Raw genomic sequence first — 88,621 nt, 5'->3', positions numbered from 1 at the left:
TTCACGCAAAATTTCCTTGATCCGATTAGGAGAAAATTCTACTTCTGACGAGTACTGATTTCAGGGGGGATTACCCACCATTGCGCTGGCAGTTGTCATAAAAAATTCCGGCAAAACTGGTACCAATGAGTGCTCTGATGCCTACTTGCTTCAGACCCCAAACGGCATGTTCTCGACTAGACCCACAACCGAAGTTTGGGCCGACCACCAGGAAGGCTGCGCCGTTCCAAGCGGGTTGATTAAGAATGAACTCAGGGTTGGGTTCGCCTGATTCCAGAAAGCGCAAATCGAAGAACAAACCGCGATCCAGTCCCTTACGATCAATACCCTTGAGGAACTGCTTGGGCATGATCACATCAGTGTCAATGTTGGAAGCCAAAAGTGGCGCGGCGCTGCCGCTGACCGCATTGAAAGGTTGCATGCTTCAAGCCTCCAGAGCGAATGAACGAACGTCAGTCAAATGTCCGGTGATCGCAGCAGCGGCGACCATCGCCGGACTCATGAGATGGGTGCGCGCGCCGGCACCTTGTCGACCTTCAAAATTGCGATTTGTACTGGATGCGCAGCGATCACCCGGAGCGAGGACATCGTCATTCATGGCCAGGCACATCGAGCAACCTGACTGCCGCCACTCAAAACCGGCATCCAGGAATATCTGCGCAAGGCCTTCCTGCTCGGCCTGAGTACGAACCAGTGTCGAGCCGGGAACGATCATTGCTCGTACGTTTGCGGCAACGCGTTTGCCGCGTACCACACGGGCAACGTCACGCAGGTCTTCAATTCGCGCGTTGGTGCAGGAGCCGATAAACGCATGACTGATGACTACGTCGCTCAGTGGCATGCCCGCCTGTAGCCCCATGTAATCCAAGGCGCGTTGCATGCCTTGGCGGAGAATCAGGTCGGGTTGTGTGGCGGGATCTGGCACATGACTGCCGACCGGTGCGGCTTGGTCTGGGCTTGTGCCCCAGGTGACCATCGGTTCCAGATCATCAACGTTGAGTATGACCTCGCGATCAAATACAGCGCCTTCGTCAGTGTGCAGTTCTTTCCATTTGGCAACGGCCTGCTTCCACATTTCGCCTTGGGGCGCACGTGGTTTGGTTTGCAGGTAAGCGAAGACTTTGTCATCCGGAGCCATGAACGCGCCCCTGGCCCCCGCTTCGACGGCCATGTTACAGATGGTCATTCTGGCTTCGACACTCAGGTCGGAGATCGCCGGCCCTGCGAACTCGATGGCATAGCCAGTGGCGCCTGATGCACCGATGTTTTCGATCAGCGCCATGATGATGTCTTTGGAGGTGACACCGCTTCCGAGCAACCCGTTGACTGTGACTCGCATGGTCTTCAGTCGTTTGTAGACCAATGTTTGCGACGCAAGCAGGTGCTCGATTTCGGAGGTACCGATACCAAATCCGAAAGCACCCAATGCACCGTAGGTCGTGGTGTGGCTGTCGCCTGCAGCGACGACCATCCCGGGCAATATGAAGCCTTGTTCCGGCGCTACGACGTGCTCAATGCCTTGTCTTTTATCCAACACATCAAAGAGCTCGATACCAAAGTCCCGGCAATTTTCTTCGAAGTACGAGACCTGCTGCGCACCGCCAGCATCCGGCATGGTTGCGATACGAACCGGGGCGGTCGGGTTCACATGGTCGACCACTGCAAGTGTCGCGCCTGGACGCCATACTTTGCGGCCTGCTTCGCGCATCCCGCTAAATGCCTGGGGGCTGGTGTATTCGTTAGCAACTTGGCGATCAATGTACAAAAGCACGTGGCCTTGGTCATCAAGGGCGCAAACGGTGTGGCTATCGATGTGTTTTTGGTAGAGCGTTCGAGGCGTATTCATGGCTGATTCTTTCTCTGTCTTATTCGAGATCACGGGTACAACATGCCTACAGCATATTGATCCCTGATCACGCATCAAGAGCGTGAAAGTGAACGCTTTAAGCACGAATTGTGAATAATCGAATTGCCTTCGATTTCAGTTTGATCGCCCGGTGGCGTTCAAGCTTTAAAGATCATCAGGGCGGCACACACCATCAGAAAAAGACAAAACCAGGTGCGAAGTGTTTTTTCGGGCAGGGTGTGAGCGAGCTTAACTCCCCAACTGACACTAAGAAGCCCACCTATCGCCATGGGCAGACCCAGTTGCCATTGGACATGGTCGTGAAGCGCATAGGTCAGCAGCGTTACACCCGTACTCGGAACGGCCAATGCCAGCGATAGGCCCTGTGCGACTACTTGGGTTGTACCGAAAACGGTGGATAAAACGGGGGTGGCAAGTACCGATGCCCCCAAGCCGAAAAAACCGCCCAAAATCCCGGAGCCTGATCCCAAGACCATCAACCACGGCCATGGATGTCGGAGCTCTTTGCTAGGTGGGGGTTTGGGTAAGTACATCTGCAAATAGCTGTAGGTCGACAGCAAAATCATGAATACAGAGAAACCTATGCGCATGGCATCGGGATCCAGGCCTACGGCAATGATCGATCCTACCCAGGCGAAGACAAGCCCTGATGCAGCCAATGGCACGGCATGACGCAACAAAATATGGGTTCGTTGGTGATACCGCCACAGCGCGAGAATCACGTTGGGAACGACCATGACTAGAGTCGTCCCCTGGGCCTCTTGTTGATCCATCCCGAATATTAGAACCAATGCGGGGATTGCGATGAGCCCGCCACCGATCCCGAATATTCCTCCGAGAGTACCCATGGCCGCGCCCAATAGCAGGTACATAGCCCAATCGATCATTTGAGGCTGCCCGCCTTGAACACCATTGCCCGCATGATGCCCCCGAAGACGGCGCGCGTCAGGTCTGCACTACCGTCAATGACGAGGACATCGCCAGGCCGCGCCATCTGCATCGCCTTCAGGATCATCAGATTATCGCCAGGTCTGACCCTTACAGTGAGGGCGCTGCCAAGCATTGGCGTATTTCCATGAAACGGACGTAAACCCAATCCCCCGACATTGCGTCCTAGGCAATCGCTGACAGCCGCTGCAGGAATCCGGCTGAATTCCTTCAGCCATTTCTGATCCAGAGGTTCCACGTTTGGATTGATCAGATAGCCCGCAGGCCATTGGCCCGAAGAAACAACATTGAACATAAAATCCTCGCTGCCAGGCCGCATTAGCTGTTGTTGGAAAAATCGCGGCCCGAGCGTAATTAGATGACTAGCCTCAAACAATGGCGATTCAGTGATCAAACACTTCACGAATTGTGGCGTATTGGATTTTTTCGGCACCAGAACGTCATTGGCGAATGAACACTGGCTGCGGCCAAATGTGTCTAGTCGCCCAGCTTGGCCCAGAACTCTTCGGCAGAGGGGCTGATTGGGGCTTTGGGACGAGTGAGGTGAACTTCCAAGGGAATATCCCAGCTTTCGTCGAGCGCCCTGACCAGCCGGCCGTCAGTCATTTCCTGTTCTGTCAGGCTTTTCGGTAACCATGCGACACCCTTGCTTTCCAACGCCATGGACATCAGGACTGCTGCCAGGTGGCTGCTGAAAAGTGGCTTGAGGTGAAGGTAGTCTTCCTTCCCGTGAAGTCGATGAGCGACGATACGGCCTAGACCCGATTCTTGGGTGTACGCCAAGTAGGGCAGCGTTTCAGGTGAGGTACCAAAATTGGCAGAGGCGCTTGCCAAAGGCACGAGCACATCCTCTCCAACCTTCTTCCCAATGAACTGATCGGGAGCCAGTAACGGCGGAACGTCGGGGTGGCGATGGCAGAGCAGGAACTGGACCTGGCCGTGGATTAGCATCTGTTCACAAACAGCCATGCTATCTGAGTGCAGGCGAACAGCCTCTATCGGAGCGCCGTTTTCAGTACTTCTCAGCCATCTTGGGAAAAATGTAAACGACAGGGAGTGAGTTGCCGCGAATTGCAGCGTTTTGGCTGCCATCCCAGCCACTTCCTGTGCCTCTGTGCGCATCCTGTACAAGCGTCTTGCAGCCTCTTGTGCAGTGGGCAAAATCTGCCTTCCTGCCTCGGTAAGCGTCGCTCCTTGTGGTGTGCGCACAAACAACTCCACCCCCATCCAATTCTCCAGTGAACGGACTCTGCGGCTGAATGCCGGCTGAGTAACGTGCCGCGCTTCTGCGGCACGAACAAAGCTGCCGTATTCCGCAAGAGCTGAAAAATCTTCGAGCCAGACGAGTTCCAAGGGCAATGCCTCCTGTGCATAGGGCGCGGCATTAATAGCATTGGGCGAGTGTCATCGCAAAGCATAACGTGGGGCCACCAACAACAAGAGGAACCCGTTATGCGTATCGTAGACATCCGTGAAAAAACAGTTTCGATTGCTTCACCAATCGCCAATGCCTACATCGATTTTTCCAAAATGACCTGCTCGGTCGTCGCTGTTGTCACGGATGTGATTCGCGATGGTAAACCTGTCATCGGTTACGGCTTCAACTCCAACGGTCGCTATGGTCAAGGCGCGTTGATGCGTGATCGCTTCCTGGCGCGAATCATGGAAGCTGATCCGGATACTCTTATCGACCATGAGAACAACAACCTGGACCCGTTCGCCATCTGGAAGACCCTGATGACCAACGAAAAGCCAGGTGGCCACGGCGAACGTTCAGTTGCCGTCGGCACCATTGATATGGCCGTGTGGGATGCGGTTGCCAAGATCGAAGGCAAGCCGCTGTACCGCCTGCTGGCCGACCGTTACCGCGACGGCGTGGCAGATGACAAAGTCTGGGTATACGCGGCGGGTGGCTATTACTATCCGGGCAAAGACCAGACCAAGCTCAAGGCAGAGATGCAGAGCTATCTGGATCGTGGCTACGACGTCGTCAAAATGAAGATTGGCGCGGTGCCACTGGACGAAGATATCCGTCGTATCGAAGCAGTACTTGAAGTGGTAGGTGACGGTCGTCGACTGGCTGTCGATGCCAATGGTCGCTTCGATCTGAAAACAGGTATTGCGTACGCAGAGGCCATCAAGAAGTACAACCTCTTCTGGTACGAAGAAATTGGCGATCCGCTGGACTACGCATTGCAGGCTGAACTGGCAAATCACTATGAACTGCCAATGGCTACTGGTGAAAACCTGTTCTCCCACCAGGATGCTCGTAACCTGCTGCGCCACGGTGGTATGCGCCCTGATCGCGACTACCTTCAGTTCGACTGTGCATTGTCCTACGGCCTCGTGGAGTACATGCGCACCCTGAAGGTAATGGAAGAAATGGGTTGGTCTTCTCGCCGCGTAGTGCCGCACGGTGGTCACCAGATGTCCCTGAACATCGCTGCAGGCCTGCACCTGGGCGGTAACGAATCTTATCCAGACGTATTCCAGCCATTCGGTGGGTTCGCTGACGGCATACAGGTGGAAAACGGCTACGTAGGCCTTCCTGACATCCCAGGTGTTGGCTTCGAAGCCAAGTCAGCTCTGTACGCAGTTATGCGCGAGCTGGGCGAGGGCTGATAGCCCCGAACTGTGGCCTCTGCCCTTGAGGCCACAGTTATCCGGCGTCATCCGCTGACGCCACGCCACACGCCCATCACAAAAATAAAATGAGGTGCTTCCGTGGAAATTTCCAAGTCTCGCTGGTACAGCCAGCTATATGTGCAGGTGCTGATCGGCATTGTGATCGGTGCCGCAATCGGTTACTTCGTCCCTGATATCGGAGCCAAGCTCCAACCTTTTGCTGACGGCTTCATCAAGCTGATCAAGATGCTGTTGGCGCCCATTATTTTCGGTACCGTCGTAGTCGGTATTGCCAAGATGGGCAGCATCAAAGAAGTTGGGCGGATTGGCGTTAAAGCGCTGCTCTACTTTGAAATCCTTTCAACCATTGCGCTGGTCATTGGCCTCATTGTGGTCAATATCGCAAAGCCAGGCGTTGGGATGAATATCAACGCTACCACGCTGGACGCCAGTGCAATCAACAAGTACAGCCAGGCCGCTAGTGAGCAGGGCGGCACCGTTGAGTTCTTTCTTAACATCATCCCGCACACCTTCATCGGCGCGTTTTCGAATGGCGTCATGCTTCAGGTCATCCTGCTGTCGGTCTTGATGGGTGTTGCCCTGGTTCAAATGGGCGAAACCAGCAAGCCGCTGATCAATACCATCGATCTGTTTCTGCAAGGGCTGTTCAAGATCGTGGCAATGGTGATGCGCCTGGCTCCGATTGGTGCCGGTGCCGGCATGGCTTTTACCATCGGCAAGTACGGGATTGGTACGTTGCTGTCACTCGGCCAGTTGCTGGTCGCGCTCTACATCACGACCTTGATTTTCATCGTGGTTGTGCTGGGCACGGTTGCTAGATGGTCGGGCATGCCGCTCATGCAATTTCTTCGTTATTTCAAAGATGAAATTCTCATCACGCTTGGCACCTGCTCAACCGAAGCCGTGCTTCCGCGAATGATGGTGAAACTTGAAAAGCTGGGCTGCAAGAAGTCAGTGGTGGGCATGGTGCTACCAACTGGATATGCCTTCAATGCGGATGGCACCTGCATCTACCTCACCATGGCCGCGATTTTTATCGCACAGGCAACCAATACGCCGCTGACATTTGTGGATCAGATGATCCTGTTGGGCGTCTTTTTGCTGACCTCGAAAGGTTCTGCGGGGGTAGCGGGTGCCGGTTTCATCACCTTGGCGGCGACTCTCACAACCATCCACTCAATTCCGCTGGTAGGCCTTGTCCTGCTTTTGGGCATCGACCGTTTTCTGAACGAAGCGCGAGCCGTGACCAACCTGATCGGCAACGGTATCGGCACTATCGCGATTGCCAAGTGGGACAACTCGTTTGATGTCGAAGCCTGCGAGCGTGAAATTACTGCAATGAAAAACGAAAAAGCAGAGCGTAAAGCGTTGTTAGCGCAAAAGTAATCGGCATCGCTTACCGGTCATTCCTCTTCGAATAGGGCGCAATGACCGGTAGCCAATTTACGCCTCGTTCTCGCAGGACGATTCAACGATGTACTCAGTTGAAATGTGATGGAGCAGAAAAATGATTGAGCGATCTCATCATGAACTAAGACAGGCGTTCAGTGATTTGCTTCATGGAGCAGTCTGTAAATTTGCCGCATCGGTATTCGATCCGATCTCTGTTCGAATGGCTTCTGACCTTGGCTTTGAAGTCGCTATCCAGGGTGGATCGGTCGCCTCGCTCCAAGTGCTTGGTGCCCCGGACATCTCGTTACTCACGCTCGATGAGTATGCAGAGCAGGTTTCCAGGGTCGGACGCGCCAGTCAAATCCCAATCATTGGGGACGCCGACCATGGATTCGGAAACGCGCTCAATGTGATGCGTACAGTCACGGAGTTACAGAAGGCCGGTGTTGCCGCCCTGACGCTGGAAGACACGCATCTGCCCGCCAAGTACGACGAACAATCGAACGTCCTCATCAACATGGAAGAGGCCGCGAGCAAGATCTACGCCGCACGATTTGCCCGGTCAGATGATGCCCTTGGCATCATCGCCAGGACGAATGTGGCCGTTACCACTTTGGAAGATTCGATTGCCCGGACTACGGCCTATCAAAAGGCTGGAGCAGACGCTATTTGCTTCGTTGGAGTAAAGGACTTCCTGCATCTGGAAGCACTCACAGCGCATCTCACCGTTCCGATCATGCTGATCAATTACGGTAATCCCGCACTGAGCGATGTTGAGAAACTGAGCGCGGCAAATGTACGGATAGTGGTCAATGGACATGCCCCGTATTTGTCCGCGCTCAAAGCGACCTATGAGGCTCTGCGCGAACAAAGTGGTGCAGAGGGACGCGACCTATCGCTCCCTGAGCTGCTTTCAAAATACACACTTTCGGACAATTACCGCGAATGGGCAAAAACCTATTTGAAGTCAGATAACGGCGCCAATTGAACTTGAGGCAGGTGGAATAAAGCGTCATGAAAAAGACAATCTTGGCCTTCAGCCGAGTCTCACCCAGCATGCTAGAGCCTTACGCAGATAAGTACGACATCGTCATCATGAGCCCAGAGCTTGGTGACATGGATGCTCAGTTCGAGGCAACCCTTCCCAACGCTCATGGACTGATCGGCGGGAATCGTCGTCTGGGTGAGGTTGAGCTGGCGTCGGCTAAAAACCTTGAGATCATCTCCAGTATTTCGGTGGGTTACGACAACTATGACCTCAGCTATCTCAATAGCAGAGGGATCATGTTGACCAATACACCCGATGTGCTGAACGAAACCACTGCTGATCTCGCTTTTGCCCTGATCCTCGCCACAGCGAGACGTATCCCAGAGCTTGATGCTTGGACAAAAGATGGGAATTGGTCAAAGACAATCGACGCCTCCCATTTTGGATGTGATGTGCACGGAAAGACCTTGGGCATTATCGGCCTGGGCAAAATCGGAGAGGCCATCGCACGCAGGGGACGTTTCGGCTTCGGCATGAAAATCTTGTACAGCGGCAAAACTCGTAAACCACGGCTGGAGCAAGAACTTGGTGCAAGATTTGTCCCGCAGGAACAACTGTTAAGCGAGTCTGATTTTGTCTGTCCGGTCGTGCCATTGACCGCAGAGACGAGAAACCTCATCGGCCAAAAGGAGCTGGCGCTGATCGGGGCAGAGGGCATTTTGATCAACATTTCTCGTGGCCCGGTGGTTGATCAGGACGCGCTCATCCAAGCGCTTGAGGACAAGACGATTCGGGGCGCTGGCCTGGATGTCTACTTGAAAGAGCCACTGACAGATTCCAGGCTTTTCAAGCTGAAAAACGTCGTTACCGTACCTCACATTGGCTCGGCGACAAACGACACTCGCGATGCAATGGCCAAACGTGCCTTGGGCAACTTGCTGATGGGGCTCGAAGGTCAGTGGCCTCGGGATCTCGTTAATTCGCAAGCGTTACGTCAGTGATAACCGAATCGCTGACTTCTTGTGGATCGTCGGGCCCACAGCCCTAACCACTCTGTTGAATTGAAGGAAACCAATATGCCGCAAGTCATCGTCTACGCCGCCGCAGGTAAGACTGTAGAGCAGCAGCATCTGCTTTTGAAAAAGATCACCGAGGCCGTGGTGGAAAGCTACGAAATACCGGCGGAAATCGTGACCGTGCAGATCGTCGAGGCTCCAAGCCACTTGAAAGCGAAGGGCGGCATTCGTTTCTGTGATCGCTAGTAGTCCAACATCGATACTTTCTCGACAGCACCCCGGCATTCGAAAGCATCACTGCTCAGAAGGCTGTGATATTTCGGCATGTGATCAGCAGCAGGTCGGTCAAGTCATTGACCTCGCTATCCAGTTTCACAGGCACCAACAGGCAGGCGAATCGCAGATCGGTTTTTCAAAGTATCCATGGTCGAAAGTGCGAGCGGGCGATGAATGACCGATTCTGGCCGATTGCTGCCTGCTACGAGGCGCAGCTATCGGCCCAAGGTCCAAATCGCGATCAGCACAACGACTTCTGATAATAGAACCGGGTGTGTCCCGGTGGATAATCTGCTAGGCGGCCGAATTCGGAGTAACCAAGTTTTCGATAAAACCCGGGTGCCTGAAAGCTGAAAGTCTCCAGCCAGATACCAATACAGTGCTTTTTCTGCGCGACTTCTTCAGCCATGCGCATTAGCCGTTCTCCGATACCCTGGCCACGCATCGACTCGGGAACGCTGACAAGATCGATGAGCAGCCATCGATAAGAGACCTTGCCGTACAGTCCGCCAATGACTTCGTTACTGTCAGGGTCTCGTAACAACAGAGCAAATGTTTCATGTGCGTCGTCTCCACCGTTGGCCTGGTTATGGGCCAGCAACGGGGTCAAAATTCCCAGACGCTCTGCTTCAGTAGCATTTTCAGAAAGTTGGATTTCTACAGACATGGTGCTCTCCCTGAGCGATGAGTAACCAGGTCAACAAGGTATCCCAGTCCTGTCTCCCCTATGGTGGATCAGTGAATACATCAAGTTGTCGGTTTTTTCAGATGGCCTGAATAGCCGCTTTTGGCTGTGTATTCAACCTGTCGAGCTTCTGCTGCGCGTCATGTGTATGAGGGCCGAACGGCCTTTTCCCAAAGATGGTCGCTCCTCAATGGCATAAGGCACAAATCCAAGCTTGGGGTATAGCAGCAGCCCTGCCGTGTTTTCGTTGAAACAGGAAATCTGCACCTCGTTGGCTCCGTAACGCTCGAATGCCAAGCCGGTCATCGTCTCTACGATAAACGTGGCCACTCCTTCGCCCCGAGCGCTCGACGAGACGATGACATTGCCGATACAGCAAACGCCATTGCGTTCAGCTCGATAGAAATTGGCAAACCCAACGACAGTCCCATTGATCTCCACGACGGTAGAGTCGAAGCGTTGGGAGATCGCGGCAATCAACTGCGTTTCCGTTAGCGGGAAGTGCGCCTTCGGAAACATGAAAAACAATTCTTGAGCGTTCTGAGGAAAGCTGCAGATCATTTTTACGTCGCCAGCCTTCACTGGCCTGTGGTTCAGTTTCATTGCTCGTCTCTAAGCTCCATGAGTCCGTACTTTAGTTGAGTCCCAACGCTAGCGCAGGGTGACGCAAAGCAATGATGTGTCCGCCAATGGCCGATTGCAGCTGACATGAAGGGCGGTTGACGCCCCATGGCGGACAGTCCGTCCGGACACTAGAGTCCGGTGTTGGATTGATGAGCCGCCCAGTGTTTCATCTCTTCTGTAATGAAGTGTTTCACCAGGTCACTGTACATCCTCTCGATTGCATCCGGGCTCAGGCCCTCAGCTTCGGCCCACTCGCGTCTTGTCGCCAACATGGCCTTGAAACGCTCCGGAGCATGCACCGAAGTCACTGAGGTCTTGTACTTCGAGGCAGCCAGTACGTAGTGAAAACGCTTGCCCAACAGTTTGATAACAACCTGATCAAGGGCATCGATTTCACGTCGAATATCCTCCATTCCTGCACACTCTTCGGGCTGCAATTGATTGATGACGTCCATGTAGGTGACTCCGGTTGCTGAAAAAATCGTGGGCCTTTGGAAGAAGTATCGGCGTCGGCTAAGGCGGGTCGGCGAACTCTTTTGACTGAGTTAATCGATAGGGCAGTGGGCGAGGGTGAGTCCACAGCAAGCAGACGTTCATCGCCGCATCACTTAGGCAAATGCAGCTTCTACAAATGCCTCTAGCGCCTTGTCTTCCAGGATTTCGATAGAGAAGTGCCCGAAGCGCTTGGGCAACCAGATAATGCGTGTCCCTGATGGGGATTGCAGGTTCGCGCGGGCCAATGGCTTTCCGTTTTCGTCTTCTGGCTGAACACCGGCGACCATCAGTTCGTCATAGGCCTTCTCGATGTCCGGCGTCGAATAGCAGTGGCGATAAATCATCCCTTCACCCGAGGAGTCCAATAGCTCCTTCAGGTTCCCGGCCAACGGCTGTACTAACATGAAACGCTCTTGGCCGATCAGCGCAATCGCGTAGCGCACGTGCAAACCACCTCGCTCCCAGACGAGCGTTTGGGAGATTTTGGCGTTCAGTATCTGTACGTAGTAAGCACAGGCTTCGTCGAGATTCTTGACCAGTACATCGATGTGACTGAACTTCAGTTCCATTGCATGCCTCCTGCCGCCTTGCGTCCTATTGACCATGGATAAGAAATGGGTACCGATATTGAGAGTGCTCAATCACAGACCGAGGTCAGCATGCCATTAACGCATTCTCTTGCGTTGCAGTGATCTGTAATTACTACCGAGAAACCAGGACATGCCTTATGGATTAAAGGTGTTTGGCCTGCGCGACTGCAATGGCTGTGGCTGCTATTGGCTGTGGATTCAACCGGTCGATGCAACAGATTGGCTAAATTGTTCTGCAAGCGTTTCGTCGTTTAGTGTTTTCCGATGGCGGCTATTTAGCTGCCTGGCCACTTCAATTGAGCCGGCGAGCATTGGATGTCAGCGAGCCAGAAGCAAGGGGGTGGCAATGCAGGCAAGAAAAGTTGGGCCGAGTGATCTTGATCATCTGCGTAAGTCATTAAGCCAGGCAGGGCTGCCCTTCAGTGATGGGATATGAACTGCTTGGCAGGGACGAAGCGCCTGCAGCTATCACCCAGACAGTTCAATTCAAGCATTTGTGCCCAGCATCGGCGAACTATCTGCGCAAGTTGCTTAACGGTCCCCCTTGTACTGATCAGTCATTGATGTGCATCAACACTCCGAGTGATTGAAGCTGGCCTGGTGGACTGGCTGTCGTAAAACTGTAATGTTTCGGTCATAGAATTGAAATGACTACTTGGATTTTACTTCAGTTGGCCTTAGGCCACTTTCATGGATGAGCAAGCCCGATGCGTCGTGTCGTATTCAATCAAAAAGGTGGTGTCGGAAAATCCAGCATTGCCTGCAATCTTGCCGCTGTGAGTGCTGCCGAAGGTTACCGAACGCTGCTGGTTGACCTTGATCCCCAGGCAAACTCGACTCACTACCTCACAGGGCTACTCAACAAGCGCATTCCCGCAGGCATAGCCGACTTCTTCAAACAGACACTGTCCACCGGCTTCGAAGGCAGACGGAACCGAGTGACCATAACCGAGACCCGTTACGACAACCTTCACCTGGTGGCTGCCAGCCCTGAACTCTCAGATATTCAGGCAAAACTTGAGAGCAAGTTCAAGATCAACAAGCTACGTAAGTTGTTGGTTGAGCTGTCCGGGGATTATGAACGCATCTATATCGACACACCTGCGTCGCTGAATTTCTACACATTCAGTGCACTGGTGGCTGCCGATCGAATACTGATTCCGTTCGATTGCGACAGCTTTTCTCGTCAGGCGCTGTATCGCGTTCTTGCACAGGTAGAAGATCTACGTTGTGACCACAACGAATCACTGGAAGTGGAAGGGGTGGTGGTTAACCAATTCACTGAGCGCACTGGCATGCACCAAAGTCTCATTAATGAGCTGTTGGCAGAGGGTTTACCTCTACTACCGGTTTACCTGAGCAGCTCCGTCAAGATGCGTGAATCTCACGAAGTTTCAATCCCCCTTGTCCATTTGGCTCCTCGCCACAGGCTTTCGCTGGAGTTTGTTGGGTTGCTGGATGCCCTGGAGCGGGTGGCTTAGCTTCATCACTGATGGGTTGAAGCGTAATCACCCCTGGCTAGCGTCGACTCAGCCAGCGTCGGTGATTCAGAACCCGTTCGTGCAGCTGAAACACTGGCGAAACATTCCAGCCTTATGATTCGCGTCACTGAAACCAGGGAGGTTGGAGATGAATCGGCCATCAAGAAGCATGCGCAAACTGCTCGACTCCGTCGCAACCAATAATGAGGTAGCGGCGCTTGATGTGATGCGCGCAGCAGAACAGCTCCAGGACGAGGTGCTGCGTCAGCGGTTGCTCAACATGATTCACCAGCTCAACCGCGATGCCAGTGACTTGCGGATGGCGCGCGACGATATCCAGGGCGGCGCCATAAAGCTCGCATGAGCAGTCATCTCTTCTGGATTCAGCCGGTGGATCCCGCCACCACCGCAGCGAAGTTGTTCATTGTGGATTAGCGGATTGAGGTGTTGAACCGCATAGCGCACCCACCCGATTTGTTTGTAGCCAGCACGGTCGCGTACTGGGGTTCGAAATATATTGCCACTTCATTGAGCGTGGCTCAGGCCGTCCCGAGCCACTTATCACTCAGGCGGGGAATTGGGCAATCCAGTGCCTGGCAATCTCTTCGCGCCGGCAGATCCACACCGCGTCGTGGCCTTGCACGTAATCCAGAAAACGCGCCAGCGCCATCGCACGACCAGGATGGCCACTGATCCGCCCATGCAGGCCGACGCTCATCATCTTCGGGTGGTGCGCGCCCTCCTGCCACAGCAGGTCGAAAGCATCCTTGAGCAGCCGGAAGAAGTCTTCACCGCAGGCGAAACCATTTGCCAGCAGATAGCGGGCGTCGTTGTTGACCAGCGTGTAAGGGATCACCAGGTGGGCGGGCGAGCCCGGGAGCCAATAGGGCAGGTCATCGTTGTAAGCGTCCGAGCTATAGAGAAACCCACCTTCCTCACGCAACAGGCGACGGGTGTTCTGGCTGACCCTTCCTGTGTACCAACCTGTGGGGCGTTTACCGCAGATCTGCTCGATCACGTCGAGGGTGAGGCGGATATGGCGCCGCTCCTGGTCTTCAGGCATGTCGCGATAGTCCAGCCAACGGTAGCCATGCCCGGCAATCTCATGCCCGGCAGCGCAAAGCGCATGGCCAATCGCCGGGGTGAGTTCCAGTGCTCGGCCAACGGCGAAAGCGGTCAGCGGCAGGCCTCGGGCGTTGAACAGCTCCAGAATGCGCCACACACCTGCGCGCGATCCGTATTCGTACATGCCCTCTACGCTCAAGTCCGGTTCCCCCACACGCGGCGGACGGCCCGGTAGCTCGTGAAGCCAGGCCTCCGACTGTGCATCGCCATTGAGGATGCATGACTCCGCGCCCTCTTCGATGTTGAGTACGAACTGGACCGCGACGCGCGCCTCACTGGGCCATCGCGGGTGGGGTGGGCAGCCGCCATAACCGATGAGGTCGCGAGCGGACATCAGCCCAGCTCGAAAGTCGTGACGCCGAACACGCGTTCGTGCGCGATCGCCGGAGGAGGGCCGAGGTACATGCGCGCGCAGCCGAAAACTTCGATCATGCCCTGTTGGTGCACGAGCGCCATCGCGGCGGGGTTGTTCTGCGGGGCATCGAGAAACAGCGGGCCACCCTGTGCAAATTCCGCCAGGCGCGAGTAGAGAGCATTGGCTGCCAGGGCGTCATCGGCGAACAAGGGGCCGATCTTGCAGCCTTCCCGGCAGCGCCTGACTACGCCATAGCCGCTTAGCCTGCCGTCGCGCCGGCAACCCACGGCGAGTGCATCGGCTTGGGCTATCCACCCGCTCAGGAAGGTTGCGCGCGCGGCGGGGAAGCAGGTGCGGTCGTAATCGACAACCTGATCGAGCGGGAAAGTGGTCAGCGGGACGATGTCCTCGTCGTCTAATTGCGAGGTCGCCGGGCGTTCGGTGATCTCGGCACGAAAACGCATGTTGCGATGGGAGAAGACGAAACCGCCCTTGGCGTAGTAGTCCTGCATCGCGAAGACGCCGTCCATGCCGATGCTCGCGCCTGGGCGCAGGCGGGCGAGGAGACGCTCGCGGCGTGCGTGCCAGAGGGTATTGCCCAGACCTTGACCGCGATATTCAGGCCGGACGATGAAAAAGCCCATGAAACCGAATTCCCCATCGTAGGAGGTGATGGCACCACCGCCGATCAACTCGCCGCCCCGGGACGCCGCGATGAAGGCGGCAGGGTCCGTCGCCCAGAACAGCTCGGCATCGTGAAGACCGGGATTCCAACCCTCACGGGCAGCCCAATCGACGAGCTCGTCCAGCTCGGGACGGGTCATGTTGCGTATGACCAGCTGATTCGACACCGCGAAGTTCTCCTCAGTCGCTAATCGAGCGTGTGGTCCATCCCCACTCTGAACCCTTTCGGTATAGCTTCAACCCGAGTTTTGATCCAGTTCGTCACGTCACCTGCAGAATATGTTCGGTCTCATTGAATTTTCCTGAGCGAGAGGCCCGGTTGTTTTCTGCTGCGGAAACCATGGCCGACCGTTTTCAACCGAGTCGGCCGAAAGCGGTCCTTGGATGAACGTCCGGTCTTGGCCAGTTCCCTTCGATACCGGCCGATCTATCCCTGCCGACCGGGTCTCTGGCAACGTTTGATAGCCCGCACCCGGCAACCCAATCCTGGGAGCGACCTGCCAACAGCGCCACATCTCAACTTCGCAAACCCCTCAAAGCAACCGTTCAATGGCAGAATCTCCTCAACTTGATCGTTTTGGAGAACACCATGCTTCGTGCGTTTGAACGAAGGCTCGACCCCTTTCCTCCTGACGAGGTACCACCGCCACCCGATGGTCTGGCTCGCTTCCTGTGGGCCTGTACGCGTGGCGCCCGCGGTTACATCCTTGCACTTGCGCTACTAAGTGCCGGTGTGTCGATTTACGAAGCCTGGCTGTTTTCCTTCCTCGGGCAGGTCGTGGACCTGCTCTCGACCTGGCAGGCAGGCGGTGAAGCGGCTGCGCAGGAAAGTCGCGTGTTGTGGGGCATGGGCATCGTAATGGTGACCAGTGTCGGGCTGGTGGCGTTGCGCACCATGGTGCAGCACCAGATACTGGCGATTAACTTGCCGTTGCGGCTGCGCTGGGACTTCCATCGCCTGATGTTGCGGCAAAGCCTTTCGTTTTTTTCCGATGAGTTTTCCGGCCGAGTCACTACCAAGGTGATGCAGACTGCGCTAGCGGTGCGCGACGTGCTATTCACCCTTATCGAGATCGCACCCGGGATCGGAGTGTATTTCATTGCGATCATCGCACTAGCCGGCGGCTTCGCTTTGAAACTGATGCTGCCTTTCATTGCCTGGGTCGCGTTGTTTGGCCTGGCCATGCTGTACTTCGTGCCCCGTCTGGGGAAAGTCGGGCAGGAACAGGCCAATGCGCGGTCGATGATGACCGGGCGCGTCTCTGACGCCTACACCAACATCACTACGGTGAAGCTGTTCTCCCACTCCAATCGCGAAGCGCACTTCGCGCGCGCGGCAATGGAGGACTTCAAGCAAACCGGTTTTCACCAAATGCGCTTGGTCAGCCAGTTCGAGATCGTCAACCAGGCGTTGGTGGTGGCGTTGATCATGGCATCCGGTGGCTATGCTCTGTGGCTATGGCACCAGGGAGAGGTTGGTGCAGGTGCCGTGGCGGCGATCACCGCCATGGCGTTGCGTATCAATGGCATGTCGCATTGGATCATGTGGCAAATGACCTCGCTGTTCGAGAGCATCGGCACCGTGCAGGATGGCATGGCAACCCTTACCCGTTGCCCAAAAGTGCAGGATGCGCCGGGGGCCGGCGTGCTGGAGACCTCCGGTGGCGCGGTCACCTTCGATAAGGTGAGCTTCAATTACAATGGTGAACGCCAGGTGCTCGATCACCTGAGCCTGAGTATCCGCCCGGGCGAAAAAATCGGCTTGGTTGGCCGCTCTGGCGCCGGCAAATCCACGCTTATCAACTTGCTGCTGCGTTTCTATGACGTCGACAGCGGGGAGATTCGCATCGACGGCCAAAACATCGCACAAGTGACGCAAGACAGTCTGCGCGGCTGCATCGGTATGGTCACGCAGGATACCTCCCTGCTGCACCGTTCCATTCGCGACAACATCGCCTATGGCCGTCCCGATGCGACCGACGCGCAAATCCGCAGCGCCGCGGCCAATGCCCAGGCCGATGAATTCATCAGCCAATTGAGCGACCGGCAAGGCCATACCGGCTACGACACCTTAGTGGGCGAGCGCGGCATCAAGCTGTCGGGTGGCCAGCGCCAACGCGTCGCGATTGCCCGGGTGATGCTCAAGAACGCCCCGATCCTGCTTCTTGACGAGGCCACCAGCGCGCTGGACTCGGAAGTCGAAGTGGCCATTCAGGAAAGCCTTGATGAGATGATGCAGGGCAAGACCGTGATCGCCATTGCTCACCGGCTGTCCACGATTGCAGCCATGGACCGGCTCATCGTCATGGACGACGGCCGCATCATCGAACAGGGGACTCACACCGAATTGCTCGCGAAGAACGGCGTCTATGCGCGGCTGTGGCAGCATCAAAGCGGCGGGTTCCTCGGTGAGGATCAGGGGGTGGTCGAGGCTATGGATCAGGTGTGAGCGTGAAGGGTGCGCAGCAGGGGAAGGGGCTTTGAGCGGTGCAGTGGGGCGAGAGGGTAGGCTCGCGACCGGTTGAATCCACAGGCGATTTCTGCCTGTCACGAGGGGCAGCAATATGCAATTACCCAGCTGATTGAATCGTTGCTCAAGGCTTTCTTTTGCAACGCGACTTGGGCGCACCGTATCCCCAAGTGATTATGGTCTCGGCCTGATGCTCCCAAAGCGTTTCATTGCGCCCAAGGTACTTCATGCCACTGCCACCTGGCTGCTGGTACATCAGCGATACGCTGTCGCCACGCTCGGCGATTAATGTCGGCGGATCGGTTTTGAAGAACATGACAGTCACCTCTCCAGCAGGGTTGCCGTCGCATTCGTAATAGACAGGCCCAGTGCCCGGTACCAGTCGGTACCGTGCTTGCAACTCGGCGATGCGGCGCTGGTATTCCATGTGCAAGCATGCACCGACGTCATCACTCTTCCAGCAGTCGTCGCGTCCCTTGATCCATCCACGTTGTTCTGCTTTTAGCCGGGGAGGATGCTCGTTGCCGGCCTTGATACTCGCACTGGCATAAACTGCCGACAGATTGCGATCGAGCGCGGATAACGTCTTGTCCTCACATATCATCGCTTCGATACTGCCAGGCTCCACCCTGGCGCAATCGTAAGAAGGGCCAGGTGTCACATTGACAGTCGATGACTTTTCCGTGCCGCCCCCAGCCGGCTGCATCGCATTGATATACTGATCAATGTACTGGCACCACTGTTCGGAGCTTCGTTCAGGGACATTTGCCCCATCGCGAACCCCTAACTTGAATTCGATCACCGATTTCCATTCGTCGGAGCCTATATCTGGCCCGTGCCCTTGCGCATCGGCTGTGTGCAGTATCTTATCGATCGATTGATACCATGGGTAAGTGCATATGGATTGCGCCTGAGCAACGCCTGTGGCGCCAGCCAATAACAAAACCAAATATTTGCTCATGCGTGGTCCCTTTTGATTTGTGCGGTCGCCAAGCACCGACCTAAGCCTGATTCATCCGCCAGCGATCGGTGAATCACGCCCGATTTATCTTAGACCCCCCAGGGGCAGTTCTTGGCCGGTATCTCCTTGCCGCGAAGGGCTGCTAAGGGTAGCGCTCTGACCGCAGGCAACGGCCGTACTATAATTAATTTCTGTCAATGTTTGCGTGACGAGCGCTCCAAAGCGAATCAGGTATCCATAGCGTTCACCTGACAGGCGGAGGGCGACACAGCAAATAGGATGGACAGTACGTCTGATTACGCGACAGAGGGTTCAGCCATGAAAATTCACTCCTTCCAGCATTACTCTCATGGTCTGGAAATGGCCGTTCACGATGCATGGATTACCGCCAAGGTGAAGTCGGCCCTGGCATTTTCCGATCCGACCCTTAGCCTGCATATCAATGTCAAAACCCATGCGGGCATAGTGGGGTTAAGCGGCCGCGTCAACACTCATAGACAGTGTGAACAGGCCATTGTTCTGGCCCGTTCGGTTCATGGTGTCGCCGAAGTCGATGCCAGCGACTTGCAGACCCATGTGTTCACGCCAGGGAGTTTTCCAGAAGCGCCCAACGCCGAAGAGAGCACTGAGCGCCGGCCACAATCGTCAACAAAGATGGACGACAAATGATAATGGCAACATTGTAGGCGCCGCGCTGGGACTGACACCGAGGCAACACAGTTCTGGTGGTAAGGATCGATTGCTCGGTATCAGCAAGCGCGGTGATGCCTATCTGCGAACACTGATGGTGCATGGCGCGCGCTCGGCGCTGCGTCACGACACTGATTACCAACCGGATCAGGCAGCGGCCTGATCTACTTATCCGACGTGTTCAACGAGAGAAACAACGCTTAACCACGATTGCAAAGCAACCTGAACGATGGCAAAGCGGTCGAACCGGCATCGGTAAAACCCTCTAATGTCTAAGTGCGAAAAGCACGAAAAAGCAATCGGGAGCGACTTTCACGCAGGGTGGCGAACTCGGTTGGTATCTCTTGATGGCGGACACCCAAACTGGCGACTGTATTCCCGACTGAATTGCGACGGGCTTTCGTAGCCCACTCGATAGCAGGCACTCGCCACATCCAGCCCTTCGCCGAGCAACAGGCGGCGGGCTTCCTGCAGGCGGAGTTGTTTTTGATACTGCAGCGGACTCATGGCCGTCACTGCCTTGAAGCGATGATGCAATGTGGAGCTGCCCAAATTGGCGACCCGGGCGAGTTCTTCGATGCGTAAGGGTTGGGTGTAGTGGTTGTTCAACCAATCGATTGCCCGCGTTACCCGACGCGTTTGCGAGTCACCGAGGGCAAGCTCATACAGACGACGTCCGTGCACGCCTCGCAGGAGGCGGTAATACAGCTCGCGAAGGGCGAGGGGTGCCAGCATGCTGATGTCTTTCGGTGTGTCGAGCAGCCGGACCAACCGAAGCATTGTTTCCAGCAGGGGCACATCGACCTTCTCAAGGAAAAGGCCAAGTTCCGGCTCGTCCGGGACGCCCGTCGGGGGAGCATCGGCGATGACCTGAGCGATTTCCGTGGTCTCGAAATCAAAACGGATGCACAAGTAGGGCGACTCCGGGCTGGCCATCAGCACGCGACCGGAAACCGGCAGCGTCACCGATACCACCAGGTAACTGAGCGGGTCGTACAGGTAATGGTCGTCACCCAGACCGATTTCTTTTTGTCCTTGCACGATGAGGCAAAGTGCCGGCTTGTGCACAGTATGGATAAGCTCCGAAGGCGCATCAAAACGGATGACATGCAGGGGCGCTATGGCGGTCTCATAGATCCCGGGTGTGGTAAACCGTTGCGTCAGCAAGCGAACCAGTTCGTCACGGTAGATAGCCGTGTTCTGAAGGATGAAAGCATCGCTCTGTTCCATTTCAAGGCTCTCACAAGTGTTCATGAACGTCTGCCTGAAACTTTCCAGGCAGACGATATTCACCCGACATCATTAAATTGCTCATTGCCGATAAAGAATCATGCCGGCGTGAAACAGCACATCGTCATGAAAGTGGCCTTCAGCGGTAAAGCCAGTGTCGTCCCAGTACTGGATGTAATCACCGACCAGTTCGTAGCGGCCTTGATAAGCACTCTTATTTTTACCACGGGCCTCGTCGTAACGCCCAGTCGTCAGAAGCTCATGACGGATGAATCCATCAGCGGTGACCCACATGCCTGCGTAACGATGATCTTGAGTGGTTTGTCTGGCATCTTTCATCAGCTTTTCTCCTCGAATGTCAGGTTCAGCCGATACGACCCAAAGCAGTGCGGTTAGAGCCGTCTTCGGCAACGCGAAAACCCGGTGTGCGGTCACTGCCGCCTTCACTTACGCGCATGCCGGGAGTGCGGTCCGAACCATCCTCGGCAACCCTGAAGCCGGGGGTGCGGTCACTTCCGCCTTCACTCACCCGCAGGCCGGGAGTTCGATCAGAACCGTCAGCGGCCAGGTACAGGCTGGTCGAGGAAAGGTTGATCGCGCAGGCCACCATCGCGCTGATCACCAGTGAAAGGGAAAGCCGTTTTGCGTTTTTCATTGTTCAGTCCTCATTGACGTTGTTCATCTGAGTGGCCTGCCGTGGCCTGTGTCTGCGTCCGTTGCGTGCTTTCAGATTACGTAGCCGAGCGCAGCGGTGTTAGGACGAAACTGCCGCAGATTTGCCTGATCCTCTCGGGCTTGTCGAGCATGTCCGGCGACTCCTTTCTGCTGCGGCTCACCCAGCCGTGACGGTCATGCCGCCGTCTGCCATGACCACCGAGCCGACCATGAAGCTGGCACGATCCGAGGCGATGAATGCGACTACTTCGGCGATTTCTTCCGGTTGTGCGGCGCGGCCGATCGGTGCGGCTTCGCCATGTTGGGCGAGAAAGGCAGGGCCATCGTCGACCACATTGTTGAGGATGTTGGTCACCACATCTCCGACACCCACAGCATTGACGCGTATTCCGTGACCAATGACCTCAAGCGCCAGGGTGCGCGTCAATTGGGCAAGCGCGCCTTTAGAGGCTGTGTAGGCGGCAATAGTGGGAAAGGCGAAGTAGGAGGCGTAGGACGCGATGTTGACGATCGAGCCCGATTTGTTGGTCATCATCGCTTTGACCGCTTCCCGGCTGTGCAAGAAGGCTGCGGTGGCATTGACTGCTTGAATGCGCTCCCAGTCGTCACGGGTCATATCGATGACCAGTTTGTTGATGATGATGCCGGCGTTATTGACCAGGATGTCCAGCCGACCGAATTGCTCGACGGCCAGGGCAACCGCGCGCTCGGCGGCATCGTCCTGAGTGATGTCGGCCACCAGAGATACCAGGCCAGGGCGGGCCAGCGCTTCTACTTCAGGATTTATATCTTCGGCAATGACCTTGGCGCCGCGGGCATGCAGCAGCAGTGCGATTGCCTTGCCTATGCCACTGGCTGCGCCAGTGACCAGAGCGACTTTGCCTGCCACTTCGTTCGGCGTGCTGTTATGGAAGTCGGTCATGATGTTCTCCAGCGTTTTGATCGAGTAGGGATAAGCCGTGTTGGCGCCTGCAAGGCGCTGTCATCGGCGACGGGCCTACTGTCTCGCAGCGAGGCGAGGTCGGCTTTCGTGAGATTGCCCACGCTGTCGGGGTTTTGCGCCGAATGTCAGTCAGGGAGGTTCGGTGCTCGATTCAACCAACGGGGAAAGCCCGATATCATTGATCCGGGCTCAACACGCAGATTTCGGGCAAGTGCCTGGTGAAGGCTGTCTGGCTTTGCACAACCGAGTATGAAAAGGACGTGTTCATGACAAACACCAGACGAACGTCCCTGGCACAGATGTCGACTTCCTCCCAAGACTTGCGCATCACAGGGGAGTCGATGCGTGAATACCTGCCAGGCGAACCGCAGGCGTTACCACCGTGCCGGGAAATCAAGGACATCGTGATTCAGCTCTTTACCCATCGCAGCGTCATTGAGCCCATTCTCGTGCCTGCGGTGGTGGAACCGCTGCTCGTCCTGGTTCTGGCGGGGGCGGCGAGGGTGGAGGAGCGCGTGCTGGGTGGGGAGTGGGAAGCGGCAGAGGTCAGCGCTGGCGATTTTTTCCTCACCAGTTCCGATGAGCCTTATGAAATGCGCTGGCAGACTCACGGAGGCGATACCTTCGAAGTGATGCATCTTTATCTGGGGCTGCCGCTGATCGAGCAAGCGTCTCGAGAGCTGTTGGGTGAGCACGTCGGGCCTGTGCGTTTGCGCGATGTTTCAGGGGGACGGGACGGGCGCGTCGCGTTTGTCATGGAGCAGCTGCGCAACGAACTGGTCCTGGAACGCTCGCCCAGCTCGCTTTTCGCCCGCTCTCTGGCGCAGGCGTTGGTCGTACATCTGGTGCGCAGCTATATCGTCGATACCCAGCCCGGGCGTCGGGTCAATGCCTTGCAAGCCTACAAGCTGCGCAAGGTCACTGACGCCATGAACGCGGATCTGGGCGCTGAATTCAGTCTGGAAAAGCTGGCCAGACTGGCCGAGCTGAGTGAATACCACTTCAGCCGCATGTTCAAGCGTGCGACAGGACTGTCGCCTTCACAGTACTTCATCCGCTTGCGCATGGTTCGCGCACGGCACCTGCTACTGGAGACCCGGCGTAGCGTCATCGATGTCGGGCTGGAGGTCGGCTACTCAAGCCCCAGTCACTTCTCCCAGGTATTTCGTCGTGAGGTGGGCGTAACGCCCAGTGAGTTCCGTGGGGCTTGAGCGTCGCTGCGTTACATGTTTTGCAGACGATGCGCACAGACACGAATAGGCAAAAGTTGCGCAGGTTTTGGCACGCGTCGACGAGGCCCGTGCCCTTAATCTTTCCGACGTACCCCGCAGCAACGTCCGCGTCTTCAGCGGTCGGCGCTGAACTTCAATGCATACAGCAGGAGCTACGGATATGTCGAACATTCACAACAAAGTCGTCCTGATTACCGGTGCAAGCAGTGGTATTGGCGACGCGGCGGCGAGGTTGATCGCCGCCAAAGGTGCCCATGTGGTACTCGGTGCCCGCCGTACCGAACGTCTGGAAAAACTAGTGCGCGAGATCCAGGCTGAAGGTGGCTCGGCAAGCGCCCGCGCACTGGACGTTACGGATCTGCAATCCATGCAGGCGTTCGTGACGTTCGCCAAGGCGCAATACGGCAAGGTTGATGTGATCATCAATAACGCAGGCGTGATGCCCCTGTCTCCCCTGGCATCGTTGAAGGTCAACGAATGGAACCAGATGCTCGATGTCAACGTTCGCGGGGTGCTGCATGGTATCGCTGCGGTCTTGCCGGACATGCAGGCGCAAGGGTACGGCCAGGTCATCAATATCTCGTCGATCGGTGGTCTTGCAGTCTCTCCGACAGCCGCGGTCTACTGCGCGACCAAATTCGCAGTCAGGGCTATCTCGGATGGTCTGCGGCAGGAAACGGACAAGATCCGGGTCACCGTAGTGTGCCCGGGGGTCGTTGAGTCCGAACTGGCGGATACGATTTCGGATGATGTGGCCCGCGAGGAAATGAAAGCCTTCCGGCGTGTGGCGCTCAACGCAGACGCCATTGCGCGAGCACTCGCCTATGCCATCGAACAGCCCGACGATGTTGATGTGAGTGAGATTGTGGTTCGTCCGACCGCCAGCCCACACTGAGCAGTCTTGGGAGCAAGGCGCACCCTGGTTCGGAAGCAGTCGTTCATGAGCGGCTGCTCTCGACCGGTTGAATCCACAACCCATTCAGGCAGTCAGCTCGTGGGCCGGGCAGTACCATTGGTGGGATCTCCCTCAGAGAGCATCTGAGTGAGGCGTTCACGCTCCTCAGTTCTTGGCAGCACACCAGAGGTTGTCGCCTCCACTACAGTGATACCTTCTGAATTGACTATCTTGACTTCGGCCTTTGCGTGACCCCGCTCATCAATATCAGCGATGAGCCAGTGGCAGGTAATCTGTTGTCCCGCGTAAACGGGATGCTTGAACTCGAAACTCATCCCTGTCGCGAGCCAACCAATCTGCCCGCCAATTTCGGTGACCAGGCTGGCGGTCAGAAGACCATGGGCAATGGGGGCTCTGAACCTGCGCAGCTGCGCGTAGCGTGCATCACAGTGAACCGGATTGTAATCTCGTGAAATCTGCGCGAATTGACGAATATCGTCATCTGAAAAGCAGCGAACTACAGTGAATCGGTCTCCGACCTTGAGACCTTCGGCAGCGCACTCTCTTGGGCTTTTCATTACGGCTCCCTGGTTAAAAAGTATGTTCGGGGCCAGGAAATGTTCCTGCCTCCACCTCAAGTGCAAAGTCCTTTGCCGCAGTGTGGAGTACCGAGCGAAGGTCGGCGTACTGTTTGACGAATCGCGGCATGCGGCCGGTGCGTAGTCCGGCCATGTCCTGCCAGACCAGAACCTGAGCGTCGCACTGGTTACCGGCGCCAATCCCGACGGTCGGAATTGAAATCGCTTCGGTGATCGCTCGACCTACATTACCCGGCACCATTTCGATCAAGATAGCGAATGCGCCAGCTGCTTCTAACGCTTTGGCAATGTCTATCAGACGCTGCGCGTCTTCACCCCGGCCCTGGACGCGATAGCCACCCAATTGATGCTCCAGCTGTGGTGTGAAGCCAATGTGCGCCATGACAGGTATGCCTGAGCCGGCGAGTTTCTCGACTTGAGGTAGTACTTCGATCCCGCCCTCAAGTTTGACCGCATGCGCACCGGCTTCTTTCATGAATCGCACGGCAGTGTGGAAGCATTGCTCCACCGAGCCCTGGTAAGAGCCGAATGGAAGGTCGGCAATCACCAGTACCCGTTGAGTCGAACGGGTGACGGCGCGAACCAGAGGGATAAGTTCGTCAACGGTGACGGATAACGTGGACTCGTTGCCATAGACGTTGTTGGAGGCCGAGTCGCCTACCAGCAGGACGGGTATTCCGGCTTCTTCGAAAATGGCTGCGCTGTACATGTCATACGCGGTGAGCATCGCCCATTTCTGGCCCTCCACTTTCATCCGTTTCAGATGCGGTACCCGGACGCGTGTCGTCTGCCGGGCGAGAGGGGTGTTGCCATAGGGTGAAGGCTGATCGTTCATGGGGGTATCTCGTTGAAGGTGAATTAATCCAGCAACTGTTCGGCAAACAGAGCCACGGCGATGAGGATCATGGCTGCTCCAGAAAAACGACTGACCAGGCGAGCGGCGGCTGGGCGTGCCCGAAGAACAACCTGCGAGCCAAATCCGACCAGAAGGTAGATCACGCCACAACTGAAAGTGTGGACGAGCCCCAGCGCAATCATTTGCACAGGTACAGGCCAGGGTGCAGTGGCGTCGGCAAATTGAGGCAGGAGTGCCAGGAACAGCAAAAACACTTTTGGATTCAGCCCGCTGATGCAAAGCCCCTTGAGCGCCCAGCGCTTCCATGAGCCTGACGCCTGAACCTCATCCGCGTGCGGTGTGGAGGGGTACACGAGCATGCTGATGCCCAACCAAAGCAGGTAACCCGCGCCGGCCATCGTCAGCACCGACATGGTCACAGGGTGGTTGGCGACCAGGGTGCCAACACCACCGGCTACCACCATTGTGGCAATCAAGTGGCCGGATAACAGTCCGCCCACAGCGGGTATGACGACCCGATGCTTCAAGCCGGCGGATATCGCGTAGGCCCAATCGGCTCCAGGTGTGATGACGAACAAAATCGACACAGCCCAGAAGGCAACAAAAACACTGAAGGTCATGGCGTCACCTGCGCCAGTTCATAGTTCACCGCGTAATTCATCATCCCGTCTCTCACATCAATGGCCGTCCCTCTTGTTTTCTGAAGTGGGGTACGGTTGTTAAAGATCGGAGGAAGATTAATGAAATATGGTTAGAATTAACTTTCAAAAATGGTCGTTTTGATTTTGTAGATTGGGAGATTATTCTGCGTGGACAGAATTGACCGGAATATTCTTGCGGAGCTGCAAAAGGATGGCCGTCTTTCGGTCACTGAGCTTGCCGAACGTGTAGGCCTGAGCCTCTCTCCTTGCCATCGGCGAGTGCGGGCACTGGAGGAGTCCGGTGTGTTGCTGGGCTATCGAGCGCAGCTTGATCCCGGTGCATTGGGCCTGAATTTTTCCGCAATGGTGTTTGCCACCCTTCGAGAGGGAAACCGGCAAGCTGTCGAGGCGTTCGAGACGGCGCTCGTTGAGATCCCGCAAGTGGTCGATGCCCAGAGGTTATTTGGGGAGCCGGACTACTTGCTGCACGTCATTGCCCAGGACCTGCCAGCCTTTCAAAGACTTTACGATGAGAGCCTTTCGACATTACCTAATGTGCAACGGCTGACCTCGACCCTGGTCATGAAGCGGGTCATTCAAGACAGACCGCTTCCTTTGTGATTGACGTGGCAGGTCTTCTGTTTCTTGCAGGATTTTGTGGGATTTTGGGACGACTGCTTCTGGCCGGTTTCTGCCGGTCACCACCGGCAGCTATGGGATGAAAGCCACCTCTTACGACTCGACTGCGTCGGCCAAAACCAATTGCTTGCGGCACGGAACCTCTCATCTTTGGCATGACGCGCACGTCCACATTTCAAATGTTTAGCTTCGAAGCAGGAAAGGCGTCACTCTCGCGGATCGACACTACAAGACGTGTGAACTGGGCAAGCGGCGTTCCAACAGGCCATTCGCCTCACTAGGGTCTGTTGACGTTTCGCTCCGAACCGCCGCGATCAGGGAAACAGGACTGCCGCCGCGAGATACAGCAGCAACGCCAGCAGCAACACCACGGTGAAACCCAGGTGGATTGCCAGCAGGGTCGCCAGCACGGCCGCCACCACCGATACGCTGGCGTTGACACCCCAGGCGATCGGCACCAGTGCTTCGGCGCACGCGGAGACGCGCCCGAGTCCGAGCGGAAACGGCATGCCCATGGCGAACGCCAGCGGCGCTACCAGCGCGGCGCAGATGCCGAACCTGGCGAGGGTCCCCAACGGCGCCAGCAGCTGGAACAACGAGGGCAGGGCGATCAGGTAGAGCAGGGCGATCGCGCAGATCGCCAGGACTGGCCGCGCGAGCGGATGACGGGGCCCCACACCCGTTTCAATATCCCCCCGCCGTCGGCCGGAGTAACGGCTGCCGAGGCCAGCGAAGATCAGGAACGCGCTGAGCGTTACCGCCACCGAATACAACGGGTGGCTGAGGAACAGGGTGAACTTCTGGATGAAGGCGATTTCCACGAACATGAAGGCGAAGCCGATGGCGGCGAAGTAGGACACGACCCGAAGTTCGAACCTGGCCAAAGCCGCATTCCGAGAGCGTCGCTGGCGCCGCCGTGCCACCCATAGCGGCGCCAGGATCAGCAGCACGGCGGCCACGCTGGACTGCAGCAGCGTGGCGATCAGCACCGGATAGCCCCACTCCAGCATTGACAGGCCGCCCTGGGCCTTCAGCGCCAACAGTTCCGGCAGCGAGCGCCACTTGAAGAAGTGGAAGAAATACGGCCGATCATCCGTAGTCGGACGCACGTCGAACTTGTAGCGCGCCAGGAACTCCGCGCGCTCGCCGGACAGCAGGGCCTGCGCCGCGTCGAAGAACCAGGGCCGGTCGAGCAGGTTGTAGCGGTTCGCCTCGGCCACGGTCATCCCGGGGTAGTAGGCCAGGTCGAAGGAGCGCGCCCGGCAGAATTCCCGCAGCACGACGATGCCGGCGTCGTCGAAATCCCTGTTGCTGACCAGCAGCGTCGCGGTCTTCCAGCCGCGGATCATGACGATGCGGCGCGCCGCGCTGGCCTGCCCGTCGCGCTCGATGGCCGCGGCCGCGGTGGCCAGCAGCCTGGGAACATCGCGCGGCGGCAGGGCGACCCAGCGGGTGATGGCCAGCAGGCCGCCGGGCGCGAGATGGCGCAGGTACTCGGCGAAGGCATCAACCGTGTACAAGTAGTTCTCGGACAGCGCATGCAGGCCGCCTGAGGCAGTGCCGAAGGAGTCCAGCAGGGCGATCTGGATCAGGTCGTAAGGCTCGCCGCGCGAAGCCACCAGGCCGCGCGCCTCGCCGATCAGCACACGGACGTTGGGCGCGCTGTACGGCTTGCCGGAGAAGTCGGCGAAGTGGCGCTGGACCAGATCGATCACCTGTGGGTTCAGTTCGATGGCATCCACCGCACTGGCGCCGTGATAGATCGCCTGCAGCACATCGGCGCCGGCGCCGCTGCCCAGCACCAGCACGCGGGGTTGGCGCAGCAAGTGATAGGGCAGCGCTGAGGTCAGGTAGTCCAGGTAGGCGAGCGGCTCGCGGCGCCCGTCATAGCGGTTCAGCACGGAAAGGCCGTCGCCGTCGGTGAAGACGGCCAGTTGTGCGGGCGGTTCCTGCGTCGCGTTGAGGCTCAGGCCCGGCGCGTGGCGCAGGGGAATGGTCGGGCTGTCGACGACCGTGAGCAGGCCCAGCGGACTCCAGGTCTGGGCGATTGCGCGCGCATCCTTGATACGCAGCGCCTGGCTCAGTTCCTTGTACTCGGAGGGCGACAGGGCGATCCAGCGTCCGGGCACGCCGGCCGGCACCGCGACTGCCACCGCCAGCAGCAGCGGCGCGAGCCAGTGCCTATGCCCCGTGCAAGCCATGCTAGCCAACGCCCCGGCGGCGATGCCGGTGCCGCCCAGCAGCCGCAGCGCATCGACGGGCGTCAGGGCGAACAGCGCGGCGACGATCGCCAGGCTGCCCACGCCGGCGCCGAGAATGTCGAAGGCGTAGATCCGGTGAATCTGTTCCTGAAAGCAGGTGAAGGTCAGGCAGATGCACACAGCCGCGCAGAAGAACGGCACGAACAGCAGCAGGTAGATCATCAGCAGGCGCGCCGACTGCCGCGCGTCCCAGAGGATCTCGAGGGGATTGAACGGAACCTGCTGAGCCAGGCTGAAGCAGGCGATGGCGCTCAGCCCGAACAGCACCGCGCCGCCGATGAACACGCCATGGAAGCGCGGCGCCAGCACAGGCCGCGCCAGCGCCACGGCGGTGCCGGCAGCGCCGTAGCCGAGCAGCGCGACGCTGATCATCATGTAGGCGAAATGGTGCCACTGGACGATCGAAAGCAGTCGCAGCAGCAGCACCTCATAGCCGAGCGCGGAGGCAGACAGCAGCGTCAGGGCGAGCAATGGTGGCGAATGCATGCTCAACCGCCTCCGACCAGCGGCACGAAGCGCACAGGCAGTACCTGCCGGGTGGACACACTGCCATCGCCGGCCTTCTCGATCAGCAGCAGGTACTGGATCATGAACGGCGCGCCGACCGGGATTACCATCCGTCCGCCGGCCTTGAGCTGGGCGATCAGTGGCGGCGGCACATGGCTGGCGGCGGCGGTGACGAGGATGGCGTCGTAAGGACCGTGCTCGGGCCAGCCGTGGTAGCCATCACCCAGCCGGGCATGCACCTTCGCATATCCCAGACGGCCCAAGCGCTCCCCGGCCTGCACTGCCAGCGGCTCGATGATCTCCATCGTGTAGACCGCCTGCGCTAGCTCGGCGAGGATCGCCGCCTGGTAGCCCGAGCCGGTGCCAATCTCGAGCACCACGTCGCCGGGCCCGACCTGCGTCAGGTCAGTCATCAGGGCGACGATGTAGGGTTGGGAGATGGTCTGGCCGTAGCCGATCGGCAGCGGGCGATTCTCGTAGGCGTAGGGCACCTCGTCGGGCGGGACGAACTTATGGCGTGGCACCTTGGCCATTGCGGCCATCACCGGCGCGGCAAACTCGACTTTGCCGGTTTCGTCGCGGGTGACGGACGACATGTTGACGATCTCCCGCACCATGGCGTCGCGCAACGGCGCGAACGGGTCGTCGGCATGCAGGCCGGCAGATGCCAGCGCCAGAGCGATGGCAGGTGCCAGGATGCGCGTCAGGAGCATCACCGGCTTCACAATGACTCATCCGCCTGAGGAATAGTCGAATCGTATGGCCGGCGGGCTGACTCGGCAAGCCGGGGGTGCCGGCGACCAAACCAGGCTGCGGCGACTGCCCGGGAAAATATCGCAACCTTGTCATTTGCCAAGGCTTAGGGCAGGGTCGATACCACTGAGGTCCCTGCCAAAGGAGTCACCCATGTCAAAGCTATATCCCAGTATCGATCCCGAGGGGCTGGTCGAGTACTCAGTGGTCTACACCGACCGCTCGCTCAACCACATGTCGCAGTCATTTCAAGGCGTGATGAAGAACATTTCCAAGACCCTGAAACAGGTCTACAACGCCCAGGCGGTTGCGGTGGTTCCGGGCAGCGGCACATTCGGCATGGAAGCGGTGGCGCGACAGTTTGCCACCGGCCAGCAATGCCTGGTGATACGCAACGGCTGGTTCAGTTATCGCTGGAGCCAGATCCTTGAGATGGGCAACATCCCGGCGGCCACCACGGTGCTGAAAGCCCGACCTGTCGACACTGGTCGCCAGGCTGCCTACGCTCCACCCCCTCTGGACGAAGTGCTGGCAGCTATTGCGGCGCAGAAGCCGCAGATTGTCTTCGCCCCCCATGTTGAAACCTCATCAGGGATTCTCCTGCCCGACGAGTACCTGCGTGCCGTCGGCGACGCGGTGCATGCGGTGGGTGGCCTGTTCGTGCTGGACTGCATCGCCTCAGGCACGCTTTGGGTTGATATGCACAAATGCGCAGTCGACCTGCTGATCAGCGCGCCGCAGAAAGGCTGGAGCGCCTCCCCTTGCTGCGCCCTGGTGATGCTCAGTGCTTTGGCCCTCGAGCGTATCGAACAGACGCAAAGCAGCAGCTTCGCCTGCGACCTGAAAAAGTGGCTTCAGATCATGCAGGCCTACGAACAGGGCGGACATGCCTACCATGCGACCATGCCCAGCGATTCCCTCGCGCGGTTTAACGAAGTGATGAAAGAGACGCAAGCCTACGGTTTCGACAAGGTCCGCGGCGAACAACAGGCTCTGGGTGATCGGGTGCGCGCAATGTTGACCGGCAAAGGCATCAAAAGCGTGGCCGCAGCCGGCTTTCAGGCCCCTGGCGTAGTGGTGAGCTACACCGATGATGCCGACATCAAGAGCGGCAGGAAATTTGCCAACCACGGCCTGCAGATCGCCGCCGGAGTGCCGTTGCAATGCGACGAGCCGGCCGATTTCCAGACCTTTCGCATCGGCCTGTTCGGACTCGAAAAGCTGCACAATATCGAGCGCACGGTCAGCACCCTCGAGAAGGTACTGGACGAGGTGATGGATAACTAAGCGCGCATCCTGGCAACATCACTGTCGCATTTAAACGCGACAGTGATGTTGCCAGAAAGAAGTCAGGCGTATTAGTTGGAGGAGTGGCAATGACAATAATCGATGTGAAATCCCGATTCGAAGCCAAACTACTTCGTCCGGCAAAGCCTGGTAATGATACGTCGTGGGCGTTCGCAGTACTGCCAAGAGACGCGAGTGAATCGCTTCCGAGGCGAGGAAGGACGACAGTTGAAGGCACAATCAATGGGCACCATTTCCAGGCAACCCTTGAGCCCGATGGTCAGTTGAGTCATTGGCTGAAGGTAAGTAGCGAGTTACTCGACGCCGCAGGTGTGGCCGTTGGGGATATCGTTACATTCGAGCTGACCCCTGTGAAAAAGGAACCCGAGCCTGACATCCCGGCAGACTTTGAGGAAGCACTGGCAGCCACTCCTGAGGCTCGTAAAGTTTGGAATAATACAACGACCATCGCACGAGTAGACTGGATCCACTGGATTACTTCAGCCAAGCAACTAAAGACCCGCGAAAAGCGAATTGGTGATGCCTGCGATATGCTTGCAACCGGCAAGAAGCAGGTTTGCTGTTTCGACCAGTCCGGCTATTACAGTAAGGCCTTCCGTGCGCCCGAGGCAGAAAATTCTTAAATGGAATATTCCGTTGAATACGCCTGACGATGCGTCCATCTTCCACCAGACAATACGCTTGAATAGTCAAAGTGTGGGTGACAGCGATTGGCCTGGACCCAGCCATGTACGGTACTCACACACTACGGCGAACCAAGGCATCGCTGATCTATCGCAGGACGAACAACCTGAGAGCTGTCCAGCTTCTGCTTGGTCATACGACGCTTGAAAGCGCCGTCAGATACCTGGGAATCGAGGTCGATGATGCCTTGGAAATGCCGGAACAAACGGAAGTGTCCCGTCCTGAATAAGGTTTACACCTTCTGATCTGTTTCCAGGAGGACGTAATGTACGCAGGAAAAAGACGTAGGCTGAGCGTCCGTTAATGGCTGTTTTGCTCCCTGAGTGAAGAACAGCAACAGATCGTGCCTGGATGTTGGGGGTGGTAAAAAATGGTACTGGTCGCAACGGTCGTTGCAGCAGGAACTTCAGGGTATTGGCCCGGTCAATAGCGGCTCTGTATCGCAAATGCCGAGCAGTGTTATGGCCTGTTTTACGGCAGTGCCGTTTGAATTCAGTCGAGTCCGCCCCCTGATGCCAACCAAGAGTTTTCTGCCGGGCCTCATCCTGGTGTTCTGCACTGTCCCGTCGCTTTATTCGGTTGCTGCCGAACGAAGCGCGCCGGCGCAGAGTAACAGCGCATCAACCACCCTGATCGAAACCGCCTCGCGGCAGTATGAAAATGGCCAATTGGACCAGGCCGCCGCCACGCTGGAGCGAGCCCTGCATATCCAGCCGAACAATCCAGCGACACTGCATTACCTGGGGGTGTTGCGCCTTCAGCAGGGGCAGTACCAGCAGGCTGAAACCCTGGCGGCACGCTCGAACATACGGGTTGGTCGCAATGTCGAGCTACGCAACCGCAACTTCCAATTGATCCAGGCGGCGCAGCAGGCCCAGTCTTCGGGTACCCCACCCAATGCAAAAGAGGACGTGGTTGCAGTACAGAAGGGGCTGGATGAGGAGGCCCAAAGGCGTCGCGAAGCGGAAATGGCCGTTGCTGAGCAATCCGCTCCGGATACTGGGAACGACGCTGGCAACTTGGCTCGCGCAGAGGCATATCGGGCGCTGGATGCGCCGTCGGCTGGCAGAGCCGGACCCGAAGGAAAATTACAAATGACTAATGTCGAGCCAGAGCGGGCGTACGCTGAAGTCCAGATTCCCCGCGGCCATATGCCGCGTCCGGGTAAATGTCGAATCTGGTTTCCTGATCGCCCGGCGGGGCATCAGCCGGCACCCGGCAAATGCAAGAAGCTGCGACATCGGGTTCCCCCGGGGGCCTACCTGGTGCGCGGTTGAATTTATGAAGACATCTACCCCAACGACGCCACTGCCGGGATCAACCATCTGGCCGAAGCGCAATTGAAGGAAGTTGCCGCACGCCTGCTCGATTGCTATCGCTGAACAAAAAGCAACCCCCGGACCGGATCTTTCGGGGTGTTGCTTGCCACCAAAAATCTGCGGTTCAAGCATCTGAACCGCTTGATCCAATATAGCTTGAACGCAGTCTTATATTCCATAAAGATAGTACAAACTATTTTTATAGTGCGTTTTAATCTATTCAGTATTTTGAATCGATTGGAGCACTTGTCTGTGAACACTAAGGCGCTTTTACCATTTGGCTTGGCATTACTGGCTACCTGCTCGACGGCTTTCGCGGGCGCCACCCTGGATCGCGTAACCAGCAGCGGGGAGCTGACCGGCGTTCTGATGGAAAGCTATCCGCCATTCTCCTTTCTCAATGAACAGAACCAACTGGACGGGTTTGACGTCGATGTCGCCAAGGCCGTTGCGCAACGGTTAGGGGTGAAACTGAAGCTGCAGACTCCGTCTTGGGATGTCATCGCTGCCGGCCACTGGAACGGACGATATGACATCTGCGTCTGCTCGATGACCCCGAGCAAGGCGCGGGCCGAAGTGTTCGACTTTCCGGTGGAGTATTACCAGTCACCGGCCGTGATCGTGGTCAATGCCAAAGACAAGAACATTGTCACGGGCAAGGATCTGTCAGGTAAAAAAGTCGGCGTGATCAGTGCGTCGACCTATGAAGCCTATTTGAACAAGGATCTGGTGATCGAGGGCGCCGAGGACAAACCGTTGAGCTATCCATTCGAAAGCGTCCAGGTCGCGCCATACGACAACGAAACGGTAGCCTTCCAGGATCTGGCCTTGGGCACGGGCGTGCGCCTCGATGCCATGGTCACCAACCTCATCACCGCTCGCGAACGCATCGCCCAGGATCCTCGCTTCAAAATTGCCGGCGACACGCTGTATGCGGAGCCCAACGTGGTCGCGATTGAAAAGGGCGATCCGCAATGGAATGCCAAAGTCACTGAGGTCGTGACCCAGCTCAAGGCCGACGGCACATTAAGCAAGATTTCACAGAAGTGGATCGGTGCCGATATCAGCCAATGACAGCCCTCAATCCACACCCGGCCAGGACGGCTGTCGCCCCCGAAACCGAGACGCGTCGTTTCAGTCCGCTACCTGGTTTTCGCACTCGCCTGTATTTGACCTGGGCAGTGCTGTTTGGCCTGTGCGCCATGTTTTTCATGAGCTTCGATCTGAAGTTCTCGATCATTGTGCAGAAGCTGCCCAACCTGGTCGGCCTTCATTTGGGGCCTGACGGTTTCTTGCAAGGCGCCGCGCTGACACTGTTCCTGTGCTTCTGTTCGATCTGGCTTTCGTTGCTCCTTGGCTTCGCGACGGCACTGGCGCGGCTGTCTCGCAGTGCAGTGGCTTTCGGCGTTGCCAGTTTCTATGCGTCTTTCTTTCGCGGTACTCCACTGTTGATCCAGATCCTGCTGATCTACCTGGGTCTGCCGCAGTTGGGTGTCGTGCCGGGTGCCATCAGCGCGGGAATCATTGCGCTGTCGCTCAATTACGGCGCCTACCTCAGCGAGATTTTTCGTGCCGGCATCATGGCTGTAGCCCCCGGACAGCGCGAAGCGGCGATGGCTCTGGGGCTGAGGCCGGCGGCAACGTTCCTGCATATCGTCCTGCCGCAAGCGATGCGCACGATCATTCCCCCGACAACCAGTCAGTTCATTTCAATGCTCAAGGACTCATCGTTGATATCGGTGATGGGGGTCTGGGAAGTGATGTTCCTGGCGCAGTCGTACGGACGCTCGTCTTACCGCTACATCGAAATGCTCACCACCGCAGCCGTTATCTATTGGCTCCTGTCCATTGGACTGGAGTTGATACAGAGCCGTCTTGAACGCCACTACGGCAAAGGTTTCAAGCATCAGCGCTGATCCGTCCGTTTAATGACTTTTTACAGGTACTACGATGTCCGATCCAAAACCTCTGTTGTTTGCGTTATACGAGCAAGCCAGCGTTGGCTGTGGCGGCGCGCCGAGCCTCTGGACGCACCCGGCTGACGAGCGACTGACCATCAACTCGCTGGGCTACTGGTCGAACCTGGCGCGCATCGCCGACCAGGCTCATCTCGACATGCTGTTTTTTGGTGATGTGCTGGGTTTCTACGATGTGTTTGGCGGTAATGCCGACGCGGCCATGAAGTGGGCGGTGGAAGCACCGGCCAACGACCCGTTGATGATCATCCCGGCATTGGCCGCCGTGACGGAAAACCTCGCCTTCGGCGTCACGGTCACCACTAGTTACGAGCATCCTTTCACCCATGCCCGACGCTTCAGCACGCTGGACCACCTGACCAATGGCCGGGTCGGCTGGAACATCGTCACCTCCTACCTGACCAGCGCCGCTCGCAACTTCGGCCTGGAGCAGATGATCAAGCACGATGATCGCTATGAACGCGCAGATGAATTTCTCGATGTGGTCTACAAACTCTGGGAAGGCAGCTGGGCAAACGATGCCGTGGTTGCCGACAAGTCTCGCCAGGTATATGCCAACGGCGATCGCGTGCGACCGATCAATCATGTTGGCGAGCATTACCGGGTGGCCGGGCCGCATTTGACGTCCCCGTCACCGCAACGCACACCCTTGCTGATCCAGGCCGGTTGGTCAGGCCGCGGTCGCGAGTTTGCGGCCAAGCACGCCGAACTGATTTTCATCGCCAAGTCCAACCCGCTGGAGATTCGCCAGGGATTGGAAGATATATGGACGCAGGCCAGGGCACGGGGGCGTCATGCCGGGGATGTCAAATCACTGACGGTACTTCGCATCGTCACGGCCAGGACCGAGATCGAAGCCCAACGCAAATATGACGAACTGCAAAGCAACTATCACTTGCAGGCGCAACTGGTGAGCTATGCCGGTGATACCGGTATCGACATCAGCCGCTACGCGGACAGCGACGCGTTGTCCACTCACACTGAAGGCATGACTTCTTATGTGATGCGTCCTGATGGCAGTGGCAAGCCCTTGACCGCCGGCGATGTCAAACAGCGCTTTGCCAATGTCACCCGGGGCAGTGATCTGATTCTGGTGGGAACGCCGCAACAAGTGGCCGATCGGATCGAAGAGCACGCCCGTATTTCCGGAACCAGCGGCTACATGCTCAACCCGCTGATCAGCCCGGGCAGCCTTGAGGACTTCGTTGAACTGATCATTCCTGAACTGCAAAAACGCGGCTTGTATCGTACCCAGCCACAGAGCGGTACTTTCCGTTCGCGGTTACGGGACGATGGCGCCAGCCATTTACCGGATTCTGCTTACGGCGCCTCATTCCGCTTTGATAAAGGTTTTTAGGGCGGGACAGTCCTGAAAAAAAAGCGGCTCTCCAGAGGCCAATGCCAGTCAGTTAATCCCGGGACACTGTGGGAGCGGGCTTGCCCGCGAAGAGGCCGGCACATCCAACAGAGATGCTGGCTAACCCACCGCTATCGCGAGCAAGCTGGCTCCCACAGTTTGACCCATTTACTTCAAGTACCACCCCCAAGGCTGGTCGCTGACGTACTCGGTCACCTGTTTGACCTCCAGATAATTGTGTAACCCCCATTGGCCCAGTTCGCGGCCGATGCCGCTGTGTTTCATGCCGCCCCAGGGGGCTTCGACGAAGGTCGGTTGCGAGCAGTTGACCCAGACGATCCCGGCGCGCAGTTGGTTGGCGACCCGGGCGGTGCGCTGCAAATCCGCGCTCATCACGGCAGCGGCCAGGCCGAAGCGACTGGCGTTGGCCATCTGCAGCGCTTGCTCTTCGGTCTTGAAGCGCTTGATGCACAGCACCGGGCCGAACACTTCTTCGCGCCACAAAATACTGCTGTGGCCAGGCTCATCGAAAATCGCTGGCTCGACGAAGTAACCTTCGCGCAAGTGCGCCGGTCGCCGTCCGCCCGTGAGCAAACGGGCGCCGCAGGCCAAGCCCTGGTCGATGAAGCCGAGCACTTTGTCGTACTGGCTCTGACTGACCAGCGGACCGAGCAGCACGCCGGGCTGCATGCCTGGGCCAATGCTGATCTTGCGCGTTTCCTCCACCAGCCGTTCGATCAGGCGCGCAGCGATGGTTTCCTGCACCAGCAGACGAGACGTGGCGCTGCACACCTGGCCCTGGTTCCAGAAGATACCGAACAGAATCCACTCCACGGCGGCGTCGACATCGGCGTCGTCGAACACGATGAATGCTGACTTGCCCCCCAGCTCCAAGCTGATGTTCTTGATGTCCCGCGCCGCCGCCGACATGATTTTCGCGCCGGTGGGCACGCTGCCGGTGAACGCCAGTTTGTCCACCCCCGGATGCTCGGTGAGCGGGCTGCCGGCATCGGCGCCGAGGCCGGTGACCAGGTTCAACACCCCGGCGGGCAAGCCGATACGATCGGCGGCAGCGGCCAGTTCCAGGGCGGTCAGCGGCGTCAGTTCTGACGGCTTCAACACCACAGTGGCCCCGGCAGCCAAGGCCGGCGCAACCTTCCACGCGGCCATCAGCAGCGGGTAGTTCCAGGGAATGATCTGCCCGGCCACGCCAATCGGCTCGTGGCGGATGCGGCAGCGGAAACGCTCATCCGGCAACGCTAGCGGTTGGTCCTGCTGCTGGTCCAGTTCACGGGCCAGGCCGGCGTAGTAGCGAAAGCAGGCGATGGCGTCGCCGATGTCCCATTGTGCTTCCGGCAGGGGTTTGCCGTTGTCGCGCACTTCCAGTTCCGAGAGTGTCTGTTTGCCGGTTTCCAGTTCATCGGCCAATGCTTCCAGCCACTGCGCACGCTCGGCGCCGCTGCTTTGGCCCCAGCCATTGTCGAAGGCGCGACGGGCTGCGCGCACGGCATGGTCGACGTCTTCTTCGGTGCCTGCCGCGACGCTGTGGAAGGCCTGTTCGGTGGCCGGGTCGATCACGTCCAGATAGCCGCCCAGATCCGGGCTGACCCACTCGCCATTGATGTAAAGCTGATCACGCATGGTGCGACTCCTGGGCGCCGGTGCGGCGGTTTTGCAGATGGCGGGAAGTGAACAGCAGGGCCAGTGACACGCAGATGATCACCGTCGAAATCGCGTTGATCTCCGGCGTGACGCCACGGCGGATGGAGGAAAAGATGTAGATCGGCAGTGTCGTTTCGGAGCCGGCGACGAAGAACGCGATGATGAAATCGTCGAAGCTGAAGGTGAAGGCCAGCAGGAAGCCGGCCATGATCGCCGGGCTGATCTGCGGCAGGGTCACCCGCCAGAAGGTATCCATCGGTGGCGCGTAGAGGTCCGCCGAGGCTTCGAGCAAGGCCTTGTCCAGGGAATCGACGCGGCTGCGCACGATCACCATCACCAGTGCCATGGTGAAAAGCGAATGCGCGGCGATTACGGTGAAGAACCCCATGTTCAACTTCGGCACCGTCGGCACCGTCGGCAACCAGCTCGCCAGCAACGGGTTGATCAGGTCGAACAGGCTGATGAAGGCGATCAGCGTCGAGATGCCGATGACGATGCCCGGCACGATGATCGCGCAATAGGTCAGCGCATCGAACAGCATCCGCACTTTGCTGCCGCAGCGTTGCAAGCCGAACACCGCCAGGGTGCCGAACAGCGTGGCGATCACCGCAGAGCTCAAGGCAATCAGTGCGCTGTTGCCCAGGGCTTCCATGATGAACGGGTTGCCGAATGCAGTGCCGAACCATTGCACCGAGCAGCACTGAAAGGCCAGGCCACTGCGCCCGGCGTTGAAGCTGAACAGCACGATCAAGGCAATCGGAGCGTAGAGGAACAGGTACAGCGATGTCGAATAGCTGCGCAGCCACATGTCACAGACCTCCGTCGGCAGGGCGGCCGCCATAGCGCGCCACCAGTTTCAAATACACGCCGATGATCAGCAGCATCATCGCCACCAGCGTCATGGCCAGGGCACTGCCGAACGGCCAGTTACGCGATTGCAGGAACAGGTCGACCAGCGCGTTGCCGACAAAGAACACCTTGCCGCCACCGAGAATGGCCGGGATCAGGAACTCGCCCATCAGCAGGATGAACACCAGCATCACCCCGGTGATGATCCCCGGCGCGGACAAGGGCAGGGTGATGCGCCGGAAACTTTCGAAGGCGCTGGCACCGAGGTCCGCCGAGGCTTCGAGCAGGCGCTTGTCGAGCTTTTCCAGGCTGACGTAGATCGGGAACACCATCAGCGGCAGGTAGCCATAGACGATGCCGATCAGCACCGCCCACGGCGTGTTGATCAACCGCACATCCTCCAGGCCCAGGCTGGCCAGCAGCGCCGGAATGCCTTTGCCGCTGAGGATGAAAATCCACGCGTAGGTGCGAATCAGGAAACTGGTCCAGAACGGCACGATCACCAGGGTCAGCAACAGCGAGCGGTTTCTGGTGACCTTGACCGCCAGGAAGTACGCCAGCGGATAAGCCGCCACCAGGCACACCAGGGTGCCCAGCGGCGCGAGCATCAGCGTGTTGCTGAACGCCGCACCGCGCGAGCCGAGGTTCAGGTAGTTGGCCAGGGTGAAGCCACCGGCGTAACCGCCCACGGCACTGCGCTCGCCGAAACTGAAGACCAGGATGATCACCAGCGGCATCAACAACAGCAGCAGGAACCACAGGGTCGAAGGCAAGAGCATCAGCAAGGTGATGCGTCGGCCGAGGCTACGCCGTTGGCGAACCTCGGCGGACAGGGCATGGCCCGGCTGCACCGTTTGCGGGTGGGCGGCGGCATTCATGGGTGACTCCTCATTGGCCATGGTCAGGCGATCAAGCGGACTTGAAACGTGCCATCAGTTCGGCGCGGGCCGGGCTGGTCAGCGTTGCTGCGGCTCCGAACTCCAGTGGGCTCAGGGCTTCGGCGGCCGGGTACATGATCGGGTCGTCGAGCATCGCCGTGGGCAGCAAGGCATCGACACGCTTGTCGCCGCTCGGGTAGCCGTGGCTCAGCACTTCGAGTTTGTTGTGCTGTGGGTCGAGCAGGTAGTTGATGAAGGCATAGGCGGCGTCCTTGTGCTCCGAACTTTTCGGGATGGCGAAGAAGTCGCTCCACAGCTCGCCACCTTCCTTGCCGAGTTCGAACTGCATTTGCGCGTTGTCGCGGTGCAGTTGCGAGGCGTCGCCGGTCCACGACATCGCCAGCCAGGCATCGCCGCTGCGCATCGATGGCTGGATGTCGGAGTTGATCGCGAACAGGTGCGGCTTGACCTCGATCAGCAGCTTTTCGGCATCGGCCAGTTCTTTCGGGTCCAGGGAGTTGAAGCTGTAGCCAAAGCTTTTCAGCGCGTTGCCGATGGCGGTCAACTGGTAGTCGTGGACCATCGTCCGGCCACTGGCCGGGCCTTGGGCGGCGGCCCAGAACTCCTTCCAGCTGGCTGGGCCGTTTTTCAGTTTGCCGGCGTCGTAGAGCATGCCGGTAGTGCCCCAGTTTTTTGGTACCGCGTAGACCTTGCCGTCCACCGTGCCCTGAGCCATGAACTTCTGCTGGAACGCCGAGGCGTCGAAGTTGGGAATGCGCGACAGGTCCAGCGGCTCGATCAGGCCCAGGCCGACGTAGGTGCTGATGGTGTAGTTGGTCGGCACCAGCACGTCCCAGCCACTGCCGCCGGCCTGCAATTTGGCGAGCATTTCCTCGTTGGAACCGAACACGCTCATCGACACCCGGGCACCTGTGGTCTTGCCGAAGGCGTCGAGGTTTTCCTGGCTGTGGTAGTTCGGCCAGGTCGCCAGCGACAGGCGATCACCGAGTCTGGTTTGCTCGGCGGCTTCTGCGGTGGAGGTCAGCAGGCCGGGCATGTTGGTCGCGACCACGGCGGCGGCGATCCCAAGGCCCGTGCGGCCAAGGAACTCACGGCGGCTGATCGAGCCGTTCTGCCAGCTGCGCAGGGTTTTTATAAAAGTCTTCTGGTCCATAGCACGCTCCACATCCGGTTGATGAAACGAATCGATGATTTACAACGCCATGGCCAGGCCATTGGCGTGATCCCAGCCGACGCGCACTGCCGCGCCGTGTTCGAATGCATTGGCGCCGTGATCCTGCTGGCGCGGCACCCGCACGCAAACCACGCCAAAGGCCTGGGTGCGCACGCGGTACTCGGTGGAATTGCCCAGATAAATGCGATCTTCAACGCAGCCCGGCAGCTTCACTTCCCGGGTCATCTCGGCGTTGGCCCCGGCGATGCTGATCAGCTCAGGCCGCACCGCAATGCAGCCGGCGGTGTTGGCGCTCAGGGCTTTGCCGGTGGGGGTGAGGGGGCTGGTCAGTTCCAGCCCTTGCTCGGTACGCAGCACCACGGAGTTGCCGTTGAGCTGGCGAACGGTGCCGTCGAACAGGTTGGACTCACCGATAAAGTCGGCCACATAACGGCTGGCCGGGGCTTCATAGAGTTGTTCCGGGGTGGCGGTCTGGATGATCGAACCGTTGTGCATCACGCTGATGCTGTCACTCATCGACAGGGCTTCTTCCTGGTCGTGGGTGACCAGCACGAAGGTGATGCCGACCTCGCGTTGCAAGCGCAGCAATTCCGATTGCATCTCCTTGCGCAGCTTGCGGTCCAGCGCGGCCAGTGGCTCGTCGAGCAGCAACACCGTCGGCTTGTTCACCAGCGCACGGGCGAGGGCGACACGCTGTTGCTGGCCGCCTGAAAGCTCGCTCGGCTTGCGCTGGCCGAAGCCGCTCAGGCGCACCATTTCCAGCGCTTCATCGGCCATGCGCAGTTGCTGTTTTTTGTCAGGGCGCGGGGTGCGATAACGCAAGCCATAGGCAATGTTCTGTGCCACGGTCAGGTGCGGGAACAGCGCGTAATGCTGGAACACCATGTTCACCGGCCGCTCGAAGGCCGGCACGCCGGCAACGCTCTTGCCGGCCAGGCGGACCTCGCCGCTGGTGGGCTGTTCGAAGCCGGCGATCATGCGCAGGGTGGTGGTCTTGCCGCAGCCCGAGCCGCCGAGGAAGGAATGAAACGAGCCACGCTGCACCGCGAAATTCAGACCGCCAACGGCCTGCACCTCGCCATAACGCTTGACCACATTGCAGAATTCGATATCGCTTGGCGGGGTGTTGTTCACGATGCGGGCTCCCTTGCAGTGATGAATCAGTGCGTCGGAGGCCAAACTAGCAATCGGGGTTTTGCGGTGTATATATCCCTTGGGGGATAGGAGGGGATTGTTGTAGGAGCGAGCTTGCTCGCGATGGACTCGAGAGCGCCGCGTTGAGCCAGTCATCCCGTGTAATCGTTAACGACCATCGCGAGCGAGCTCGCTCCTACACAAAATGCAGGTGCGTGTTTAAAGACACCCGGCGTTACTTCGCGAAGGCTACACCACCTTGCGTCGTTACCTACAGGTACGCCAGAATCCGCCGGCTTGTGCGCCTTGGGGCTGGGTTCTATCGTTTGCCGGTCGCTGGAAAACAGCGATCGGGTTTGGTAGCCCGTTTTCGTTCTAGGCGCATTGCGCCACCTTGATGCGGTCATTTTTTGGGACTGCGTTTTATATGGTGGTCATGCGCGGGGCTCCCTTGCGGGCGCCGGGTTCTAGTGCGACCGGTCTACCAACCCGCGTGTGGCCGCCACCTTTCGTTTGGTAGCGAGGGTGATGGCTCCTTACTATTCGCGCTAGAGGTCAACTCCATGTTCAAAGTCACACCCAACCCGCCAGACACCGATCCGGCATCTCCCCACGAAAGCCTCGATCACGATCTCAACCCCGGCCCCCACATCATGGCCACCCCGCGCAAGCCCAACTCGATGTTCATCGTCAATCCTGAGCTCAATACCGAAACCCTGCTGGTGCATGCCTGTGAATCGCTGGCTTCGGCCAATGTCATGGCCAACGACCTGGTGGATCATCTGGAGGGGACGAGTCGCCATGCGCTGTTGGGGATTGCGCAGGTGATCATGCTGGGGGAGTTGGCGGTGAACCGGGCGTTGGATCAGCTTGATCCGCCCTGACCACAATCTCCAGATCACCGATAGAACTGTGGGAGCGAGCTCGCTCGCGATGGCGGTGTGTCAGACACATGGATGTTGAATGTAAGGCCGCAATCGCGAGCAAGCTCGCTCCCACAGGGGGGGCTGCAAGCCGACAGGTATCAGGCTTGCAGCTTGAGGCCGGGCGCCTGCAACGGATCCTCCGTCAACTCCCGAATGAACAGCCCCAGCAACTCCGACTGGCTGCCAATGCCCAGCTTGGCGTAGATGTTCTTGCGGTGAATCTTCACCGTGCCGGGGCTGATGTTCAGTTGTTCGGCCACCGAGGCGCTGGAGTGGCCGCGCAGCAACAGTTGAACGATTTCCTGCTCGCGTCCGGTGAGGATGTGCGCGCCGAAGTGGTCGAAGGCTTCGCGGATCTTGAAGTCCAGGTCCTGGGCCGGTCGCGGCTGCTGGGCCTGACGCAAGCGCCAGGCCTCATTGATGACCTGCTCGACCACCGCTTGCGCGCACTCGACCAGTTGCATTTCGTCCCGGCTGAATGCACAGCTGGCGCTGGAGCGCATCAACGACAACACCGCCATGGCGCCACCGCCGAGGTCGACGAAGAACGCCACTTCCTCGGCCAGCCCGGTTTGCTGGTAATAGGTCAGGAAGTATTCGCCAAGGTAGAAGTGGTCGGGGGCGAACTGGCGCAGACGCCACAGTCCCGGTGCCTGTCCACGGGTGCAGGCCAGATAGAACGGATCGAGCAGGTACGGCCCGCATTGATAGTCGTCCACATACACCGCGCGCTTGTCCGCCGAGAACGTATCGAACAACGCCAGTGGCCGGTGATTGCCTTCGTAGACAAACAACACGAAATGATCGACCGGGCAGATTTGCCGGATCCAGTGGCTCAACCCTGACAGCCGCGCATGCCCGGCAGGCAGGTCGAGCAGGTGGGCGACACCGGTGGTCCAGAGTTTCAGTTCCTTGGGGCGCATGGCGGCTACAGGCAGAAGAGGATGGCCTGTGGATGCACAAAGTACGCCATGGCGGTATTGCCCGTGTGGAGCGCGGTGGTTGGCGGCGCGTCGTGGAGAAGACGCACCGCAATGGGGCCGGGTGTTACCGAGTGCTACAGGGCGGGTAGCAAAAATGATCAGGTGGAGCGGTCATTCACGCTCCCGACGGGCGTTTTCCGGTAGACGGCAACAGGATCGTCAGAATCCCCAGCAGCGGCAGGTACGAACACAGCGTGTACACGTACTCGATGCCCCTGATATCCGCCAGATGCCCCAACAGCGCAGCGCCAATGCCGCCGAATCCGAACATCAGGCCGAAGAACACCCCGGCGATCATGCCGACGTTGCCGGGCACCAGTTCCTGGGCGAAGACCACGATGGCCGAGAATGCCGAGGCGAGGATGAAGCCGATGATCATGCTCAGCACGCCCGTCCAGAACAGGTCGACGTAGGGCAGGGCGAGGGTGAACGGTGCGGCGCCAAGGATGGAAAACCAGATCACTTGCTTGCGGCCGATCCGGTCGCCGATCGGGCCACCAAAGAACGTGCCCGCCGCGACGGCTCCCAGGAACAGGAACAGGTACAGCTGCGAACTGGCCACCGACAGGTCGAACTTCTCGATCAGGTAGAAGGTGAAGTAACTGGTGAAGCTGGCCATATAGAAGTATTTGGAAAACACCAGCAGCGCCAGCACCACCAGGGCGAACGTCACCCTCCGCTTTGACAGGCCATGGGTAGCTTTGCTGCCTTGCTTGAGCTTGAACAGGTTCAGGTGATTGCGGTACCAGCGGCTCAGGCCGTACTGCACGAGGATGGCAAACACCGCGAACAGGCCGAACCAGGCGACGTTGCCCTGACCATAGGGAATGATGATCGCAGCGGCCAGCAACGGGCCGAAGGCGCTACCGGCGTTGCCACCGACCTGAAAGGTCGACTGTGCCAGGCCATAGCGACCGCCCGAAGCCAGGCGCGCCACCCGCGAGGTCTCGGGGTGAAAGGTCGACGAACCTACGCCCACCAGCGCCGAGGCCACGAGAATGGCCGGGAAGCTGCCGACCATCGACAGCATCAGAATACCGATCAGGGTGCAGACCATGCCGGCCGGCAGCAGCCATGGCTTGGGATGACGGTCGGTGTAGAAACCGATCCAGGGTTGCAGCAGCGAGGCGGTGAGCTGGAAGGTCAGGGTGATCAGGCCGACTTGGGTGAAGCTCAGTCCATAGGTGGTCTTGAGCATCGGGTAGATCGACGGCAGCACGGCCTGGATCAGGTCGTTGATCAGGTGCGCCAGGGCACAGGCACCAATGACACGCATGACCAGGGGGCTGGCCTGGTTGGCAACCGAGACGGCGGGTGAGGGTGAGCTGAGGGTAGTGGTCGACATGGAGGATTTTCCGGATAAAAACGCGAACTGCGAGCGCAAGGCGCAGCCAATTTCGGGGTTCGGCGTTATCCTATGGGCCTCAAGGGTGCCCGTCTCGCGCAATTCGGGCATGGACCATCGCAAAAAGGGCGTCATGATCAAGCCAATGCAGACATTCCTGGCGGAAATCGACCAGGGCGGCTGGAGCGTTCGCAGCAGTGCGACCGACTACCCGGAAAACTGGTTCATCCCGCCGCACTCCCATGAAAAGCATCAACTGATCTATGCCATCGAAGGCGTGATGGTGGTGCATGCCGCAATGGGCCAATGGACGGTGCCGCCGAGCCGTGGCATCTGGATGCCGAGTGGAGAGGTGCACTCGATTCGCTGCGTGGGGGCGATCAAGATGCGCAGCGTTTTCGTGCACCCTGACGCGAGCCCGGATCTGCCCGTCGAAACCCGGGCAGTGAGTGTTTCCGCATTGCTGAGTGAGCTGATCAAGGTCTCGGTCGATTTCGACTTTTCCGTCGATCCGGACCCGCGGGAAGCCCGGGTGTTGCGGCTGATCCTGGACGAGCTGACGATCCTGCCGACCTTGCCATTGAACCTGCCGCAGCCTGCCGATCAACGAATCAACCTGATCTGTACCGCGTTGCAGCGTGATCCCGGGGATGGGTCGACGGTGTCGGACTGGAGCGCCCGGCTGGGCCTTGACGAAAAAACCATCCAGCGACGGTTCCGCAAGGAAACCGGCATGACCTTCGGCCAATGGCGCCAGCAAGCGCGACTGCTGCTGGCGCTGGAACGAATCGCCGTCGGCGAGAAGATCATCGACATCGCCGGCGAGTTGGGGTACGACAGCCCGAGCGCGTTCACGACCATGTTCAAGAAGCAGTTCGGCAAGACGCCGAGTGATTTTTTCAAGTGATGGCCCGGCGTAAAGAAACTACCTAGGATCTTGCGGCAAATACTGAAAACGATGGGGTTCGTCTCAATATCCCGCCTGCGAGGGCTGCCCTAGGCTGTGTGCTTTTGGCAAACCGGTGGGCGGAGTTGTTATGCGTTTATTTGAACTGATCACTTTTACCGTGCGGGTGCGCACGGTTGCGCAAGCGTTGGCGCAGATCGAGGCGGCGCTGGACGACCCGAAAGTCGGCGGCACGTTGATAGGCTGCTGGGCTTCGGAGATCGGCCAGTTGAACCAGATTGCCGTGCTGCGGGCATATGAGGACGAAAACCTGCGGCAAGCCGAGCGCGAGCGTTTCCTGCTGGGGGGCGGGGCGTTTGGTATCAACGAGTTCATCACCGATCTGCGCATCGAAAACTACACGCTGTTTCCCTTCCTCGAACCCTTGAGCGCAGGCCAGCACGGTCCGTTTTATGAACTGCGCGTCTACGACCTGGTCAGCAGCGGGTTGCAACCCACCCTCGACGGCTGGAGCAAAGCCATCGAAGCGCGAACCGCCGAACAGTATTCGCCGGTGTACGCAGCGTTCTACGCCACCGACGGCGCGCTGCCGCGCTATCTGCACATCTGGCCGTGGACCACTTTGGAACAGCGCCTGCAAGTACGCACCCAAGCAGTCGCCGACGGCGTTTGGCCGCCGGAAAACTCCGGCCTGCAACTGCGGGACATGTGCTCGACGATCTACCTGCCCGCGAAGTTCTCGCCGTTGCAATGACTTGGGTACGGCTCGACCGGGACCTCAGAAACGATCCAGCCGGTACGCCGCCGTCGTCGGCAGGCCATGAGGCTGGGCGTCGGTCAAAGGCGAGGCCATCTGCGCAATCATTTCCGCCGTTGGCGGTCAGTTGGCCCTCCAGGTGTTCGATGACTTGGCGGATTTGCGCATCGCTGGCACATTGCACGATCAGCGAAGCGGCGCCGAACATTTCACAGTGCGCCAGTACAGGCAGGCCACCGGTCACCAGTAGCCGTCCGGTCTGGATTAGCGACGCGCCGCCAATGGCCCTGTAAACTGGCCGCGCAAAAGGCGCCTGCCTCACCACCTCAAGCAAGAGAGTCCTCATGGCAAACCACGACCTGACCTTCACTCCTGATCCTGATGCGGATTCGATTTCCTCCGACGTTGTCGGTTTCGGCGGTGTGCTGGTCTCCACCCAAATCCCCACCCGCGCCGACGGCAGCCTGGAACTGGGCGACATCACCCTGCAAAGCGAGTGCACCCTGCAAGCGCTGAAGGTCGCGCTGGAGCGAGCCGGCAGTTCCATGGACCGCGTGATGCACCTGACCATCTACCTCACCGACATGGCCGACCGCGCCGCGTTCAACGAAGTCTACAAGCGCTACTTCGCCAAACCATGGCCAGTGCGCGCTGCTGTCGGGGTTGCCTCGTTGGCGGTGGAAGGCATGCGCGTGGAAGTGACCGCGATGGCGGCCAAGGCCTGATAGCCGCGTCACACACAACTCTGTAGGAGCGAGCTTGCTCGCGATGAACCTGAGAGCGACTCGGGGCATCAGGTTGCCAGCGCTATCGTTGACGTCCATCGCGAGCAAGCTCGCTCCTACAGGGATTGAGGCATGCCAGGCCTGCCCGAAACGCCACCTGGCAGCATACGGGTGCCGGTCAGGCGTTTCGCCGCTACAATGCACGCCTCGACCGTGACAAGCCTGACTAAAAAAACTATGTCTTTGCCCAAACATCACCTGGAATTGCTCAGCCCTGCCCGCGATGTCGCCATCGCCCGCGAGGCCATCCTGCATGGCGCTGATGCCATCTACATCGGTGGCCCGAGCTTCGGCGCCCGCCACAATGCCTGCAACGAAGTGAGTGATATCGCCCAATTGGTGGAGTTCGCCCGTCGCTACCACGCCCGGGTGTTCACCACCATCAATACCATCCTGCATGACAACGAACTGGAACCGGCCCGCAAGCTGATCCATCAGTTGTACGACGCCGGCGTCGATGCGCTGATCGTCCAGGACCTGGGGGTGATGGAGCTGGACATTCCGCCGATCGAACTGCACGCGAGTACCCAGACTGACATCCGCACCCTGGAGCGAGCGAAGTTTCTCGATCAGGCCGGTTTCTCGCAACTGGTGCTGGCCCGTGAGCTGAATCTCCAGGAGATCCGCGCCATCGCCGACGAAACCGACGCAGCCATCGAGTTCTTTATCCATGGTGCGTTGTGCGTGGCGTTTTCCGGCCAGTGCAACATTTCCCACGCGCAAACCGGGCGCAGCGCCAACCGTGGCGATTGCTCTCAGGCCTGCCGTCTGCCATACACCCTCAAGGACGAAAAGGGTGGCGTGATCGCCTACGAAAAGCACCTGCTGTCGATGAAGGACAACAACCAGAGCGCCAACATTCGCGCACTGGTCGAGGCCGGCGTGCGTTCGTTCAAGATCGAGGGCCGCTACAAGGACATGGGCTATGTGAAAAACATCACCGCCTACTACCGTCAGCGCCTCGACGCCGTGCTCGAAGACCGTCCGGATCTGGCCCGTGCCTCCAGCGGCCGCACCGCGCACTTCTTCCTGCCCGACCCGGAAAAAACCTTCCACCGTGGCAGCACCGATTACTTCGTCACTGACCGCAAGATCGACATTGGCGCCTTTGATTCGCCGACCTTCACCGGTCTGCCGGTGGGTGTGGTCGAAAAAGTCGCCAAGCGTGATATGCAGGTCGTGACGCACGAGCCTCTGTCCAACGGCGACGGTCTCAATGTGCTGGTCAAGCGGGAAGTGGTGGGTTTCCGCGCCAACATCGCCGAACCCAAAGGCGAGTTCGAGGAGGACGGCGAGAAGCGTTATCGCTATCGCGTCGAGCCCAATGAGATGCCGGAGGGGATGTACAAGCTGCGCCCCAATCATCCGCTGAATCGCAACCTTGATCACAACTGGCAACAGGCGCTGCAAAAGACCTCCGCCGAGCGTCGCATTGCCCTGAACTGGGTCGCTTGCCTGCGTGAAGAGCAGCTGGAACTGACCGCTACCAGCGAAGAGGGCATCAGCGCCAGCGTCACCCTGGCCGGCCCGTTCGGCACCGCCAACAAACCGGAACAGGCGCTGGAGCAGTTGCAGGATCTGCTCGGTCAACTGGGTACCACGCAGTACCACGCCATCGACATCAAGCTGGACGCGCCGCAGGCGTACTTCATTCCCAACTCGCAGCTCAAGGCCCTGCGCCGTGAAGTGATCGACGCCTTGACCGAAGCGCGGATCGCCGCCCACCCGCGTGGCAGCCGTAAGGCCGAAACCACGCCGCCGCCGGTATACCCGGAGTCGCACCTGTCTTTCCTGGCCAACGTCTACAACCAGAAGGCCCGCGACTTCTATCACCGCCACGGCGTCAAGCTGATCGACGCGGCCTACGAGGCCCATGAGGAAACCGGCGAGGTGCCGGTGATGATCACCAAGCACTGCCTGCGTTTCTCCTTCAACCTGTGCCCGAAACAGGCCAAGGGTGTGACTGGCGTGCGTACCAAGGTTGCACCGATGCAATTGATCCACGGCGATGAAGTGCTGACACTGAAGTTCGACTGCAAGCCTTGTGAAATGCACATCATCGGCAAGATGAAAGGCCACATCCTCAACCTGCCGCAACCGGGCAGCGTGGTGGGGCACATCAGCCCTGAAGACCTGCTCAAGACCATCCCGCGCGCGCCGCACTGAGTGACCGGTGAGTGCGCCGCAACGGCGCGCTCACCTGTTCCAGCCTGAAACCTCTGTTGCTGAAGTCCAGACGCTGGCGATAAACCTGGAGTTGGCGGTCGACACTATTTACAGGTATCGGCAACGGCCTTTTCAGCTCGTTTGAATTCCTGTTTGACGTCGGTCGGGATGCGTTGTCTTTTCAGTTCCTGACCGAGGAAGGGTTGTTCGCCTCGGGACTGGACCTCAGCCTCCTCGGCGGTTATCTGCGCCTCGATGGCAGCGGCATGCTTGTCGATGACGGCATCGACCTCGGCTTCATTCCTGGCGGTATCGAGTGCCAGGACCAACTGGCCGGCCTCGGCTTTTTCGGCTTCGGCATAGGCTTCGACCGTCAACCCGGAGGCCAAGGCTCGCGCTTGGACTTCCAGGTCATTCAGATGCTCCCGGGCAGCCTTGCAGACCGCTTCCTGTCGCTGGTTCTGGATGTGTTCCCAGGTGTTCACCCCATAAATCGCGGTCCCGAGTACCAGAAGGGTTGCAGCGGCCCCCATTAATTTGCCTTTCACTTTTGACGCCCTCAAATGGCAAGGGAAGGGTGTGGCATAAACGATTCCCGATTCAATTCGAGTAAAGAAAAGCGTAGCAGAGCTGTCCGGGCTGAATGTGCGCCGATAGATCTCCGAGATCCGGCTCAACACTAAGCGCCTGTTTTAATAAACAATTTTTTTTTTTGGGCTTCCCAGATGAGGAAAAAGTTGGTAAATTGCGCCCACTCTTGCAACGGCCCTCAGGGAATCAGGCGCAAGAGCAGGTAACAGGTCTTGTTGCCACTCAAGAAAGCGAGTGCCAGGCACTCATCGCAACAGATACAGGGGCGTCGCCAAGCGGTAAGGCAGCAGGTTTTGATCCTGCCATGCGTTGGTTCGAATCCAGCCGCCCCTGCCATTTTTTTATTCCTGCGTAATCAGATAACACTCGACCGACGGTTATTATTCGTCGATTCGTCGGTTTTTTGCCTCCCGTTCCCCGGTCGCGCTGGCGCCACTACCGAAAGCGCTCCGGGATGGCCTCGGCAAACGGGTACCAGGAAAAATACGGCCTTGCCTCGTCGATGACCCGCTTGACCGAGGACCTTTGGGTCAACCTGTCGAAATAAGCACTCAAGTGGCGATGATCGCCGGGAAAGGGCACGAGGGTGCTGGCGTAGAACAGTGCCGGGGCGGCGGCACAGTCGGCCATGCTGAACGCCGGGCTGGCGACCCAGGTTCTTGCCGCCAGCTGACGTTCAAGCATGCCGTATGCCGTCATTAGCGCGGCGCGTTCGCGGGGCAGGTCACCATTTGCGGCATTGATTCTGTCAGCGACGATCTTCTGCATCGGCACCTGGATGTGCAGGTCGAAAAAACGATCCCACAGACGCACCTCCAGCGCGGTTTCCCAGTCGTCCGGAACCAGATGCACTTGGCCGGGATGAAGCCGGTCCAGGTATTCAATGATCACACTCGACTCTGGTACATTCTTTTGCCGGGCGTGATCGCGCAGCACCGGAAACTTGCCGATCGGCCACAGCGCTTGAAGCTCGGCCCGGTCAGCCTCGTTGCCGAGGTCTATGACCCTTTTTTCAAACTCGATTCCCAGTTCATAGAGAGCGATCAGCGCTTTGTGGCAGAACGACGAGAGCGGATGGAAATAAAGTGTCAGCGACATCCTGCAATTCCTCGGTGAGATGCAAACCACCTGATTATCCGTCGCTATCGGCCAATGCGCGAGGTGCTCCGCCCTGATGCCCGGCGCCTGCTGTTCGGGTTAGAGTACAAGTCTTCTGGCTTGAACTTCAGGCATGCCACGTTTAGGGTCATATCGCCATGCACCAGATCGGACTCATTGTTTATCCCGGCTTCCAGGTTCTGGGCCTGGCCATGTGTGCCGCCTTCGAGTTGGCCAATAGTGCCGGCGACGAACCGTTGTACCGCATTGCATTGCTGTCCGAGTCGGGTGGCCTGGTGCAAACGTCCGCCGGTTTTGCAGTGCAGACTGAAGCGTTCGACCAGCGCACGTTCGATACGCTGCTGGTCCTGGGCGACAACCTGATCCGCTCGACCACGCCGGGCATGTTGGAGTTTTTGCGTCGGGCCAGCCACTGCACCCGGCGTCTGGGTTCGATTTGCACGGGGGCGATTGCCTTGGCCCAGGCCGGTTTGCTTGATGGTCGGCGGGCGACCACCCACTGGGCGCATGTGCCGGCCTTTCGCAAGGCGTACCCGAACGTGAAGGTCGAGGAAGACCGGATCTTCATCAACGACGGCAACGTCTGGACGGCTGCCGGCATGAGCGCTTGTGTCGATCTGGCGCTGGCCCTGGTGGAGAGCGATCTGGGCGTCGACGTTGCACGCAAGGTAGCGCGGCAATTGGTGCTGTATCACCGGCGCTCCGGCGGACAGTCGCAGTTTTCGGTGATGCTGGAACTGGCCCCCAAGACCGATCGCATACAGGCCGCGCTGAATTACGCCAAGCAGAATCTCAAGTCCGCGCTGTCGGTCGAGGAGCTGGCCAGTGCGGCCAATCTCAGCCCTCGGCAATTCAGCCGGGTGTTTCATGCCGAAACCGGCCAGTCTCCGGCCAAGGCCATCGAAAACCTGCGGGTGGAGTCGGCCCGGTTGATGATGGAAACCGGACGGCACTCTATCGATGTGGTAGCGAGGGACACCGGCTTTGGGGACCGGGAGCGGATGCGCCGCGCTTTTATTCGTGCGTTCGGGCAGCCGCCGCAGGCGATTCAGCGTGCCAGTCGGGGCTGAATCGTGATGTCCTGAAAGGTGGTGTATACGACATTCGGGTCTTAATATTATTTTCGTAATATTTATCTCGTTGAAACCTTTCCCTCAATGAGATCACCGCCATGACCCTCGTCAAAGCCGCCGCCGTACAAATCAGCCCAGTTCTTTACAGCCGAGAAGGCACCGTCGAAAAAGTAGTGCAGAAGATTCTCGAACTCGGTGAGCAAGGTGTGCAATTCGCCGTATTCCCGGAAACCGTGGTGCCGTACTACCCGTACTTTTCCTACGTGCAGTCGCCATTCGAAATGGCCGCCGAACACCTCAAGCTGCTGGACCAGGCGGTCACCGTGCCTTCGCACGCCACCGATGCCATCGGCGCTGCGGCCAGGCAAGCGGGGATGGTCGTGTCCATCGGCGTCAACGAGCGCGATGGCGGCACGTTGTACAACACGCAGTTGCTGTTCGATGCCGACGGCTCGCTGATCCAGCGTCGCCGCAAGATTTCCCCGACCTACCACGAGCGCATGATCTGGGGCATGGGCGACGGCTCCGGCCTGCGGGCCGTCGATAGCGCGGTAGGGCGCATCGGGCAACTGGCCTGCTGGGAGCATTTCAACCCGCTGGCCCGTTATGCCTTGATGGCCGATGGCGAACAGATCCATGCGGCCATGTACCCGGGGTCGTTTGCAGGTCCGCTGTTCGCCTCGCAAATGGAAGTCAGCATTCGTCAGCATGCTCTGGAGGCCGCGTGCTTTGTGGTCAACTCCACGGCGTGGCTGTACCCCGAGCAACAGGCGCAGATCATGGCCGACACCGGTTGCGCCATCGGTCCGATCTCCGGCGGTTGCTACACCGCGATCATCAGCCCGGATGGCACGGTCCTGGGTTCGTTGCATGAGGGTGAGGGAGAGGTGATCGCCGACCTCGATATGGGGCTGATCGACAAGCGCAAACGCATGATGGATTCCCGTGGCCACTACAGCCGCCCGGAACTGCTGAGCCTGCTGATTGACCGCACGCCGCAATCCCATGTGCATGAGCGCAGCGCGCATCCAAAGCTGGCAGAACAGACCGGACTGGAAGAGGTGATGGGTTAGTTCCGGGGAAAAAAAACAGGGGACTTCATGGAAGTCCCCTTTTTGTTTGTCGGCGTTGCAGCTGTCGTTTCAGCGTCGCCAGAAGCAACGCGCCAGCAGCGCATCGATGCCGAGCTTGCCGCCACCCGACAGCAATAGCGGCGTGAGGGCCACAAGATAGATCAAAGGCAGCTTGAAGTTGCCGTAACCCTTGTTGCTGATGGAATAGCCTTGGGCGAGTTCACTGAGCGTGTGCCAGTCGGCGGGCCAATGGACAGCGGCGGTTGCGACAAGGGTCACCACCATCAGGCTCAGCGCCGAAAAACGTGTGCCCAGGCCCACCAGCAAGGTCAAGGCGAAGATCAGTTCGGCCCACATCGACAGTTCCCAGTTCAGCGTCGCTGGAAGGTGGTCGAACGGAAACGGGAAGCGCTCCTGGATATCGGCGAACCAATTCTGGCCGTTGAATTTTTCCAGGCCGGACTCGAAGAATTCCCAGGCGAGGAACACCCGCAGCGCGAGGGGGGCAACCCAGTCGCCGGCACGGTCGAGGTTCAGGTGCAGGCCTTTGACGGCCGAAGAAACGGAGGTGTTCATGGGCGTAGTTCTCTTTCAGGTCAGGGCGGCGGGGCAACGGCATACCCCCGAGAGTTGAGCGCTTTGATCGGCTTGGCCAATCGACAGGCGTATTTCATCAATGGGGTGTATCTGCGGTGTGTCGTTGCGGCGGGGTTTTGAGTGCGGGGTGTGTCTGGGGTGGGGCTGTATACACTGAGATACGTAAACGGCCATCGCTCCCACAGGGAAATTGCTATACATTTTCTGGCCGCCCCCTGCATGGTGAAACCGCTTCATGTCTCTTGCGCTCGAACGTCTAGTCGCTGGCACGCCAATCCCTTTCGCCGGTAATCGTGTCACTGTCGTCAGCCCCGAACTGGCGCAACGCTTCCAGCCCGGTGACCATCTGCTGGTGGAACAGGTCAGCGGCGAGTTGTTGTTGATCCCTGTGGCGGACCAGCAAGCGGCCAACGTCGCGATCGAGCGGGCCCAGGTGGCATTCACCGCGCTGTCGGCTGTGTCCGATCAAGCCATCAGCGCCTTCTTCGACCTGTTTGCCCAGCGCCTGGAAACTGCGCAATGCTGGGCCTTGATCGAAGCCGCCAACCTGGCCGACATCGAACGGGCCAAGGCGCGCGGTCGCTCGACCACCCGCTTGCTGGCCGATGAGCGCATGCGTCGCGACATGATCGCCGGCCTGCGCGCCTGGCGCGATGCACCGGCCAGTCGTGGCAAGGTGATCAGTAGCGTCGAGCACGACGGCTGGAAAGTCGAACAAGTGGTCTCGCCGCTGGGCATCGTCGCGTTCGTCTTCGAAGGCCGGCCGAATGTGTTTGCTGACGCCGCCGGTGTATTGCGCACCGGCAACACCGCCGTGCTGCGCATTGGCAGTGACGCGTTGGGCACCGCCCAGGCGATCGTCACCCATGCACTGAACCCTGCGCTGAGCGACGCCGGTTTGCCGGCCGGTGCCGTGTCGCTGGTAGAAAGTGTCAACCACGCCGCCGGTTGGGCGATGTTCGCTGACCGACGCCTGTCATTGGCAGTGGCCCGTGGTTCGGGTCGCGCCGTCAGTCAGTTGGGCAGCATAGCGCAGCAGGCTGGCACGGCGGTCAGCCTGCACGGCACCGGTGGCGCGTGGCTGATCGCCAACGCCGATGCCGACGCCCCGCGCTTTGCTGCCGTGGTGCGCAACTCCCTGGACCGCAAGGTCTGCAACACCCTGAACGTCTGCCTGATTCACCGCGACCGCGCCGCTGAACTGGTGCCGCTGTTCCTCGACGCACTCAAGCAGGCCGGCGCCGCACGGGGCCAGGGCTGCAAACTACATATCGTTGAAGGCAGCGAGTCGCACCTGCCGCAAAACTGGCTGGCTGCAACGGTCCAGGTATACCGTGCCGAAGGTTATCAAAGCGAGGCGCAGGCCGAGCCATTGCCGGAAGATCAATTGGGCCGTGAATGGGAGTGGGAAGAAACCCCGGAAGTCAGCTTGAAGATCGTCGACAACCTGGACGATGCCGTTGCCTTGTTCAATCGCTACAGCCCGCAATTCACCGTGTCATTGATCAGTGAAAGTGCCGAGGCTCAGGAGCGTTTCTACAACGCGGTCAACGCGCCTTTTGTCGGCAACGGCATCACCCGTTGGGTCGACGGCCAGTACGCGTTGAACAAGCCGGAACTGGGGCTTTCGAACTGGGAGAGCGGGCGCCTGTTTGCTCGCAGTGCGATTCTCTCGGGTGATGGCGTGTTTACCATTCGTAGTCGCATGACCCAAATCAATCTGGGCGTCAAACGCTGAGATGGCGCAATCAGTGACCGCTGCAAGGGCGGTCACTTTCTTCAACAATCGGCGGTGCTGATCACGCGGTCTTGATCACTTTGGCCGATACGGCACAAGTGCTTGGATGCTCGACCGGCGACACGAAGCTTCGGCTGTCGGCATCCAGCGCGTCGATCGAACCCTGCTCGCGATGGACGTTAACGATTACGCGTGCTACCTGAATGAACGCGTCGCCCAGGCGTTTTTCGCGAGCAGAGCTCGCTTCTACAGCGGATCTCGAGTGTTCATGCTTTTGCGGTACGCCGGTCTTCTCGTGGGCACCGTGCATATTTCGCCCGATAACTGCGGGTGAAATACGACGGCGATTCAAACCCGCAGGCAATGCTCACTTCCAGCACACTCATGTCGGTTTGACGCAGCAACTGCCGCGCCTTTTCCAGCCGCAAGCGCAGATAGATATTGGCTAATAGCGGTGAAATAGGCGCACCTTGTGGTGTGCCCTGCTTCGCAGGAGTTCGCTTTCCGTTTTCAAGAACACCTGTACGCAGCCATCGGACTATTAACGCTAACACCCGTCGATCCGCGATTCGGTGTTGCAGAAAGCACATCATCCACTCGTGATCGATGGTGTCAAAGAACGCGCGAATAGTTGAGCGGGCTACTCACATTGAAGTCGGTGGTGTGTGTGGAGCGCTTACTCATAACCCAAGGCAGGAGCTGTATGCGGTAATTCCGCACGTACGGATCTGTGCGGGGGTGGCAGTTGGCTGCCATTCCTACCGCGACCAGTTGATCTCGCGTCCTGCAGTTATGAAACGCGGATCCATGAAAACCGCGCACAGAGTATTGAGTGGGGGCACATTGTCCCAGCCTGGCAGTTTGATCATCAGCGGCAACGCTGGCAAAAACGGGTTAAGAAACCTCCCTCTCGAAAAAGAACGCAGTCTCCCCAAAAGCCGGTTTTAGTTGATCGAACCACGTAGCATCGGGATCAAATCGTGCGAAGAATGGCCTCTGCACCCAATCCGGGTTTCGTGCTTGGATAAAACGTAAAACAAACACCTTTTCTCCTCGAATTTCAGCTAAACCGCAGACCTCAACTTTCCCCGGATCTGCGCTCATCGAAGGTCCTCTGGCAGTCCTGGCAATACCTGAAACTTGTTTGACCGCGTCCCGGTAAATTTCCCACGCACATACAAGAGGGACTTCAAAATACCGGCGGGCCCCGGTATCACGCTCGATAAACATATAGTAAGGAATAATACCTAATTGGATTTGCGTCTGCCAAAGTCGCGCCCAGACGTCAGCAGAGTCATTGATATGAGCCAGCAACGGGCCCTGGCTACGTATTTGAGCGCCGGTTTGTCGAACACGAAGAATAGCCTCTCGAGCAATGGCAGGCTCAAGTTCCGCCCAATGATTATAATGAGCCATTAACGCTAAGTGTTTACCGCTGTTGATGATCTTCCTAAATAGATCAAGAAGTTCACCTGCGTCGCTGTCAGTCACAAATCGCTGAGGCCAGAAAGAAAGCGCCTTCGTACCAATTCGGATAGTGTGGATGTACTCGAATTCAGGCGTCAAAAGAGCTTCTAGGTAAGCACGTAGATTGCTTGTCTTCATAACTAGCGGATCTCCGCCAGTAATTAAAACATCAGTCACTTTAGGGTTGGCTCGAAGGTAATCCAATAGCTGGGCGTTTTCCTTAGCAGCAATCTTGAGCGATTGGTCACCCGTGAATTGGGCCCAACGGAAACAAAAAGTACAGTAGCTATGGCAAATCTGACCAGCGCTTGGAAAAAACAGCACAGTTTCACGATATTTGTGCTGGACACCCGTTACTGTCACGCCAGATAGTGAAGGAATATTACGCTCCAGCTGTCCTGCTGGATGGGGATTGAGTCTAGCTCTAACCGCTTTTATCGCGACCTCACAGGATGAGCGGTCGGAATTCCTTAAAAGTAAAGATGCTATTAGATCAAAAGACTCGTTATCCAGCATATCCTTCTGGGGGAAGGTAAGCTGGTATATAGGGTCGTTTGGAATATTGGTCCAGTCGATCAATTCTTTGATAACATATTCATTGACTCGAAATGGCAGAACGCTTGCCACCACCTTCATCGCCCAAATAGTCCGGCTGTCTAATTTAGCAAGCTGAGGAATCTGGTCAATTTGATTCAAGGTATAAACCTTGAAACGTTCAACCTCGAATTTTTCTGTGCGATTTTCAACACTTACCGCTATATTTTCAATAGTGTGCATAATTGGTGACCAATAAAATTTTAGACCGGAATATAGTTGGCTATAAGATGTGGAGCTGTCTTGACCTAAAATAAATGTCGCGACAAACTATAATATCTGATGAAACCAAGGATCCTCCAAGCGACAACGGTTTCCACACTAGTAACACCTGTCGTATGAAAATCAGCGATGGTGGACAAGATCAATAATTCTCCCGCACGCTTCTTTAATTTCAGCTTCATTAACGGAAGCAATAGAGATGCGGATATGGTCCTTCATACCGTAAGAAGACCCTGGCGTGGTCGAAACGGATTTTACATTGAGGAGATCGTCTACAAATTGGGTATCCGAACTCCAAGTAGCACCCAATACTCGGGAAATGTCAGGAAATAGAAAGAAACCACCCTGCGGCCGTACAATGTCAAACGTAGTGCTTAATAATTGATGGCAGTAATAGGCTCGGTGTTGCAACTCATCAACACGTTTTTTAAGAATGCTCTTAGGCAACGCTATAGCTGCCAAGGCACCGTGCTGCGCAAATGTACACGCATTGTCCGTCATGACGCCCTGAAGCGTGGAGCATCGGTCGATGATTTTTCTATCCGCGAACATATAGCCTATTCTAAAACCAGACATAGAGAACAGTTTTGAGAACGTGCGTGTAACCACCAGCAGGCTAGAGTCCGCCATAAGATCCAGAGGGCTGACATATTCACCGCTACCGAAAATGATGCCTTCGTAGGCTTCATCGGAAATGAGTAGAAAGCCAAACTCTTGAGATAACGCCACCAATTCTAGAATATCTTGTCGACTGAGAATCAAGCCAGTGGGGTTGTGAGGTGAGTTAATAATCAACGCCTTGGTTTTGTGAGTAACCAACTTGCGAACTTCAACTATGTCGAGACCCATATTTCCCATTTCGTAATCGACGGCAATGCCCCCGTTAAGTTCTATGTAAGATCTATAGGCGGGCCAGCATGGATTTGGAATCAGAACCTCGTCCGCGTTGGATAATATGCATTTCATCAACATGAACAACGCCTGGCTTGAACCATTAGAAACTAAAGTTTCGGCCGGGTCGCACAACTTACCATGTTGTTGAAAGCATCTCTCGATCAACGCGTTTTTCAAAACATCTATGCCACTAAGATTGCAATAGCCAGTGTGCCCATTTATTAAGGCGTCAATCGTCGCGCGAGAAACTTCCTGCGGGACTTCAAGGTTTAGTTCACCGTCGTGCATCTGAATTAAATCACGTATTTTAGGACCTTCACTCAAGACCTTCGATAACTGCTGGCTCGGGTTTGACATGATTTTCACCAACTGTAATTATTTTAAGTGTCGCAGCATCTGCCGCGAGTAGACTTCAGTGAAAAAAGCTTTCGCCGACGGGCTCAGGTTCCCGGGCCAGAAATCAAACATCAGATTTACACGAGTACATTCACTATGGTTCCAAGACTCATGCTGAAAAGTTGTGTCAATGATTGCTATTTCACCCGTTCTCCAACTAACGATCTCTTCCCCGATTCTCAGTCCAGATAATCCATCGTCAGCACAAAGGATAGGAAGATGTAATGTCAGCATAGGATAAACATAATCCAGATGCGGCTCGATGTGACCGCCCGGTTCTAGGCTTGAAAGCACAACCTCTCTGATAGTAGCGCCTTGCACAACATCCTCGACAAAGCGAATCGTATTTGGAGCAAGGTCAGCGTATACAGCAACTTTTTGACCTCCTTTATAAAGTGGAACTGATTTCCACAAAGGATCGCCATGAAAGGGATATTTTTCCTGGGTGTTTTTGTGTTTTTCATAGAGCTGGATTAGTTCCTGCGTCATCTCGGCAAGAAGCTTATCAATGCCTGAGAGGAAGCTGAAATCGTCTTTAGACCAAAGAGGCTTTCTGGGTCCGAACGACGACTTAAATCCATTGATATTTATATTCGTAGCATAAGGTATAGGCATGACAGGCTTAAGCAAACCGCTGGATAGGCGGCTAGAGCGTGATAATTCTCTTTCATGAAGTTCCGACTCAATTAGATCGAGGATACACTCGCGAGTTTTATCGTCAATATCGCCAAGGTCATCTAATGCCTTGTACCATAATGCGAGCACCGGCTCCCGCCACTTTAGAGCAGATCTGCAGGAAATCACAATCGTCGCATATAACCAGATTATGAGGCAAAGTAGTAATAACTGACTTGATACTAAAAGTCCAAATCCGACTAATTCAGTTCTGTTATAGAGTCCCGCCACAAACGTAAAAATGGAGAGCGGAACGAGCCAACAGGTGTAGCTACTAAAACGTCGCACGGTGGAATAAGGTACGACGATATTGAGCATATCAAATTGGGAGCGAAAAATCGGCCAGGCGCTGATGGAATAGAGAAGAAAAAATAACAAGCAGCAGTAAGACACCGAATATATCGACAAAAAACCCTTCGGTACCGCCAGAATAAGCAATATAGATAGTAATACTAAGCAAGCTATCACGAATATACTGTGTTTCAGTATGTAATTTATACCTCGAATGCCGTATAGATTTCTCATGCCGCAACCTGCGTCGGAGCCTTGTATCGGATCCATCTAAATAGAAGTAGAGAGAACAGCGCTATAAGTCCAAGCCCTACGCCACACCATACACCCGCTGCTCCTAGGTCAGTATAAAATGCCAATAAGAGAGCGAGCGGTAGCCCCACTAGCCAAAAACAAATAATCGAAAGCAACATCGGAAAGACGGTCTGTTTCAAGCCCCTAAATATACCGAGCAGTACCATTTGACTTCCATCAAAGAAATGGAAGACTCCTAAAATGCAGACAAAAAGGCTAGAAAGCTTGATGAGCTCGTCATCTCCACCTTCACCCCGAGCAACAAATAGCTGAACAATATCATGGGAAAAAATAATCAAGATAGAAGATATTACAGTGAGTACTATCCAGCCGAGCCATAAAGCACTCCATCCGGCGTCACTCGTCCGCCGCGAATACACACCCAAAGGAGAGCAGAGGCTTATTCTCGTAGTAGAAGCTTGAGAAATGCCATTAGGTATTGTAAATACGACTTGAAGAACTTGCATTGCGATACCATGAGCAGCCAACGCAACGACTCCAAACTTACCCACTATGATTGTGAGGATGAAGAAAAATAGCGTGTCATTTGCCTGCGTTAGAGAGACCGGAATACCATTTCTTAAAATAGGCATCATCAACCACACTCTCACTACTATCAATTTTATACAGTGCTGCCGCTCCCTGAACTGCGGATTCATTAAGCCTAATATGACCAGCAATATACAAAGCAAAATGTTTGTTAACGTCGTGGCGATACCTGCACCGAACAAACCCAAGGGGGGTATCCACAAAAAACCAAATATTAGAATCAGGTTAGCAACGAAGTTAAAGATCGCTGCTGTAATAATTGCGATAACTGTATATCGCGCTGATCCCATTATTGATAACACATTTCTGAGGTGTACAAATAAAATCGCTGGGCCGATGCTCCACATCAGGCTATTCATGTATCTCTGAGCTTCGAAAGACACAAGCGGATCCTGGCCAAAAAAAACTAATATTTCTTTCGTAAAATAGAGCATTGCTATGCATATTAAAAACGCAGCTACTATGAGCTGAATGCAGCTGGTCGATACAGATGCATATTGTTCTTCTTTTGCCTTAGATCCCAATGCATCAGTAATAAACGGGATGGTAGAGATGAGTAGTCCGGAGAATAATAAAAACAGAAGATAGTAGAGGCCCTGTGCCAAAGTCGACGCAGCTAACGCCTCGGTACTAATCCATCCAGCCATTATTACGTCCGTAGTCGCAATAATCACATGCGCGATATTGCCAGATACAAAGGCTAGCGAGAGCCGAGAACTCTCGCGCATCTCGGATGTATATCTACGGGAAAGCCTCGCGGCACGGTTATATATCAGTGATGATATCAAGACTGTACTCCCGGTCTAGGTGCTTAGACACATCCTTGGAAATCTGTACTCTTTTCAGCCATCGATCCGTTCCATCGTACTTTGGCGTAAATTGTGGCCTGCCATGAGCGCACTTGTAGTTGTTGATAAACAAAACCTGTGCTTCGTTCATTGATAAGTCAAAGGTTGCTGACTCAACCAGCTTGATAAAATCCTTAAAAACTAGTTCTTCGCAATGAGACATTTTGCTGTAGTCAACGTAGACAGGATCATAAATGAAGCTGTAGCCCTCGGTAGGTGATTCTTGCAATACCGCCGTCTCTAGAGACGTTGGCTTATATTCGATCGTAGAGGGTCGGTCGGAAAGAATGGTATAACGGGTCTCCGTTAACCTGTGCTTGAGTGTTGCATCAACGGCTGAAAAATCTGGGCAAGACAGCAAGTTTGGGACTTTATCGTCGTTTCTTACGCATAAAAAACCTAGTACATCGGCCCTATAAGGTAAAGCGGGGTCTTCAGTATGCAGTTCTAAATGCACAGAACCACTTCCCAACTGTTTATTTCTATCTTTGAAGATTGGGAATATTTCTTGAACAAGCTTGCCGTTCTGCAGGTCGCTATAACCGAAAACATCACCAACATGTCTTGACAGTTGAAGAAATAAATCATCGTAGTTTGAATGGCAGTCATCCCTCCAATGTTTCGGCGTCGGTCGCTGTTGATTGGCTTTAGGAAGGTCTAAGATTGTGACATCAGATGAAAAACTAAAGTCCTCTTTAAATTGAGCGACAATAGATTCTGGGCTTAACATTGAGTAGTCTAATTTAGTAAATATCATATCAGTACCGAAGAAATGGTAAATTAGTTAGTTTCAAAGCCACCAGGTAGTGAACCACTCGCGAGTCAGTTGACCTCAAGGAACTTCAAGCGTTTTATGATCATAGCCAAGCACAAAATTCTTAGAGCCTAGCTTATAGAAGTACTGGTTATTCAAAGGGATCTTCCCAAGTTTAGTGGTGTAAACATACTGTGGGACGCTGAAACCAGTTTCATAACCGTGCAGCTGCTCCATAATCTCAAGGCCCTTTTCTATCGACGTCCTAAAGTGCGATACGCCTTGAACATTGTCCGCGTGGTATAGGTAATAAGGCCTTACCCTGCCTTTCACCAGCATCCGGTTCAACGTTCTAAGTGTTTCGACGTCGTCGTTCACTCCACGCAACAGCACTGTCTGGTTTTGTACCGGTATACCGTGGGAAAGAAGTTTATCTACCGCGCTTAAGGCCTCAGGAGTCACTTCCACGGGATGATTGAAATGGGTGCTAAACCAGATCGATTTGAATTCGGACAACATCTTACAAAAATCATCTGTTATCCGCTGCGGAAGAAAAACCGGGTACCGTGAGCCAATGCGTACAAAATCTACGTGGGGGATTGCATTGAGCCTAGATATAATGCTATGCAAAAGCTCATCGGAAAGAATTAGCGGGTCGCCTCCGGTAAGTAATACGTCGCTGATGTTTTTGTTGTTTGCGATGTACTCTATGTCTTGATCATATGAGGCGGGAAGCTTTTTGTTGTAATAACTGCCTGACTTATCAGTTGTGTGAAACTTTCTAGTGCAGTGTCTGCAATAAACTGGGCAAGTATCCGACACTAGGAATATGACTCGGTTTGGATACTTATGTACGACGCGTCTGGTTTTCATATAAACCATATCACCCACCGGGTCTACATCTTCCTGCTGATTACTCTCATCAACTTCTTTTGGGTGGGGTATGCTTTGCAGCCGAATCGGACAATTCTCATTGGTCTCGTCCATCAGTGATGCATAATATGGAGTAATCATCCACTTATACTGGCTCTCTGTTTGCTCAATGCCCTTCAATTCTGTATCACTGAGAGTTACCCAGGCTTCCAGCTGAGCCTTGGTGCGAATGGCATTCTTCATTTGAAATTTGTGGTCGCCCCATTGGTCGGAAGACAGTAAATCCTGTTTACTTAAAGTGTCCTTTGCAATAATCATTTTTATTATCCTTCGCTGGTGGGGGGGGGCTGACGAGATTTTTATCAATGTCTTTAGTTGTCGAGGTCGTCCATCCGCCGCTATGATAGTCGAGACCTTGTACCTTATATCGATTGTCTGGTAGCTCAAAGCCGAACTCTTGGAGTATCAAAGCAGCATTATTAATTGCATTATCTTCTAATGGAAAAGGCTTGCTATCCAAGCTCTCATTCATTGATTGAAGTACGTCAAAAATTAGTTCGCCTATACCTGACCCTTCAGACATCCTCATTTTTGGTCGCCGAGTGATATAATCTGGTAACTCGAGGGAAAAAGCGTCCCTTAGTAAAACTTTTGTAAAACCATCTCTTACATGGAACTCCATCGGAGCCGATATTATAAAATCGAAAAGATCTTTGTCGAGAAACGGTACACGGCATTCCACTGTATTGAACATGCTCATTCTATCCACACGCTGTAGATCAGTTCGATACAAGTTCTTAACTTTATGTAGCTGAAGCGCACGACGGTCACTGGCCCCTTGAAAGAAGTCATAACCAGCGAATAGCTCATCACTTCCATCTCCAGATAGAGCTATACGTATCCCGTCTTCTTTCATTCGGGAGAAAGCACAATGTATAGTCAATGCATCAGTTATATCTACGGGTTCAAATTGTTCAGATACATATATGCTGGTTCTAATAGACTGCATCAGATCTACACGATCAACATCAGAAATAACTATCTTAATGCCAAGTTCTTTGCATAATCTCTGCGCGAATACTACGTCAGCTGAGCCAGCCACTCCGACCGTGTAGGCGGTGACGTTCTTATGGTATAGGTTAGCAAGATAAAGAATTATCGCGCTATCTAGCCCGCCAGAGAAAATTACGCCTACCGGAAGATCCGTATTGGCTTGACGCTTTACCGAGAGGTGCAGTAGCTCATTGCATTTATTTACCGTAGACTTGTAATCTAGTTTCGGCCCTATGCTTTCGCTAATTAAATAATATGCGTTCTGTCGACCGTCCACCCAATAATGTCCAGGGAGGATTTCTTGTGTCTTGTTGGTCAACCCAATTAGTGCTTTCAGTTCCGATGCGAAATAGAGGACAGTTCCTTCTTGAGTCAAGTATAGAGGCTTTACGCCCAGCCGATCCCTCGCAGCGAAAACGGTGTTGTCTCCCGGTGAGTAGATAATAAACGCGAATATACCATTGAGTCGGGTCAGGCAAGATTTCCCCCAGTGCGTATAGGCTCTAAGAACTAGCTCGGTATCTGAACTGCCTAAAAACATCACTCCGTGTGATAATAAAATTAATCGCAACTCATTCAAGTTGTAAATTTCACCATTAAATATAATTGCGTTACCTGAAATGTTATCTATGAACGGCTGATTGTTGTCTTCTCTCTCCACGATAGGCAAGCGATTGGTACCAATAGCAGCATGAGAAAATATAAAGCGCTCTCCAAAGTTTTCAGCAGCGCCTCTATGGGAGATTCTCCCCAGCATTTTTAATAAAGTAGCCTCAAAGTCGCGCTTTTCATCAGAACGGGTAGAAGTCTCAAATATTGCAGCTATCCCGCACATCTAGTACTGCTCCAGTAATTTGTCTTCACGATATTCAGATGTTTCGACTTTAATGTTTCTCTCATACTCTTTATGGACGTCAAGTATTTCGTCTATAGACGTTGCCCTCACCCACATTTTTGCGATATAAGCTTCTTCGTTTTCTACATCGAAGAATCCATCTTTGTGGCCGTTAGTAGTAGGCAGTACCTGCGATAAAATCTCACACGCAGAATCAATTTCTGGAAGCTTTATAGCTTTGATGTAGCCTGAGCGAGTTGGATAGAATAGAAGCATCGCGTAGACGGCGTCCTCCGGCAAGATCGGAAGGTCATCCGCCAAATGGTGTCCTATGGTTACTGGCTTATTTGTTATGTAATTGACGTTTAAGGCATAGGCATCACATGAGCACAGATCCTTAAGTGCTTCGTCCACGAAGAACCCGCCCAGCCTCGGGTTTACCTCAATCACTTGGGGGCCGTTTTTGGATAATTTGAACTCAACGTGTAAAAATCCGTTCTTTACCTTCAGTGCTTTTATAGAATTGCTAATAGTTGATACGATCATCGATATCTGGTCGTTAGAAAAGCTTTGCGGTGGTGTGACTATGACCTTTTCTAAAACCGTACTGGAGGTGTTGCTTGTTATCATCTTTTCAAATATCAACATCGGGTGTATGTTGCCGTCGATAACCAAGCATTCTAAAGAACCTTCAGGCCCCTCAATGAATTCTTCAATTAACACGGAAACGCCCGGCGTATATAGCACAGGATCTTCTTCTGGAGAGCTAAGCCATTTTTCAGCTCCCGAGAAAGAATAGGCTCCAGGCACGTCAGGAAATCTTTCTATGAAGTGATTATATGCTTTTTCAAGACTCTTTCGGTCATCACATATCGAGACAAACGCCGAGCCGCCCCCGTATACCGGCTTCATCACTACGGGAAATATAAGATCATTCATAGTTTCGAAATTTCCGTTGAAGAGCCTGAAATTTACCGACCTAACACCTTTTATATTGCTAAGTTGTGAGCGCATTAAGTATTTATTGTTGCAATTCTCTAGCGGCTCGGCGCTGTAATATTTAAGCCCGCATTGCTTAGCGATATCTTCAACTACATGGTTCGCGTCCCCACGTGGTGTGACATGCGCTGGGTAGCAAAACAGTCCTTTCACACTGTATGTCCGGCTTAAGCGTTCTACTGCGCAGAGTACTTCGCTAGTTTCAATGCTATCTACCAAGAAAACTTCATCACTTTCATCGCTAGCCTCCCTAATATTTTTACTATCTTTTGCGATTATTGTTATGCATCTGATACCTTCTTTTGCTGCGGCTTGAAAGTGTAATCTTCTATATAGATATAGTGAGGTTGATAGATAGTCGTTATCTATGAAAATTAATATTTCTGGCTTCATATATAGGTCCGTGATCATTTTCATTGTTGTAAAATTAGATAGCGAGCATTGTACTGTTTGTCACGCACGCATGATCAGTGGAGATCTTTTGGGAAAGGCATAACTTTCTGCGCACCACGTACTTCTTGGCCGTTATCCTATGTGAACTCCCACGGCGAAGTTGCACGCTGAATCCTCCTGTCATTACGAGGTTGGCTGCCCGCGGTTGCCACACGGTAGATAGCTGTGGGCGGATGAGCGTTGGCGTAAGCCCGTTGTTGTTCAATTATCCTCAAGGCGTCTTTGTTCGCCCCTTCAAGTTGCTGCGAGAAAAGGTAATCTTCTTAGCTGCGAACAAAATCAGGGGAGGCTTCATTGGTGTACAAAGGGGAGAGGGGAGCATTCATTTCCAGACTCCTTATCTGAAGGGTGTCCATGAATGATGCGGCACAAACTAAATAATTCGTACCGCCGAATTCACAGTCACAGGAAGGAAAAGGAAACTTCGCAGTACTGCGATACTAAAAATCCTACAGAAATTTCTGCTCGATAAGGCGCAAGACAATTTCGATCAAGCTTTCACAGATCCGCTGATCTTCCCTCGAACAGCGCTCCATGGCGCAAGCACTTGAGCCTTACACAGGATGAAGTGGCCAAACGGATGGGTGTCTCTCAGCCGGCATTTGCCCAGCAAGAGACCGTCTCAAAGCCTCGGAAGGCCACTCGCAAAAAAATAGCAGCGGCGTTTGGTATTACCGCTAATCAACTTGAGATTTAGGCTGTGAAAGGGATCGAAATGAAAATCTGCGGCATCGAAATCAAAGGCAGCGAAGCGATCATCGCCGTGGCCGCGCTCGACGGTCAGGCGTTGAATCACGTCGCGCTCGCCACCAAGAAAATTGCCCTGGACGATGATGAGGAAGCCGCCAACGTCAAAGTGTTTGCCGCGCAGATTGCGTCGTTCGTGCGCGAGAATTCGATAGATCGGATCGCGACCAAGAAGCGCAGCAAGAAGGGTGAGTTTGCCGGTGGGCCGACCACGTTCAAGATCGAAGGGGATTTGCAGTTGCTGGACAATTGCGAGGTGGCGCTGCTGTCGCCGCAGACCATCAATGCCCAGGCCAAGAAGCACGGGTTTGAGCTGTCGGCGACGCTGAATAAGTATCAGCATGAGGCTTATAAAGCCGCCTGCTCGGCGTTACTGAAGAAGTAACCTTCAACCCAAGGAGCCGGCTTGCCGGCGATGGACTCAAGTGCGCCGCGTTTATCCGGTTTACACGCGTTATCGTTAACGACTATCGCTGGCAAGCCAGCTCCTGCAAGAGACCGTGTCCTGGTCGAAAAAAAAGCCTGCTCCTTATCGGGAGCAGGCCTTGTTTATCAATAAGTCAGTAATGACTCATCTTAATCAGTAGAACCGGTCAATCACCCGAACTTCGTTCTGGTTCTGCATCGAGGCCCAGGCCTGTTTCAGGGTTTGCAGAACATTACCGATGAAGTCCTTGTCGGCCGCGGCCTTCTTGCCGACATAGCCCTGGCCGCGACGGTACATCTTCAGTCGGGCGAGCAGGTTCTGGTTGTTCTGGTCGAACTCTGCTTCATGGGCGTGCGGCGACAGGCAGTCGATATGAACCTGGCCACACTTGCTGATCCAGAGAATATGGTTGTCGTGGCTGTCTTTCTTTGCAGCGAAGATACGAGCCAGTTCATCGATAGTTGGTTGATTGTTCAGATTCATCATAAAGCCCCTTGACCAATTGGTGATCTTTCAAAGTTGATTCGCTAATACAGGTAGCCCATCGGTTAGTTGATCCCTGGCACCGAAACCAGGACGTCAGCGTTCGACCGCCTTATCGGGCGGGGTCCTGCGTCTGTTGCATGTAGTCGTGTTGAATAACTGCTACGCAATAGCGTCACAACGAAGAGAAGCGGCGAAAACCTTAAGGCCACTGCCGACATTTTCAGGGTCGGCCACAAGCTTCATGAGGATTGCTCGCCAAGACTTCTCGCCCTTGTACTGGACGTTCAGGCCAGGTCAGCTTCTTCAATCTGCCTTGTGGGCAGCGTGTATCCGGGAAAAACAGCTCGGCGGTCAGACGAGCTTGCTCAAACGTGTTGCCTGTACTCCCGATCGGGGAGACGTCTGCATCATGCAAGGGCAAATCGGAGGCGTCAACGGTTTTGTAGTGAATATTTTTAGTCACTACATATTGTCGGACAAAGCTGTTGGGAATTAGCGGGTGGAGTCGAAGGTGTGTCGGTCAGGACGACAAAGGCGGACACTCAAAGCGGTAAAAAGTGCAGGGATAGCGGTCAACCACCTGCTGATGCAAGGTGAGCCCGGCAACGTTGAGCCCCGGCATCACGGCGGCCCAGAACAGGCGCGCCGGCTGATTCGCCTCGATGTGGAAAATCTGCCATTGACCGGGGAACCGACTCAAGAGGGTGGAAACGACAAATCGCGCGACACCCTGGCCACGGAAGCGTCGACTGACAAACAGATAACCGATGTTGTAGTCGGCACCGGGTAGATGGACCTGGTTATCCACGGTCACGAAGCCGGCCAATTCACCGTCGACCTCGATCAGGAAGGGGCGGGTAGCCGGGTTTTGCCAGTATTCGGGCATGGGCAGGATGTTGAAGAAACCGTGTTCGCCCAGTTTCAGAGGTAACCATTCGCTGAAGTCGTAGGTGTAGAACTGCATCAGGTTCTCGATGGTTTCCAGTTCATCGCGTTGGGCGGCGTGCAGTTCTATCGAAGGCATACGGGTTGGCTCCAGTTACGCCGGGGCAGGTACACCCTTCATTATGGTTGGCCGCAAGGTTCGGTGTCGGGTTCAGGTTTTGCTTGCCGGCTTTGCCCCGCGCCTGGTGCCACTCGATGGTTTGCGCGGGGCGCTCTTGCGCTTTTTCTTCCATGGGGTTGCGGCGCGCCCGCCGGGCGGTGGACCGCTGATGACCAGGCTCAGGCCGGCACAGCGACTGACCTGCTTGCTCATCCACGCCGCCTGTTTGGTGACGAACTCCTCCAGGCTCATTTCCCCGCTTTGCACCATGTCCAGCGCCTGCTCCCAGATCGCCGTGGTGCCCGGATCGGCGATGGCCCGGGGTACGGCGTCGATCAGGCTGAACGCGGCCGGTGTGGCGGCCAGGGCTTTGCCGTTCTTGACCAGATAACCACGGTCGAGCAGGCCCTGAATGATCGACGCACGCGTCGCTTCGGTGCCGATGCCGGTGGTGTCCTTGAGTTTTTGCTTGAGCAGCGGGTCTTGCACCAGTTTGGCGACATTCTTCATGGCCTTGATCAGGTCGCCTTCCGTAAACGGCTTTGGCGGTTGCGTCCAGAGGTCCTTGAATTGCACGCCGGCCACTGCGCAGTCGATGCCTTCGGCCAGGTTGGGCAGAGTCTGCGGTGCCGGGGCTTCGCGCCCTTTGGCCGGAGCCAGTGCTTCGGGCAGGGCGCGTTTCCAGCCCGGCTCGATGATCTGCTTGCCGACAGCGCGCAAGGCCTCGCCGGCGCAGTCGAAGTCGGCCTGGGTGCGGTCGTATTCGTGATTGGGCAGGAACTGCGCCAGGTATCGGGCGCGGATCAGGGTGTAGACCGCACGCTGTTTGCCCGCCAGACGTTCGAGGTTCTTCGCCGCAGCCGTGGGGATGATGCCGTGGTGCGCGCTGACTTTTGCATCGTTCCAGGCCCGTGAGCGCCGTTGCGGATCAAGGTGGTCGTGCAAGGCGTTCAACGCCGGATCGGCCTGGCGCAAAGCCGCCAGAATGGCCGGTGCCTCGCTGTGCTGACTCAGGGGCAAGTAGCCGCAATCACTGCGCGGATAGGTAATGACTTTGTGGGTCTCGTACAGCGCCTGGGCAATGTCGAGGGTTTCCTGGGCGCCGAGGCCGAGTTTCTTTGAGCAGACCTCCTGCAGAGTACCCAGGTCGAATGGCAGCGGGGCCACTTCGCGCATCCGTTCGGTGCGCAGTTTGATCACCCGCGCACTGGCCGCGCCGCTCATGGCGGCCGCCGCTTGTTGCGCCAATGCCTGATTCAGACAGCGGTCCTGGTCGTCGCAAAGCTCGGATGCCGCGCGCCATTGCGCCGTGAACGCGGTGCCGTTGTGCAACAGTTGCACGTCGATGGCCCAATAGGGGACGGGCACAAAGTCGGCGATGCTGCGATCGCGATCCACCACCAGGCGCAAGGTCGGCGTTTGCACCCGGCCGACCGGCAACACGCCTTGATAGCCAGACTGGCGCCCCAGCAGGGTGAACAGCCGACTCATGTTCATGCCGATCAGCCAGTCGGCCCGGGAACGCCCCAGGGCCGAGTGATAGAGGCTGAAGGTTTCGTTCCCGGGTTTGAGGGCCGCGAGGGCCTTGCGGATGGACGCATCGTCCAGCGCCGACAACCAGAGGCGGCGGATCGGCCCGCGGTATCGGCAATGCTCCACCAGTTCCCGGGCGATCATCTCGCCCTCGCGGTCGGCGTCCGTGGCAATGACCAGTTCGGACGCTTCACCGAGCAGGCGCTTGACCGCCTTGTACTGGCTGGCGGTGCGCGGCTTGACGGTCATTTTCCACTTTTCCGGAATGATCGGCAGGTCGGCCAGTACCCAGCGCTTGTAGCGTGCGTCATAGGCATCCGGCGGTGCGGTTTCCAGCAAGTGGCCGATGCACCAGGTCACCGTGACGTCCGTTCCCAGCCAACAGCCATCGCCCCGGCGTTTGGCGCCGAGGACCGCCGCAATGTCTTTGGCCTGGGAAGGTTTTTCACAGAGGTACAACCGCATAACCACCATCGTCGATCAATGTGCCAGAGATGCACAGAATGGCGCTTGATGAACGATGGAGCAATCTTTATCTGTATGGATGTACAGGTTTGTGTGTCGCTCCCGTTCGGCTGCGAAGCAGTCGCGAGGGTAAAACTTGGGGTATACCTGATAAATCGTGGTTTCAGGTTTTGGGGGGCTGTTTCGCAGCCCATCGCGGGCAAGCCACGCTGCCACTTCGATTTGCAGGTCCATTACCGTCATGAGGAACGTTTTCCATGAAAAGCTCCGGTCCTAGCCCTGTCATCACCATCGCCGAGCAGCCTGGCTGTCTGTTGGTAAAATTCCACGGCATTCAAGTGGCCGCCTCGGCGCGGGCCCTGGTGTTGCTGGAGGCCAACTACCCACCGGTGTACTACGTGCCGCGAGAGGACATTGACGAGAAGTATTTCGCCCGCACCGACCACACCAGTTATTGCCCCTACAAGGGCGATGCCAGCTATTTCAGCCTGCAGGTGCCGGGGCATGAAAGCGCCAACGCGGTGTGGAGTTACGAAGACCCCAAGGTGTCGGTAGAGCAAATCCGCGGTTATCTGGCGTTCTACCCGGATCAAGTGAAGTTCGAGTTGCTTGATGCCGAGGTTTGATTGTCGTTTTCAAGCGATAAAACAACCACGATTCAACGGTTGTCCCCCTGATCGGCAAATTCCGGAATGTCCTTCTGCTCACTTGGACATTCTGGATTGCCCCCCCATGGCTATTGCCAATCAGCTGTTACAAATATGACAATGAGAGTCATTATCACTCGCGAATTATTCCACTCTCATGTCCGCCAACGATTTTTCCCTGCGCAGCGCCGTCAACGACTTGTATTGCGACCATCACGGTTGGCTCCATGGCTGGCTGCGCAAGCGTCTGGGGAACGCGTTCGATGCCGCGGACCTGGCGCAGGACACCTTTGTCCGGGTGATCAAGGCACGCAGCGCACTGGAGATCCGCGAGCCGCGGCCTTATCTGTCGATGATCGCCAAGGGGCTGTTGATTGATCTGTTTCGCCGCCGCTCGCTGGAGCAATCCTATCTTGAAGCGTTGGCCGCCACTCCCGAACGGCAACAGCCATCGCTGGAGGAACAGGCGATTTTGCTGCAAGCACTGATGGAGATTGATCGGTTGCTGCAAGGACTGGGGCCGAAGATCAAGCAGAGTTTCATCCTTTCGCAGTTCGATGGCCTGACCTACCCACAGATTGCCGAGCGCCTGGGCGTCAGCGTGCGTACGGTAAACAACCACATGGCCAAGGCCATGGAGCATTGCTGTCTGATGCAAATCCAGTTGCAGCTCGCATGAGCCTGTCGCCCGCCGAACTGAAAGCGATCAGCAGCGCCGCGCAGTGGTACGCGCGGCTTCACTCCGGTGTTGCAACGGATGCCGATCAGGTGGCCTGGCGCGCCTGGCTGGCGGCTGATCCTGGGCATCACCAGGCCTGGCAGCGCATGACCGACGTCGGTGAGCAGATGGCTCGGGTTCCGGGTGCACTGGCTGCGCCGGCCTTGCGGGGAGCCGATCGATCCCGTCGCCAAGTGCTGCGCAGCGTTCTGGTGCTGGCCTCGGCGGGCTCCCTCGGGTGGTTGGGCTGGCGCAGTGAGGTAACCCGGGACCTGTTCGCCGATTACCGCACGGTAGTGGGCGAGCGTCGGGAATATCGCCTGGCCGATGGCAGCTCGCTGCTGCTCAACACCCAGACGTCGGTCAATCTGCGTTTCGATGGCCGGCAGCGGGTGCTGGAGTTGCTGGCGGGGGAAATTCTCGTTTCGACCGCCGTCGACCCTGCGCAGCGGCCGTTCAAGGTTGTCACTCGAGATGGCGAGGTCCGGGCGTTGGGCACTCGGTTTATCGTCCGCTCCCTGGGACGCGGCAGCGAAGTGGCGGTGCTGGAAGAGGCCGTAGAGGTGAGCGTGTCACCATCGAAGGCACGTCTGGAGGCTGGTCAACGCATGGCCTTCGGTCCTGCCGGGATGGGTGCAATACAATTGAGTGATGCCTCGGTTGGGGCGTGGCGCCAGGGCAGCATTATCGCGATCAACCGCCCCTTGGCCGAGTTGCTGGCTGATCTTTCGCGCTATCGCAGGGGTGTTCTGCGCTGCGATTCGAGCATCGCCGATCTGAAGGTTTCCGGTTCTTTTCCGATTGACGACACAGACGTGGCACTGGCAGCGCTGGAGGGTGGTTTGTCGTTGCGTGTCACCCGCTACAGCCGCTATTGGGTCAATGTTTCCGGTGGTGCAACGGGCTAATCCACGACACCGATAAAAATAATTTCTGCTCCATTGCACTATTCATGCGCATTGTTCGGCTCATCCCCCAGTGAGTTTTTATTGATCGTTTGGGGGAGGGTAAGCATGTCTCGGGTGTACCAGCCAGGTCGTCTGGCGACCGCAGTGAAGTTCGGATTATTGGCGGCTACGACAACCGGTTTATGGCCTGCTGCAACGTACGCCGCGCCGGTGCCGACGCAGCAACAGCGTTCGGTTCAAACCTTCGATATCGACGGCGGCAGCCTGACTGAAGTGCTCAGTCGTTTTGCCAGCGCGGCAGGCGCGGCCATTTCGTTCGATGCGCGGCAAACCGACGGTTTCAGTTCCCCCGGGCTGAAAGGCTCTTTCGGTGTCAGTGAAGGCTTTGCACGCATACTCGGTGGCAGTGGCCTGCAAGCCGAACCCCAAGGCAACGGTACTTACATCCTGCGGGCAGCACCTGCGTCCGGTTCGGTGCTGGAACTGGGTGCCACCAACATCAATGGGCAGGAACTGGGCGCGACGACCGAGAACAGCGGGTCGTACACCACCGGAGCGATCACTATCGGCAAAGGCGAACACTCCCTGCGGGAAACACCGCAATCGGTGACGGTGATGACCCGCAAGATGCTCGATGACCAGAACCTCAACACCATCGATCAAGTGATGGAGAAAACACCGGGCATCACCGTCTACGACTCGACCATGGGCGGCAAATACTTTTACTCGCGCGGTTTCCGCATGTCCGGCCAGTACCAGTACGACGGCGTGCCACTGGATATGGGCAACCTCTACGTTCAGGCCGACAGTTTTAGCGGGGACACGGCGTATTACGACCGGGTAGAAATCCTGCGCGGTGCCGCCGGCATGATGAAAGGCGCGGGCGGCACCGCGGGCGGGGTGAACTTCGTGCGCAAACGCGGGCAAGCGACGCCTCACACCGAGATCACCTTGTCAGGTGGCAGTTACGACAACTATCGCGCACAGGTCGACACCGGAGGCCCACTGAACGATTCGGGCACCCTGCGCGGCCGCGCCGTGATTGCTGAGCAGAGCCGGCATTACTTTATCGACGATGCCAGTCGCAAGGACCAGGTGTATTACGGCGCGCTCGATTTCGACTTGAGCCCGGACACCACGCTCGGGGTGGGCCTGGCCTATGAAGATGTCGACGCCAACCCGTGCTGGGGCGGGTTGCCGCGCTACAAGGATGGCAGCGACCTCAAGCTCAGTCGTTCAACCTGCCTCGATCCGTCGTGGAACACCTGGCGCAGTAAACGCACCACGGTCTTCAGCGATCTCAAACACCAGATCAACGAAGACTGGGCATTGAAAGTCGCCAGCGTTTACACAAAAAACACCCAGGACATCAAATACGCGTTCGCCTCCGGGGCGGTAACGCCTGGCGTGGATACCACCGGTGTGCTGGGCAGCATGTACGACTACGATCAAGTCGACTACGGACTCGATGCCTACGTGGATGGCAAGTTCGATGGGTTCGGCCTGCAACACGAACTGGTGGTGGGTTTCAATGCCAGTCGTTCGAACAAGGACGACTTCTACTCGGTGGCGTTTCTGCCGCAACGGCAAAATGTGTTCAATCCCGACAAACATATTCCGGAGCCGGACGACAGTTTCTTCATCGACAACTCGTCCCGTGGCGGTCCGGTCGATAGCGTGACCAAACAGAAGGGGGCTTACTCGACCTTGCGCCTGAAACTGGCGGAACCGTTGACCTTCGTCGTTGGCAGCCGCGTCAGTTGGTACAGCTCCGATACCGATTCGGTGTTCATCAGGTCGGGTACGTCCGAACACGCCAGCACCAAGGAAACGGGGCAGGTCACACCTTTTGCCGGGCTGTTGCTTGATCTCAATGAAAACCTCACGGCCTATACCAGCTATGCGGAAATCTTCACTCCCCAGGGTAACTTGCGGGCCGAAGACGGCTCGACCCTCAAGCCTCTGGTGGGCCAGAGCTATGAACTGGGGATCAAGGGGGCGTGGTTCGACGGTCGCTTGAACAGCTCTTTCAATCTGTTTCGCACGATCCAGAAAGACCAGGCGCAAACCGACTACAACTCGTCTTGCCCATCCTCTGACGGCTATTGCTACGTCAATGCCGGCAAGGTCCGGGCCCAGGGCTTCGAGGCGGAAATCAGCGGTGAACTCATTGAGCGATTGCAATTGCTGGCGGGTTACACATACACCCAGACCAAGACCCTGGATGACATCGACACAAGTCTGAACGGCGCTGCGTTCAACAGCTATGTGCCTCGGCATGTATTGCGCATGTGGGGCGACTACGCCCTGAGCGGGTCTCTGGAAAGGTTCAGCATTGGTGCCGGCGTCAACGCGCAGAGCGATAACTTCCGAGTTTCACCCAACAGTGCAAAAAAGATCAGCCAGTCGGGTTATGCCGTCTGGAACGGTCGCATAGGCTATCGCATCGACGACACCTGGTCTGTTGCGCTCAACGGCAACAACCTGTTCGACAAGCGTTACTACGCCACCATTGGTACCGAGACGTTTGGTAATTACTACGGTGATCCACGCAACTTCATGGTATCGGTCAAGGCCCGTTTCTGACGCTGCAAAACCCCTGCAGAAGCGAACCTGCTCGCAATGGTCGTTAACGAAAACGCGTGTTTAGTGGTTAAACGCGGCGCTTTCGAGTCCATCGCGAGCAGGCTCGCTCCTACAATGACAGGTCAGGTCAGTTTTTATCGAGATCGACGTTGCGCGTCTCACGCAGGCAAATCATCCCCACCACCAGGCTCACCCCGGTGATCACTACCGGGTACCACAGCCCGTAGAAGATGTCCCCGGTGTACACCACCAACGCGAACGACACGGTCGGCAGGAAGCCGCCGAACCAGCCGTTGCCGATGTGGTAGGGCAGGGACATCGAGGTGTAGCGGATGCGGGTCGGGAACAGTTCGACCATCAACGCCGCCAGCGGGCCGTAGCACATCGCGGAGATGATGATCAGCGCGACGATCAGCGCCACGATCATCGGCTTGTTGATCTGCTGCATGTCCGCCTGTTGCGGGTAACCGGCGAGGGTCACGGCACCGCGCAGAGCCGCTTCGTCGAACCCGTCGATCTTCACGTCACCGACGCTCACCTGCACGTCACTGCCGGCTGGTGCGACAGCACTCTGATACGGCAGGCCCTGCTTGACCAGGAAGGTCTTGACCTTGTCGCACGGGCTGTCGAATTTCGCTTTGCCCACCGGGTCGAACTGGAAGGTGCAGGTGGCCGGGTCGGCCATCACGGTGATCGGTGCCTGGCGGCTGGCCTGGTCGATGGCCGGGTTGGCGTAGTGGGCCAGGGTCTTGAAGATCGGGAAGTACAGGGCGGTGGCCAGCAGCAGGCCGATCATCAGCACCGGTTTGCGCCCGACCTTGTCCGACAGCCAGCCAAAGAAAATGAAGAAGGGAGCGCCGATGGTCACGCTGACGATCAGCAAACCGTTGGCCACCGCCGGGTCCATTTTCAGAAACTGGGTGAGGAAGAACAGCACATAGAATTGCGCGGCGTAGAAGGTCACCGCTTGCCCGGCATTGATGCTGAACAGCGCGATCAACACCACTTTGAGGTTCTCCCATTTACCGAAGGAGTCGCGAATCGGCTGTTTGCACAGCTTGCCTTCTTCTTTCATTTTCACGAAGGCCGGCGATTCATGCAGGCTCAAGCGAATCCAGGTCGAGATGCCCAGCAGCACGATGGAAAACAGGAACGGAATGCGCCAACCCCAGACTTCGAACTGATCGCCGGTGAAGTAGCGGCAACCCAGCACCACCAGCAGCGAGAGCAGCAGACCCAGGGTCGCGGTGGATTGAATCCAGCTGGTGTGGAAGCCGCGCTTGCCGATGGGTGCGTGCTCGGCGACGTAGGTCGCGGCGCCGCCGTATTCACCGCCCAAGGCCAGACCCTGGAGCATGCGCAGCACCACCAGGATGATCGGCGCGGCGATGCCGATGCTGGCATAGGTCGGCAGCAGCCCGACGCAGAACGTCGCCAGGCCCATGAGGACGATGGTGGCGAGGAAGGTGTACTTGCGCCCGATCATGTCCCCCAACCGACCGAACACCAGCGCGCCGAATGGCCGCACGATAAAGCCGGCGGCGAAGGCCATCAGCGCAAAGATAAACGCCGTGGTGTCGTTGACCCCGGCGAAAAACTGCTTGCTGATCACCGCCGCGAGGGCGCCATAGAGGAAAAAGTCGTACCACTCGAAGACTGTCCCGAGGGACGAGGCAAAGATGACTTTCTGGGTTTCCTGGCTGGTGCCCGCGCTGCGCACGGCTTCCAGGGTTTGAACGTTCTCTGACATACCGGTATCCCTCACAGTGATTGTTTTTGTTGTTCCACTGCCGGCACCGGCCTTGTGGGCGGGTGCCGCTACTGCGATGTATCGGGTGTATCCGCTACTTGTATGTAGGAGCGAGCTTGCTCGCGATGAACCTGAGCGCGCACGTGGGTGTCAGGTTTGCAGCGTTATCGTTGGCGACCATCGCGAGCGAGCTCGCTCCTACAGGGGGGCGAGTAAGGATTCAGGGGTGTGCGATCAGTTCCATTGTCGGTGTGATGCTCCTAGTGGCAGGGTTGAGGATCAATTGTGCAGCCTTCTCGGCGATCATCAGCGTCGGCGAGCAGGTGTTGCCCGAGGTGATGCGCGGCATGATCGAGGCATCGGCAATGCGCAGGCCGGGGATGCCATGGACCTTGAGTTGCGCATCGACCACGGCGTCGGCGTCATTGCCCATGCGGCAGGTGCCCACCGGATGGAAAATCGTGGTGCCGATCCGCGCGGCGGCTTCGTGCAGCTGTTCTTCGCTTTGCAGGCTGTCGCCGGGCAGGTACTCCGCCGGATTGAAGGCACGCAGGGCCGGGGCGGCGACGATGCGCCGGGTCAGGCGAATGGCGTCGGCGGCGACCCGCAGGTCTTGCGGGTGGCTCAGGTAATTGGGTTGGATCAGCGGGGCTTCTTGCGGATCGGCCGAGCGGATTTCCACCCGGCCACGGCTTTGCGGACGTAGATCGCAGACCGACGCGGTGAACGCCGGGAAGGCATGCAAAGGTTCGCCAAAGCGCTCCAGCGACAGCGGCTGCACGTGGTATTCGAGGTTGGCTGAAGTCTGCTCCGGCCCCGAGCGGGCAAAGGCGCCCAACTGGCTCGGCGCCATGGACAGCGGGCCGCTGCGGTCATACAGGTAGCGCAGGCCCATGCCCAGCTTGCCCCACAGGCTGCCGGCGATCTGGTTCAGGGTGCGGGCATTTTCCAGCTTGTAGATCAGCCGCAGTTGCAGGTGATCTTGCAGGTTGCCACCGACGCCGGGTAACTCATGGGCGACGCCAATCCCCAGCCGCTCAAGCAGTGGCCGCGGGCCGATGCCGGAGCGTTGCAGGATGCTGGGCGAACCGACCGAGCCGGCACACAGGACGATCTCCTTGCGCGCCTTGAAGGTTTTTGCCTGGCCTTGCCAGCGGGCGCTGACCGCCGAAGCGCGGCCATTGTCCAGCAACACGCGGTTGACTTCGACACCGGTCAGCACGGTGAGATTGGGACGTTGGCCAATGGGTTTGAGAAAGGCCTTGGACGCGTTCCAGCGAATTCCGGCCTTTTGATTGACCTGGAAATAACCGCAACCTTCGTTATCGCCCTGGTTGAAGTCATCGATGCTGGCGATGCCGCTTTGCTCGGCGGCACTACGGAACGCATCGAGAATCGGCCATGACAGGCGCTGGCGTTCGACCCGCCATTCGCCCGCGGCGCCGTGAAATTCGGCGGCACCGGCAAAGTGATTTTCACTCTGCTTGAACAGTGGCAATACGTCTCGCCAGCTCCAGCCAGGATTGCCGGCGGCGGCCCAGCCGTCGTAGTCGCCGGCTTGGCCGCGCATGTAAATCATGCCGTTGATCGAGGAGCAGCCCCCCAGCACTTTGCCGCGCGGGTAGCTCAGGGCGCGACCTTGCAGGCCAGGTTGCGCTTCGGTCTTGAAGCACCAGTCGGTGCGCGGGTTGCCGATGCAGAAAAGGTAACCCACGGGGATGTGAATCCACGCATAGTTGTCGCGACCACCGGCCTCAAGCAGCAATACGCGATGTTGCGCATCGGCCGACAGTCGATTGGCCAGCAGACACCCGGCCGGCCCGGCCCCGACCACGATGTAATCGAATTCATCTAGGGAAGCCTGCATCCCTGACCTCGTGTTGTTGTTCTTGTTGTCTGTCATCCTAGTTGTTAGCTTTCGTCAAAAGAATGTTAGTTTTTGCGCAGCCGCTGTGCGTTTTTAAACAGCATCCCGAACGGCAACGAACAAGGACGATTCATGTTCGACTGGAATGACCTGCGGTTTTTTCTCGAATTGCAGCGCAGCGGGCGTTTGCTCACGGCTGCTCGTCGCTTGAACACCACCCATGCCACCGTGGCGCGGCACATCGAGGCCATCGAAAAAAGCCTCGGTACGGCGTTATTCGTCCAGCATGCCCAGGGTTACGAGATGACCCCGGCCGGCGAGGCGTTGCTTAAACACGCCGAAGCGATGGAGAACGTGGCGCTGCTGGCCCAGGAGGAGATCACCCAATCCACCGCGCCGCTGGGCAAGATCCGCGTCGGCGTGACGGAAGGGCTGGGCATCATGTTCCTGGCCAGTCGCATGAACGGTTTGTTCGAGCGCTATCCGGGGCTGGAGGTGGAACTGGTGGCGGTGCCGCGTTTTGTCAGCATCCTCAACCGCGAGGCGGAAATCAGCATCCACCTTGAGCGCCCGGCCGCCGACATGCTGGTCACCCGAAAACTCACCGACTATCGCCTGGCGCTGTATGCCAGCCAGGACTATCTCGATCGCTCACCGCCGTTGCGCAGTCGGGAGGACCTGGGGCGTCATGCGTGGATTGGCTATGTCGATGATTTGCTGTTCAGCCAGGAACTGATGTTCCTCAACAGCTTCTGCCGCAACCCGCGGGTGGTGTTTCACAGCACCAGCGTGATCGCCCAGCAACAGGCGGCGCGCTCAGGCTTGGGGATCGCCGTGCTGCCGTGCTACATGGCCAGCGCTGATCCCGGTCTGGTGCCGCTGCTGCCGGACGAAAGCATCCAGCGCAGCTACTGGATCAGCACCCGCCGGGAACTGCACAAATCGGTGCGGCTGCGGGTTCTTTGGGATTATGTGGTGGAGTTGTGTGAGCGGGAGCAAGGGTTGTTGCTCGGGCCAACCTCCTACGGTGCCTGAACGGACGCCATCGCGAGCACATCCAATATCCATCTTGAGGCTCAAGCAAGAATCTCGAACGCCGTGCTGGCCAGCCGTTCACCGTTGACCATGATGTGCACCGCATGGCGCCCCGCATAATGCCGGCGGGTGGTGAGTTCCTTGATCTGCTGACTACGGCTAACGGCTTCGACTGCGTTGCCCGGCAGCGTCAGCGCCTTGAGCTTGAACACCTTCGCCGAGGTGCTGCCGTTGGCCTTGACGTAATCGATGGCGTAGTCGATCACCAGGCGCTGGCTGCTTTGAACGGTGGATTTGACCGCAAACGACAGGGTGATTTTTTCTCCGAGGCCAATCACCGGCGGTTCGACTTTTACATCAATGATCTCGACTTCAGGCTTGCCGCCCGCGCCGATGATCGCCAGTGCCCGCCGGTTGCCCTGTTTGATCAGGCTGCGCAGGGCGTGTTTGGCGATCCATGCGGTGTGCCGGTTGTCCAGCGACCAGCCTTCGATCAGGTCCAGCACCCAGTCGGGATGATCCTTGGTGATGTCGTTGAGGTGGTTGGCCACGGATTTGCGTACGTACAGGCTCGTGTCGGCCTTGAGGTTGTCGAGGATGTTCGCCGCCAGTGTCGGGTCGGCCTGGATGGGCTCCAGCCGGAATGACCAGGGCAGGCGTGGCCGGCATCCTTCGCTGGCCAGGCGCCGCACATGCTCGTTGTCATCCAGCGACCAGGCATGCATCAGCTTGAGCGAGCGCTCGAGGTCACTGCGCAGAAAGTGACGGATTGCGAACTCCGAAGAGCCAAAAGCGGTGAAATACTTCAGCGCGTCCATCGACTGATCGAACGCATGGGCGCCGTAGCTGGCGACATAGTGCGGCAGGCACATACTGACGAAGCCGCTGTTCAGACGCGGGGCGAGGGCGCGCAGCACCTGCAGCGACGCTTCATAGTCCAGCGGCAACACCGCGTGCAGGCATTCACTGACCCGGGCCATGCGTTGCATGACACTGAGCTCTGCCAGGCCGGATCGGGCCAGCTTCAGGAAGCGTCTGGCCTCGAATTCCGGATATACCGCCGTTATTTCGGTGGCGATGTGCTGGAGACGCTCGGTGTTGAAGATTTCCTTGAGGGCGGGGGCAGGTTGGTCAGTCATGGTGGCTCCTTGGCAATTGTTGTTGATCCATCACACCGCGTTATCGTTCATCGCGAGCAGGCCCGAATAGTCACCTCAATTCTTGTCCGCTTGCTCTTGCAGTTGATCCGACTCGAATAACCTGGCCAGTTCCGCCCGCGCTTCCTGCGCCGTCTGCATCACTTTCACCGCGTCGTCATACACCGCATGTTGGGCCTCGAGCACCACTTCGTCGTGCTGCTTGAAGCGCTTGATCCGCGCATCCGCCTGAGCCTGGGTCAATCCCAGCCCGATCAGGGTTTGCCGGCTCATTTCCAGGCCCGAATAAAAGGTTTCGCGCACGGCGTGTGCGCCGACGTCCATCAGCCGGTGCACATGCTGGCGGTTACGGGCGCGGGCGATGATTTTCATATGCGGATAGAGCTTGCGCACCAGTTCGGCGGTCTTGATGTTGGTGTCCGGGTCGTCAGTGGCGATCACGAAGTACTCGGCCTCCCCGACCTTGGCCGCGTTGAGGATTTCCGGGCGCATCGGGTCGCCGTAGAACACCGGCACGCCACCAAAACTGCGGGACAGTTCAATGGTTTCCACCGAGGTGTCGAGGGCCACGAACTTGATGTTCTGTGCACGCAAAATCCGCGCGACGATCTGACCCATGCGACCCATGCCAGCGATCACCACCCGTGGCGCGTCGGCGTCGATTTCGCGAAACTTCTCCGGCACTTCCACCGGTTGCACTTTCGGGCTGACCAACTGTGCGCAGAGCAGCAGCAACAACGGTGTCACGGCCATGGAAAGGGTGATGGTCAGCACAAGCAAGTCATACAGTTCTGCCGCGAACAGCCCGTGATCTCGCCCGATCTTGAACACCACAAAGGCAAATTCACCACCGGCCGCCAGCACGATACCCAGGCGGATCGCGCTGACGTTCTTCAAGCCACCGGCCAATCGACCGACAATAAACAGCAGCGGCAGTTTGATCGCGATCAGCAACAGGGTCAGACCCAGCACCGCCACCGGCATGCTCAGCAGCAGACTCAGGTTCGCACCCATGCCGACACTGATGAAAAACAGCCCGAGTAACAGGCCCTTGAACGGTTCGATCTGGGCTTCCAGTTCATGGCGATACTCGGAGTCCGCCAGCAACAGGCCGGCGAGGAAGGCGCCCAGGGCCATGGAAATCCCGACCAGTTCCATCAGCCATGCTGTGCCAATCACCACCAGCAACGCCGTAGCGGTGGAGACCTCTGGCAACGCGGTTTTGGTCACCACGCGAAACACCGGTCGCAGCAGATAACGCCCGCCGATCACCACGACGGCGATGCTGGCCAGTACTTGCAGGCCGTGGTTCAGGTTTTCGCTGGCGGTGATGCTGCGATCGCCACCAGCCAGCAACGGCACCATGGCGATCAAGGGAATCGCGGCGATGTCCTGAAACAACAGAATCGCGAACGCCAGCCGCCCGTGGGGGCTGGTCAGTTCCTTGCGTTCAGCCAGGCTTTGCAGGCCGAACGCCGTGGACGACAGCGCCAGGCCCAGGCCCAGGACAATCGCGGTGTTCAACGGCTGGCCAAACAGCCACAGCGCCACCACGCCGATCACCGAACCCGTCAGCAACACTTGGGCCAAGCCCACGCCGAACACTGATTTGCGCATCACCCACAAACGTCGCGGTGACAGTTCCAGGCCGATGATGAACAGCAGCAACACCACGCCGAGTTCGGAAATGTTCGCGACGCTTTGCGGGTTGTCGATCAGGCCCAGCACCGACGGGCCGATGATCACCCCGGCAAACAGATAACCCAGAACCGCCCCCAGTTGCAGGCGCTTGGCTAATGGAACGATGAGTACGGCCGCCATCAGAAACACGACAGCGGCTTGTAGCAGGTTGCCTTCATGGGGCATGGGCGAAACTCCAGGACTCGGGACAGCGGGGGGCGTCAAGGATAAAGGCTGGGTTCCGTGAAGATCCACTGCGGCAGTGGTCTGTTACGCATATTGATGGCGAATCTTGCCGGCCTCGCAGGAGATGGGGGGATAGATCGGGTTTTCGATCAATCTGGAAGAAATCGGCTCAGTCGACTGTGGAAAGCCCATGCTTGTGTGCGTAGGCGTACAGATCTACGCGGTTCGTCAGGCCCAGCTTGCTGTAGATCGATGTCAAATGGTTGCGCAGCGTGTGCTCGCTGATGTGCAGTTTCTCGGCCACCAACTTGCCAGGGGCAGAGGGGTCGCGGGCCAGCGATGCAATGGTTTGCTGCTCGCGGCGCGTTAGCTTGGCGATTTTTTGTTGCTCCGGGTCTGTGTCGCGCTCGACTTTCTTGCGCGCCAGTTCAAGGAAGATACGGCTGGTCGCATTGCGGTCAATCCAGAGCTCGCCGTCATGCACTTTTTCTATGGCTTTGAGCAATGTTGATGCGGATGCCGACTCCCGCTTATCCACCACGCCACGTGCGCCCGCCAGCACCGCACTGTCATGCAGCGCCACGTCGCTCGACCCTGTCACGACCAGAATCTTGGCTTTGGTCTGTCTGTGCAAGTCGGCCAGTGACTCGATACAGCCCTCGCTGTCCAGGTCCAGCACTACCACATCCGGCGCGTACTGGTGCAGCGAAAGCAGGTATTGCGCCACCGACGCCACCGAACCCGCCAGCGCCAACCTTGGCTGAGCGCTTTCCACCAGGCGCTCAAGGCCCCAGGCCACGAGCGGTAGAGCTACTAACAGGACTTGAATTGGCATTCGGGTCGCTGCCTCTTTAGGCGGGTTGTGTTAGCTGATCATGATAGCAATCGTTGCAGCCTGTAGCTTTTTTCTATAGCGCTTCAGTCCCCCCTCCCATGACATTTGTCCCATAAAACACTGTTTTCATGGGTGATTGACTCCCAGAAAAAAAGGGATAGCGCACTCATGTAATAAACAGCAGCCGTTTTTAGACTGCAGTCATGAGAGACACACACCGAATTGAGCCCCGTGAGCAAGTCACCCTGTCGCTGCAACTGATCGGCGGGGGCAAGGGTGTCACCCGTGACATCAGCGCCTCCGGTTTGTATTTCGAAACCGATAGCGAGCAGCAGGTGGGTAGCTTGATTGACTTCGAGATTGAACTCGACACGCCCGGCGGCCCCATGAAGTTCAAGGCGCAAGGACAAATCGTGCGCATTGAGCCGCTGGGAGAGAGGGCCGGGGTGGGCGTGAAGCTACTGGCCAGTCGGCTGGTACCGGTGGAGTGAAGTGTTCGTGGGTTGAGGAAGAATCGGCTGCGCCTGTTGGTAGGCCCACAGCGGTTTTTTTGCTCTGAGTGACATTCTTGGGAGAAAGACATGGCTAGCACCACCACTACCAGCGGCGGAACCATTACCTCGTTTTCCAACACGCCGCAGGCGAAGGATGACGTCTATACCACCACTGAAAATCTGCTGGGGGTCGTGTATTGGGACGTCATGTCCAATGACCTCGGCGGTAGCGCGAAGACACTCTGGTCACTCGACAACGCGGACAGTCTTTCTACTGCCACCAAGACGTATGCGCCGGCCGACCTCCTGACCCAGGATACGGCGAGGGCTGAGGCGACGAGTTCCGACACCAGTTTGAATGGTGCAAAGATCTGGATCACCTCGGACGGTAAGGTCGGCTACGATGCCGCTACCTTCACCACTGCTTTCAAGGCACAACTCCAGGCGCTTGCAGTTGGCGAACTCCTGACGGACAGCTTTACCTATGCGATGCGCCTCGGCAACGGAACGCTCAGTTGGGCCACCGCGACGGTGCAGTTTTCGGGCATGAATGATGGTGTGACGATCAGCCTCGGTACGCAGGCCGGCATGGTGACCGAAGACGCCGACACCACTGCGAGCACAACCGACTCGCTGATGTCCAGCGGCACGATTGCCTTTAACGACGTGGACCTCAGTGACACGCACATGGCGACGTTCGCGCCGGCGCAGGGCAACGCTACTCCCCTTGGTACGTTCATGCTCTCGCCGGTAAGCGAAGCAGCGAACGCGGCCAACGGTTCGGTGCAATGGACGTACAACCTGGACAATTCGGCGGCGCAGTACCTGGCTCAGGGACAGACAGTAACCGAAACTTACCTGGTCACCATCAGCGATGGTCAGGGTTCGTCGGTAACGCAAAATGTGACCATCACTATCACCGGCACCAACGACGCGCCGACGGTGACGGCGGCAGAAGTCGAAAGCGGGGCGGTGGCCGAAGACGGTACCACGGTGGCCAGTGGCAGCTTCTCCTTCGGCGACGTGGACCTGGCCGATGACGCACATGTGGCCAGCGTGAGCGCGCCGTCCGGTGCGCTGGGTACGCTGGTGGCCATTGTCAGCGATGAGAGCACGGGCGACGCGGCGGGCAGCGTGGGCTGGACCTATACGCTGAACAACAGCGCGGCGCAGTACCTGGCCGAGGGCCAGACCAAGACCGAAGTGTTCACGGTGACACTGACCGACGACTTTGGGGCGACGGTGACCAAGGACGTGACGATCACCCTGACCGGCAGCAATGACGCGCCAGTGCTCAGCTTCGCAACGGGCCATGATGCCGGCGCGGTGCAGGAAGACACCACGCTCAGCGTGAGTGGCCAGTTCAGCTCGGCCGACATCGATCACGATGCCACCGCCACTTGGAGTATTGCCGGGTCAAATACCGGCACCTTTGGCTCGATCGCCGTGGATAACAGCGGCCAGTGGACCTACACGCTGGCCAATGGCACCAATGGTGTCGCCAGTGCGGTGCAGTCGCTGAAGGCGGGCGAGAGTCACAACGACGTGTTCAGCGTGCAGGTCAGCGACGGCCTCGGCGGCGTCGACACCCAGTTGGTGACCGTCACCATTACCGGCAGCAATGACGCGCCAGTGCTCAGCTTCGCAACGGGCCATGATGCCGGCGCGGTGCAGGAAGACACCACGCTCAGCGTGAGTGGCCAGTTCAGCTCGGCCGACATCGATCACGATGCCACCGCCACTTGGAGTATTGCCGGGTCAAATACCGGCACCTACGGCTCGATCGCCGTGGACAACAGCGGCCAGTGGACCTACACGCTGGCCAATGGCACCAATGGTGTCGCCAGTGCGGTGCAGTCGCTGAAGGCGGGCGAGAGTCACAACGACGTGTTCAGCGTGCAGGTCAGCGACG

The 88,621-nt window shown here is 57.1% G+C and carries 82 protein-coding genes, 1 tRNA gene and 4 pseudogenes; 38 read left to right on the top strand and 49 right to left on the bottom strand.

Features of this window, described 5'->3' with window-relative positions; genetic code table 11:
- Positions 1-76 precede the first annotated feature (76 nt).
- The 5 genes and pseudogenes from leuD to AC3WTM_RS24785 form a co-directional block, all read right to left on the bottom strand.
- Positions 77-421: pseudogene (gene leuD, locus AC3WTM_RS24805) on the bottom strand (3-isopropylmalate dehydratase small subunit); the annotation flags it as partial.
- 3 nt (positions 422-424) lie between these two features.
- Positions 425-1,846, bottom strand: coding sequence for a 3-isopropylmalate dehydratase large subunit (leuC, locus tag AC3WTM_RS24800; protein ID WP_102670040.1), 1,422 nt, complete (start codon positions 1,844-1,846; stop codon positions 425-427).
- 158 nt (positions 1,847-2,004) lie between these two features.
- A complete protein-coding gene (locus AC3WTM_RS24795) occupies positions 2,005-2,754 on the bottom strand; it encodes a sulfite exporter TauE/SafE family protein (RefSeq protein WP_102670041.1) in 750 nt (249 codons plus the stop codon).
- On the bottom strand, positions 2,751-3,248 hold the full coding sequence (locus AC3WTM_RS24790; protein WP_256586099.1) for an RraA family protein: 498 nt from the start codon (positions 3,246-3,248) through the stop codon (positions 2,751-2,753). Before AC3WTM_RS24790 ends, AC3WTM_RS24795 begins: the two co-directional genes overlap by 4 nt.
- 44 nt (positions 3,249-3,292) lie before the next feature.
- The gene (locus tag AC3WTM_RS24785; protein ID WP_102670042.1) at positions 3,293-4,168 is read right to left on the bottom strand and encodes a LysR family transcriptional regulator; all 876 of its coding nucleotides are present in this window, start codon (positions 4,166-4,168) and stop codon (positions 3,293-3,295) included.
- A gap of 99 nt (positions 4,169-4,267) precedes the next feature.
- Between AC3WTM_RS24785 and AC3WTM_RS24780 the strand changes: the two genes are divergently transcribed.
- From AC3WTM_RS24780 to AC3WTM_RS24760, 5 genes are all read left to right on the top strand, one after another.
- A complete protein-coding gene (locus tag AC3WTM_RS24780) occupies positions 4,268-5,437 on the top strand; it encodes a mandelate racemase/muconate lactonizing enzyme family protein (protein WP_102670043.1) in 1,170 nt (389 codons plus the stop codon).
- Positions 5,438-5,539: 102 nt separating this feature from the next.
- Positions 5,540-6,847 (top strand): C4-dicarboxylate transporter DctA, encoded by a 1,308-nt coding sequence (dctA, locus tag AC3WTM_RS24775; protein ID WP_102670044.1) that lies wholly within the window; start codon positions 5,540-5,542, stop codon positions 6,845-6,847.
- Between the two features lie 121 nt (positions 6,848-6,968).
- Complete coding sequence (locus AC3WTM_RS24770) at positions 6,969-7,841, top strand: isocitrate lyase/PEP mutase family protein (protein WP_102670045.1); 873 nt, start codon at positions 6,969-6,971, stop codon at positions 7,839-7,841.
- Positions 7,842-7,867: 26 nt separating this feature from the next.
- A complete protein-coding gene (locus AC3WTM_RS24765; RefSeq protein WP_102670046.1) occupies positions 7,868-8,842 on the top strand; it encodes a 2-hydroxyacid dehydrogenase in 975 nt (324 codons plus the stop codon).
- Positions 8,843-8,917: 75 nt separating this feature from the next.
- Positions 8,918-9,103: a tautomerase family protein gene (locus AC3WTM_RS24760; RefSeq protein ID WP_095151312.1), complete on the top strand. Its 186-nt coding sequence runs from the start codon at positions 8,918-8,920 to the stop codon at positions 9,101-9,103.
- Positions 9,104-9,374: 271 nt separating this feature from the next.
- Here the strand turns inward: AC3WTM_RS24760 and AC3WTM_RS24755 are convergent, their stop codons facing one another.
- From AC3WTM_RS24755 to AC3WTM_RS24740, 4 genes are all read right to left on the bottom strand, one after another.
- Positions 9,375-9,800: a GNAT family N-acetyltransferase gene (locus tag AC3WTM_RS24755; RefSeq protein ID WP_102670047.1), complete on the bottom strand. Its 426-nt coding sequence runs from the start codon at positions 9,798-9,800 to the stop codon at positions 9,375-9,377.
- A 132-nt stretch (positions 9,801-9,932) separates the two neighbouring features.
- Positions 9,933-10,421 (bottom strand): GNAT family N-acetyltransferase, encoded by a 489-nt coding sequence (locus AC3WTM_RS24750; protein ID WP_102670048.1) that lies wholly within the window; start codon positions 10,419-10,421, stop codon positions 9,933-9,935.
- A gap of 149 nt (positions 10,422-10,570) precedes the next feature.
- The gene (locus AC3WTM_RS24745; RefSeq protein WP_102670049.1) at positions 10,571-10,897 is read right to left on the bottom strand and encodes an isochorismate lyase; all 327 of its coding nucleotides are present in this window, start codon (positions 10,895-10,897) and stop codon (positions 10,571-10,573) included.
- A gap of 153 nt (positions 10,898-11,050) precedes the next feature.
- Positions 11,051-11,506 (bottom strand): VOC family protein, encoded by a 456-nt coding sequence (locus AC3WTM_RS24740; protein ID WP_102670050.1) that lies wholly within the window; start codon positions 11,504-11,506, stop codon positions 11,051-11,053.
- A 728-nt stretch (positions 11,507-12,234) separates the two neighbouring features.
- Between AC3WTM_RS24740 and AC3WTM_RS24735 the strand changes: the two genes are divergently transcribed.
- Both AC3WTM_RS24735 and AC3WTM_RS24730 read left to right on the top strand, forming a co-directional pair.
- On the top strand, positions 12,235-13,008 hold the full coding sequence (locus AC3WTM_RS24735; protein WP_102670051.1) for a ParA family protein: 774 nt from the start codon (positions 12,235-12,237) through the stop codon (positions 13,006-13,008).
- Positions 13,009-13,156: 148 nt separating this feature from the next.
- Positions 13,157-13,372 carry a hypothetical protein gene (locus tag AC3WTM_RS24730; RefSeq protein ID WP_102670052.1) on the top strand — a complete coding sequence of 72 codons (216 nt, stop codon included), beginning with the start codon at positions 13,157-13,159 and terminating at the stop codon, positions 13,370-13,372.
- Between the two features lie 201 nt (positions 13,373-13,573).
- Here AC3WTM_RS24730 and AC3WTM_RS24725 read toward each other — a convergent pair whose 3' ends face one another.
- Both AC3WTM_RS24725 and AC3WTM_RS24720 read right to left on the bottom strand, forming a co-directional pair.
- Complete coding sequence (locus AC3WTM_RS24725) at positions 13,574-14,467, bottom strand: polysaccharide deacetylase family protein (RefSeq protein ID WP_102670053.1); 894 nt, start codon at positions 14,465-14,467, stop codon at positions 13,574-13,576.
- Positions 14,467-15,339, bottom strand: coding sequence for a GNAT family N-acetyltransferase (locus AC3WTM_RS24720; protein ID WP_102670054.1), 873 nt, complete (start codon positions 15,337-15,339; stop codon positions 14,467-14,469). Before AC3WTM_RS24720 ends, AC3WTM_RS24725 begins: the two co-directional genes overlap by 1 nt.
- A gap of 422 nt (positions 15,340-15,761) precedes the next feature.
- Between AC3WTM_RS24720 and AC3WTM_RS24715 the strand changes: the two genes are divergently transcribed.
- Complete coding sequence (locus tag AC3WTM_RS24715; RefSeq protein WP_102670055.1) at positions 15,762-17,621, top strand: ABC transporter ATP-binding protein; 1,860 nt, start codon at positions 15,762-15,764, stop codon at positions 17,619-17,621.
- 145 nt (positions 17,622-17,766) lie between these two features.
- On the opposite strand, the gene AC3WTM_RS24710 is transcribed toward AC3WTM_RS24715, so the two are convergent.
- On the bottom strand, positions 17,767-18,603 hold the full coding sequence (locus AC3WTM_RS24710) for an MliC family protein (protein ID WP_173677914.1): 837 nt from the start codon (positions 18,601-18,603) through the stop codon (positions 17,767-17,769).
- 318 nt (positions 18,604-18,921) lie between these two features.
- On the opposite strand from AC3WTM_RS24710, the gene AC3WTM_RS24705 reads away from it, so the two are divergent.
- The gene (locus AC3WTM_RS24705; RefSeq protein ID WP_057715287.1) at positions 18,922-19,272 is read left to right on the top strand and encodes a BON domain-containing protein; all 351 of its coding nucleotides are present in this window, start codon (positions 18,922-18,924) and stop codon (positions 19,270-19,272) included.
- 19 nt (positions 19,273-19,291) lie between these two features.
- Positions 19,292-19,456: pseudogene (locus AC3WTM_RS24700) on the top strand (transposase); the annotation flags it as partial.
- Positions 19,457-19,605: 149 nt separating this feature from the next.
- On the opposite strand, the gene AC3WTM_RS24695 reads toward AC3WTM_RS24700, so the two are convergent.
- From AC3WTM_RS24695 to AC3WTM_RS24680, 4 genes are all read right to left on the bottom strand, one after another.
- Complete coding sequence (locus AC3WTM_RS24695; RefSeq protein ID WP_102670056.1) at positions 19,606-20,523, bottom strand: AraC family transcriptional regulator; 918 nt, start codon at positions 20,521-20,523, stop codon at positions 19,606-19,608.
- An 81-nt stretch (positions 20,524-20,604) separates the two neighbouring features.
- A complete protein-coding gene (locus tag AC3WTM_RS24690) occupies positions 20,605-20,862 on the bottom strand; it encodes an Atu4866 domain-containing protein (RefSeq protein ID WP_102670057.1) in 258 nt (85 codons plus the stop codon).
- A gap of 25 nt (positions 20,863-20,887) precedes the next feature.
- On the bottom strand, positions 20,888-21,178 hold the full coding sequence (locus AC3WTM_RS24685) for a hypothetical protein (protein ID WP_102670058.1): 291 nt from the start codon (positions 21,176-21,178) through the stop codon (positions 20,888-20,890).
- A gap of 177 nt (positions 21,179-21,355) precedes the next feature.
- Positions 21,356-22,120 carry an SDR family NAD(P)-dependent oxidoreductase gene (locus tag AC3WTM_RS24680; RefSeq protein WP_102670059.1) on the bottom strand — a complete coding sequence of 255 codons (765 nt, stop codon included), beginning with the start codon at positions 22,118-22,120 and terminating at the stop codon, positions 21,356-21,358.
- A gap of 287 nt (positions 22,121-22,407) precedes the next feature.
- Here AC3WTM_RS24680 and AC3WTM_RS24675 point away from each other — a divergent pair, with 287 nt between their 5' ends.
- On the top strand, positions 22,408-23,352 hold the full coding sequence (locus AC3WTM_RS24675) for a helix-turn-helix domain-containing protein (protein ID WP_102670060.1): 945 nt from the start codon (positions 22,408-22,410) through the stop codon (positions 23,350-23,352).
- A gap of 181 nt (positions 23,353-23,533) precedes the next feature.
- Positions 23,534-24,268, top strand: a complete 735-nt coding sequence (locus AC3WTM_RS24670; RefSeq protein ID WP_102670061.1) for an SDR family oxidoreductase — start codon at positions 23,534-23,536, stop codon at positions 24,266-24,268.
- Positions 24,269-24,360: 92 nt separating this feature from the next.
- Here the strand turns inward: AC3WTM_RS24670 and AC3WTM_RS24665 are convergent, their stop codons facing one another.
- From AC3WTM_RS24665 to AC3WTM_RS24655, 3 genes are read right to left on the bottom strand one after another with little or no spacing between them, the layout of a single operon-like run.
- Entirely contained in the window at positions 24,361-24,846 is a 486-nt protein-coding gene (locus tag AC3WTM_RS24665) for a MaoC family dehydratase (RefSeq protein WP_102670062.1), read from the bottom strand.
- 13 nt (positions 24,847-24,859) lie between these two features.
- Positions 24,860-25,702 carry a 3-methyl-2-oxobutanoate hydroxymethyltransferase gene (gene panB / locus AC3WTM_RS24660; protein ID WP_102670063.1) on the bottom strand — a complete coding sequence of 281 codons (843 nt, stop codon included), beginning with the start codon at positions 25,700-25,702 and terminating at the stop codon, positions 24,860-24,862.
- Positions 25,703-25,725: 23 nt separating this feature from the next.
- On the bottom strand, positions 25,726-26,343 hold the full coding sequence (locus AC3WTM_RS24655) for a LysE family translocator (RefSeq protein ID WP_102670064.1): 618 nt from the start codon (positions 26,341-26,343) through the stop codon (positions 25,726-25,728).
- A 189-nt stretch (positions 26,344-26,532) separates the two neighbouring features.
- On the opposite strand from AC3WTM_RS24655, the gene AC3WTM_RS24650 reads away from it, so the two are divergent.
- Positions 26,533-26,985 carry an Lrp/AsnC family transcriptional regulator gene (locus AC3WTM_RS24650; RefSeq protein ID WP_102670065.1) on the top strand — a complete coding sequence of 151 codons (453 nt, stop codon included), beginning with the start codon at positions 26,533-26,535 and terminating at the stop codon, positions 26,983-26,985.
- A 332-nt stretch (positions 26,986-27,317) separates the two neighbouring features.
- Here AC3WTM_RS24650 and AC3WTM_RS24645 read toward each other — a convergent pair whose 3' ends face one another.
- Together AC3WTM_RS24645 and AC3WTM_RS24640 are read right to left on the bottom strand one after the other, a co-directional pair.
- The gene (locus AC3WTM_RS24645; RefSeq protein WP_102670066.1) at positions 27,318-29,750 is read right to left on the bottom strand and encodes a spermine/spermidine synthase domain-containing protein; all 2,433 of its coding nucleotides are present in this window, start codon (positions 29,748-29,750) and stop codon (positions 27,318-27,320) included.
- 2 nt (positions 29,751-29,752) lie between these two features.
- On the bottom strand, positions 29,753-30,484 hold the full coding sequence (locus tag AC3WTM_RS24640; RefSeq protein WP_102670112.1) for a protein-L-isoaspartate(D-aspartate) O-methyltransferase: 732 nt from the start codon (positions 30,482-30,484) through the stop codon (positions 29,753-29,755).
- 193 nt (positions 30,485-30,677) lie between these two features.
- Between AC3WTM_RS24640 and AC3WTM_RS24635 the strand changes: the two genes are divergently transcribed.
- The 7 genes and pseudogenes from AC3WTM_RS24635 (at position 30,678) to AC3WTM_RS24605 (ending at position 37,168) form a co-directional block, all read left to right on the top strand.
- Positions 30,678-31,811, top strand: a complete 1,134-nt coding sequence (locus AC3WTM_RS24635; protein WP_102670067.1) for an aminotransferase class V-fold PLP-dependent enzyme — start codon at positions 30,678-30,680, stop codon at positions 31,809-31,811.
- A gap of 89 nt (positions 31,812-31,900) precedes the next feature.
- The gene (locus AC3WTM_RS24630; protein WP_102670068.1) at positions 31,901-32,455 is read left to right on the top strand and encodes a YdeI/OmpD-associated family protein; all 555 of its coding nucleotides are present in this window, start codon (positions 31,901-31,903) and stop codon (positions 32,453-32,455) included.
- A gap of 41 nt (positions 32,456-32,496) precedes the next feature.
- Positions 32,497-32,745, top strand: a pseudogene (locus tag AC3WTM_RS24625) (tyrosine-type recombinase/integrase); the annotation flags it as partial.
- Positions 32,746-33,028: 283 nt separating this feature from the next.
- On the top strand, positions 33,029-33,793 hold the full coding sequence (locus tag AC3WTM_RS24620) for a tetratricopeptide repeat protein (protein WP_102670113.1): 765 nt from the start codon (positions 33,029-33,031) through the stop codon (positions 33,791-33,793).
- A gap of 294 nt (positions 33,794-34,087) precedes the next feature.
- On the top strand, positions 34,088-34,909 hold the full coding sequence (locus AC3WTM_RS24615) for an ABC transporter substrate-binding protein (protein WP_102670069.1): 822 nt from the start codon (positions 34,088-34,090) through the stop codon (positions 34,907-34,909).
- Entirely contained in the window at positions 34,906-35,751 is an 846-nt protein-coding gene (locus AC3WTM_RS24610) for an amino acid ABC transporter permease (protein ID WP_102670070.1), read from the top strand. The genes AC3WTM_RS24615 and AC3WTM_RS24610 overlap by 4 nt, the downstream gene beginning before the upstream one ends.
- A gap of 34 nt (positions 35,752-35,785) precedes the next feature.
- Positions 35,786-37,168: an LLM class flavin-dependent oxidoreductase gene (locus tag AC3WTM_RS24605; protein ID WP_102670071.1), complete on the top strand. Its 1,383-nt coding sequence runs from the start codon at positions 35,786-35,788 to the stop codon at positions 37,166-37,168.
- A gap of 168 nt (positions 37,169-37,336) precedes the next feature.
- On the opposite strand, the gene AC3WTM_RS24600 is transcribed toward AC3WTM_RS24605, so the two are convergent.
- The 5 genes from AC3WTM_RS24600 to AC3WTM_RS24580 are packed head-to-tail and all read right to left on the bottom strand — an operon-like array spanning position 37,337 to position 42,886.
- Positions 37,337-38,809: an aldehyde dehydrogenase family protein gene (locus AC3WTM_RS24600; protein WP_102670072.1), complete on the bottom strand. Its 1,473-nt coding sequence runs from the start codon at positions 38,807-38,809 to the stop codon at positions 37,337-37,339.
- Positions 38,802-39,638 carry an ABC transporter permease gene (locus AC3WTM_RS24595; protein WP_102670114.1) on the bottom strand — a complete coding sequence of 279 codons (837 nt, stop codon included), beginning with the start codon at positions 39,636-39,638 and terminating at the stop codon, positions 38,802-38,804. Before AC3WTM_RS24595 ends, AC3WTM_RS24600 begins: the two co-directional genes overlap by 8 nt.
- Position 39,639: 1 nt before the next feature.
- Complete coding sequence (locus tag AC3WTM_RS24590; protein WP_102670073.1) at positions 39,640-40,557, bottom strand: ABC transporter permease; 918 nt, start codon at positions 40,555-40,557, stop codon at positions 39,640-39,642.
- Positions 40,558-40,588: 31 nt separating this feature from the next.
- Positions 40,589-41,731: an ABC transporter substrate-binding protein gene (locus AC3WTM_RS24585; RefSeq protein WP_102670074.1), complete on the bottom strand. Its 1,143-nt coding sequence runs from the start codon at positions 41,729-41,731 to the stop codon at positions 40,589-40,591.
- 39 nt (positions 41,732-41,770) lie between these two features.
- A complete protein-coding gene (locus tag AC3WTM_RS24580) occupies positions 41,771-42,886 on the bottom strand; it encodes an ABC transporter ATP-binding protein (RefSeq protein ID WP_102670115.1) in 1,116 nt (371 codons plus the stop codon).
- Between the two features lie 563 nt (positions 42,887-43,449).
- On the opposite strand from AC3WTM_RS24580, the gene AC3WTM_RS24575 reads away from it, so the two are divergent.
- Positions 43,450-43,770, top strand: coding sequence for a DUF6124 family protein (locus AC3WTM_RS24575; RefSeq protein WP_102670075.1), 321 nt, complete (start codon positions 43,450-43,452; stop codon positions 43,768-43,770).
- Positions 43,771-43,910: 140 nt separating this feature from the next.
- Here the strand turns inward: AC3WTM_RS24575 and AC3WTM_RS24570 are convergent, their stop codons facing one another.
- Positions 43,911-44,735, bottom strand: coding sequence for a response regulator transcription factor (locus AC3WTM_RS24570; RefSeq protein WP_102670076.1), 825 nt, complete (start codon positions 44,733-44,735; stop codon positions 43,911-43,913).
- A gap of 175 nt (positions 44,736-44,910) precedes the next feature.
- Positions 44,911-46,140, bottom strand: a complete 1,230-nt coding sequence (locus tag AC3WTM_RS24565; protein WP_102670077.1) for an MFS transporter — start codon at positions 46,138-46,140, stop codon at positions 44,911-44,913.
- A 133-nt stretch (positions 46,141-46,273) separates the two neighbouring features.
- Here AC3WTM_RS24565 and AC3WTM_RS24560 point away from each other — a divergent pair, with 133 nt between their 5' ends.
- From AC3WTM_RS24560 to AC3WTM_RS24545, 4 genes are all read left to right on the top strand, one after another.
- The gene (locus AC3WTM_RS24560; protein WP_102670116.1) at positions 46,274-47,047 is read left to right on the top strand and encodes an AraC family transcriptional regulator; all 774 of its coding nucleotides are present in this window, start codon (positions 46,274-46,276) and stop codon (positions 47,045-47,047) included.
- 130 nt (positions 47,048-47,177) lie between these two features.
- Entirely contained in the window at positions 47,178-47,801 is a 624-nt protein-coding gene (locus AC3WTM_RS24555; protein ID WP_102670078.1) for an NIPSNAP family protein, read from the top strand.
- Between the two features lie 347 nt (positions 47,802-48,148).
- Positions 48,149-48,529: a RidA family protein gene (locus AC3WTM_RS24550; RefSeq protein ID WP_008021538.1), complete on the top strand. Its 381-nt coding sequence runs from the start codon at positions 48,149-48,151 to the stop codon at positions 48,527-48,529.
- Between the two features lie 237 nt (positions 48,530-48,766).
- On the top strand, positions 48,767-50,755 hold the full coding sequence (locus AC3WTM_RS24545; protein WP_102670079.1) for a peptidase U32 family protein: 1,989 nt from the start codon (positions 48,767-48,769) through the stop codon (positions 50,753-50,755).
- Between the two features lie 104 nt (positions 50,756-50,859).
- Here the strand turns inward: AC3WTM_RS24545 and AC3WTM_RS24540 are convergent, their stop codons facing one another.
- On the bottom strand, positions 50,860-51,288 hold the full coding sequence (locus AC3WTM_RS24540; RefSeq protein ID WP_102670080.1) for a hypothetical protein: 429 nt from the start codon (positions 51,286-51,288) through the stop codon (positions 50,860-50,862).
- A 319-nt stretch (positions 51,289-51,607) separates the two neighbouring features.
- Here AC3WTM_RS24540 and AC3WTM_RS24535 point away from each other — a divergent pair.
- Positions 51,608-51,682, top strand: a tRNA-Gln gene (locus tag AC3WTM_RS24535).
- A gap of 99 nt (positions 51,683-51,781) precedes the next feature.
- Here AC3WTM_RS24535 and AC3WTM_RS24530 read toward each other — a convergent pair.
- The gene (locus tag AC3WTM_RS24530; protein WP_102670081.1) at positions 51,782-52,444 is read right to left on the bottom strand and encodes a glutathione S-transferase family protein; all 663 of its coding nucleotides are present in this window, start codon (positions 52,442-52,444) and stop codon (positions 51,782-51,784) included.
- Between the two features lie 158 nt (positions 52,445-52,602).
- Between AC3WTM_RS24530 and AC3WTM_RS24525 the strand changes: the two genes are divergently transcribed.
- Both AC3WTM_RS24525 and AC3WTM_RS24520 read left to right on the top strand, forming a co-directional pair.
- The gene (locus AC3WTM_RS24525) at positions 52,603-53,535 is read left to right on the top strand and encodes a GlxA family transcriptional regulator (RefSeq protein WP_102670082.1); all 933 of its coding nucleotides are present in this window, start codon (positions 52,603-52,605) and stop codon (positions 53,533-53,535) included.
- A 101-nt stretch (positions 53,536-53,636) separates the two neighbouring features.
- Positions 53,637-54,611: a nitrilase-related carbon-nitrogen hydrolase gene (locus AC3WTM_RS24520; RefSeq protein WP_102670083.1), complete on the top strand. Its 975-nt coding sequence runs from the start codon at positions 53,637-53,639 to the stop codon at positions 54,609-54,611.
- Between the two features lie 69 nt (positions 54,612-54,680).
- Here the strand turns inward: AC3WTM_RS24520 and AC3WTM_RS24515 are convergent, their stop codons facing one another.
- Positions 54,681-55,187: an HvfX family Cu-binding RiPP maturation protein gene (locus tag AC3WTM_RS24515; protein ID WP_102670084.1), complete on the bottom strand. Its 507-nt coding sequence runs from the start codon at positions 55,185-55,187 to the stop codon at positions 54,681-54,683.
- 256 nt (positions 55,188-55,443) lie between these two features.
- Between AC3WTM_RS24515 and AC3WTM_RS24510 the strand changes: the two genes are divergently transcribed.
- Complete coding sequence (locus AC3WTM_RS24510; protein ID WP_102670085.1) at positions 55,444-56,946, top strand: aldehyde dehydrogenase family protein; 1,503 nt, start codon at positions 55,444-55,446, stop codon at positions 56,944-56,946.
- Between the two features lie 61 nt (positions 56,947-57,007).
- On the opposite strand, the gene AC3WTM_RS24505 is transcribed toward AC3WTM_RS24510, so the two are convergent.
- The 10 genes from AC3WTM_RS24505 to AC3WTM_RS24460 all read right to left on the bottom strand — a co-directional run bounded on the left by AC3WTM_RS24505 (position 57,008) and on the right by AC3WTM_RS24460 (position 68,083).
- Positions 57,008-57,256, bottom strand: coding sequence for a hypothetical protein (locus AC3WTM_RS24505; protein WP_146023700.1), 249 nt, complete (start codon positions 57,254-57,256; stop codon positions 57,008-57,010).
- On the bottom strand, positions 57,213-57,575 hold the full coding sequence (locus AC3WTM_RS24500) for a helix-turn-helix domain-containing protein (RefSeq protein WP_492574081.1): 363 nt from the start codon (positions 57,573-57,575) through the stop codon (positions 57,213-57,215). Before AC3WTM_RS24500 ends, AC3WTM_RS24505 begins: the two co-directional genes overlap by 44 nt.
- A 265-nt stretch (positions 57,576-57,840) precedes the next feature.
- The gene (locus tag AC3WTM_RS24495; protein ID WP_102670086.1) at positions 57,841-59,190 is read right to left on the bottom strand and encodes a KamA family radical SAM protein; all 1,350 of its coding nucleotides are present in this window, start codon (positions 59,188-59,190) and stop codon (positions 57,841-57,843) included.
- 162 nt (positions 59,191-59,352) lie between these two features.
- Entirely contained in the window at positions 59,353-60,480 is a 1,128-nt protein-coding gene (locus AC3WTM_RS24490; RefSeq protein WP_102670087.1) for a pyridoxal phosphate-dependent aminotransferase, read from the bottom strand.
- An 18-nt stretch (positions 60,481-60,498) separates the two neighbouring features.
- Complete coding sequence (locus tag AC3WTM_RS24485; RefSeq protein ID WP_158247442.1) at positions 60,499-61,284, bottom strand: aspartyl/asparaginyl beta-hydroxylase domain-containing protein; 786 nt, start codon at positions 61,282-61,284, stop codon at positions 60,499-60,501.
- 431 nt (positions 61,285-61,715) lie between these two features.
- Positions 61,716-63,056, bottom strand: a complete 1,341-nt coding sequence (locus tag AC3WTM_RS24480; protein WP_102670089.1) for an MATE family efflux transporter — start codon at positions 63,054-63,056, stop codon at positions 61,716-61,718.
- Positions 63,057-63,093: 37 nt separating this feature from the next.
- Positions 63,094-63,906 (bottom strand): Fe(II)-2OG oxygenase family protein, encoded by an 813-nt coding sequence (locus AC3WTM_RS24475; RefSeq protein WP_146023701.1) that lies wholly within the window; start codon positions 63,904-63,906, stop codon positions 63,094-63,096.
- Positions 63,907-64,008: 102 nt separating this feature from the next.
- Positions 64,009-65,121 (bottom strand): arginine 2,3-aminomutase, encoded by a 1,113-nt coding sequence (gene blsG, locus AC3WTM_RS24470; RefSeq protein WP_102670091.1) that lies wholly within the window; start codon positions 65,119-65,121, stop codon positions 64,009-64,011.
- A complete protein-coding gene (locus AC3WTM_RS24465) occupies positions 65,093-66,691 on the bottom strand; it encodes an asparagine synthetase B family protein (protein WP_102670092.1) in 1,599 nt (532 codons plus the stop codon). The genes blsG and AC3WTM_RS24465 overlap by 29 nt, the downstream gene beginning before the upstream one ends.
- The gene (locus tag AC3WTM_RS24460; protein WP_158247443.1) at positions 66,692-68,083 is read right to left on the bottom strand and encodes an ATP-grasp domain-containing protein; all 1,392 of its coding nucleotides are present in this window, start codon (positions 68,081-68,083) and stop codon (positions 66,692-66,694) included. It lies immediately after the preceding gene.
- A gap of 595 nt (positions 68,084-68,678) precedes the next feature.
- Here AC3WTM_RS24460 and AC3WTM_RS24455 point away from each other — a divergent pair.
- Positions 68,679-68,840 (top strand): annotated as a pseudogene (locus AC3WTM_RS24455) (helix-turn-helix domain-containing protein); the annotation flags it as partial.
- A gap of 18 nt (positions 68,841-68,858) precedes the next feature.
- Entirely contained in the window at positions 68,859-69,275 is a 417-nt protein-coding gene (locus tag AC3WTM_RS24450) for a DUF3010 family protein (protein ID WP_102670117.1), read from the top strand.
- 195 nt (positions 69,276-69,470) lie between these two features.
- Here the strand turns inward: AC3WTM_RS24450 and AC3WTM_RS24445 are convergent, their stop codons facing one another.
- The 3 genes from AC3WTM_RS24445 to AC3WTM_RS24435 form a co-directional block, all read right to left on the bottom strand.
- Positions 69,471-69,800, bottom strand: a complete 330-nt coding sequence (locus AC3WTM_RS24445; RefSeq protein ID WP_032829393.1) for a hypothetical protein — start codon at positions 69,798-69,800, stop codon at positions 69,471-69,473.
- A 523-nt stretch (positions 69,801-70,323) separates the two neighbouring features.
- Positions 70,324-70,827, bottom strand: coding sequence for a GNAT family N-acetyltransferase (locus tag AC3WTM_RS24440; protein WP_102670095.1), 504 nt, complete (start codon positions 70,825-70,827; stop codon positions 70,324-70,326).
- 72 nt (positions 70,828-70,899) lie between these two features.
- Positions 70,900-72,846: a DNA topoisomerase III gene (locus AC3WTM_RS24435; RefSeq protein ID WP_256586095.1), complete on the bottom strand. Its 1,947-nt coding sequence runs from the start codon at positions 72,844-72,846 to the stop codon at positions 70,900-70,902.
- Positions 72,847-73,103: 257 nt separating this feature from the next.
- Here AC3WTM_RS24435 and AC3WTM_RS24430 point away from each other — a divergent pair, with 257 nt between their 5' ends.
- The 4 genes from AC3WTM_RS24430 to AC3WTM_RS24415 all read left to right on the top strand — a co-directional run bounded on the left by AC3WTM_RS24430 (position 73,104) and on the right by AC3WTM_RS24415 (position 77,705).
- The gene (locus AC3WTM_RS24430; RefSeq protein ID WP_057715236.1) at positions 73,104-73,472 is read left to right on the top strand and encodes a DUF427 domain-containing protein; all 369 of its coding nucleotides are present in this window, start codon (positions 73,104-73,106) and stop codon (positions 73,470-73,472) included.
- A gap of 178 nt (positions 73,473-73,650) precedes the next feature.
- On the top strand, positions 73,651-74,172 hold the full coding sequence (locus tag AC3WTM_RS24425; protein WP_102670097.1) for a sigma-70 family RNA polymerase sigma factor: 522 nt from the start codon (positions 73,651-73,653) through the stop codon (positions 74,170-74,172).
- Complete coding sequence (locus AC3WTM_RS24420) at positions 74,169-75,119, top strand: FecR domain-containing protein (protein ID WP_102670098.1); 951 nt, start codon at positions 74,169-74,171, stop codon at positions 75,117-75,119. Before AC3WTM_RS24425 ends, AC3WTM_RS24420 begins: the two co-directional genes overlap by 4 nt.
- A 105-nt stretch (positions 75,120-75,224) precedes the next feature.
- The gene (locus AC3WTM_RS24415; protein ID WP_102670099.1) at positions 75,225-77,705 is read left to right on the top strand and encodes a TonB-dependent siderophore receptor; all 2,481 of its coding nucleotides are present in this window, start codon (positions 75,225-75,227) and stop codon (positions 77,703-77,705) included.
- A 127-nt stretch (positions 77,706-77,832) separates the two neighbouring features.
- Here AC3WTM_RS24415 and AC3WTM_RS24410 read toward each other — a convergent pair whose 3' ends face one another.
- Positions 77,833-79,455, bottom strand: coding sequence for an MFS transporter (locus AC3WTM_RS24410; RefSeq protein WP_057715232.1), 1,623 nt, complete (start codon positions 79,453-79,455; stop codon positions 77,833-77,835).
- 220 nt (positions 79,456-79,675) lie between these two features.
- Positions 79,676-81,322, bottom strand: a complete 1,647-nt coding sequence (locus AC3WTM_RS24405; protein ID WP_102670100.1) for a GMC family oxidoreductase — start codon at positions 81,320-81,322, stop codon at positions 79,676-79,678.
- 132 nt (positions 81,323-81,454) lie between these two features.
- Between AC3WTM_RS24405 and AC3WTM_RS24400 the strand changes: the two genes are divergently transcribed.
- On the top strand, positions 81,455-82,357 hold the full coding sequence (locus AC3WTM_RS24400) for a LysR family transcriptional regulator (protein ID WP_102670101.1): 903 nt from the start codon (positions 81,455-81,457) through the stop codon (positions 82,355-82,357).
- A gap of 41 nt (positions 82,358-82,398) precedes the next feature.
- Here AC3WTM_RS24400 and AC3WTM_RS24395 read toward each other — a convergent pair whose 3' ends face one another.
- The 3 genes from AC3WTM_RS24395 to AC3WTM_RS24385 form a co-directional block, all read right to left on the bottom strand.
- Positions 82,399-83,496, bottom strand: coding sequence for a DNA alkylation repair protein (locus AC3WTM_RS24395; protein ID WP_102670102.1), 1,098 nt, complete (start codon positions 83,494-83,496; stop codon positions 82,399-82,401).
- A gap of 75 nt (positions 83,497-83,571) precedes the next feature.
- The gene (locus AC3WTM_RS24390; protein WP_102670103.1) at positions 83,572-85,380 is read right to left on the bottom strand and encodes a monovalent cation:proton antiporter-2 (CPA2) family protein; all 1,809 of its coding nucleotides are present in this window, start codon (positions 85,378-85,380) and stop codon (positions 83,572-83,574) included.
- Positions 85,381-85,549: 169 nt separating this feature from the next.
- Positions 85,550-86,215, bottom strand: coding sequence for a LuxR C-terminal-related transcriptional regulator (locus AC3WTM_RS24385; RefSeq protein ID WP_102670104.1), 666 nt, complete (start codon positions 86,213-86,215; stop codon positions 85,550-85,552).
- A gap of 203 nt (positions 86,216-86,418) precedes the next feature.
- Between AC3WTM_RS24385 and AC3WTM_RS24380 the strand changes: the two genes are divergently transcribed.
- The gene (locus AC3WTM_RS24380; RefSeq protein WP_102670105.1) at positions 86,419-86,706 is read left to right on the top strand and encodes a PilZ domain-containing protein; all 288 of its coding nucleotides are present in this window, start codon (positions 86,419-86,421) and stop codon (positions 86,704-86,706) included.
- Positions 86,707-86,916: 210 nt separating this feature from the next.
- Positions 86,917-88,621: VCBS domain-containing protein (locus AC3WTM_RS24375; RefSeq protein ID WP_492587658.1), on the top strand; the 1,705-nt coding region annotated here is incomplete at its 3' end.

The sequence above is a fragment of the Pseudomonas sp. EU05-FHT14B02 genome (assembly GCF_058791055.1).
The sequence above is the reverse complement of the archived record's forward strand: the minus strand, read 5'-3'. Positions and strand labels throughout refer to the sequence as shown.

What these genes read in the sequence shown, in the direction of transcription:
- AC3WTM_RS24490 (WP_102670087.1), bottom strand. Translation starts at nt 60,480, where the DNA reads ATGTCAAACCCGAGCCAGCAGTTATCGAAGGTCTTGAGTGAAGGTCCT.
- AC3WTM_RS24735 (WP_102670051.1), top strand. Translation starts at nt 12,235, where the DNA reads ATGCGTCGTGTCGTATTCAATCAAAAAGGTGGTGTCGGAAAATCCAGC.
- AC3WTM_RS24715 (WP_102670055.1), top strand. Translation starts at nt 15,762, where the DNA reads ATGCTTCGTGCGTTTGAACGAAGGCTCGACCCCTTTCCTCCTGACGAG.
- AC3WTM_RS24770 (WP_102670045.1), top strand. Translation starts at nt 6,969, where the DNA reads ATGATTGAGCGATCTCATCATGAACTAAGACAGGCGTTCAGTGATTTG.
- AC3WTM_RS24665 (WP_102670062.1), bottom strand. Translation starts at nt 24,846, where the DNA reads ATGAAAAGCCCAAGAGAGTGCGCTGCCGAAGGTCTCAAGGTCGGAGAC.
- AC3WTM_RS24390 (WP_102670103.1), bottom strand. Translation starts at nt 85,380, where the DNA reads ATGCCCCATGAAGGCAACCTGCTACAAGCCGCTGTCGTGTTTCTGATG.
- AC3WTM_RS24725 (WP_102670053.1), bottom strand. Translation starts at nt 14,467, where the DNA reads ATGTCCGCTCGCGACCTCATCGGTTATGGCGGCTGCCCACCCCACCCG.
- AC3WTM_RS24415 (WP_102670099.1), top strand. Translation starts at nt 75,225, where the DNA reads ATGTCTCGGGTGTACCAGCCAGGTCGTCTGGCGACCGCAGTGAAGTTC.
- AC3WTM_RS24710 (WP_173677914.1), bottom strand. Translation starts at nt 18,603, where the DNA reads ATGAGCAAATATTTGGTTTTGTTATTGGCTGGCGCCACAGGCGTTGCT.
- AC3WTM_RS24565 (WP_102670077.1), bottom strand. Translation starts at nt 46,140, where the DNA reads ATGTCGACCACTACCCTCAGCTCACCCTCACCCGCCGTCTCGGTTGCC.
- AC3WTM_RS24430 (WP_057715236.1), top strand. Translation starts at nt 73,104, where the DNA reads ATGAAAAGCTCCGGTCCTAGCCCTGTCATCACCATCGCCGAGCAGCCT.
- AC3WTM_RS24410 (WP_057715232.1), bottom strand. Translation starts at nt 79,455, where the DNA reads ATGTCAGAGAACGTTCAAACCCTGGAAGCCGTGCGCAGCGCGGGCACC.
- AC3WTM_RS24760 (WP_095151312.1), top strand. Translation starts at nt 8,918, where the DNA reads ATGCCGCAAGTCATCGTCTACGCCGCCGCAGGTAAGACTGTAGAGCAG.
- AC3WTM_RS24600 (WP_102670072.1), bottom strand. Translation starts at nt 38,809, where the DNA reads ATGCGTGATCAGCTTTACATCAATGGCGAGTGGGTCAGCCCGGATCTG.
- AC3WTM_RS24510 (WP_102670085.1), top strand. Translation starts at nt 55,444, where the DNA reads ATGTCTCTTGCGCTCGAACGTCTAGTCGCTGGCACGCCAATCCCTTTC.
- AC3WTM_RS24505 (WP_146023700.1), bottom strand. Translation starts at nt 57,256, where the DNA reads ATGCACGGTGCCCACGAGAAGACCGGCGTACCGCAAAAGCATGAACAC.
- AC3WTM_RS24595 (WP_102670114.1), bottom strand. Translation starts at nt 39,638, where the DNA reads ATGTGGCTGCGCAGCTATTCGACATCGCTGTACCTGTTCCTCTACGCT.
- AC3WTM_RS24525 (WP_102670082.1), top strand. Translation starts at nt 52,603, where the DNA reads ATGCACCAGATCGGACTCATTGTTTATCCCGGCTTCCAGGTTCTGGGC.
- AC3WTM_RS24550 (WP_008021538.1), top strand. Translation starts at nt 48,149, where the DNA reads ATGGCAAACCACGACCTGACCTTCACTCCTGATCCTGATGCGGATTCG.
- AC3WTM_RS24425 (WP_102670097.1), top strand. Translation starts at nt 73,651, where the DNA reads ATGTCCGCCAACGATTTTTCCCTGCGCAGCGCCGTCAACGACTTGTAT.
- AC3WTM_RS24590 (WP_102670073.1), bottom strand. Translation starts at nt 40,557, where the DNA reads ATGAATGCCGCCGCCCACCCGCAAACGGTGCAGCCGGGCCATGCCCTG.
- AC3WTM_RS24380 (WP_102670105.1), top strand. Translation starts at nt 86,419, where the DNA reads ATGAGAGACACACACCGAATTGAGCCCCGTGAGCAAGTCACCCTGTCG.
- AC3WTM_RS24465 (WP_102670092.1), bottom strand. Translation starts at nt 66,691, where the DNA reads ATGTGCGGGATAGCTGCAATATTTGAGACTTCTACCCGTTCTGATGAA.
- AC3WTM_RS24540 (WP_102670080.1), bottom strand. Translation starts at nt 51,288, where the DNA reads ATGGGGGCCGCTGCAACCCTTCTGGTACTCGGGACCGCGATTTATGGG.
- AC3WTM_RS24635 (WP_102670067.1), top strand. Translation starts at nt 30,678, where the DNA reads ATGTCAAAGCTATATCCCAGTATCGATCCCGAGGGGCTGGTCGAGTAC.
- AC3WTM_RS24795 (WP_102670041.1), bottom strand. Translation starts at nt 2,754, where the DNA reads ATGATCGATTGGGCTATGTACCTGCTATTGGGCGCGGCCATGGGTACT.
- AC3WTM_RS24585 (WP_102670074.1), bottom strand. Translation starts at nt 41,731, where the DNA reads ATGGACCAGAAGACTTTTATAAAAACCCTGCGCAGCTGGCAGAACGGC.
- AC3WTM_RS24745 (WP_102670049.1), bottom strand. Translation starts at nt 10,897, where the DNA reads ATGGACGTCATCAATCAATTGCAGCCCGAAGAGTGTGCAGGAATGGAG.
- AC3WTM_RS24610 (WP_102670070.1), top strand. Translation starts at nt 34,906, where the DNA reads ATGACAGCCCTCAATCCACACCCGGCCAGGACGGCTGTCGCCCCCGAA.
- AC3WTM_RS24460 (WP_158247443.1), bottom strand. Translation starts at nt 68,083, where the DNA reads ATGAAGCCAGAAATATTAATTTTCATAGATAACGACTATCTATCAACC.
- AC3WTM_RS24695 (WP_102670056.1), bottom strand. Translation starts at nt 20,523, where the DNA reads ATGGAACAGAGCGATGCTTTCATCCTTCAGAACACGGCTATCTACCGT.
- AC3WTM_RS24420 (WP_102670098.1), top strand. Translation starts at nt 74,169, where the DNA reads ATGAGCCTGTCGCCCGCCGAACTGAAAGCGATCAGCAGCGCCGCGCAG.
- AC3WTM_RS24730 (WP_102670052.1), top strand. Translation starts at nt 13,157, where the DNA reads ATGAATCGGCCATCAAGAAGCATGCGCAAACTGCTCGACTCCGTCGCA.
- AC3WTM_RS24520 (WP_102670083.1), top strand. Translation starts at nt 53,637, where the DNA reads ATGACCCTCGTCAAAGCCGCCGCCGTACAAATCAGCCCAGTTCTTTAC.
- panB (WP_102670063.1), bottom strand. Translation starts at nt 25,702, where the DNA reads ATGAACGATCAGCCTTCACCCTATGGCAACACCCCTCTCGCCCGGCAG.
- AC3WTM_RS24630 (WP_102670068.1), top strand. Translation starts at nt 31,901, where the DNA reads ATGACAATAATCGATGTGAAATCCCGATTCGAAGCCAAACTACTTCGT.
- AC3WTM_RS24705 (WP_057715287.1), top strand. Translation starts at nt 18,922, where the DNA reads ATGAAAATTCACTCCTTCCAGCATTACTCTCATGGTCTGGAAATGGCC.
- blsG (WP_102670091.1), bottom strand. Translation starts at nt 65,121, where the DNA reads ATGATTATTGCAAAGGACACTTTAAGTAAACAGGATTTACTGTCTTCC.
- AC3WTM_RS24680 (WP_102670059.1), bottom strand. Translation starts at nt 22,120, where the DNA reads ATGACCGACTTCCATAACAGCACGCCGAACGAAGTGGCAGGCAAAGTC.
- AC3WTM_RS24740 (WP_102670050.1), bottom strand. Translation starts at nt 11,506, where the DNA reads ATGGAACTGAAGTTCAGTCACATCGATGTACTGGTCAAGAATCTCGAC.
- AC3WTM_RS24605 (WP_102670071.1), top strand. Translation starts at nt 35,786, where the DNA reads ATGTCCGATCCAAAACCTCTGTTGTTTGCGTTATACGAGCAAGCCAGC.
- AC3WTM_RS24765 (WP_102670046.1), top strand. Translation starts at nt 7,868, where the DNA reads ATGAAAAAGACAATCTTGGCCTTCAGCCGAGTCTCACCCAGCATGCTA.
- AC3WTM_RS24690 (WP_102670057.1), bottom strand. Translation starts at nt 20,862, where the DNA reads ATGAAAGATGCCAGACAAACCACTCAAGATCATCGTTACGCAGGCATG.
- AC3WTM_RS24405 (WP_102670100.1), bottom strand. Translation starts at nt 81,322, where the DNA reads ATGCAGGCTTCCCTAGATGAATTCGATTACATCGTGGTCGGGGCCGGG.
- AC3WTM_RS24385 (WP_102670104.1), bottom strand. Translation starts at nt 86,215, where the DNA reads ATGCCAATTCAAGTCCTGTTAGTAGCTCTACCGCTCGTGGCCTGGGGC.
- AC3WTM_RS24670 (WP_102670061.1), top strand. Translation starts at nt 23,534, where the DNA reads ATGTCGAACATTCACAACAAAGTCGTCCTGATTACCGGTGCAAGCAGT.
- AC3WTM_RS24655 (WP_102670064.1), bottom strand. Translation starts at nt 26,343, where the DNA reads ATGACCTTCAGTGTTTTTGTTGCCTTCTGGGCTGTGTCGATTTTGTTC.
- AC3WTM_RS24560 (WP_102670116.1), top strand. Translation starts at nt 46,274, where the DNA reads ATGATCAAGCCAATGCAGACATTCCTGGCGGAAATCGACCAGGGCGGC.
- AC3WTM_RS24545 (WP_102670079.1), top strand. Translation starts at nt 48,767, where the DNA reads ATGTCTTTGCCCAAACATCACCTGGAATTGCTCAGCCCTGCCCGCGAT.
- AC3WTM_RS24530 (WP_102670081.1), bottom strand. Translation starts at nt 52,444, where the DNA reads ATGTCGCTGACACTTTATTTCCATCCGCTCTCGTCGTTCTGCCACAAA.
- AC3WTM_RS24675 (WP_102670060.1), top strand. Translation starts at nt 22,408, where the DNA reads ATGACAAACACCAGACGAACGTCCCTGGCACAGATGTCGACTTCCTCC.
- AC3WTM_RS24495 (WP_102670086.1), bottom strand. Translation starts at nt 59,190, where the DNA reads ATGCACACTATTGAAAATATAGCGGTAAGTGTTGAAAATCGCACAGAA.
- AC3WTM_RS24480 (WP_102670089.1), bottom strand. Translation starts at nt 63,056, where the DNA reads ATGCGCGAGAGTTCTCGGCTCTCGCTAGCCTTTGTATCTGGCAATATC.
- AC3WTM_RS24435 (WP_256586095.1), bottom strand. Translation starts at nt 72,846, where the DNA reads ATGCGGTTGTACCTCTGTGAAAAACCTTCCCAGGCCAAAGACATTGCG.
- AC3WTM_RS24395 (WP_102670102.1), bottom strand. Translation starts at nt 83,496, where the DNA reads ATGACTGACCAACCTGCCCCCGCCCTCAAGGAAATCTTCAACACCGAG.
- AC3WTM_RS24780 (WP_102670043.1), top strand. Translation starts at nt 4,268, where the DNA reads ATGCGTATCGTAGACATCCGTGAAAAAACAGTTTCGATTGCTTCACCA.
- AC3WTM_RS24575 (WP_102670075.1), top strand. Translation starts at nt 43,450, where the DNA reads ATGTTCAAAGTCACACCCAACCCGCCAGACACCGATCCGGCATCTCCC.
- AC3WTM_RS24685 (WP_102670058.1), bottom strand. Translation starts at nt 21,178, where the DNA reads ATGAAAAACGCAAAACGGCTTTCCCTTTCACTGGTGATCAGCGCGATG.
- AC3WTM_RS24450 (WP_102670117.1), top strand. Translation starts at nt 68,859, where the DNA reads ATGAAAATCTGCGGCATCGAAATCAAAGGCAGCGAAGCGATCATCGCC.
- leuC (WP_102670040.1), bottom strand. Translation starts at nt 1,846, where the DNA reads ATGAATACGCCTCGAACGCTCTACCAAAAACACATCGATAGCCACACC.
- AC3WTM_RS24640 (WP_102670112.1), bottom strand. Translation starts at nt 30,484, where the DNA reads ATGCTCCTGACGCGCATCCTGGCACCTGCCATCGCTCTGGCGCTGGCA.
- AC3WTM_RS24475 (WP_146023701.1), bottom strand. Translation starts at nt 63,906, where the DNA reads ATGTTAAGCCCAGAATCTATTGTCGCTCAATTTAAAGAGGACTTTAGT.
- AC3WTM_RS24440 (WP_102670095.1), bottom strand. Translation starts at nt 70,827, where the DNA reads ATGCCTTCGATAGAACTGCACGCCGCCCAACGCGATGAACTGGAAACC.
- AC3WTM_RS24555 (WP_102670078.1), top strand. Translation starts at nt 47,178, where the DNA reads ATGCGTTTATTTGAACTGATCACTTTTACCGTGCGGGTGCGCACGGTT.
- AC3WTM_RS24400 (WP_102670101.1), top strand. Translation starts at nt 81,455, where the DNA reads ATGTTCGACTGGAATGACCTGCGGTTTTTTCTCGAATTGCAGCGCAGC.
- AC3WTM_RS24620 (WP_102670113.1), top strand. Translation starts at nt 33,029, where the DNA reads ATGCCAACCAAGAGTTTTCTGCCGGGCCTCATCCTGGTGTTCTGCACT.
- AC3WTM_RS24445 (WP_032829393.1), bottom strand. Translation starts at nt 69,800, where the DNA reads ATGAATCTGAACAATCAACCAACTATCGATGAACTGGCTCGTATCTTC.
- AC3WTM_RS24570 (WP_102670076.1), bottom strand. Translation starts at nt 44,735, where the DNA reads ATGCGCCCCAAGGAACTGAAACTCTGGACCACCGGTGTCGCCCACCTG.
- AC3WTM_RS24750 (WP_102670048.1), bottom strand. Translation starts at nt 10,421, where the DNA reads ATGAAACTGAACCACAGGCCAGTGAAGGCTGGCGACGTAAAAATGATC.
- AC3WTM_RS24515 (WP_102670084.1), bottom strand. Translation starts at nt 55,187, where the DNA reads ATGAACACCTCCGTTTCTTCGGCCGTCAAAGGCCTGCACCTGAACCTC.
- AC3WTM_RS24755 (WP_102670047.1), bottom strand. Translation starts at nt 9,800, where the DNA reads ATGTCTGTAGAAATCCAACTTTCTGAAAATGCTACTGAAGCAGAGCGT.
- AC3WTM_RS24645 (WP_102670066.1), bottom strand. Translation starts at nt 29,750, where the DNA reads ATGCATTCGCCACCATTGCTCGCCCTGACGCTGCTGTCTGCCTCCGCG.